This is a genomic window from Marivita sp. S2033 (assembly GCF_046592965.1).
In the GTDB taxonomy this organism is placed as follows: Bacteria; Pseudomonadota; Alphaproteobacteria; order Rhodobacterales; family Rhodobacteraceae; genus Marivita.
The window spans coordinates 110926-226268 of record NZ_JBISBV010000001.1; the positions used below are offsets into that span (position 1 = coordinate 110926).

General features: G+C 57.5%; 98 protein-coding genes, 2 tRNA genes and 1 pseudogene (2 of these 101 only partly in view). 48 read left to right on the plus strand and 53 right to left on the minus strand.

Annotation, left to right across the window (positions count from 1 at the left end):
* The 4 genes from ACGKZZ_RS00580 to ACGKZZ_RS00595 form a co-directional block, all read right to left on the minus strand.
* Positions 1 to 553 carry the 5' end (the start) of a S41 family peptidase gene (locus tag ACGKZZ_RS00580; RefSeq protein WP_411221486.1) on the minus strand. 788 nt of this gene lie to the left of the window's left edge, so 553 of the gene's 1341 nt are visible here — the first part of the coding sequence; its start codon is at positions 551 to 553; its stop codon lies off the left edge, out of view.
* Positions 550 to 1683 (minus strand): murein hydrolase activator EnvC family protein, encoded by a 1134-nt coding sequence (locus tag ACGKZZ_RS00585; RefSeq protein ID WP_411221487.1) that lies wholly within the window; start codon positions 1681 to 1683, stop codon positions 550 to 552. The genes ACGKZZ_RS00580 and ACGKZZ_RS00585 overlap by 4 nt, the downstream gene beginning before the upstream one ends.
* Positions 1680 to 3197, minus strand: a complete 1518-nt coding sequence (gpmI, locus tag ACGKZZ_RS00590) for a 2,3-bisphosphoglycerate-independent phosphoglycerate mutase (protein WP_411221488.1) — start codon at positions 3195 to 3197, stop codon at positions 1680 to 1682. Before gpmI ends, ACGKZZ_RS00585 begins: the two co-directional genes overlap by 4 nt.
* Before the next feature lie 80 nt (positions 3198 to 3277).
* A complete protein-coding gene (locus ACGKZZ_RS00595) occupies positions 3278 to 3883 on the minus strand; it encodes a CDP-alcohol phosphatidyltransferase family protein (RefSeq protein ID WP_411221489.1) in 606 nt (201 codons plus the stop codon).
* 160 nt (positions 3884 to 4043) lie between these two features.
* Here ACGKZZ_RS00595 and ACGKZZ_RS00600 point away from each other — a divergent pair, with 160 nt between their 5' ends.
* The 3 genes from ACGKZZ_RS00600 to ACGKZZ_RS00610 are packed head-to-tail and all read left to right on the plus strand — an operon-like array spanning position 4044 to position 7639.
* Positions 4044 to 5261, plus strand: coding sequence for an ABC transporter substrate-binding protein (locus ACGKZZ_RS00600; RefSeq protein WP_411221490.1), 1218 nt, complete (start codon positions 4044 to 4046; stop codon positions 5259 to 5261).
* A 10-nt stretch (positions 5262 to 5271) separates the two neighbouring features.
* On the plus strand, positions 5272 to 6990 hold the full coding sequence (locus ACGKZZ_RS00605; protein ID WP_411221491.1) for an ABC transporter permease: 1719 nt from the start codon (positions 5272 to 5274) through the stop codon (positions 6988 to 6990).
* Positions 6983 to 7639 (plus strand): ATP-binding cassette domain-containing protein, encoded by a 657-nt coding sequence (locus tag ACGKZZ_RS00610; protein WP_411221492.1) that lies wholly within the window; start codon positions 6983 to 6985, stop codon positions 7637 to 7639. Before ACGKZZ_RS00605 ends, ACGKZZ_RS00610 begins: the two co-directional genes overlap by 8 nt.
* On the opposite strand, the gene ACGKZZ_RS00615 is transcribed toward ACGKZZ_RS00610, so the two are convergent.
* On the minus strand, positions 7636 to 8418 hold the full coding sequence (locus ACGKZZ_RS00615; protein ID WP_411221493.1) for a WecB/TagA/CpsF family glycosyltransferase: 783 nt from the start codon (positions 8416 to 8418) through the stop codon (positions 7636 to 7638). The two genes, ACGKZZ_RS00610 and ACGKZZ_RS00615, sit on opposite strands and share 4 nt — an antisense overlap.
* Before the next feature lie 262 nt (positions 8419 to 8680).
* Between ACGKZZ_RS00615 and ACGKZZ_RS00620 the strand changes: the two genes are divergently transcribed.
* The 6 genes from ACGKZZ_RS00620 (at position 8681) to ACGKZZ_RS00645 (ending at position 16170) form a co-directional block, all read left to right on the plus strand.
* Entirely contained in the window at positions 8681 to 9808 is a 1128-nt protein-coding gene (locus ACGKZZ_RS00620; RefSeq protein ID WP_411221494.1) for a Gfo/Idh/MocA family protein, read from the plus strand.
* Positions 9796 to 10731: an NAD-dependent epimerase/dehydratase family protein gene (locus tag ACGKZZ_RS00625; protein WP_411221495.1), complete on the plus strand. Its 936-nt coding sequence runs from the start codon at positions 9796 to 9798 to the stop codon at positions 10729 to 10731. The genes ACGKZZ_RS00620 and ACGKZZ_RS00625 overlap by 13 nt, the downstream gene beginning before the upstream one ends.
* Positions 10728 to 11978 carry a glycosyltransferase family 4 protein gene (locus tag ACGKZZ_RS00630; RefSeq protein ID WP_411221496.1) on the plus strand — a complete coding sequence of 417 codons (1251 nt, stop codon included), beginning with the start codon at positions 10728 to 10730 and terminating at the stop codon, positions 11976 to 11978. Before ACGKZZ_RS00625 ends, ACGKZZ_RS00630 begins: the two co-directional genes overlap by 4 nt.
* 2 nt (positions 11979 to 11980) lie before the next feature.
* Positions 11981 to 12949 (plus strand): glycosyltransferase, encoded by a 969-nt coding sequence (locus ACGKZZ_RS00635; protein ID WP_411221497.1) that lies wholly within the window; start codon positions 11981 to 11983, stop codon positions 12947 to 12949.
* 13 nt (positions 12950 to 12962) lie between these two features.
* Positions 12963 to 15071: an NAD-dependent epimerase/dehydratase family protein gene (locus tag ACGKZZ_RS00640; protein ID WP_411221498.1), complete on the plus strand. Its 2109-nt coding sequence runs from the start codon at positions 12963 to 12965 to the stop codon at positions 15069 to 15071.
* Between the two features lie 133 nt (positions 15072 to 15204).
* Positions 15205 to 16170 (plus strand): CpsD/CapB family tyrosine-protein kinase, encoded by a 966-nt coding sequence (locus ACGKZZ_RS00645; protein WP_411221499.1) that lies wholly within the window; start codon positions 15205 to 15207, stop codon positions 16168 to 16170.
* Here ACGKZZ_RS00645 and ACGKZZ_RS00650 read toward each other — a convergent pair.
* From ACGKZZ_RS00650 to ACGKZZ_RS00730, 17 genes are all read right to left on the minus strand, one after another.
* Positions 16164 to 17492 (minus strand): Wzz/FepE/Etk N-terminal domain-containing protein, encoded by a 1329-nt coding sequence (locus ACGKZZ_RS00650; RefSeq protein ID WP_411221500.1) that lies wholly within the window; start codon positions 17490 to 17492, stop codon positions 16164 to 16166. The two genes, ACGKZZ_RS00645 and ACGKZZ_RS00650, sit on opposite strands and share 7 nt — an antisense overlap.
* 213 nt (positions 17493 to 17705) lie before the next feature.
* Positions 17706 to 22271 (minus strand): MupA/Atu3671 family FMN-dependent luciferase-like monooxygenase, encoded by a 4566-nt coding sequence (locus ACGKZZ_RS00655; RefSeq protein WP_411221501.1) that lies wholly within the window; start codon positions 22269 to 22271, stop codon positions 17706 to 17708.
* 3 nt (positions 22272 to 22274) lie between these two features.
* The gene (locus ACGKZZ_RS00660) at positions 22275 to 23294 is read right to left on the minus strand and encodes a glycosyltransferase (protein WP_411221502.1); all 1020 of its coding nucleotides are present in this window, start codon (positions 23292 to 23294) and stop codon (positions 22275 to 22277) included.
* A gap of 5 nt (positions 23295 to 23299) precedes the next feature.
* Positions 23300 to 29776, minus strand: a complete 6477-nt coding sequence (locus tag ACGKZZ_RS00665; protein ID WP_411221503.1) for an SDR family NAD(P)-dependent oxidoreductase — start codon at positions 29774 to 29776, stop codon at positions 23300 to 23302.
* A 94-nt stretch (positions 29777 to 29870) separates the two neighbouring features.
* Positions 29871 to 31229, minus strand: coding sequence for an oligosaccharide flippase family protein (locus ACGKZZ_RS00670; protein ID WP_411221504.1), 1359 nt, complete (start codon positions 31227 to 31229; stop codon positions 29871 to 29873).
* On the minus strand, positions 31229 to 32101 hold the full coding sequence (locus ACGKZZ_RS00675; protein ID WP_411221505.1) for a glycosyltransferase: 873 nt from the start codon (positions 32099 to 32101) through the stop codon (positions 31229 to 31231). The genes ACGKZZ_RS00670 and ACGKZZ_RS00675 overlap by 1 nt, the downstream gene beginning before the upstream one ends.
* Before the next feature lie 94 nt (positions 32102 to 32195).
* Positions 32196 to 33860, minus strand: coding sequence for a hypothetical protein (locus ACGKZZ_RS00680; protein WP_411221506.1), 1665 nt, complete (start codon positions 33858 to 33860; stop codon positions 32196 to 32198).
* Positions 33861 to 33924: 64 nt separating this feature from the next.
* The gene (locus ACGKZZ_RS00685; RefSeq protein WP_411221507.1) at positions 33925 to 35670 is read right to left on the minus strand and encodes a hypothetical protein; all 1746 of its coding nucleotides are present in this window, start codon (positions 35668 to 35670) and stop codon (positions 33925 to 33927) included.
* Entirely contained in the window at positions 35663 to 36529 is an 867-nt protein-coding gene (motA, locus tag ACGKZZ_RS00690) for a flagellar motor stator protein MotA (RefSeq protein WP_411221508.1), read from the minus strand. Before motA ends, ACGKZZ_RS00685 begins: the two co-directional genes overlap by 8 nt.
* Positions 36530 to 36554: 25 nt before the next feature.
* The gene (locus ACGKZZ_RS00695; RefSeq protein WP_411221509.1) at positions 36555 to 37655 is read right to left on the minus strand and encodes a flagellar basal body P-ring protein FlgI; all 1101 of its coding nucleotides are present in this window, start codon (positions 37653 to 37655) and stop codon (positions 36555 to 36557) included.
* Positions 37652 to 38656 carry a hypothetical protein gene (locus tag ACGKZZ_RS00700; protein ID WP_411221510.1) on the minus strand — a complete coding sequence of 335 codons (1005 nt, stop codon included), beginning with the start codon at positions 38654 to 38656 and terminating at the stop codon, positions 37652 to 37654. Before ACGKZZ_RS00700 ends, ACGKZZ_RS00695 begins: the two co-directional genes overlap by 4 nt.
* 11 nt (positions 38657 to 38667) lie before the next feature.
* On the minus strand, positions 38668 to 40116 hold the full coding sequence (gene flgK / locus ACGKZZ_RS00705) for a flagellar hook-associated protein FlgK (protein ID WP_411221511.1): 1449 nt from the start codon (positions 40114 to 40116) through the stop codon (positions 38668 to 38670).
* A gap of 26 nt (positions 40117 to 40142) precedes the next feature.
* Positions 40143 to 41444 carry a flagellar hook protein FlgE gene (locus tag ACGKZZ_RS00710; RefSeq protein ID WP_411221512.1) on the minus strand — a complete coding sequence of 434 codons (1302 nt, stop codon included), beginning with the start codon at positions 41442 to 41444 and terminating at the stop codon, positions 40143 to 40145.
* Positions 41445 to 41547: 103 nt separating this feature from the next.
* Entirely contained in the window at positions 41548 to 42375 is an 828-nt protein-coding gene (locus ACGKZZ_RS00715) for a flagellar motor protein MotB (RefSeq protein ID WP_411221513.1), read from the minus strand.
* Positions 42376 to 42578: 203 nt separating this feature from the next.
* The gene (locus ACGKZZ_RS00720) at positions 42579 to 44687 is read right to left on the minus strand and encodes a TRAP transporter permease (RefSeq protein ID WP_411221514.1); all 2109 of its coding nucleotides are present in this window, start codon (positions 44685 to 44687) and stop codon (positions 42579 to 42581) included.
* A gap of 64 nt (positions 44688 to 44751) precedes the next feature.
* Positions 44752 to 45762: a TAXI family TRAP transporter solute-binding subunit gene (locus ACGKZZ_RS00725; RefSeq protein WP_411221515.1), complete on the minus strand. Its 1011-nt coding sequence runs from the start codon at positions 45760 to 45762 to the stop codon at positions 44752 to 44754.
* Positions 45763 to 45913: 151 nt separating this feature from the next.
* Positions 45914 to 45999, minus strand: a tRNA-Leu gene (locus ACGKZZ_RS00730).
* A 154-nt stretch (positions 46000 to 46153) separates the two neighbouring features.
* On the opposite strand from ACGKZZ_RS00730, the gene ACGKZZ_RS00735 reads away from it, so the two are divergent.
* On the plus strand, positions 46154 to 47134 hold the full coding sequence (locus ACGKZZ_RS00735; RefSeq protein WP_411221516.1) for a complex I NDUFA9 subunit family protein: 981 nt from the start codon (positions 46154 to 46156) through the stop codon (positions 47132 to 47134).
* A 39-nt stretch (positions 47135 to 47173) separates the two neighbouring features.
* Here the strand turns inward: ACGKZZ_RS00735 and ACGKZZ_RS00740 are convergent, their stop codons facing one another.
* From ACGKZZ_RS00740 to ACGKZZ_RS00750, 3 genes are all read right to left on the minus strand, one after another.
* Positions 47174 to 47446 carry a DUF6455 family protein gene (locus ACGKZZ_RS00740; protein ID WP_411221517.1) on the minus strand — a complete coding sequence of 91 codons (273 nt, stop codon included), beginning with the start codon at positions 47444 to 47446 and terminating at the stop codon, positions 47174 to 47176.
* Between the two features lie 45 nt (positions 47447 to 47491).
* A complete protein-coding gene (locus ACGKZZ_RS00745; protein ID WP_411221518.1) occupies positions 47492 to 47746 on the minus strand; it encodes a DUF6455 family protein in 255 nt (84 codons plus the stop codon).
* 79 nt (positions 47747 to 47825) lie between these two features.
* On the minus strand, positions 47826 to 48554 hold the full coding sequence (locus ACGKZZ_RS00750; RefSeq protein WP_411221519.1) for a M48 family metallopeptidase: 729 nt from the start codon (positions 48552 to 48554) through the stop codon (positions 47826 to 47828).
* Positions 48555 to 48683: 129 nt separating this feature from the next.
* On the opposite strand from ACGKZZ_RS00750, the gene ACGKZZ_RS00755 reads away from it, so the two are divergent.
* Positions 48684 to 48923, plus strand: coding sequence for a hypothetical protein (locus ACGKZZ_RS00755; protein ID WP_411221520.1), 240 nt, complete (start codon positions 48684 to 48686; stop codon positions 48921 to 48923).
* Between the two features lie 12 nt (positions 48924 to 48935).
* Here the strand turns inward: ACGKZZ_RS00755 and ACGKZZ_RS00760 are convergent.
* A pseudogene (locus tag ACGKZZ_RS00760) lies at positions 48936 to 49172 on the minus strand (DUF167 domain-containing protein); the annotation flags it as partial.
* A 49-nt stretch (positions 49173 to 49221) separates the two neighbouring features.
* Here ACGKZZ_RS00760 and ACGKZZ_RS00765 point away from each other — a divergent pair.
* Together ACGKZZ_RS00765 and ACGKZZ_RS00770 are read left to right on the plus strand one after the other, a co-directional pair.
* Positions 49222 to 49800, plus strand: a complete 579-nt coding sequence (locus ACGKZZ_RS00765) for a nitroreductase (RefSeq protein WP_411221521.1) — start codon at positions 49222 to 49224, stop codon at positions 49798 to 49800.
* A complete protein-coding gene (locus tag ACGKZZ_RS00770) occupies positions 49797 to 50498 on the plus strand; it encodes an EI24 domain-containing protein (RefSeq protein WP_411221522.1) in 702 nt (233 codons plus the stop codon). The genes ACGKZZ_RS00765 and ACGKZZ_RS00770 overlap by 4 nt, the downstream gene beginning before the upstream one ends.
* Here the strand turns inward: ACGKZZ_RS00770 and ACGKZZ_RS00775 are convergent.
* Both ACGKZZ_RS00775 and mce read right to left on the minus strand, forming a co-directional pair.
* A complete protein-coding gene (locus ACGKZZ_RS00775) occupies positions 50452 to 50748 on the minus strand; it encodes a DUF1467 family protein (RefSeq protein ID WP_411221523.1) in 297 nt (98 codons plus the stop codon). The genes ACGKZZ_RS00770 and ACGKZZ_RS00775 overlap by 47 nt on opposite strands.
* 34 nt (positions 50749 to 50782) lie before the next feature.
* Positions 50783 to 51187 (minus strand): methylmalonyl-CoA epimerase, encoded by a 405-nt coding sequence (gene mce, locus ACGKZZ_RS00780; protein ID WP_411221524.1) that lies wholly within the window; start codon positions 51185 to 51187, stop codon positions 50783 to 50785.
* Positions 51188 to 51313: 126 nt separating this feature from the next.
* On the opposite strand from mce, the gene ACGKZZ_RS00785 reads away from it, so the two are divergent.
* Together ACGKZZ_RS00785 and ACGKZZ_RS00790 are read left to right on the plus strand one after the other, a co-directional pair.
* On the plus strand, positions 51314 to 52030 hold the full coding sequence (locus tag ACGKZZ_RS00785; protein ID WP_411221525.1) for a response regulator: 717 nt from the start codon (positions 51314 to 51316) through the stop codon (positions 52028 to 52030).
* Positions 52031 to 52096: 66 nt separating this feature from the next.
* Positions 52097 to 52573 (plus strand): hemerythrin domain-containing protein, encoded by a 477-nt coding sequence (locus ACGKZZ_RS00790; RefSeq protein ID WP_411221526.1) that lies wholly within the window; start codon positions 52097 to 52099, stop codon positions 52571 to 52573.
* A 74-nt stretch (positions 52574 to 52647) separates the two neighbouring features.
* On the opposite strand, the gene aspS is transcribed toward ACGKZZ_RS00790, so the two are convergent.
* Positions 52648 to 54426, minus strand: coding sequence for an aspartate--tRNA ligase (aspS, locus tag ACGKZZ_RS00795; protein ID WP_411221527.1), 1779 nt, complete (start codon positions 54424 to 54426; stop codon positions 52648 to 52650).
* Positions 54427 to 54599: 173 nt separating this feature from the next.
* On the opposite strand from aspS, the gene carB reads away from it, so the two are divergent.
* Positions 54600 to 57932: a carbamoyl-phosphate synthase large subunit gene (gene carB / locus ACGKZZ_RS00800; protein ID WP_411221528.1), complete on the plus strand. Its 3333-nt coding sequence runs from the start codon at positions 54600 to 54602 to the stop codon at positions 57930 to 57932.
* Positions 57933 to 58026: 94 nt separating this feature from the next.
* On the opposite strand, the gene ACGKZZ_RS00805 is transcribed toward carB, so the two are convergent.
* Both ACGKZZ_RS00805 and ACGKZZ_RS00810 read right to left on the minus strand, forming a co-directional pair.
* A complete protein-coding gene (locus tag ACGKZZ_RS00805) occupies positions 58027 to 58662 on the minus strand; it encodes a flagellar hook capping FlgD N-terminal domain-containing protein (protein ID WP_411221529.1) in 636 nt (211 codons plus the stop codon).
* Between the two features lies 1 nt (position 58663).
* Entirely contained in the window at positions 58664 to 59977 is a 1314-nt protein-coding gene (locus ACGKZZ_RS00810) for a hypothetical protein (protein ID WP_411221530.1), read from the minus strand.
* Between the two features lie 285 nt (positions 59978 to 60262).
* On the opposite strand from ACGKZZ_RS00810, the gene ACGKZZ_RS00815 reads away from it, so the two are divergent.
* The 3 genes from ACGKZZ_RS00815 (at position 60263) to flbT (ending at position 62382) form a co-directional block, all read left to right on the plus strand.
* Positions 60263 to 61534, plus strand: a complete 1272-nt coding sequence (locus tag ACGKZZ_RS00815; RefSeq protein WP_411221531.1) for a flagellin — start codon at positions 60263 to 60265, stop codon at positions 61532 to 61534.
* Positions 61535 to 61600: 66 nt separating this feature from the next.
* A complete protein-coding gene (gene flaF / locus ACGKZZ_RS00820) occupies positions 61601 to 61975 on the plus strand; it encodes a flagellar biosynthesis regulator FlaF (protein WP_411221532.1) in 375 nt (124 codons plus the stop codon).
* Positions 61972 to 62382, plus strand: a complete 411-nt coding sequence (flbT, locus tag ACGKZZ_RS00825; RefSeq protein WP_411221533.1) for a flagellar biosynthesis repressor FlbT — start codon at positions 61972 to 61974, stop codon at positions 62380 to 62382. The genes flaF and flbT overlap by 4 nt, the downstream gene beginning before the upstream one ends.
* A 107-nt stretch (positions 62383 to 62489) precedes the next feature.
* On the opposite strand, the gene ACGKZZ_RS00830 is transcribed toward flbT, so the two are convergent.
* Entirely contained in the window at positions 62490 to 63848 is a 1359-nt protein-coding gene (locus tag ACGKZZ_RS00830) for a FliI/YscN family ATPase (RefSeq protein WP_411221534.1), read from the minus strand.
* Between the two features lie 88 nt (positions 63849 to 63936).
* Between ACGKZZ_RS00830 and ACGKZZ_RS00835 the strand changes: the two genes are divergently transcribed.
* From ACGKZZ_RS00835 to ACGKZZ_RS00875, 9 genes are read left to right on the plus strand one after another with little or no spacing between them, the layout of a single operon-like run.
* Positions 63937 to 64320: a FlgB family protein gene (locus tag ACGKZZ_RS00835; protein WP_411221535.1), complete on the plus strand. Its 384-nt coding sequence runs from the start codon at positions 63937 to 63939 to the stop codon at positions 64318 to 64320.
* 10 nt (positions 64321 to 64330) lie between these two features.
* Positions 64331 to 64720, plus strand: coding sequence for a flagellar basal body rod protein FlgC (flgC, locus tag ACGKZZ_RS00840; RefSeq protein ID WP_411221536.1), 390 nt, complete (start codon positions 64331 to 64333; stop codon positions 64718 to 64720).
* Positions 64721 to 64744: 24 nt separating this feature from the next.
* On the plus strand, positions 64745 to 65032 hold the full coding sequence (gene fliE, locus ACGKZZ_RS00845; protein WP_411221537.1) for a flagellar hook-basal body complex protein FliE: 288 nt from the start codon (positions 64745 to 64747) through the stop codon (positions 65030 to 65032).
* Between the two features lie 5 nt (positions 65033 to 65037).
* Entirely contained in the window at positions 65038 to 65307 is a 270-nt protein-coding gene (locus ACGKZZ_RS00850; protein WP_411221538.1) for a flagellar biosynthetic protein FliQ, read from the plus strand.
* A gap of 1 nt (position 65308) precedes the next feature.
* Positions 65309 to 66022: a flagellar hook-basal body complex protein gene (locus tag ACGKZZ_RS00855; RefSeq protein ID WP_411221539.1), complete on the plus strand. Its 714-nt coding sequence runs from the start codon at positions 65309 to 65311 to the stop codon at positions 66020 to 66022.
* 11 nt (positions 66023 to 66033) lie between these two features.
* The gene (gene flgG, locus ACGKZZ_RS00860) at positions 66034 to 66819 is read left to right on the plus strand and encodes a flagellar basal-body rod protein FlgG (protein ID WP_411221540.1); all 786 of its coding nucleotides are present in this window, start codon (positions 66034 to 66036) and stop codon (positions 66817 to 66819) included.
* Positions 66819 to 67238 carry a flagellar basal body P-ring formation chaperone FlgA gene (flgA, locus tag ACGKZZ_RS00865; RefSeq protein WP_411221541.1) on the plus strand — a complete coding sequence of 140 codons (420 nt, stop codon included), beginning with the start codon at positions 66819 to 66821 and terminating at the stop codon, positions 67236 to 67238. Before flgG ends, flgA begins: the two co-directional genes overlap by 1 nt.
* Before the next feature lies 1 nt (position 67239).
* Positions 67240 to 67971 (plus strand): flagellar basal body L-ring protein FlgH, encoded by a 732-nt coding sequence (flgH, locus tag ACGKZZ_RS00870; protein ID WP_411221542.1) that lies wholly within the window; start codon positions 67240 to 67242, stop codon positions 67969 to 67971.
* A gap of 14 nt (positions 67972 to 67985) precedes the next feature.
* Positions 67986 to 68483 carry a flagellar basal body-associated FliL family protein gene (locus ACGKZZ_RS00875; protein WP_411221543.1) on the plus strand — a complete coding sequence of 166 codons (498 nt, stop codon included), beginning with the start codon at positions 67986 to 67988 and terminating at the stop codon, positions 68481 to 68483.
* Here the strand turns inward: ACGKZZ_RS00875 and ACGKZZ_RS00880 are convergent.
* From ACGKZZ_RS00880 to ubiE, 7 genes are all read right to left on the minus strand, one after another.
* Entirely contained in the window at positions 68480 to 68902 is a 423-nt protein-coding gene (locus tag ACGKZZ_RS00880; protein WP_411221544.1) for a hypothetical protein, read from the minus strand. The genes ACGKZZ_RS00875 and ACGKZZ_RS00880 overlap by 4 nt on opposite strands.
* Positions 68899 to 69972, minus strand: coding sequence for a flagellar biosynthesis protein FlhB (locus ACGKZZ_RS00885; protein ID WP_411221545.1), 1074 nt, complete (start codon positions 69970 to 69972; stop codon positions 68899 to 68901). Before ACGKZZ_RS00885 ends, ACGKZZ_RS00880 begins: the two co-directional genes overlap by 4 nt.
* A complete protein-coding gene (locus tag ACGKZZ_RS00890; protein WP_411221546.1) occupies positions 69969 to 70736 on the minus strand; it encodes a flagellar biosynthetic protein FliR in 768 nt (255 codons plus the stop codon). The genes ACGKZZ_RS00885 and ACGKZZ_RS00890 overlap by 4 nt, the downstream gene beginning before the upstream one ends.
* 2 nt (positions 70737 to 70738) lie before the next feature.
* Positions 70739 to 72823 (minus strand): flagellar biosynthesis protein FlhA, encoded by a 2085-nt coding sequence (gene flhA, locus ACGKZZ_RS00895; protein ID WP_411221547.1) that lies wholly within the window; start codon positions 72821 to 72823, stop codon positions 70739 to 70741.
* Positions 72823 to 73491, minus strand: a complete 669-nt coding sequence (locus tag ACGKZZ_RS00900; protein WP_411221548.1) for a lytic transglycosylase domain-containing protein — start codon at positions 73489 to 73491, stop codon at positions 72823 to 72825. The genes flhA and ACGKZZ_RS00900 overlap by 1 nt, the downstream gene beginning before the upstream one ends.
* Positions 73492 to 73571: 80 nt before the next feature.
* Entirely contained in the window at positions 73572 to 75104 is a 1533-nt protein-coding gene (gene ubiB / locus ACGKZZ_RS00905; RefSeq protein WP_411221549.1) for a 2-polyprenylphenol 6-hydroxylase, read from the minus strand.
* A gap of 1 nt (position 75105) precedes the next feature.
* On the minus strand, positions 75106 to 75858 hold the full coding sequence (ubiE, locus tag ACGKZZ_RS00910; protein WP_411221550.1) for a bifunctional demethylmenaquinone methyltransferase/2-methoxy-6-polyprenyl-1,4-benzoquinol methylase UbiE: 753 nt from the start codon (positions 75856 to 75858) through the stop codon (positions 75106 to 75108).
* Between the two features lie 85 nt (positions 75859 to 75943).
* Here ubiE and mutM point away from each other — a divergent pair, with 85 nt between their 5' ends.
* The 7 genes from mutM to gyrB all read left to right on the plus strand — a co-directional run bounded on the left by mutM (position 75944) and on the right by gyrB (position 84877).
* Positions 75944 to 76795 (plus strand): bifunctional DNA-formamidopyrimidine glycosylase/DNA-(apurinic or apyrimidinic site) lyase, encoded by an 852-nt coding sequence (gene mutM / locus ACGKZZ_RS00915; protein ID WP_411221551.1) that lies wholly within the window; start codon positions 75944 to 75946, stop codon positions 76793 to 76795.
* 65 nt (positions 76796 to 76860) lie between these two features.
* Positions 76861 to 77637: an enoyl-CoA hydratase gene (locus ACGKZZ_RS00920; protein WP_411221552.1), complete on the plus strand. Its 777-nt coding sequence runs from the start codon at positions 76861 to 76863 to the stop codon at positions 77635 to 77637.
* A 154-nt stretch (positions 77638 to 77791) separates the two neighbouring features.
* Entirely contained in the window at positions 77792 to 78055 is a 264-nt protein-coding gene (gene rpsT, locus ACGKZZ_RS00925) for a 30S ribosomal protein S20 (protein WP_411221553.1), read from the plus strand.
* Between the two features lie 513 nt (positions 78056 to 78568).
* Complete coding sequence (gene dnaA / locus ACGKZZ_RS00930) at positions 78569 to 79942, plus strand: chromosomal replication initiator protein DnaA (RefSeq protein ID WP_411221554.1); 1374 nt, start codon at positions 78569 to 78571, stop codon at positions 79940 to 79942.
* A 157-nt stretch (positions 79943 to 80099) separates the two neighbouring features.
* On the plus strand, positions 80100 to 81218 hold the full coding sequence (gene dnaN / locus ACGKZZ_RS00935; protein WP_411221555.1) for a DNA polymerase III subunit beta: 1119 nt from the start codon (positions 80100 to 80102) through the stop codon (positions 81216 to 81218).
* 24 nt (positions 81219 to 81242) lie between these two features.
* On the plus strand, positions 81243 to 82352 hold the full coding sequence (gene recF / locus ACGKZZ_RS00940; RefSeq protein ID WP_411221556.1) for a DNA replication/repair protein RecF: 1110 nt from the start codon (positions 81243 to 81245) through the stop codon (positions 82350 to 82352).
* Positions 82353 to 82459: 107 nt separating this feature from the next.
* Positions 82460 to 84877, plus strand: coding sequence for a DNA topoisomerase (ATP-hydrolyzing) subunit B (gene gyrB, locus ACGKZZ_RS00945; protein ID WP_411221557.1), 2418 nt, complete (start codon positions 82460 to 82462; stop codon positions 84875 to 84877).
* A 472-nt stretch (positions 84878 to 85349) separates the two neighbouring features.
* On the opposite strand, the gene ACGKZZ_RS00950 is transcribed toward gyrB, so the two are convergent.
* From ACGKZZ_RS00950 to ACGKZZ_RS00985, 8 genes are all read right to left on the minus strand, one after another.
* Entirely contained in the window at positions 85350 to 86054 is a 705-nt protein-coding gene (locus ACGKZZ_RS00950) for an anti-sigma factor domain-containing protein (protein ID WP_411221558.1), read from the minus strand.
* Positions 86051 to 86584, minus strand: coding sequence for a sigma-70 family RNA polymerase sigma factor (locus ACGKZZ_RS00955; RefSeq protein WP_411221559.1), 534 nt, complete (start codon positions 86582 to 86584; stop codon positions 86051 to 86053). Before ACGKZZ_RS00955 ends, ACGKZZ_RS00950 begins: the two co-directional genes overlap by 4 nt.
* Positions 86585 to 86712: 128 nt before the next feature.
* The gene (locus tag ACGKZZ_RS00960) at positions 86713 to 90339 is read right to left on the minus strand and encodes a DUF4214 domain-containing protein (protein ID WP_411221560.1); all 3627 of its coding nucleotides are present in this window, start codon (positions 90337 to 90339) and stop codon (positions 86713 to 86715) included.
* Positions 90340 to 90670: 331 nt separating this feature from the next.
* A complete protein-coding gene (locus ACGKZZ_RS00965; protein ID WP_411221561.1) occupies positions 90671 to 91285 on the minus strand; it encodes a DUF6538 domain-containing protein in 615 nt (204 codons plus the stop codon).
* A gap of 63 nt (positions 91286 to 91348) precedes the next feature.
* Positions 91349 to 91424, minus strand: a tRNA-Thr gene (locus tag ACGKZZ_RS00970).
* A 72-nt stretch (positions 91425 to 91496) separates the two neighbouring features.
* The gene (locus tag ACGKZZ_RS00975; RefSeq protein ID WP_411221562.1) at positions 91497 to 93032 is read right to left on the minus strand and encodes a heme biosynthesis protein HemY; all 1536 of its coding nucleotides are present in this window, start codon (positions 93030 to 93032) and stop codon (positions 91497 to 91499) included.
* 11 nt (positions 93033 to 93043) lie between these two features.
* Complete coding sequence (locus tag ACGKZZ_RS00980; protein WP_411221563.1) at positions 93044 to 94387, minus strand: hypothetical protein; 1344 nt, start codon at positions 94385 to 94387, stop codon at positions 93044 to 93046.
* A gap of 167 nt (positions 94388 to 94554) precedes the next feature.
* A complete protein-coding gene (locus ACGKZZ_RS00985; RefSeq protein ID WP_411221564.1) occupies positions 94555 to 95289 on the minus strand; it encodes a uroporphyrinogen-III synthase in 735 nt (244 codons plus the stop codon).
* Between the two features lie 72 nt (positions 95290 to 95361).
* Between ACGKZZ_RS00985 and tsaD the strand changes: the two genes are divergently transcribed.
* The 4 genes from tsaD to ACGKZZ_RS01005 are packed head-to-tail and all read left to right on the plus strand — an operon-like array spanning position 95362 to position 98077.
* A complete protein-coding gene (tsaD, locus tag ACGKZZ_RS00990; protein WP_411221565.1) occupies positions 95362 to 96432 on the plus strand; it encodes a tRNA (adenosine(37)-N6)-threonylcarbamoyltransferase complex transferase subunit TsaD in 1071 nt (356 codons plus the stop codon).
* Positions 96429 to 97385, plus strand: coding sequence for an NAD(P)H-dependent glycerol-3-phosphate dehydrogenase (locus ACGKZZ_RS00995; RefSeq protein ID WP_411221566.1), 957 nt, complete (start codon positions 96429 to 96431; stop codon positions 97383 to 97385). Before tsaD ends, ACGKZZ_RS00995 begins: the two co-directional genes overlap by 4 nt.
* Positions 97386 to 97661 carry a YciI family protein gene (locus tag ACGKZZ_RS01000; protein WP_411221567.1) on the plus strand — a complete coding sequence of 92 codons (276 nt, stop codon included), beginning with the start codon at positions 97386 to 97388 and terminating at the stop codon, positions 97659 to 97661.
* Complete coding sequence (locus ACGKZZ_RS01005) at positions 97658 to 98077, plus strand: EVE domain-containing protein (protein ID WP_411221568.1); 420 nt, start codon at positions 97658 to 97660, stop codon at positions 98075 to 98077. The genes ACGKZZ_RS01000 and ACGKZZ_RS01005 overlap by 4 nt, the downstream gene beginning before the upstream one ends.
* A gap of 242 nt (positions 98078 to 98319) precedes the next feature.
* Here ACGKZZ_RS01005 and ACGKZZ_RS01010 read toward each other — a convergent pair whose 3' ends face one another.
* Positions 98320 to 98661, minus strand: coding sequence for a DUF2853 family protein (locus ACGKZZ_RS01010; RefSeq protein WP_411222179.1), 342 nt, complete (start codon positions 98659 to 98661; stop codon positions 98320 to 98322).
* A gap of 184 nt (positions 98662 to 98845) precedes the next feature.
* Between ACGKZZ_RS01010 and lysM the strand changes: the two genes are divergently transcribed.
* Positions 98846 to 99265: a peptidoglycan-binding protein LysM gene (gene lysM, locus ACGKZZ_RS01015; protein WP_411221569.1), complete on the plus strand. Its 420-nt coding sequence runs from the start codon at positions 98846 to 98848 to the stop codon at positions 99263 to 99265.
* A 49-nt stretch (positions 99266 to 99314) separates the two neighbouring features.
* Here the strand turns inward: lysM and ACGKZZ_RS01020 are convergent, their stop codons facing one another.
* From ACGKZZ_RS01020 to ahcY, 3 genes are all read right to left on the minus strand, one after another.
* Positions 99315 to 100031 carry an LrgB family protein gene (locus ACGKZZ_RS01020; protein ID WP_411221570.1) on the minus strand — a complete coding sequence of 239 codons (717 nt, stop codon included), beginning with the start codon at positions 100029 to 100031 and terminating at the stop codon, positions 99315 to 99317.
* Positions 100024 to 100371, minus strand: a complete 348-nt coding sequence (locus ACGKZZ_RS01025) for a CidA/LrgA family protein (protein ID WP_411221571.1) — start codon at positions 100369 to 100371, stop codon at positions 100024 to 100026. The genes ACGKZZ_RS01020 and ACGKZZ_RS01025 overlap by 8 nt, the downstream gene beginning before the upstream one ends.
* A gap of 197 nt (positions 100372 to 100568) precedes the next feature.
* Positions 100569 to 101957, minus strand: a complete 1389-nt coding sequence (gene ahcY / locus ACGKZZ_RS01030) for an adenosylhomocysteinase (RefSeq protein ID WP_411221572.1) — start codon at positions 101955 to 101957, stop codon at positions 100569 to 100571.
* Between the two features lie 125 nt (positions 101958 to 102082).
* On the opposite strand from ahcY, the gene ACGKZZ_RS01035 reads away from it, so the two are divergent.
* Positions 102083 to 102676: a hypothetical protein gene (locus tag ACGKZZ_RS01035; protein ID WP_411221573.1), complete on the plus strand. Its 594-nt coding sequence runs from the start codon at positions 102083 to 102085 to the stop codon at positions 102674 to 102676.
* A 9-nt stretch (positions 102677 to 102685) separates the two neighbouring features.
* Here the strand turns inward: ACGKZZ_RS01035 and ACGKZZ_RS01040 are convergent, their stop codons facing one another.
* Positions 102686 to 103240, minus strand: a complete 555-nt coding sequence (locus ACGKZZ_RS01040; RefSeq protein ID WP_411221574.1) for an ActR/PrrA/RegA family redox response regulator transcription factor — start codon at positions 103238 to 103240, stop codon at positions 102686 to 102688.
* Between the two features lie 82 nt (positions 103241 to 103322).
* A complete protein-coding gene (locus tag ACGKZZ_RS01045; protein WP_411221575.1) occupies positions 103323 to 103943 on the minus strand; it encodes an SCO family protein in 621 nt (206 codons plus the stop codon).
* A gap of 117 nt (positions 103944 to 104060) precedes the next feature.
* Between ACGKZZ_RS01045 and regB the strand changes: the two genes are divergently transcribed.
* From regB to addA, 7 genes are all read left to right on the plus strand, one after another.
* The gene (gene regB / locus ACGKZZ_RS01050) at positions 104061 to 105449 is read left to right on the plus strand and encodes a sensor histidine kinase RegB (RefSeq protein WP_411221576.1); all 1389 of its coding nucleotides are present in this window, start codon (positions 104061 to 104063) and stop codon (positions 105447 to 105449) included.
* A gap of 97 nt (positions 105450 to 105546) precedes the next feature.
* Entirely contained in the window at positions 105547 to 107052 is a 1506-nt protein-coding gene (locus ACGKZZ_RS01055) for a PAS-domain containing protein (protein ID WP_411221577.1), read from the plus strand.
* Between the two features lie 52 nt (positions 107053 to 107104).
* The gene (gene tsaE / locus ACGKZZ_RS01060) at positions 107105 to 107578 is read left to right on the plus strand and encodes a tRNA (adenosine(37)-N6)-threonylcarbamoyltransferase complex ATPase subunit type 1 TsaE (RefSeq protein WP_411221578.1); all 474 of its coding nucleotides are present in this window, start codon (positions 107105 to 107107) and stop codon (positions 107576 to 107578) included.
* A complete protein-coding gene (locus ACGKZZ_RS01065; protein WP_411221579.1) occupies positions 107575 to 108558 on the plus strand; it encodes an aminoglycoside phosphotransferase family protein in 984 nt (327 codons plus the stop codon). The genes tsaE and ACGKZZ_RS01065 overlap by 4 nt, the downstream gene beginning before the upstream one ends.
* A complete protein-coding gene (locus ACGKZZ_RS01070; protein WP_411221580.1) occupies positions 108543 to 109223 on the plus strand; it encodes a nucleotidyltransferase family protein in 681 nt (226 codons plus the stop codon). Before ACGKZZ_RS01065 ends, ACGKZZ_RS01070 begins: the two co-directional genes overlap by 16 nt.
* Complete coding sequence (gene addB, locus ACGKZZ_RS01075; RefSeq protein WP_411221581.1) at positions 109216 to 112161, plus strand: double-strand break repair protein AddB; 2946 nt, start codon at positions 109216 to 109218, stop codon at positions 112159 to 112161. Before ACGKZZ_RS01070 ends, addB begins: the two co-directional genes overlap by 8 nt.
* A protein-coding gene (addA, locus tag ACGKZZ_RS01080) for a double-strand break repair helicase AddA (RefSeq protein ID WP_411221582.1) crosses the window boundary here: on the plus strand, positions 112158 to 115343 show its 5' portion. Its footprint extends 210 nt past the window's final position; 3186 of the gene's 3396 nt are visible here — the first part of the coding sequence; the start codon lies at positions 112158 to 112160; the stop codon falls past the right edge of the window. Before addB ends, addA begins: the two co-directional genes overlap by 4 nt.

The window sequence follows — 115343 nt, forward strand, 5'->3', positions numbered from 1 at the left end:
TCGTGTCGCGCACGATGGAAACATCGAACGGCTCGGCCTCGCCTTCCCGCACCACTGTGATCAGAATTTCCGAACCGACCGGCCCGCGCATAAGATCGACCGCTTTATCAAGCGTCAGACCGAGAACCGATTCTCCATCCACATGGGTGATGAAATCGCCGGCTTCGATCCCGGCTTCCATTGCCGGTGTGCCGTCGATTGGAGATACAACCTTGACGAACCCGTCCTCCTGCGTGACCTCGATCCCGAGCCCGCCGAACTCGCCGCGCGTCTGCACCCGCATGTCTGCCGCATCGTCGGGCGACAGATAGCTGGAATGCGGATCAAGCGATGTCAGCATGCCGTCAATCGCCGCCTCGATCAAATCGGCTTCATCGACCTTCTCGACATATTGCGCGCGGATGCGTTCGAAAATGTCACCGAAAAGATCAAGCTGCTCATAAACATTGGTCGAATGCGCGCTTTCCTGCGCGATGAGCGGCCCCACAAGCTGGGTCGTGGCAACGATCCCGGCCAGCGTGCCACCGATTGCCGCCATGGCTACTTTTTTCATTCGGTCACTTCCTTATCATCTGTAAACCACCCTAGGGGGTCTTCCGGCGTCTCGCCGAGTCTGACCTCTATATAGAGCGTTTCAGACAAAGCTGCGCCAGCCCTTTCACCGGATGGTGATTGAATATCGTCGGGCTCACCTTCGGGGCCACCCATCAGTCCGATCGGGCTGCCTTCTGGCAGAACCTGGCCGGTTTCACCGAAAACCGTCTCAAGACCGGCGAAAACGAAAAGAATGTCCGGTTCCGGTTCCAGAATGCTCACCAAACCGTAATCCAGAAGCGGTCCGCGATAGCGGATTGTTGCAGCGGAGGGCGTGGTCACAAGCGCGCGAGGGCGCGTTGCGATCAGAATGCCGGGGCGCGTGACACCGGCGGCATCGGTCTCTCCGGCACGGCGCAAAACCTCACCTGCCACCGGCAACGGCAGAGCGCCCTTTCGATCTCGCGCCGACTCCAGATCGAGTTCGGTCTCGTTTTCGGTAATCTCGCTTAGCCCGCCCGCAAATCCGTCGAGTGTTTCGCTGGCCGCAATCAACAGCGCGGTCCGCACCGAATCTTCGGTGAACTTGCGCGGCAAATCAGTGCGGTCCGCCATCGCCTGACTGAGCTCGGTGCGCGCGATCTGGATATCCGCAAGCCCGGTTTGCAACCGATTGGCCGCGTCCTGCTGCAACTGTCGCAACGCGGTGGCTTCCTCGACATCAGCGCGTAATCCGGCAGCCGCATCCGACAGCGCCGGTGTGAGCGACGCCATCATAAGTCCGGCTCTCGCCGCGCCGATGGGGCCGTCGGGATGCACGAATGTCTGCGGTCCGGCCGTCGGGCCAAGTGTCGATAGCGCGGCAAGCAACTTGGTCACTTCGCCGTCGCGCGCATCCAGATCGCGGCGCAGTTCGGTTTCCCGGATCGACGCCGCGCGCAACCCGTCGCGCATCGCCGCAAGCCCCGTCTCGAACGCGCGCACAGCATCGGTCAAGGCGCGCACCCGGTCACGCGCGCTTGTCGCCTCGTCAAGCTTGAGCGTTGCCGCTTCCAACTGCGCCATCGCCGCGCGCGCCGCTTGCGCGGGCGTGTCGGCCCAGGCCGGAGCCGTCAGTGCCAGGCACACAACAATGGCCAGTTGCTTCATCGCTGGATCAAACTCTCACCGGTCATTTCCTCGGGCTTCGGCAGTTGCATCAGTTCCAGCAACGTGGGCGCCAGATCGGCCAGCCGCCCGTCTTTAAGGCTCGCACCCTCCGGGCCGCCGAACAGGATCACTGGAACAAGGTTCGTCGTATGCGCCGTGTGCGGCCCGCCGGTATCCGGATCGACCATCGTTTCGCAATTGCCATGATCGGCAGTGACAATCATCGCGCCACCCGCCTTTTCGACCGCCGCGAGCACACGGCCCAGCCCTGCGTCCACAGTCTCGCAGGCCTTGATCGCCGCCTCCAGATCGCCGGTATGGCCGACCATGTCGGGATTGGCGTAATTGGTCACGATCAGATCATAACCCGCCTCGATCGCCGCCACGAATTTCTCGGTCACCTCGTCCGCCGACATCTCGGGTTGCAAATCATAGGTCGCAACGCTCGGGCTTTTGGGCATGAACCGGTCTTCCCCCTCTTCGGGCGTTTCCTGCCCGCCGTTCAGGAAAAACGTCACATGCGGGTACTTTTCGGTTTCCGCCAGCCGGAACTGGGTTTTGCCTTGTTTCGACACCCACGCCCCCAGCGTGTTCTCGATCTTTTGCTTGGGATAGGCCGACGTCATGTAGGCATTGTGCGCCTGCGAATAGTCGACCATGCCCAGCATCGCCGACAACTCGGGCTTTTCGCGCTCGAACCCGTCGAAATTGGCCTCTCCGATCGCGGCCAGAATCTCCCGCGCCCGATCGGCGCGGAAATTCAGGCAGAACACCCCGTCGCCCGGCGCCAAACCGGCGTAATCACCGATCACCCTGGGTTCGATAAATTCGTCGTTCTGCTTGCCCGCATAGGCATCCGATACCGCCGAAACCGCGTCATTCGCGGTGATCCCCTTGCCCAGCATCATGGCATCATAGGCGCGCTGCACGCGATCCCAGCGGGTATCGCGGTCCATCGCGAAATACCGCCCGATCACCGTACCGATCCGCGCGGCGTCCGGCAGGCTGTCGACAAGCTCTTTGACAAACGCCTGTGCCGATGTCGGCGCAACATCGCGCCCATCGGTGATAGCGTGCACGATCACCTCAAGCCCCTGATCGCACAGAACCTTGATCGCTGCCTTGATATGCTGGATGTGCCCGTGCACACCCCCATCCGAGACGACGCCGATCACATGCGCCCGCCCGCCCGCAGATTTCACCGTTTTTGCAAACTCCAGGATGGCGGCGTTTTGAAAGAACGATCCATCTTCGATAGCCAGATCAATCTGCCCCAAATCCATCGCCACGACACGCCCGGCCCCGATATTCGTATGCCCCACTTCGGAATTGCCCATTTGCCCACGCGGCAAACCCACGTCCGGGCCATGCGTGAGCAAGGTGGCATGGGGGCACGTCGCCATCAGGTGATCCATCGTCGGAGTGTCGGCCAACTTGGGTGCATTTGCCGCCGCGTCCTCTCTCAGCCCCCAGCCATCTAGGATGGTCAGAACAACGGGTTTCGGAATGGTCATGCAATGCGCCCTTCTGATTGATGCCAGCTTCGCGCGCGGTGTAGCAGACGCGCTCAAAGATGTGGAGAGGCCGCGCGCGCCTAAGAGAACGCCCGCCAACCGGCCAGCCACCGGGTCAGCGTGGTGACAAGGCACATCGCGGCAAACACATATGCCAATACCGCAAAGGATGTCGGCCAGAGACACATGGCGACAAACACCGCGATGGTTTCCGTTCCTTCCGTCAAGCCGCCCAGATAATAGATGCCCTTGCTGGGATAGTGTGCCGATGCCAGACCGCGCTTTTCCGCTATGATCGAAAACGCCAGGAACGACGACCCTGTGCCCACGAAACTCGCGATCAACACAGCAGCCGCCACGCCGTTCGCGGCAGGATCGTAAATGGCGAAACCCAGCGGAAACACCGCGTAAAACACGAAATCCATCGCGATATCCAGGAATGCGCCCCGATCTGTCGGCACACCAAGCCGCGCGACAGCGCCGTCCAGCCCATCCGCCAGCCGGTTCAGGATCAGACATAATAGCCCGATCCAGAACAGACCGGAGGCCAGTGCCGGCACGGCGGCCATTCCGATCGCAAAGCCCGCAAGCGTGATCTGGTCCGCCCCGACGCCCCGTGCCGCCAGCACTCGCGCCGGACGTTCGATCACGCGTTTGAGCAACGGCAATATGGCGGCGTCAATCATGAAATCCTCTGGTTTTGACTGCAAAACCTCGCTTAAACGCCGCTATGCGATCCGTACACTGAAATCTTGCACACCGGTTTGTCATTTGACCCGAATGTCCTATCCCTGCTTTGAACAACCCCACCCGGGGCGTCCGCCCTCGTCACACAGGACTAGCTGAATGCGCCGACTTCTTGCCGCGACCCTGGCCACGGTTACCGCCGTCACTGCCCCGACAGCTTCACCGGCAGAGCCGGACCCCGGCAATTGGGATGCGGTTGTGACAGAGGCGCGCGACCAGACGGTGTACTGGAATGCCTGGGGTGGGTCCGACACGATCAACGGCTTTATCGACTGGATCGCCAGCCGCGTGCGCGCGGATTACGGGGTGACGCTCGAGCATGTAAAACTCTCAGACACAGCCGAGGCGGTGAGCCGCGTACTGGCCGAGAAATCCGCCGGGAAAGACGACGGTGGCGCGGTCGATCTCATCTGGATCAACGGCGAGAACTTTGCCGCGATGAAAGATCAAAACCTGCTCTTTGGTCCTTGGGTCCCCTTGATGCCAAGCTGGGAAAACGTCGACGTTGCGGGAAAGCCCGCCGTCATTTCGGATTTTACCGTGCCCACCGACGGGCTCGAGGCGCCGTGGGGAATGGCGCAGGTGGTGTTTTATTATGACACCGCGCGGCTAAGCGCTCCGCCGAAATCCATGCTGGCGCTGGCGGAGTATGCCGCCGCCAATCCCGGACGCTTCACCTATCCGCAACCGCCCAACTTCCTCGGCTCCACTTTCCTCAAACAGGCACTGATCGAATTCGTCCCCGACGCGAGTATCCTTCAAACCCCCGTGGATGAGGCCGATTACACCACTGCAACCGCCGATTTCTGGGCATTTCTCGAAGGTCTGACGCCGAACCTCTGGCGCTCGGGCCGCGCCTATCCGCAAAATGAAGCGCGCCAGATCCAACTCATGGCCGACGGCGAGATCGACCTGGCCATCAGCTTCAATCCCAACGAGGCCTCGAACGCCATTGCCAAGTTCGAACTGCCCGACACCGTGCGCAGCTTTGTGTTTGATGCGGGCAGTCTCGGCAACGCCAGTTTCGTTGCGATCCCCTACAATGCAAATGCCAAGGCCGGCGCCATGGTCGTGGCCAATTTCCTGATGTCGCCCGAAGCGCAGGCCAAGATGCAGGATCCCAATGTCTGGGGGTTGGGAACCGTGCTTGATTTGACCAAACTGAACGACATCGACCGAGCCCGTTTTGACGCGCTAGACCTCGGGGTTGCGACATTGCCACCTGACCAGCTTGGCCGCACATTGCCAGAACCCCATCCGAGCTGGATGGTTCGGCTGGAAGAAGACTGGTCTGACCGGTTCGGCGTCGCGCAATAGGCGCGCCTGAATGCCGGACGATTGCGCACCAGGAACGCGACACCCCGGATTGTTGCATTGGGCGCCCTTGCTCACGCTCGGGGTCATGACGGGTCCGGTCATCGCCGGTGTGCTTGGAACGTTGGCTCCCGCTTTCGGGGTCTTGCCCGCGCTCGGCGGAAATACCCTGACGCTCTTGCCGTTTCACATGTTGATCGACACCCCCGGCATCGCGCGTGCCAGCATCCTGAGCGTCACGACCGGGCTCGCCGCGACCATGCTGTCCCTGCTGTTGGTCGCGCTCATCTGCGCCGCGTGGAGCGGCACCCGCGCATTTCGCCTGATCGAACGCGCGCTGTCGCCGCTTTTGTCGGTCCCCCATGCGGCTGCCGCGTTCGCGCTGGTCTTCCTGATCGCCCCCTCCGGCTGGATCGCACGCGCAGCGTCACCGTGGCTCACCGGGTGGGAGCGCCCGCCGGACCTGCTCATCCTGCAGGACGTTTACGGGCTTTCACTCACCGCCGGGCTGGTCGTCAAGGAGATGCCGTTCCTGCTGCTGATGACATTGGCGGCGCTTGGCCAGGTCCGCACCGCGCAGGCCCGTCAGACCGCGGTGGCCCTTGGCTACGCGCCTGCAACAGGTTGGCTCAAATCGGTGTTTCCGCTGATTTATGCACAAATCCGGCTTCCGGTTTATGCAGTTCTGGCCTTTTCCATGACGGTCATCGACGTTGCACTGATCCTTGGTCCGACCACGCCGCCCACGCTTGCCGTGCAGATCCTGCGTTGGATGAACGATCCCGATCTCACAATGCGGTTTCTCGCCTCGGCTGCTGCGGTCTGGCAGCTTGCGCTGGTCATCGGCACGCTCGTCTTCTGGCGCATGGGTGAGCACATCGTTACCATGCTGGGCCGCCGCTGGATTGCCTCCGGCGCACGAGGGGGCGGCACCGTTGCGATCAAAACCCTCTCTCTGGCGGCAGCATCACTCAGCGCCAGCGCCATCGTTTTCGGGCTGATCGGCCTTTTCATCTGGTCCATCGCCGGCTTTTGGAGTTTTCCCAATGCAATGCCGGATGGCTTCACCACTCGCACATGGATGCGCCATGCCATGAGCCTCTGGCCTGTCATCACAGAGACCCTCATCATCGCTGGCATAGCGACCCTGGCCGCACTGTTCCTGACCCTTGCGTGCCTCGAAGCCGAGGAGCGCCACGGCATCAAGCCGCGCACGCGTGCGCTTTGGCTGCTGTACGTTCCGCTGATCGTGCCACAGATCGCCTTTCTCACCGGGCTGCAAACTCTTGCCATTTTTACCGGAATTGACGGCAATCGAACTGCTGTTGTCTTTGTTCACATCATCTTTGTCCTGCCATATGTCTTTTTATCCCTCGCAGACCCGTTTCGCGCGTGGGATTCCCGCTATGGACATATCGCGCGAGCCCTCGGCGCCTCTTGCGACGGTGTCCTCTGGCGTGTGCGACTGCCGATGCTGCTGCGCCCGATCCTGACGGCCGCCGCCGTCGGCTTTGCAGTGTCCATCGGGCAGTATCTCCCGACACTTCTTGCCGGGGCGGGCCGCGTGCAAACCCTGACCACCGAAGCGGTGGCACTGGCGTCAGGGGGTGACCGAAGGGTCATATCGGTCTATGCGCTCACCCAAACCGCCGTTGCATTCCTGCCCTTCGCGCTGGCGGTGTTTGTGCCGCTGTTTGTCTGGCGAAACCGCAAAGGGCTACGGCATGCCTGATCACGAAGCACAGCGAGCCGGCCTGACACTCAGCCATGTCAAGATCACGCGCGGTGCCCGCACGCTTGTCGACATCAATGACCATGTCGATCCCGGCGAAACGCTCACCGTCATGGGCCCGTCCGGTGCGGGCAAGTCAACGCTCCTGTCCTATATCATCGGCACGCTCGATCCCACTTTCACGGCACGGGGCCGTGTCTTGCTCAACGGCACCGACATCACCCAACTTGCACCCGAACAGCGCCATGTCGGCATTCTGTTTCAGGACGAACTTCTGTTTCCGCACCTTTCGGTGGGCGAAAACCTGGCCTTTGGCCTTCGACCAACGGTCAGATCGCGCACCGAACGCAAGCGTCGGATCGACGCCGCCCTGACCGATATCGGCCTCACAGGCTTTGCCGACCGCGATCCCGAGACCCTGTCTGGTGGTCAAAAAGCCCGGGTCGCCCTGATGCGGATGCTTCTTTCTGAGCCAAAAGCGTTACTATTGGATGAACCGTTTTCCCGCCTGGATGCGGCGCGCCGCGATCAGATCAGAACCCTGGTATTCGCGCAGGCCCGCTCCAAAGGTCTGCCCGTGCTGCTGGTCACCCATGACCACGCGGATGCCGACGCCGCACAGGGCCGCGTCCATGTCCTGAACATCTAGCGATCCGGCACAAGCCCCGAGGCATTTCCGGCACGCCGCAACCGAATTGCATGCGTGACCTCGAGCGGCAGGATTGTAACGCACTTTGCATAGCGGGGAATCATCCGCGCCGGTTGGGACAGTGCACGCCATGCCCATTCCATCGCAATGGCGCGCACCCAACCCGGAGCACGCTTCTGCGCTCCCGAGAGGAAATCAAGCCCGGCGCCGATCGACACAAACCCCACGGTTGGTAGCCTTTGCCGCCCGTAGGCTGCGAAGAGCTCCTGTTTCGGCGCGCCCAGCGCCAAGAGCACGACATCCGCACCCGAGTGGCCCAATGCGTCCAGAACGTCATCGGCAGCGGCGCCCGCGGGTTCAAATCCCATTGGCGGAGCGAGCGTTGCCACAACACGTGTGCCGGGCACTTCGCGCTCCAGATATTGTCGGGCGGCGGTCAACGTCTGCTGCGTACTGCCCACCAGACCCAACGTCTTTCCGTGCGCTGCAACCAGTTGCGCAAGCGGCAGAATCGCGTCCGAGCCCGGAATGAGATCAACCGGCCGCCCCGCCAGACGCGACAGCCAGACAATCGGATTGCCATCGGCCACAACCAGATCCTGTGCCGCGTACGCATCGCGGAATCGTCCGTCGCACCGTAGTTTCACCAGATGATCGAGATTGATCGTCGCCAGCGAGAACCCTTCACCAACCTGCAACCGCTCCGACACGTGCCGCTTCAGCGCGGCCCAGTCAGGCACATTCACCGGCACGTCGAATCCTTCACCCCAAAAGCGCATCTGCGCCTCCTTTTGCCCTGCGCGTGGATCATGTAGCTTGGTCATAGGGCCAAATCGGGGCGAAGCTGCTGCAAGTTCAAGACATTTCGGCAATTCATCTCCAAGAATGCTCGGAAACTTGGGTTTTGTCGAAATATGACCATGATTGTGCGATTGAACACCTTAAACTCAGCGCAGACCCAAGAGCAGACCTTGTGAATCGCCCACATTCCTTTCCCACACACCGCGCGTGCTGCGGAGTTCTGTTTGTCGGAAAGACGATATGAGCCGTGTGGTATCCATAATCGGGTGCGGGTTCGTAGCAGATCTTTACATGAGGTCGCTGCACGCCATGGCCGGCATCACCATCGCCCATGTGTTCGACCACGATCCCGAAAGACTGGCCCGTTTCTGCGCCCATTGGTCGGTGCCTGCCGCTGACTCGCTGGAGCATCTGCTCGACACCCATCCGCGCGATGGCATCGTTTTGAACCTCACCAACCCGTCCGCGCATTTCGAGATAAACACCGCCTGCCTTGCGGCCGGTTGCCATACCTATTCCGAAAAACCGCTGGCGATGACCATAGAAGACGCCAAAACCTTGCACACGCAGGCCAAGGCGGCCGACCTCATGCTGGCCTCTGCGCCATGCAGCATGTTGGGCGAAGCCGCGCAAACCCTTGGCTACGCGCTTCGCAATGACATCGCTGGCACGCCTCGCCTGATCTATGCCGAACTTGACGACGGGTTCGTTCCGCAAGCCGCATATCGCAAATGGATTTCGGACTCCGGTGCGCCTTGGCCGTTCGAGGATGAATTTCGGGTCGGCTGCACGCTGGAACACGCGGGCTACTACCTCGGCTGGCTGATCGCCTGGTTCGGAACGGTGCGCACAGTCGTCGCCGCCTCTGCCGAGACAATTCCCGACAAGGACGGCACCGGTCCGTTTGCGCCCGATGTGTCGGTCGCCACGTTGTTCTTTGAAAACGGGCCGGTCACACGGTTGACCTGCTCCATCGTCGCGCCGCATGATCACCGGATCAGGATCGTCGGTGACACCGGCGTGCTGACCTGCAAGGCCGCTTGGGACAACGCCGCCAAGGTGACGTTTGCCAAGCGTTTGACGCTTCGTCGACGGCTCATGGAATCGCCATTTCCGAGACGCGTGCGCTTGTCGCAGCCGACCCATCCCAAGGTGAAACGCTGGGGAGCGGCCGCGATGAATTTCATGCTCGGCCCCGCTGAAATGCTTGACGCGCTGCACGAAAATCGCGCCTCGCGGATGACCAATGATTTTGCCTTGCACATGACCGAAGTGACGCTCGCCATTCAGAACGCGGGTGAAACCTCGGGCGCGCAATCCATGACCACGCGCTGCGATCCGATGGAGCCGATGCCGTGGGCCAGGTAAAGCGCGTTCTCATCACCGGCGCGTCGGGTTTTATCGGCCGCGCTACGGTGCGCGCTGCACTCGGCGCCGGTATTCAGGTCGTTGCCGTGCAACGATCCCAAGGAGAGCAGATACCGAACGTATCGTACGTTTCGACCGACCTGACCGTACGGAACGCCTTGCCCGAGCTGACCGCAGCAATGGCCGGGTGCGACGCTGTCATACACCTCGCTGCGGCCATGTCCGGTGGCCGCGACGCACACAATCGCCTTACCATCGGCGGCACCGAAACCCTGCTTGCCGCGATGGCGAAGGCGGGGGTAGATCATCTCACGCTCGCCAGCTCCATCGCGGTGTTCGATACGTCGCACGTGCCCGTCGGTGGCGAACTCACCGACGATTGCCCGCTGGAAGACCCGGCGGGTGCGCGGGATGTCTATTCCGCTGCGAAGGTCCGCCAAGAGCAACTCGCCCGAGCGGCAGACCTGCAAAGCCTCGCCATCGTGCGGCCTGGCATTGTGTATGATGAATCGCGTCTATGGAACGCGCATCTGGGGATCGGCTTGGGGCCGGTTCTGCTGCAAATCGGGGGGGACGACCGGCTGCCAATGTGCCATGTCGACCGCTGCGCCGCGGCCCTTGTTCAGGCGACGGTTAATCAGGTAGATGCCACCTTTGTCGTTCTTGATCCGGCGTTGCCGACCCGAGGACAGGTGGTGAAGGCGTTGCAAGAAACCGGATGGCCGAAACGAGTGGTGGAAGTTCCCTACCGCGCCTTGGGATTGGCGTCTCGCGTCTTGCGCCCAGTTTCGGGCAAGCTGCCGGGCCTCCTGCGCGAACGGACGTTGCGCCAGAGGGCGTACCCCATGGTTTACAGCACCAACCAACCGCTTGGATCTGAAGATTGGCCGGACCCGTCCCCTGACTGGAAGGCGGCCCAATGAGCCTTCCCAAACTGGCCTATCTGACCGGCGAATACCCTCGCGCCAGCGACACGTTCATTCAACGCGAGGTGGCGCATCTGCGTGCCTTGGGGCATGACGTGCTGACATGTTCGATCCGCACCACCGGCGCGGAGCACCTTGTCGGAGCAGAGCAGCGCGCGGAACACCAAAGGACCTTCAAGGTGCTGGACGCGGCCAAACAGCCGGCCACTCTGCTGAAGGCCCATATGCGGTGGATGAGAACGCCACGCCGTTATCTTGTTGCCCTTGGCCTGGCGTGGAAAACAGCTCCCAAGGGTTTGAAAGGTCGGGTTTATAATCTTATCTATTTCATCGAGGCCGGCGTTCTGGCAGATCGGCTGGCGACCGAAGGCGTCACTCATCTTCATAACCACATCGCCAAGGCGTCCTGCACCGTCGCGATGCTGGCTGGCGCGTTGTCGTGCATTCGCTGGAGTTTTACCATCCACGGCCCTGATATCTTTTTCGAACCGCATCATTGGCGGATCGACGAAAAAGCCAAACGCGCCGCGTTCGTGGCCTGCATCGGTCATTTCTGCCGCTCTCAACTCATGTGCTTTTCGCATCCCGATGACTGGGAGAGGTTCCACATTGTCCATTGCGGTATTGACCCGAACCGCTATGCGGACAAACCGGATCGAACGGGCCAGCGCGCGCTTTTTGTCGGACGACTTGCCGCCGTCAAAGGTGTGCCCATCCTGATCGAGGCGATTGACCGTTTGGCTGAAAAGCACCCGGACCTGACCTTGGACTTGATCGGTGACGGGCCTGACCGCGCTGACTTGGAAGCTGACGTAACTCAACGAGGTTTGCAGGATCGCATTGTGTTTCGGGGCTACAAATCTCAGTCCGAGGTTGCGGACGCATTGGCGCAGACCGATGTTTTTGTCTTGCCGAGCTTTGCCGAAGGTGTGCCTGTCGTCTTGATGGAGGCGATGGCGGCTCAGGTGCCGGTCGTGACCACGCGCATTGCTGGTGTGCCGGAACTGGTCGAAGATGGCGTCAACGGACGGCTGGTTTCGCCCGGAGACATCACGGCGTTTACCGCCGCATTGGACGATCTTTTTTCCCGCCCCGAACATCGCAAGGACTATGGCAAAGCCGGACGCGCCAAGGTGCTGGCCGAATATGACGCGCAATCCGAGGCGCGCTGGCTTTCGCAGATTATCTCCGCCTACGCGGATCATGGCCCGAAACCCGGTTTGCGACCCACGGAGGGCATCTGACAATGACTGTTGATGTGGTTCTGATCGGCCGCAACGAGGGCGAACGTCTGGTCAAATCGCTCGCCTCTGTCACGCCTCAAGCGCGTCGTGTGGTGTATGTCGACAGCGGGTCGACCGATGACAGCGTTGCCAATGCCAAGGCGGCTGGGGCATCTGTGGTCGATCTGGACATGTCGGTTCCCTTCACCGCAGCGCGGGCCCGCAATGAAGGCGCCGCGGCGTTGATGGCACATGGCGACCCGCCCGATATCGTGCAGTTTCTGGATGGCGATTGCATCATGACCGAAGGTTGGCTCGACACAGCCGAAGCCGCCATGCGCGGCGACGATACACTTGGTCTGGTCACCGGCGAACAGGCCGAATTGCGCCGCGATGCGAGTGTCTATAACCAGCTTTCCGATTTCGAATGGAAGCGCCCTGTCGGCGAGATCGAAGCCTGTGGCGGCAACATGATGGTGCGCATCACCGCGTATCAGGCCGTGGGCGGGTTCAACCCCGAGGTCATCGCCGCAGAGGATGACGAGTTTTGCACCCGGTTGCGCAAGGCGGGTTGGCGTTTGATCCGTATTGCGAGCGCCATGTCCCATCACGACGGCAACGCAACGCGGTTTTCGCAATGGTGGAAACGCGCAGAACGGACCGGCCATGGGTTTGCGCAAGTGGGACATCTGCACCCCGATTACTTTGTCCTTGAGCGCAGACGCGGCTGGTTCTTTGGGTTGCTCTTGCCGTTGATCGCGGTTTTTGGCGCGTTTCTATCTCTTTGGGTGCCGCTTCTGGTGCTTGCGATTTATGCGCTGTCATACATCAAGACGATGCGGGGGCTGGAGAGCGAGGGATTGCCAAGCGATGAGGCCCGGCATCATTCGGTTTTCCTGACGCTGTCGAAGCTTCCGAACATGATCGGCATGATCCGCTACCACTGGCGCCGGATTAGCCGGGCGCAAATGCGCATTATCGAGTACAAATAAAGGCTTGGAATATATGTCATCTCCTACCATTCGGGTCGGGCTTATCGGCGCGGGCTATATCGCCAATTGGCACGCGGATGCCTTGCGCGCCACCGACGGGGTCGAGATCACGGCCGTGTGCGACCCGTCCGAGGCGGCGGCAAGAGGGCTGGCGGACCGGCTCGGCGTGCGCGTATTCTCCGACGCGGCCGGCTTGATCGACGCCAAGGTCTGCGACGCCGTGCACATTCTGACACCGCCGCATCTGCATCACCCGTTGGCGCTGCAATGCTTGGAGGCAGGACTGCATGTGCTGGTCGAAAAACCGGTGGCCACTTCGGCGCAGGAAACTGCGGAAGTGGAGGCCGCCGCGCAGAACAACGGCGTGCGCTTTCACGCCGGACATAACTTCATGGGGCTTCCGTCCTACGACCGGCTGAAGGGAATGCTAGACCGCGGCGATCTGGGCCGTGTCTCGAACGCCGAGGTGCATTGGTGTTTGCCCCTTGCGCCTCTGCGATCCGGGCCGTTCGGCATCTGGTTGCTGCGCGAGCCGAAGAACCTCTTGCTGGAACTTGGCCCGCATCTGATGGGGTTCGTGGTGGATCTGTTCGGCGTGCCCGACGTGCAAGCGGTTCAGCTGTCAAAACCGATCGAGCTGCCCGGTGACGATACGCGGCAGCAAGGTTGGCGGATCATGGCCGAGGCTGGCGGCGTCGACGTGACGTTGACGATTTCGATGGTTGAGACGTTCGATGACCGGTCGCTGACCATTCGCGGATCTTCCGGGCGCGCGCGGCTGGATTTTGCCGCCGATACGTTGGTGGTCGAGCGCGAGAATGCCTCGGATTTGGTGCTCAACCCCTTGCGCCGACAACTGGATCTGGGCTGGCAGCATCTGAGCGAGGGCGTCGGCAACGCGGTGAAGCAACTTGTCTCCCTCAACCGCAAATCACCCTATGCGCTGAGTTTCCAAGGCATGAGCGCGGCGATTTACGATCCATTGCGCAAGGGCAGACCGCAGGATGCGCGGTTCTCCGGTGCGAGTGCCGTCAAGGTGATGACGGCGCTGGATCAGGTGCTGGAGTGTCTACCGTCCGGCGAATTGCAACCGGCGTCTCCTAAGGGAAAAACGCGCGACCCCAAACCGACGGCTATGGTCATTGGCGGCACCGGGTTCATCGGTCGTGCGTTGACACGTGCGCTGGTCGCAAAGAGCAAGGACGTGCGGGTGTTGAGCCGAGGCAAACACGGGCCCTTTCCCGATCTGCCTGACGAGGTCGAAACGGTGGCTGTGTCGCTTTACGACAAGGACGGGCTTGTCGATGCGATGCAGGGCATCGACGTGGTTTACAATCTTGCGCGGTCGCTCGAAGGAACCTGGGACGACGCGCTGGAACACGATGTGCGCGTTGCCATGCGCATAGCCGAAGCTTGTCAGGCCGCAGGTGTCAAACGGCTGGTCTATACGGGAACGATTGCGAGTTACGATATGTCTGACCCGAGTGTCAGGATCACCGAAGACACGCCCTTTCCGGATGATATGACCGACCGCAACATGTATGCCCGTTCCAAGGCGGAATGCGAAAGCCGCCTGATGGATATGTACAGGAAGGACGGCTTGCCGCTCGTCATTGCTCGGCCTGGAATCGTTCTGGGGCATGGTGGCCCGCTACAACACTGGGGCATAGGACGCTGGCATGGTGCGGGAGCTGTGCGAATCTGGGGCAACGGTTTGAATATCCTGCCTTTCGTTCTGATCGACGATGTTGCGGATGGGTTGGTTCTGATGGGTGAACATCCGGACGCGATTGGACAGAGCTATAATCTGATCGGAGACCCGATGCTGAGCGCGAAAGGTTATTTCGAGGCGATTTACAAGACGCTGGGTGCTCGTGTGCGCGTGAGTACCGGCAATCTGACAGTGTTTTGGGCAGCGGATGCCGTGAAACATGCGCTGAAAACTTACGCGTTGCGGCGGCAGGGATTGAGCCGCCCATCGCTTGCGGATTGGAAGAGCCGAGCGCATCTTTCGTCGTTCAACAACAGCAAACCCAAGCAGGAACTAGGATGGGTGCCTGAGGCGGACAAATCCCGGTTTGTGCAAAAGGCGGTTGAGCAGGCCAACCTTTTTGGCTTTTGAACGAGTGCGAAAGGTGAACAATCCCCTCAAATTGGACGCATTCCTGACAGATTAGTCTGTCAGGTGGAACCTGGGTCTTTCTTTGGCGCTATTGAACCGGATATTAACCGATGCCGCGTAACGAGGTTACAACATGACCGACACGCCAAAATTCCAACGCCGCAAGCGGCGTGGGGCGGTGTCGGACTCGGCGCGATCCGCCGCGCGGCCCAGCGAATCCGATGCGCACGCTCAGTCGAGGGAAAAGGCGGCGCTGGAAGAGGAAAAAGAGCAAGCCGTACGCGCGACCGAGCACACTCAGCCGAGCGGGCGCGATCCAAAAACACCCCTGGTGCTGGCAAAACCGCCTGCCGCCCTCCGTCGCCATGACGCCGAAGCTGTCTGGCGATCTCTGGACCGCTTCGACCTTGACGCAAGGCGGTTGGCCAAGCGCAATGTCGTCACCGCGTTGCGGCGCGACCCGGCACATACGCGGTTCGATATCCTGCGCACCCGGATGTTGCAGGCGCTGACTGAAAACGGATGGCGGCGAGTGGCGATCACATCGCCCACAAAGAATTGCGGTAAGACGTTCACCGCCGCAAACCTCGCCATAAGCCTGTCACGGCAGGAGAACTGCAAGACGGTTTTGCTTGATCTCGATATGCGCAGCCCCAGCCTGCACAAGGTTTTCGGGGTTCGCGATCCGGGCGTGATTTCCGATCTGCTCCGCGGCGACATCTCGCCGGAGCGGCATCTACAAGGCTTTGCGCAAAACGATATTTCTGCGGGATCGCACGTTGCGATCGGCTTCAATGGCATGGTCGAACCCTATGCGGCAGAGTTGCTGCAGGATCGATCGACCGAGCGTGCTCTGGAGCGGATCGAAGCATTGCTGGAACCGGACGTGATGCTGTTTGATCTGCCTCCGGCCCTCTTGAACGACGATGTTCTGGCGATGCGGCCTTATTTTGATGCTCTGCTGATCGTCGCGGGCGGCGGCATGACGCGCGCCAATGACATCAAGGAAACGGAACGACGGCTGGGTGACAAGGTTCCGCTGCTTGGGATCGTGTTGAACAAAGCCGATCAGGCGGAAAGCGGCGACTACGCTTATTGAGCCTTCCGCTGCGCGAGCGTGAACCCCGCCAATTGAGCGAGCGGTTTGGCCAACAGTGCAATCGCCCCAAGCAGAATTGCAGCCAATACACCCCATCCGAATCTGGGCCCGTTGCCCTTGCGCGGTGTGGCGCTTGCTGCGTTCAGCACAGGAACTGAAATCACCGGACGCACCCCCAAGACGCGCTCCATCTGCGATGCGTTGCGAATGGGCGGATTGAGCATTTCCAGAACAAACGCCACCCCTAGGGCGAGAAGAACACTGGCCACTCCGCCAAGCATTGCAACCGAGCGTTTGCTGCGCGAAATCGGATAGACTGGCACAATAGCGCGCTCCAGCACCTCGAACCGGGCAAGCTGACGTTGCTGCTCAAGGCTCTGGCTCATCTCGGCATCCGCCTTGCGGCGCGCAATGACTGTGAACTGTTCGTTCAATTGCCCCAACTCGCGTTGCAGCGAAGCCAGCTCGCGCTCGACGGCTGGCGCGCGTGCCATCAAGCCATTGATTTCGGCAATGCGGTTTTCGATCAGGCCAATCTGATCTTCCAGCACGCCAACCTGCCTCTGTAGCGCTTCGGGGCGGGTGCGCGTAGTGTTGGATTCAAGGCTCAGGATTTGCTGGCGCAGCGTCAGAAGAGACGTGTTGAGCGTGGTCAATTCGCCCTGAAGGATGGGGATATTAGACGGCAGCACATCGGAGGATGCACTCTTGTAGTCGGCAATCTCAGCCTCCGCGGCGATAATCTCCTGCCGGATACGAGCTTCTTCGCTGTCGAAAAACTCGAGCTCCACTTGCGCACGATCCACGCTACGGGTGCGCGCTTCTTCCATGACGCGGTCAAGAAGGTCATTGGCGACATCGGCCGCCTTTTGCGGATCGTTCAAATTTGCCTCGATGACCATGCCGGAAACCGATTGGTTTGGCTGCCACGCCTCGCCCGAGAGGATCGCGTCGATGCTCACCGACTCGCGCATCGCGGTCAGACGCTCGGTTGGTGTCATGTCGGGATCTTGGGTGAACAGATTGTGGGTATCCATGATGTCAAACAGCGTACCGCGCGACATCACCCGTTGTTCGATAAGGCGCACGGTGCGCCGCGCGTCAAGGCTGGCGCGGGTTTCTGCCACTGTGCCGACGCTGGAATTCGTGCTTGTGACCTGGGCATCCTCGATCTGGACGACCGCAATGGCATTATAGACAGGCTCGCGCATCAGCGCAAAAACGACTGACGCCAGACACCCCAGGAGAACGATTGCCAGGATCAGCCCCAGACGACGCTTGATCGCAGAGATCACCTCATCAAACGACTGAAAATACAGCACCTTTCAGCTCCAATTCAAGGCCCCCGCCCCATCTGTCAAACCACGAGTCGCGGACCCGATATGCCACAGACGAGCCACAATTTAGCCAAGAATTGCCCCAATTGCCATCACAATGCAGCCTGCTCATGGAAACAACGCGTTTCCGTTCACCGCATCCGACATGCCGGGATCGAGCGTATTAGCCCGAGGCGCGTCTTCGCTCGGCAGACATGTTCACGCTTGCCGACGTGCTCGCATTGCACGACGACGGGCCATCGCATCGGTCCGGGCCTGCGCACGGTCTTTCGGGTTTGGCGGAACGATTGGTGCGACATTGCCAACTCGGTTGGTATCACCCCTCAATTTTGCGACCCGGTCCGCCAGCGCCTGAAGACTCGCGTGCTGGAAAATATCGGTAATCGACAGCTTTGGAATGTTCAGCCGGTCCCGCAAGATGCGATGGGTTTGCACTGCCAGCAAGGAGTGACCGCCCAGATCAAAGAAATTCGACGTCGGGGCGATGTCGTGCACGCCAAGAACTTCTGTCCAGACATCGGCAATTTGCATGCGCAAGGCTTCGTCGGCCTGTTCGACCGTTGGCGAAGCACTTGCAGCGTCCGGCTTTGGCCGCACCGGGAGCGCACCGGGCGCTGGTAGCGCGCTCCGGTCGATCTTGTGATTTGGGGTGACCGGGAAGGATTCCAGCGTCACAAAATGGGCAGGCATCATGTAGTCGGGCAAGCGCGCGCCAAGCGCAGCGCGCATGGCCTGCGTTTCGATCGTTTTCGTGCTGGTCAGATAAGCCACCAGCCGCACATCGCCGGGAACGTCCTCTCTCGCGAGAACCACAGCATTTGTGACGCCGTCCAGACTTTGCACTGCGGCTTCGATTTCGCCGAGTTCGATGCGAAACCCGCGCAGTTTGACCTGGCTGTCGGCGCGACCAAGGAAGTTCAGGCGGCCATCGGGACGACGCTGCACGAGATCGCCGGCGCGATACATCCGCCCTTTGGCAAACGGATTGTTGCGAAACCGATCTGACGTCATCGCGTCGCGCTGCCAATAGCCCCGCGCGACGCCGTTCCCGCCAATCCAAAGTTCTCCGGTTTCGCCGAACCCGACCGGCGTTAGATTGTCATCGAGAACGTAAAGCTGGGTGTTGGCGATCGGCAATCCGATGTTGACCGTTGCTTCACCCCCTTCAGCCAGCGCGGACGAAGACCAGATGGTCGTTTCAGTTGGGCCGTACATATTGGTGATCTGCGCGTCGGTGGCTTTCGACAGATCAGACCTCAGAGCTCCGGAAAGCGCCTCGCCTCCAAGGAACAGGTGTTTCAGATTGCGCAATTGAGAGCGCGCGTCGTCGTCCATGAGCATCATGCGTGCCATTGACGGAGTGCATTGCAGATGCGTGACGTCATGACGGGCCAGCATGGCCGCAACTGAGAAATCGGTCGTCTTGTGTTCGGCGCTGGGTGCGGCTTTTCGCACGACATCTGCGAGTGGTCGCAGACCATCCAGCACCTGATCGGTGGAGATCCCGTAGTCGATGAGACAGGCAATTTCGGTCACGCCGATTTGTTTGAGCTGGTCGACGCGCGCGAGTGCATCGTCGATCGTTCCGAACAGTCCGGACTCGTTGAAATATCGCTCGAACGCGAAGTCGAGGATTCCTTCAAGGTCATCTTCGCTCAGATCTCCGAGATCGAGATCGAACGCGTTCTTGACACCTTGGGGCTTTTTAAATGCCGGGAATGTCCAAGCGTATTGCTTGATCAGTCCAGCCGCAGAGCGCAAGTAGTCTTTCATCGGCTCGCGCGCAATCTCGCGTGCAGATTCGCGCGTATCGGCCAAGCACGTATGGAGCATCAGCGACACCGTGAAGGCGTCGGGATCATGGCCGGCATCTCGCAATGCCTGCCTGTAGAGAGCGATCTTTTCTCCGACCTCGGGGATGGATTGGCCGAGAAGATGGGTCAGAACATTTGCACCGTTGCGCCCCGCCTCGCGCCAAGTTTCGGGGTTGCCTGCGGTCGTGACCCAAATCGGCAATTCCTGCGAAACGGGGCGCGGTTGCGTGATCACCTCATGAAGCTTGCCATCTTTGCGCGGGAACGCGACCGGTTCGCCGCGCCAAAGTTTGCGGACCTGATCCATCGCCTCGAACATGGCTGCTTTGTTGTCAGGTGGTGAATTCTCGGGCCGAAGCACAAAATCGTCCGGCTGCCAGCCGCTTGCAATGGCAAGTCCTGCGCGACCGTTGGTGAGGTTATCGATCACCGCCCACTCCTCGGCGATACGCGCGGGATGATGCAGCGGTGCCACGCAGCTGCCGGAGCGCACGCCGATATTGCGGGTCACGGCGGCGACGGCGGCACCGGTGACGGACGGGTTCGGATAAGGCCCACCAAACGCGTGGAAGTGGCGTTCCGGCGTCCAAACGGCGCAAAAGCCGTTTTCATCCGCAAATTTCGCGCCTTCAAGCAGCAGGCGATACTTGTCGCGCCCTGCCCCATCGTCATTGCCCCAGTAATAGATCGAAAATTCCATGCCGTCCGTGGCCTGACGCACCATACCGCCAGAGATAACGCCTCTCTGGCTTGCGCTCGGTAAGACAACCTTGAAACCCCGCGCCATAGTGTAAAAGAGTTCCAATACGGAGATGTCGAAACTGAGGCTGGTGACAGCGAGCCACGACGCACTGGGATCGTGCGGCACAGCCGCGTCCATACCGGCGTAAAAGTTCAGCACATTGCGGTGCTCGACCATCACACCTTTCGGCGTTCCAGTCGAACCCGATGTGTAAATCACATAGGCAAGATTTTCGGGTTTCGCGGCAGGTTCCGGATTGTCGGGTGAGGCTTTGGAAAGACGATGATCATTGTCAAGGATGAGCGTCTTGGCGTGGGTTACGGGCAAATCGGGGTGAAGCGCCTTTTGGCTGACGACAATTTCGGCACCGCTGTCGGACAGGTAATGCGCCAGTCTTTCTTTGGGATACTCCGGGTCAAGCGGAAGATAGGCGCCACCCGCCTTGAGGATTCCCAACGCGGCAGCAATCAGATCAGGTCCGCGGTAACAGTGCAGGCCAACAACCGTATCAACGCCCACTCCCATCTTGCGCAAAACGTGAGCGATCCGATTGGCACGTTCATTCAGCGCCGCATAGGTCATTTGGTCGTTTTCATGGACCAGAGCGACGGCGTCTGGTGTACGCACGACTTGCGCTTCAAACGCGGCGTGCATGGTCTCACTCCCGTTGAGCGCCGTGTCGGTGGCGTTGAACGCCTCGATCACGTCTCGCATCTCACCCGGAGGGAGATGGTCGATTGCGGCGTGTTGTTTTCCATCTGCAAGCTGCTGCGCGATCCAGCGCACCCGGCGGATCAACACGCGCGCATAGTCCGCGTCGATGCGACCGGAGTCGGTATGGACGATAACCCCGTCAGCGCGGCCCTCGAACGTGATTGCCGTACCTGGAATAACGCTGACATTGTCAGACATGCCCAGCGCCGGGGTTTCGAGTGGTGACAGGTCTGGATCTCGAAGTGGCAGATCGGCAGCAAAGCTTGAGGTGATGTTGGGCAACGGTTCGTGCAACGCACCAATCGCGAGTGGCACCCAAGGGCTGACAAGACCCTGCACTTCGCAATGTGCTACACGATCATTGGCATACGCAATCACGGTCTGTGGCTGTGACGAGAGGCGCTTTGCGACAATTCCAAGTGCCGGACCAAGATGATGCGCAGGGATATCGGTCGACTCGGTTGCAACGTCGGTTTCGCCAACGGACTGAAACGGTACAGCGAGCGGGTTTATTCCGGCAAGCGCGCGCCGCCAGTGTTGGTCGTGCATGGCGATATTGCGCATTTTGGTTGTGATGTCGCGCCGTTCCACTTCAGATAGAATCGGTAGGATATCTCCGACGGCGACGTGACGGACAGGTTCAAAGGCTGATCCATCCGCCGCCACAAGCTCGGACACCGTCAGCGCTGCATCGCCAAAAGCGATGGTCATTTGGGTGCGTTCGACTTCGATAATCGTTCCGGGCGCGGCACTACTTGCGGTTTTCCTGGCCTTGCCGACATGAACAATCGTCTTGCCGACGCTCATTTTGGCGGTGCAGAGCGGGTTCCAATAGGGGCCGTGGTTCAATCCGTAGATCAAGCGCAGAGCATCATCCGCCGAACCGTCAATCCGCAGCATCCCATTTGCTTCGGGCCGATCGCTGAGCGCGTGATAGCTGCGGTCTTCTGGCGCTTGAGATTGCCGGTTCGGCAGATCATTGGACAACTCGGACAGAAGATCGGAAAAGCTGGTCAAACCGGCTTCGAAACACTTTGTGTTCAGCGTCAGTGCGGTGTCATCGGGGGCGATATCGAAGAAGCGCTGTAACAAGATGTCGCCGGTATCCACACCCTCGTCGATCAGATGCCATGTGATCCCGTGCGTCGTTTCTCCAGCGATCCGCGCCCAGACGGGCGCATTCAAACCCGCGTGACGGGGCAATGGTCCGTCGTGGAAATTCACCGCCCCCTTGCGAGCCAATGCCAAGACTTCGCGCGCCAGAAGGTTCAGGTTTGCGATGCTGAGTATCCAGTCGACAGGTTCATCTGCAAAGCGTTCAACCAGAGCCGGACCATGAGGAAGCACGTCGATGTTGCGTCCTGTCGCCCACGCGATCAGGTCGCGATTATCGGTGACCAGTGCGCGCAACGCATGACCTTGCGAAACCAAGGTGTCCGCGCAGTGCAATGTCAGGCTTTCATCACCAATGATGATGCAGTCGAATGAGGCCATAGGTCAGTCCACGCTGGGCTTGAGGGTGGGGATCACCAACGCGGTCATTGGACGGATCGCAGCGTCTGGTGTGCGTCTGAACACCGCTTTTGCATCATGCACGATCATGTCGCGGATAAAGCGGTGCGCGTCTGTATTGGGTTTGCGTTCGATCGCGCGCCGAAGGCGCCAGAGGGTCGTGCCCAGTACATTCAATACCGTTGCGGCGACTGCGTAGGCGCGGCCATAATTCTTGCTGTAGTAATACCAGCGACTTTCGTACCAGTAAGAGGGCGTGCGGCGCCACGTGCCCATGCCGGTCGAGACTGACCCGATATGACAAATGCGGCTCTCGCGCACAAAATGCACTTCGTATCCTGCTCTCTGCGCCCGCAGGCACAAATCGGTTTCTTCGAAGTATAAAAAGAAGGTTTCGTCAAAAAGGCCGATGTCATTCAGAACCTCGGTTCGTGCCAACATCGAGGCGCCTACGATCCAACCGACCGGGCCAGAGGAATCGGGGACATGCAGCGGCAGGACATAGTCTCGCAGTGCTCTCGTGACTGGGCCCAAGCGAGCGGACGCTTCAAATTCAGACGCCAGGCCGGGGAGACGGAATGCGCTGCAATGGTCCTCACCATCTTCGCCGTGGATGTAGCTGCCGGCGATACCAGCTTTGGGATGGGCTTCGAGATGCGCAACCAGCGTGGATATCGCGTCAGGTTCGATTTGCGCATCAGGGTTCAGGATATAAACAAATTTAGCAGTCGGGCAGATCGAAAGACCGGCACGGATACCAAAGTTGTTGCCCGCACCAAAGCCACCATTCCTGCCCGACTGAAGCACCCGGACATCAAGGTCTTGAGGCCAGTTCGCGTCCCTGACACCGGCTTGCATCGTTGCGAACGAGTTGTCGGGAGACGCGTTGTCCACCAGCAAAATTGCGCCGCCGAACCCTGTCATCGCTGTTGCCGCCGATTGCGCAGCACCTATGGCAAGCTCGGGCGTTTTGTAGTTGAGAACAACGACAACGATCTCTGTCATATGTGCTACTCCGCCGCCTTCGTGGCTTCGAATTTCAACACTGTTCCTGTTCCCTTCAGCTGCGCCTCGGTGGTGACAATGACATGCCGAAGGTGGCTGGCAAGCACCCGAACGTTGGGTTCCAGAACCATGCTATCGTGATCCCCCGGAACTTCGAACACTTCAATTTGCGGCGTGTATTGGCCCCAATCATTATCGTCAAAAAGATAAGCACGCTCGTGGTTGACCAAGCGGTTGCCCGACACTTTCCATGTGCCTTTCAACGGAGGTCGGAACAGCACCGTCCTTCCTTGCCACGGCCGAACGTCGTACTGATCGACGGCTTGCAGGAATGCCCGCTCGATCTCGGCGTTGTGGAAACTATGCGCTGAGTGGGTCTCGGCGGCGTCCTGGCGTTTTTGCAGTTCCCAGCGGGCACGATTGCGAAGCCAGACGAACGGATAACTGACGCCCTTGCGGCGGGTTTCGTGCCATTGAATCAGCAAACGATCCTTGCGTGACAGCGGCCGACGCTGCGGCAGTGGCGTATCGAGCAGGGCAACCAAGGCCACGTCCTCTCCCATGTCAGTGAGTTGATGCGCGATCTCGTACGCCGTGATTCCGCCACCCGAAAAACCTCCGATGAAATAAGGGCCATTGGCCTGCACCTGCTTCATCTCGACAATGTAATCGCGCGCAGCATCTCTGATCGTCCGGTGTGGGGCTTCGTCGCCATACAAGCCCTTGGCCTGCAAACCGTAAAACGGACGATCCGTGCCGAGAAGCTGTGCCAGATGGCGCAGGTTCAGAACGTTTCCGAACATTCCGGCGACAAGGAAAAACGGCGCTTTTGCGCCACCTTCGCCATCATGCATGGCTACAAGATGCTTGAACCTGCGGCCCTGCTTCTTCGGTTCGGGGCGCGGATCAGTCGAACTGTCGCTGCGACCAGTGCGCTCTTGAATCAAGTTTGCGCATGCGCGGATTGTGGGAGCCTCGAACAGGACGGAGATTGGAAAATCCACATCGTAGGTCTTGCGCACTTTGGCGAACAGTCGGACCGCGATCAAAGAGTGACCGCCGAGGTCGAAAAAGCTGTCTTCGACACCGACATTTTGCACGCCGAGCAGATCCTCCCAGATTGCAACCAAAGTCCGCTCCACATCCGTCTCCGGCGCTGTGTAGCCGCCATCGAGCTGTGGCCTGTCGAATTTCTGGATATCAGAGGTGGTGGTGTGAGGTGACTGGGCCTGCTCGATCAGGCTCTCCATATCGAGGGAGGAAACGATGATTTCCGCGTCATTTTTCGCCAAGGCACGGAAGAACGCATCGGCACCCTCCTTGGGCGGGATACCTTGGGAAAGATTGTGGTGCAGCCGCTCCTCTGCTGGCGACAAGGGTTGAGTTGCGCGGTTGAAATCCGCTGGCTCGAACTCGGATTTTGAGAGCTTGTACGGGGCGGTCAGCGCGGAGACGTCGTTGAGACGTTTGATGGAAAATCCTTCGATTTCAACGCAGACACAACCGTCAGGCGAAGCCAGTGTGATGTCAAAAGTTGCGGTTTCGTCGTCATTCCGATTGCTCGCGGTGGAGCGGACCCAACTGACGATCCGGTCGGGCAAACGGTTATATACCTGCACAGAATCGTAGGACACGGGCACCCAGAGCCGGTCGGCACGATACCCGTCGATCAATTCCATCGCCCAACCTGTTGCGATGTCGACGAGTGCGGGGTGGAAATGCCATTCCGTATCGTGCTTTGCGATATCGCCAAGCGACAGTTCAGCGATCCCTTCGCCGTTGCCGTAACGACAGGTATCCAGCACTTTCCAATGCGGTCCGAAAGCGAGTTGCGTTTCTTGCGCCGCGTCCAGTTTGCCTCCGTCGCACGCCAGCCGCGGTGCACCGCAGCGTGCCTGAATCGCCTTGATGTCCAGTTCGGCTGGCTGCGGTTCGGGAATCAGCGACACGTCCGCCGTTGCGACGGGTGCGAACCCAGCCTGCCCGTCCAGCGTGCAGTCGCCTCCTACAGACAGTCTATAGCCTTGATTATGACGCACGAGGCGGACGCGAATGTCGCGCCGGTGGTTGTCGGGCACGTGCAACGGGCGCAGAAACGTCATGTTGCGAATTGCAAAACACTCGCCCTCACCCTGCCCGCGCAACGCCTGCGCCGCCAGCGTCAAATAGCCTGAACCCGGAAACAGAGCGTCGCCGCGTTTGGTGCGGTGTTCATCAATGAACCAATCGTTTGTCGTATACCGCGCTTCGAACAAGCGATGTCCGGCAGGATCAAAACCCGTTTGATGAAGCAGCGGCAAGTCGATCTTGCTCAGCGGTGTGGCCTCCGCACCTCCGATCCGGTTGGCGAGTGCATCAGCCGCCATTCCGAGCTCTGACCAAATACCCCAGTTGATTGCGATCACCTGCGTCGCTCTGCTTTGGCGCGAGTTCGCGAAAGCGTTGAGATAGGCGTTGGCAGCGACATAATCGATCTGGCCGGCGGGCGTCGTTTGGGTGGAAGATGACGAAAACAGCGCGATGAAATCCGTCTCTCCGTCAGGGAAAAGCTGATCTATGACTTGCGTGCCGTGAATTTTGGCAGAAAACACCCGCTCGACCGACGCCGTGGTTTTGCTCAACAGCGGCGCGTCGTCCATAACGCCTGCTGCGTGGATCACACCGTCGATGCGTCCTCTTGATTTGACCGTGTCCGCGACCACCGCCTGCATTTCGGCCAGGTTACACACGTCCGCTGCATGGATGTGAACAGTCGCGCCCAGCGCCTCGAACTCCTGTACAACACGTATGCGTCGGGCGACTTTATCGGACGGAGCGTGGCGGTCGAGATAGCGATCCCATTGCGCACGCTCTGGTAGCGTTTCACGGCCAGTTAGAACCAAGGAGCAGTTTTTAGCGGCGAAGGTTTTGGCAATGCTTTGCCCTATCCCGCCGAACCCTCCGGTCAACAAATAGGTGCCACCGGGTTTTATGGGATTGGTCACTGCCGGAACCAGCGACGTCTTGCGCAACGCGCGCTCGTAACGGCGACCTTGGCGCAAAGCAGCGGTTGTGGAGGACGGCTCGGCGACCAGTTCCTCGAGAACTTGATCGCTCAGCTCTTTGAGCGCCTTGCTGTACGCCTTCCGCTCAGCGGCTCTGCCAAACAAGCGTTTTGCCGGCTTGATGGGCAATGTAAGATCGACCGATGCCACGTTGAGATCCGGAATTTCTCTCGGAATCACGCCGACCGGTCCGGCCAGGATCGACTTTGGAAGCGAAACATCCGTCTCGTTTCCAACGGCGACCGCGTTGTTGGTGAAGACGACAATCTGGGTCGGCTTGGGTAGCGTTTCGTCAGCAACCGCCTGCGCGATGAACATCAGAGAATAGAAGCCGCTTTCCTGAATGCGGTGGAAAAAGCTCGATCCCGGGCGATGGCTTTCGTCTTTGGTGACACCCCAAAAATGGGCGATGCGGTTCGGCACGAGACCACGCGCAAGCATGTCGCGGAACAGCAAATCGTACCCCTCGCGGCCGCGTTCTGGCGCAAGCACATAGCTGGTATCGTCGATCCGCGCGAAACTGTCGCCGGGCCACACACTGATCACGTCATGACCGACTGTGATCAACCGGTCTGCCGTGGCCTGCGCGACGCCTGCGTCATCCATGAACATCAACCAGCTTTGCGGTTCTGCCGTCTCAAGCTCTGTGCGCACATCGACGCTGGTTGATGCGTATTTGGGCGTCCATTTCGGCACCCAACCCCAATTCTCGACGCCTTCAATTCGAGTCAGAAAACTGGGAGCGGTTGCTGTACGTGATTTACCGGGCTCAATGAAATATCGCGAGCGTTGAAATGCGTAAGTTGGAAGCGGGACGCGATTGCGGCGTGCGTCGCCCCAGATCTGCCCCCAGTCAAACTCACCCCCCAAGGCCCAGATGCGGCCAAGTACCTCGAGCATGTGGCGATCATCTTCGACAGCATCATCGGGATGACGCAGGCTTGATAAGACCTGCTGTGCATCGATGCCGTCGCTCTGGCGCGCAAGCGACGAAAGCGTTTTTCCCGGCCCCACCTCTAGGTAAATCCGGTTGGGCGTGTCACTCAGAGTGTCCATGCAGGCCGCGAATTGAACAGTGTGTCGCAGGTGGGAAACCCAATAGTCCGGGTCGGTTGCCTGCGCGTCGCTCAGCCAGCCCCCCGTGGTGTTGGAGGTAACTGGAATTTCGGGTGCGCGGAGGTCGATGGATTGAAGGTATGCGTGAAATCGATCAAGGATCGGATCGAGCATGCGCGAATGCGCGGCAATGTCGATTGCGATACGCTGAAAGTCAATTTCGCGGAGTTTCAGCTCCTTCTCCAACGTCTTCAATGCTGCGCCAGGGCCGGATGCGACGCTCAGACTTGGGCCGTTGATCGCAGCAAGGTCGAGCGCATCGCCCAACAGCGGCTCGAGATCGGCAGCAGGCAGCGCAACCGAAATCATGCCGCCCTTGTCTATGGTATCAAACAGGGTGCCGCGCAGGTGCACCAAGCCGATACAATCCTCGAACGACATCACACCGGCCACACAGGCCGCCGTGTTTTCCCCCATCGAGTGACCGGCCAGCGCCGACGGCTGAATGCCCCAACTCATCCAGAGCTGCGCCAGAGCATATTCCACGATCATGACAAGCGGCAATTGCAAGGACGGTTTGCGCAACGCTTCGGCGGCGTGTGCCTCTGCCCCCTGTTCCGGAAGCCAAAGCCTACGAACATCGCGCGATTCCAGCGACTGAAGATGGGTTAACCCGCGATCCATCCATTCGGCAAAGACCGGTTCGGTTTCGTAGAGGTCGCGACCCATGTTGATATATTGTGCGCCGCCGCCCGGGAAGAGGAATGCCACGTCGGGATTTTGCAATGCCGAATGTGAGTGAACGCGCCGACTGTCGTTTTCTTCCAGCAGACGGGCGGCCTCTTCGTGAGTTGAAGCAACAACAATGCGCCGTTTTTCGTAACTGCGGCGCCCTTGGGCCAGGGTCCATGAAACGTCCGGCAACGGCTGGTTGGCATTGGCCCGGAAATGCGAGGCAAGCCTTGCTGCGTTGTCATCAAGAGCGCTTTTGTTGCGGCCCGAAATGCACAGGAGCTGGAATGGCCAGTCGCTTTCATCCGATGGCCGAGGCGGCGGAGCCTCTTGCAAGACGACATGTGCGTTCGTGCCACCCACGCCCAGCGAATTGACTCCAGCGCGGCGGGGATGATCGCCCCTGGGCCAGTCGCGAAGACGGTCGTTGACCCGAAATGGCGAGGTTTCAAAGTCAATCGCCGGATTCGGCTTTTCAAAGCCGAGGCTCGGCGGCATTTGACGATTGTGCAGTGCCATTGACGTCTTGATCAGGCTTGCGACGCCAGCGGCCGTATCGAGATGCCCGATATTGGTCTTTACCGATCCTACGCGACAATGTCCGATCCTGTTACTCGTGGCCTCGAACGCCTGGGTCAGCGCGGCGACTTCGATCGGGTCGCCCAAATATGTGCCGGTGCCGTGACATTCGACATAGTCGATGCTGTCTGCCGTCACCCCGGCGACTGCCTGTGCCTCGGCGATGGCTTCGGCTTGCCCGTCGACAGACGGCGCCAGATACCCTGCCTTTGCCGCGCCATCGTTGTTCACTGCGCTGCCTTTTATGATCGCCCAGACATGATCGCCATCAGCCAGCGCGTCAGACAATCGTCGCAATACCACAACACCAGCGGCCGATCCGAACACCGTACCTTTCGCACGGTGATCAAAGGCGTGGCATTCCCCATCGGGCGACAGAATCTCGTTCTCTTTGTAAAGATAGCCCTGCCCTTGCGGCAATTCGATCGTGACTCCACCGGCCAATGCCATGTCACACTCGCCATTGAGCAAGGATTGACACGCATAATGCGTAGCCACCAACGAGGTCGAACACGCGGTTTGCACATTTACCGATGGGCCGTTCAGGTTGAAAATATGGCTGACCCGGGTTGTTAAGAAATCCTTATCGTTTCCGGTGTGGCGCAGCAGGAACATGCCCGTATTCTCAACCAGATCCGGGTTGGAGCACAGGTTCACATAGAAATAACTGCCCATGCCGCAACCACCGAAGACGCCAATCCGTCCATCGTAGCCTTCGGGCGTATGACCCGCGTTTTCGAGCGCTTCCCAGGCACATTCGAGAAACTGGCGGTGTTGCGGGTCCATTATCGCGGCGTCTCTGGGAGACAGCCCGAAAAACTCGGGATCGAACTGGTCGAACCCCTCCAGGGGCGCCGCGAATGGTACGTAGTCGCGATGTCGCAATAGGCTTGGAGATACCCCGGCTGCCGCCAAGTCAGCTTCGCTTTGGCGCTTTATGGAGGACACCCCATCGCGCAGATTGCGCCAGTATTCAGCCAGCGACGCCGCACCCGGAAGATGGGCGGACATGCCGACAATTGCGATATCTCCCTCCGCAACCGGTATCGGCACGGTTGTTTTTTCCGTCATACTCGTACCCTAGTCCCCAAGGCAAAGTGGGTATCGCACAAATATGATCAAACTAGGGCATACGCCAGCAGTGCCTGCGGAAATGACTGTCGCGTCAAAGCAAAGCCAACTCTATAAGGGCGGCTGAATTGATCCAGAGAGACACGGCGACGACAATCAACCCGACGACGGCAAAAACGCTGTCATGCTTCGGATCCCAAGCGCCGACGTGGCGGGCCATCCAAACGACAACGGGGTAGGCCGCAAGCCCCGCCAAACCCTGCCCGATCAGGGCGCCCAATAGTCCGCCATAGGCAAGACCGGCGAACAAAAAAGTCAGCGTCAGGATCGCTCTGACCGCGGAGAGCACAAAGAAACGTCGGGAATCTCCTGCGGCCAGCGCCGCTTGCTCGTATGTCAAGACAACGATCTGCGGAATCTGCATGGAGGCGATCAAAACGACCACTGCTCCGGCCATCGCGTAGCGCGGATCGTAAAGCACATCGATCAAAACAACACCCGCTGCGGATACGACACCGGTAAGAGCAATCATTGCCGCCGATAAAACAAACCGCATTTTCTGCAGTTTACGGAAATTCTCTAAACTCTCTGCGGGAGGCCGCTCGCGGTAAATCGGGATCAGCACCTTGCGAGTCATCACCCCCCCCATCAGGACTGGAAAGCTCGCCAGAAAAAACCCGATATTGTAGATACCGAATTGGTCGAGCGGTAGAAATTTACCCAGCAGCAGCTTGTCGCCCTGTAGATAGAGAAAGCCGCAAATGGTGCTCAAAAAGATCCATTTTCCAAATTTGATCAACTCGTCCGCAGCCGCACGCTCCCAATGGAACCGGTTGCGCTCACCTGGCAAGAACACATTGTAGAGAAGCAAAAGCACCGTAGCTGAGACAATGCCGCTAATGACCAAAGCCCAGACCGAATGAAGAATCCATGCTAAAAGCACGGCAATCACGATACCGATAGCCTGCGACGCAAGGTCAAGCGCAGTCAAACGACCGAGCAGCAAATGTCGATTTGCCGTATCGATACGAGTTGGGTTGAACCCTGAGATAAGCAGGCTGATCCCGGCGCATGGCAAAATCCATGCCAGCAAGGGCTCTCCGTATAGCAGGGCGACTGGCACCGCGATCAAACACGCAATGAGCCACAATGCGCCGCCGCGAACGACTTGGATCGTCCAGGCCGTGTCGAGAAACTGCTGATCGTCGCCACGCTTTGACTGCAGGATCGCAGGACCAACCCCGACATCTGAGAACATCGCAAGACCTTGCATGATCACCGCAACAAGGGCCATCATGCCGAACGCTTCGGGAAACAGCAGGCGAGTGAGCAAGAGATTGGACGCAAGCCTCAGGAACTGGCCGGCAGTATAACCCCCCAGTGTGAAGACTGAACTGCGCATGAAACGAGCGTTAAGCGAAGCACCCTGAAACCTGTTAGCCAATGCGATCATCACCGTCCTCTGGTCCACCCACTGGCCGCGGCAGGCGTGAACCGGACAACCAACGCAACGCCAGCGTAGATCGCAAAACCGATCGGATCACGCAAGGCCAGGCGAACCTTTTCGAGCACGGTGAATTCGGTTTTGTCGTCATTCATCAACAGGTGGGGATATCGCGCCTTGATCTCGTCCACTCCTGCATTTTGCCGCCGACGCACCCGTATCAAATTTCGCCACCCCTCGACCAACGGCCATGTGTAGCAGGCTCCGACTTGAACGCGCTCGTCTGGCCGAAAGCTCAATCTGACGAAGGTATCATCAGAAATAATATTCGGGAATGCCCCCCAACGCAGACGGCCGGGCGCGTTCACCGCAAACAAACCCGCGCCCGGAGCAGACGATTTCATGAAAGGCACTTTTGCATAAATCCGAGCGTAGGCGCGCGTTGCCGAGGACGCCGGTTTTGCCAGCATTAACGTGCCGCTGGCATAGCGAGCGTCTGGTACGTCTAGAGCAGAGTAAATTTGCGTTAACACCAGGTTAGACAGCGTGACATCGGCATCGAGATAGACACGTATCGCGCCTTTTGCGATGTGATCACCGGCATTGAGCGCGCCGAGTTTGCCACCGTCTTTCCGGTCAAGAACGCGCAAGGACCACCCTTTCTCACAAAACGATTCCTGCATCTGCAATGAATGCTCGGTCGTTCGATCTTTGCTTCCGTTTGAGATGACGATCACCTCGACATACCCGGCATGGGTCCATTCGCTTTCCAAGAGAGACCGCAAACATCTGCCGATCAGGGCTTCTTCGTTCGACGCGGGGATCAACACGGTAAGAAGCGGGAGTGACTTGGCCGTATTACTCCTGTCGAAATGCGTCATAATGTGTGCGGGCCCTCGATCGCAAAGGTTTCCGATGATCCCGTTGCCTTACATAAAATCATGTCCACTTTATGGATTGAGTGCGCCATATGTGTCACGGAACTGCCTGCTGCGAACGCAGAGCATCCCACCTCGGATTTTGATCGCTTAAATGGCGCAACGCGCCCCAACTTCCCCACTTGCTCGGTGGAGCAACATCAACGAATGCGTTGAATGTGTCTCCACTCAGGTCTTCCCACGCGCTGATTGCGCGGGCATATAGCGCAGCCATCTCTTTTGAGTAGTTGAACTCTGACAAGAATTCGACCAGTAGGTCATCCGATACCGCCTCGCCGAGCGGGGCTGCGTGCGTGCCTCCCTCGTACATTATCAGATCAAGACCGGCCTCATCCGCAGCCATCGCGTGATATGGCCAGAGGTCTTCGAGCAATGTACGAAGCGACCCGCGTTCAACAATGTCCGCAGCCGGTTGGAAAGCGGCCTCAAATCTGTTCCGATCCACAAACGTCTCTAGGGAAGCTCGCGACAAACCACGCGATTTGCCCTCTATTTCTGCTGATTTTTCTGCCTCATCCAGTAATCTGTTGGTCACATGCGGATTGCCCAGTTCACCGCCGAAATATCCGGTGACGGCGTAGGCATCAAAATGGGCAACTGGAGCATCCCCAAGCGCTTCGGTCGCCCGATCTCCGTACAAGACCGCTTTCTCCAACTCAGGCCATGCCGTATGAACAGATACAACACGCTTGAGACGACTATCAGACGCTTTGCCGAATACATCAGTCCATATATCCATTATACTCGCTGCACGAAACCCATAATACTGCATCCAGCCATCACCAATATCCCCCCAGGCGGCATTTGCCTTTCGCTGAGCCCAATCGGCCTGATCAAATATGAAGTTCCAAACTTCGTTGGAAAATTCGACATGTGCGATCAGCCTCGGATCTAGATTTTCGAAAACTTTGCTAGAGAAACTGCGAACGTAATCGTCATTTGCCATGTGTGGAATAGTGAACCAGGGATCAGCATGTATCTCGTTCGCGAGCGCCACCATGGTCTCGATGGGTACACCACGCCAAGCAAACGAAAAATCATCCTCAGAAGGCATATCTTTCGGCGAAACTGCGGAAGAACTATTGGTATCCATCCAATCCATAAAACGTATCTTGTCTAATTTTCCCAATCTTTGAAGCCAATAGGGATTAAACTGAACGCCAGATTTTACTAGGTTAGAATGTTCTTCCTTGAATACTTTGATGTTCCGGATAGGGTTCTTTGGGTCGTTTCTGGTAATCGCGATGCCAACAGATCCCGGCCCGGGCCTGTATCGAAAGGATATCACCCCTTCCTCGCGGTTGAGGAGCCTGCCGATTCCAGATATCTCGACTTCGCCACTCCCGTCAAACACAACCGTGTACACGCCGGCGAGATGCTCGGAATCCTCAGGTTGGTCCGTAAGAATAAGCGCCTCGATCTTCGCAGTCCCCATCGGAATTAATGTCGGCCAACCTTCATCACTTATAACGCCGAGTGCGACCAACTCGTCAAACGTCTGGCCGCCCCATTGGTTTGGCAAATGGCCGACCCAAGGACGAGCAGTTTTCATCAGGTCCAGAAATGGAACTTGCGTCGACCAATCTGAAATTCCGTTCAGTCCAAATGACACGCGCCCTTCGGGGGCTGGTGTCTGTCCATAGAGCGGAACACTAAAGAGTAGGAAAAACGAAAATTGAATGAGCACAAGAAACTTGAACATCTAAGTAATTTCACGTGATATGAACTGCAACTCATCTCACCATCTACTAATTTCCACATTGCACCTAATATTCTGACAACTGTGTAGACAACTTTTCTCTAAGCTGCGCTGCACTTTCCACCAATCCGGTCGCAGTTGGTACAGTTATAAAATTAGCGTTGTTGTCCTTTTGACTATCACCTGTTTCAGAAGCTTTGTTGCTTTCCGTGGCAGAAAAAACAAGCGAACTTTCTGATAGATCAAGGGCAGTTGCAACTTTTGGAAGGCGATCGGTATTTTTGGCCAAACCGGGTAATTTGTTCCAAAACGCCCGCGCCGCTTCAGTAAATCCTTCATCCATGAGACGAAGCAATATTTTCTCCACGATTTTTGGATCGACATTTTCGTAATGCGAAATATAAGCGGAGCCAATTTCCAAAACCGAAACAATATCTGCATTTTCGACTAAACGATCGAAGAACTTGTTAAAAGCATTCAGCTTAGAAAGCTCATCCAGGTATTTATCGTCATGCAACTGCAGGAAAGCATCAAAATATCGACCGCTCTGCATGAATGAATCATGCTCTGCGTTCCATGTTTCACTTGCAAATTCCGTTCCTCTTGTCGCGACAGCCACAGCGGAAAGTTGATCAGGATCCACAACCGTATTTCGATCATCTCTGCCGTCAGAAGGACCCATAATCCCGCCAACTAAACTCAGTTCGTTATTGTGATGATCTCTGATGCTCTCCATTGCTGAAGAAGGTCGCTGATCTAAAATACGCTTTAGTTTCGGATACAAATGAAGTTTCAGTCCTACAGGTAGAGCCTGGAATACCGTTAGCATATCAAGAATATTCTTGCGCGCTATTTCTTGATTCGACAGATCCTCTTGAGCCGCCCATATCAGCGTCGAGAGTGGGCTGCACGTCTTGTTCGCATCGCCGACGCTAATGGCCTGAAATTCGCTAATTACTGTTTCGATTGAGGTAATTTGATCTTCCGTTAAGCCCTCGTGAAGTAGTGAACTAAGTACAGATCGCGCCTCCGGCACAAGACCGTCCGAGAGATAACTTGCCAGATGCTCCAGCACGCCCTCGACATTAGGCTTAAATATATATTTATCAACTAAACGTCCATCTTCGCTATACGAGGACTCGATGTAATCCCATAGAAACTCGTGAACTTCGCAAGCGAAATCCGCGTTATTACGCGTGGAATGCTCACCCGCCGAGAGAAGATTCACTTGGTTCAAGTCATCTTCAACACCTAAAATACCGTTAAATTTTTGCAAAGTCGAATGTTTCGAAAGCGTTTGCGACAAATTTGAAGAAATCGCCCTCGCGATGGAGTGGTCGAATTTAATATGATCAGGGAGATCGAACGGAGTGCGGTTTATCAGCGAGTCATAAAGAAAGAGCTCCTCCATTTTTGAGACATTAATGCCATTACTTTGTTCATCATGATCCTCATCATAAATGTCGATCACCAACAATCTTGGCGTACTTCGCCAGATATCGGTACGGCAATCACAATTCAGTACCAACTCAAGGAACTGCTCTGTCAATTTAAAGCTCAGTAGCCGGTCGCCAACTAGTCGGTCGAACATCTTTGTTGTATCAAGGTCGCTCAGACGAGGCTCGATCACTAGCTTCAAAATACCCGAATCCCCATTCTTCAACTCAAATTCCGAAATCTCATCAATCGTGGATACTGTCAGGCGGGTGAATCCATCGTGCTCACCGCCAAGCACCGCCCCGGTTTTAGCCTGGGCTGAACCCACAACAATCAGGAAGAAACAAACAATTTGCGCCAAGTAAAGATTACGCATGGGTTTTGAGATTTTTCAAGGCCTCGTCCAACTCACTAAAATCTGGTCGAAAATGATGTGGAATGTTTTGACGCGCAACTTCAAGGCAGATTTTGGGCGGATGTTGGTGCATATGTGAGACAAGAACTTCCTTGATCGTGCGATAAAAATTTATATCATCATCTACTGTAGCCTTTAGTTTTATTGCAAACGGAGCCACCAGACAATACGCCAAAAACACACCTAGAAATGTTCCAACCAGGGCGCCACCAATCAGTTTCCCCAATACCTCCGGCGGCTGGTCGATGGAGCCCATTGTCTTGATTACGCCAAGCACTGCTGCCACAATTCCAAGTGCAGGCAAACCGTCCGCAACTGATTGCAGACCGTGCACAGAATGCTCCCGATGATGCTTGGTCTCGTCGATTTTCTTATCCAAGAGCTCTTCAACCTGCATTGGATCATCATAATTCATCGAAGCAGACCTTAGGGTATCACAGATTATATCAAGAGCGGCTGCGTCATTTTGAATTTTGGAGAATTGAGAAAAAATACTGGATTCGCTCGGTTTGTCAATGTGCTCTTCCAAAGCAACTGGGCTTTTACGTGCGATCGAGATCAGCTGAAAAAGTAGCTTGAGCAATTGATCGTAGTCTTCAGCCTTCCAGTGGCTGCCACGAAACACTTTGAGTGTGTCTTTGCAAGTCTGCTTCAATGATTCAAACGTGTTACCGACGGCAAACGCCCCCACAGCAGCTCCGCCGATAATCATTATTTCGAACGGTAGCGACTTGAGAATGATGCCCATCTTGCCTCCAGCCAGCAAATACCCGCCAAAGACCATTATAAATGTGAATACAATCCCGGCCAGTGCAATCATTTGTTTTCTCCTGGAGATTTCTCTTTTACATTACCACGAATTCGGCATGCAGGGCTCCGGCAGCCTTAATTGTTTTTAGAATATCTATAAGATCGTTCGGAGTTATTCCCAAAGCGTTCAATCCCGTGACGATGTCCGACAAGGTTGTTGAGACTGGAACTTCGGCCAACGAAACGCCAGGAGCATTTTGAATATTGGTTGCAGTGCGGGGAACGACCACAGTGGCCCCTTCCGAAAACGGGTTGGGCTGTATGGCTATTGGCTCCTCTTGCACCGTGAGAGCAAGGTTGCCCTTGGAAACCGCGACACGCGAAACGCGCACGTTTTCGCTTATAACAATCGTTCCTGAGCGTTGGTCGACGACTACCCGCGCGAGCGTGTCCGGTTCAATGCGCAAATTTTCTATTTGCGCCATTAAGTGCGCTGGCGATCTTTGCGATGTTTCGCTTAGGCTTAATAATATCGTGCCAGAATCCGACATTCTTGCAAGATTGAAGCCCAAAGCGGTATTGATTGCCCGCTCAACACGCGAAGCGGTTGAAAAGTCTGGCGATTTCAGAGCGATGGTCAAAGTTGACATGTCTCCGAACTGAAACGCAATCTCACGCTCGACGATTGCTCCCGAGGGTATGCTCCCAGACGTTGGGACACCTAGTACCGTTTTGCCAGCATCGCCCTCTGCAACAACACCGCCGGCGATGATCGATCCTTGCGCAACCGCGTAGATTTGACCGTCCGCTGCATTCAAGGGGGTCATGACCAACGTTCCACCACGCAAGCTGGACGCGTCTCCTATGGCAGAAACCGTGACATCAATCTTGCTTCCAGCTCTGGCGAACGGCATTAGTTGGCTGGTAACAATTACCGCTGCAACGTTCTTAGCTCGAAACTGCTCACCAGTGACGTTAACTCCCAAGCGCTCTAGGATATTGGACATCATGTCTTCGGTAAACGGAGAGTTTCGCAAGCCATCGCCGGTACCATCTAGGCCGACAACGAGACCGTAACCCACAAGATCGTTATTTCGAACACCCTCGAAATTGGCCAGATCTTTCAAGCGTACACCCTGAGCGCTTGCCATGACGGGTAGCGCTATCATCACAACTAGAATCAGAAGTGCCCTCATCTCAGATACTCCGCCAAAGATGTTTGGCTTTGGCGAGCCGCAACTCGATAAAAGATCTCCAATTGCTGTTGTGCCATTTCGAATTTTGAAATTTCTTCAAACTGGTCAGTCGCAATAAGACTTAAGCGATATGCATCAAGGCGCGCAATTTCAGTTTCACTGCGTGTTCCGGCATCCTTGATCGCAGCTTCCGCCAAACCCACGTTGCTGCGCTCTTCTATTAAAGATTGGTTCACCGTAAGAAGTTCGACGCGGCTTTGGATCTGAAGTTCTTTGCGGTCATCAAGGGATAATGTAAGCGTAGGGTCGCTTGCCAACGCCGCTTTTGCCAAGGCTTTCAAACTGTCTCGGACAACATTCCCATCGGCGCGCAAGCCGAATGTGATGGAAGCTTGAGCGTCGAGAGGAAGTGTAAGAAATCCAGTATCCGAACCTTGATATATCCCAGTTTCATAAACTCCGCCTGGAGCATCGAACCATGTGTCAATTGCGGTTATGACATCGTTGGCAGTCGTTGCGCCAGTTATAGACGCGCGAAGCCAGTCAAGAAGAACGTTTCCGTCTGGCAGCGGCATGGTATCCGTGGCTGATCCCGAAAAAAAATGGCGGCCAGATATCTTCGTATTCATAGTAGACACGGTAATCAGAAAACTTTCCAACGCCTTATTGGACAGCGTCTGCAGTTCGCTGGTAGACGCCAATTGACTGGTTAAACTCAAATCTGACGTCAATGTCTCGATATTTTCTTGAATGTGCCCGAGCGATACTTGAGTCGCTGTCGCGAACACGGCGGCTTCCGAAATGTTCAATTTTTGTTGATGCAAAAGAGTTGATTTACGCTCGAGCAACGATAGCGCCATCGTGGCTCCGCCAAGATGTCGAGCCTTGTCACTTACCAACCCTGTCGTTGCGGCTTGCGCCGACGTATTCGCGGATTGCGAAAGATCGCTCTGAAACCGCTTGGTTGAAATGAATGACGCGAGATCGCCAATGGCACGCATTTGATATTCCTTCAAATTCTGAGAAGTTCTGCCAGCATATCATCCACGACCTGGACAACACGGGCATTGGCTGCATATGATTTTTCCAGCTCGATCAATTTTTGCAATTCTTGATCCGTGTTGACGCCTTCCGCAGCGGCCGCTTGACGAAACTGGTCCAACTGGACGGATGCGAATTCAGACAAGTCGCTCGTACGAACGCGATCTGCAGCAATTTTGCTGCTTAAACCTAGCACGTGGCCAGAGAGCGAGTTTGGCGTCGCTCCGAGTTCGAGCGAACCCGGCACCAGCGATTGCGAGACCTGAGCTCGCAAGTCCATGATTAAACCCGATGTTCCAACGTCTCCCCGTGACGGCGCGTAAAGTCCGTCTCGCCAACGCCATAGGTCGCTCCCCGAAGTCGCGAGAGTGGAATTCAATTCAATCCGTCCCGCCAAACCCGTTTCGTCCGCTGGAGAAAACGGCCCACCTGCATCGGTAAAAACCCCAGGGTCTCCGATGTTTATTGTAGAATCCGGACCACCGGCGCCAAATCGATCGATGAGATCGCGCGCGATTGCATCGATCCGGGCTTGAACAGCTGGCGCCGCAGAATCCCGAAGTTCAAAAGTCGCTGCCAGCCTCCCGCCAGACAAGGGTCCGTCCATGGAGACATCAATGTTCTGACCATCCACACGCAAGCCGGAAAGAAGACCGTTCGAAACACTCATATGCGAGAGCACGGCGGGCTTTCCATCAAAGGTGATTTCAACTGCGCGAGTGTCGATCAAGGTCCGGCCTTGCCGTGTAAACACAGCAACCTCTCCGCTTTCTCGCTCGACGACATGGAGAGGGACAAATTCCGACAGGCGATCCAACTCCATCTCGCGTTGGTCAACCAGTGCAAGCACATCCTGACCAACATGCTTTGCCGTCATGATATTGTGATTCAGTTTTTCGATTTTGGACAATCGGCCGTTCATTTCGTCAACGCTGGCCGCAATGTGCTTTTCCGCGTCGGTTCGCGCCTGTTGGATACCGTTGCTTGCAGAGCGTAGCGAATTCGCGAAACTCTCGGCGGCATAGGAAACGTTTCGCAACCGCGTGTCGGACGAAGGATCAGACGCCGCGGCCACCAAAGCAGTTTCGAATTTCGTCATTTGGTTTGCCACAGAATCCGGGGTATCCACGCTCCCCCAGAGTTGCTCGACGTTGGAAGCGAAGCCGGCAATCGTGCTTGCATAGCCAAATTCTGCGCTGGCCAGTCTTTTTTGATGTGACAAGATCGGGTCGGAATATCGCGTCACCTGCGCAACACGCACACCACCAGACGATTGATTGGCATCTGTGGACAAGACAACTTCGCGTCGCCCAAACCCTTCGTTTAGAGCGTTGGCGATGTTTGCCGATATCACACTGGTGCCGCGCGCATTGGCCGCCAGTCCGCTCATCGCGTTGGAAAGTGCGCCGGAAAGGCTCATGGCATAATCCTTTGTAACTCAAGACATCAGCGTTTGATGTTCGTCGCTTCCTGAAGCATCTCATCGACGGTCTGGATGACCTTTGCGTTGGACGAATACGCGCGTTGCGTACGGATCAACTCGGTCAATTCATTTGCGATATCGGTCGCCGATTCCTCTAGTGCAAAGGACAGAATATCTCCTGTTGATCCGTTTCCGGCATCCCACAGAAAGAAGCTGCCGCTTTCCGGGGTTGGCATGTAAAGTTGGCTCCCCACCGCCGCCATTCCGTTCGGATTGGGAATATCGACCAACGGAACCTGGTAGAGCGTCCGGGTGGTGCCCGTGTCATAAAATGCGTTGACCAAGCCGGTTTCGTCCACTTCAACCGATGTCACCTTACCGACCGGTGCGCCATCGCGGCCGATGTTGAAGGGAGCGAAAATATCGGAGAGCTGTGAGAGCCCCTCGTTCAGGCCAAGACGACCGATGTCGATATCAATTGTTCCACTGGGAGCAGTGATCGACAGGGTGCCGGTCGCTGGATCATAAGGTCCGCCAGAAACGTCGGTGACACCCATCAACGTGCCGCCAAGCGTTCGAGCGTCGTCAAATTGCAGATCATATTGACCAATGATCATGCCGGGATCAGCGCTGTCCGCGATTTCCAGTGACCACAGATTCGACGTCCCGGTCGCCGGAACTGTTGGAGTGAAGGTAAGCTCAAGTGTCTCGGCGCGGCCGAGGTTGTCGTAATATTCGATGGATTGTGTGAGCGGATCACCCGAAGCCCCGGTTTGGGTCTCCGTTGCGGGCAGATTGATGCCGAGCTCAATCCGGGTCGTCGGTTCGCCGCTGAATTGGTTGACGTTTATGCGCACCGGTTCGAGCGCCTCGTTTGTCGCACGGGGATAGTTTGGAATGCTTCCATCGAGGTTGGCTGGCCATCCAAGAAGCATCTGTCCGGACGCCGTGCGCAAGTAACCATTCGCGTCAGTTCGAAAAGACCCGGTGGTGGTCAGGAACATCTGAGGCGATTCCGACCCCGCCAAAACTTCGGTCGCTTGGGCGACAGGAAGAAACCCGCGACCGCTGACCGCAAGGTCGGTCGGGTTCGACGTCGTGGTGATCGCGCTGTTCTGGTCGATGTAGCGCTGAGTCGTGGTACGAACGCCGCCGGCGGTGTATGTTCCGCCGCCAGATGTCACCACCATGGAGTGAAAGTTGGCCTCGACTCGCTTGTACCCTGGTGTCTGGGAATTGGCGATGTTGTCCGAAATCGTGGCCAGACGGGTTGCGTTGGACGCGAGGCCAACGACGCCCGCGCTGAGAGATGAGGAAATCGACATGTATCGCCTTTCAAGAGTGTTGGCTACTTTGCCTGCACAGCTTTAACGCGATGGCTTTAACGTCAGCCTAACGGATAAAATTCGACCTATTTCCCAATCCGCCTCAATACCGAAGATAAATGATTTCCAGTCGGTTGTTGCGCACCGCCATGAGATTATCGACGGCAGGTTCGCGATCACCATGAGCCGTGACACGACGGAGTCGGTCCTTGGGCAAACCAAACTCGGTCAGAATGTCCGAAACGGCAAAGGCGCGCTCGGCTGACCAATCCCAGACCGGGTCTTGTAGCCGCACGATTGGCACCTTTGCGACATGGCCCTCGATAGCGAGTTCATTGTTCACCATCTTACTGGCTTCACGAACGGCGTATGCAATCTCATACATGAGTTTGGTCGGCGTCGCACCGTCGGTGAACAACGGTTCGCCGGGTGTGTCGTAGAATTCCAGCACCAGGCCCTCTTCGGTGACGCGCGTCACGACATGACGAAGCCAACGGTCCTCGAGCATACTTTCGCCGCCCAACCCTAGCAGGACATCCTGCATTTCTTTGAAGGCCTGCTCTTGCGCTGCCTCTTCCTCGGTTTGCTCGGCCCCGCCTCCAGTGGCATCGCCGCTGCTCTCATGCAAGGAACTGGCACCCACACCCATGCGAGGCAACACATCGGCGCCGAAAACGCTGTCTCCCATCATCATCCCATCCGATCCGCTGGAAAGTCGGCTGATCGGTGCGGTTGGGCTGAAATAATCAGCGATACCTTTTCGTTGTTTTTCCGTCGTCGCGTTCAACAGCCACATCAACATGAAAAATGCCATCATCGCGGTGACGAAATCGGCATACGCCACCTTCCAAGCACCGCCATGATGCCCCGCTTCGACAATGATCTTCTTACGTTTGATAATGACTGGCGCGACATTCCTGCCGGTCGCCATACCCCTACCTTTCCTATCACCCCGAGGCGGGTTTAACAGGGGGACGTAAACCTTGGCTTAACACTTAAAAATCTAAGTGTTTGGTGGAGCGCGCCGAGCCGGTCGGTGAACACTCGATCATTCGTGCCGCGGAAATTTGCACACAGAACGCTCAGGCCGTCAGTCTGCGCTGTCATTTCGGGCGCAGTCAGGGCAAGCAGTGCCTAGACTGTCGCGCCATTCTGCGCGGATCGGGCGAATCGCACGTTCCAGAACAAAAGCGCGAACACTGCCGCGACGCCAGCCAAGTTGAAGACCAGCGCGTCTGGCCACAAAGACGCCAAACCCGCAATCAGGCACAATGCGCGCATAAGATAGCCGAACGGCTTTTCCATGCATCCCTGAAGTGCCGCCGACAGTGCATATATCCCGACCACCGCGAACAAAAACACCTGTATCATGGCAGGCCAATCGCCCGACAGAAACGGCGTATAAGCAAACAGGACCGGCACGATATAAAGTCCTTTGGCCAGTTTCCAGCTGGCCACCCCAGTGGCCATCGCCGGGGACTTTGCAATCGCCGCTGCGGTGAAAGCAGCCAAGGCGACCGGGGGCGTCACATTGCTGTCCTGCGATAGCCAGAAAATGATCATGTGCGCCGACAATAGAGCGCTCAGCGCAACTGTCGGTGGCACGACAAGGTCTCGCAGAGGTGCTGCAATCTCGAGCGGAAGCGTCTGGATCAATCCCGCTGCCTCCGCGCGGCTGAGATCCCTGCTCAGCATTTCAGCCTGATCGGGCATTCCGAACAACAGCACCGCCTTGGCGGCGTCGGGCAGTGAACCGGTTGCCAGCTGAGTGATGACGAATTGGTCGCTGATCATTCCGGACAGTGCCGGTGCAGAGAGTGTGGCGAGCACGATGTAGGCCGCTGTTACCGGCAGCCCCATTCCAAGGATAAGACTGGCGAGTGCGATGAGGATCAACGCCACGAGAATATTCCCGCCTGCCCAACTTGAAATCATCAAACTGAAGGTATTGCCGATCCCGGCAGTCGCAATCACGTTCACGATCAAACCGACAGAGCACAGCAGAATCGCCGTCAGGACCATGCCTTTGCTGCCCATCACAAAGGCTTCGTACACAGCCTTGGGGCCCATCGGATTCTTGGTCAGCCAGCTTGATCCGACGACCGCGAGAATTCCAAACACGGCCGCGTAAGTTGGCGTAAAGCCAGAAACCAGCAAGGCAATCAGCGTGCCAATCGGGATAAGGAAACTCGCCCCACCTTCTTTGAAGGCCGATCCGAGCGTCTGTCCTTCGTTTGGCATCGGAGGCAAATTGTGTCGCCGCGCTTCGATGCGCACGAAAAAGGCGACCGACAAAAAATAAAGGAGCGCCGGCAGCGCAGCAACGGCAACGATCTTTTCATAGGGAATCTGCGTAAAACTCGCCATAACAAACGCGCCCGCGCCCATGATCGGTGGCATCAACTGACCGCCGGTCGATGCTGCGGCTTCAACACCACCCGCAAACTTCGGCGCAAATCCGGCGCGCTTCATCAAGGGGATGGTGATCACGCCCGTCGACGCCGTGTTCGCCACGGCTGAGCCCGAGATCGTACCTGTAAGGCCGGATGCGATCACTGCCACGATACCAGGCCCCCCCACCATCTTGCCCGCAACCGCGCGCGCCATGTTGATCACGAATTCGCCCGCGCCGGAGCGGAGCAGAAACGCCCCGAAAATGATGAACAGGAAAACATAGGTCGACGAAATACGTGCAATCGAGCCAAACATCGCGTCGTCGCCGTAAATCGACCGGAACGCCACTGTCTCCACACTCAACCCGGGAAAGGCGAACACGCCCCCGACAAAACGCCCCCAATAGGACACATATGTCAGCGCGAGAATGATCAGGATCGGGATGATAAGTCCGGCCACGCGCCGCGTCAGCTCGATTGCACCAATGATGCAGATCGTTGCTGCCACCCAGTCGGCCGTCGAAAATTTCACGCCGCGGTCGTAAATCGCGTTTTCCGCAAAGGCCAGCCAAACGGCAGACGCCGCGACGGCGATCCCGATGACAAGATCAACGGCCAACGGCGACGCCCGCCCACTTGGCCCGCGCCACATCGGATAAAGCAGCGCTGCCAGCAATGCAAAGCCGGCGAAGTGAAACGCGTTTCGCTCAAGCTCTGACAATACCGGATCGAAGGCCACATAGATATGACCGACGGCGATCACGAAACACATGATCGACAACGCCGTGTCGGCAGCACCCCTGAAAGACCGGAGACGGCCTCCGTCTTCGTCGTCTTCGATCTGTGTCATAAAGGTCCCATCCGAACGTCAGGAGGCCAGCCAATGACGTGCAGAGGCTGGCCGTGTGTCTGGCTTACTTCGCGATAAGACGATCGGGCACGTCTATGCCGACTTCCTGATAGTACTTCAGAGCACCCGGGTGCAGTGGCAACGGCAAGCCAGCGATCGCGCGATCAATTGACATGGCCTTTGTCGCAGGATGGATCGCTTGCAGGAAAGGCAGATTCTCATACATCGCCTTGGTGAGCTGATAGACATGCTCCTCGGGCACATCCGCGCTTGTGGCGAGGAAGTTTGGCTGTGCGATTGTTTGCACGTCCGCTTTCTGCCCCGGATATGTGCCTGCAGGAATATTGAATGGTGTCCACAACCCGCGGTCGGAATCCGCCTGTGCGATTTGCTCGTCGGTAAAGCTCAACAGAGTCACGCTATCCCCTGCCGATGCCATCAACTGGCTGATCGCGCCAACCGGAATACCAGCCGGAATGCCGACACCCTTGACCTGCCCGTTCTGCAACGCCTCGGCCGACGGACCATAGCCGCCGAACACCAGATCGTAATCGGTGTCGATATCAATCCCAAATCCGGAGAGAATCGTTCGGTTCGACCCGATCGTTCCTGAGTTCTGGCTGCCCAGTGCCATGCCTTCGCCCTTCAGGGTAGCCATGTCGGACATGGTGCCGGTCTCGGCCGCATCAGAAGCGATGATGAAGTGCTCGACATTCTGCCACAACATTGACACCGAGCGCATGTTCTCTTGCGGTCCAACATCCTCCAGAGGGCCGGTCCCGGTGGCGGCGTAGTAGCCATACAGGCCCTGCATAATCGCAAACTGCGCCTCATCCTCGCGGATAAGGCGCACATTCTCACCCGACCCGGCGGAACTGATTGCCGCCATGCCGATATTCTGTTTCGGCTCCAGCTTGACCTTGACCAGAGTGGCCAGCGCGACGCCGACGGGATAATAGGTTCCCCCCGTCGAGGCAGTCGCCAGCACATAGGTCACCCCATCGTCCTGTGCCTGAGCAGCCACGCCGGTCATTGCGAGCGTCGCAGCAAGCGCGAATGTCTTGAAATGCTTCATTGTCTTCTCCCTGTTTCGATGCACTTTAACAGCGCTGGGGCCACCTTACGAAACCGATCAAGACTCCGATAGACGCCAATTCGGATTACAAAGAACAGGATTGAAAGGAATGTGTCGACACATTTCCGCATGATAACACTGATTGGAAAGGTGGTGCCCAGGAGAGGACTCGAACCTCCACGGCCTTGCGGCCACTGGCACCTGAAGCCAGCGCGTCTACCATTCCGCCACCTGGGCAGGTGTCGTGTCGCTGGCGTTTAATCTGGTCGCCTGAGGCTGTCAACGCGGTTTTTTTCGCGACGCTCGCTCAGCCCTTTGCGGCAATCGAGCATCTTGCCCATGACGGGCGCGACGGGTACAGGTCGGTTAAGATCTGACCGGGAGCAAGTCTATGTCCAAACTCGTCACAATCTATGGCGGCTCGGGGTTTGTTGGGCGCTATATCGTGCGGCGCATGGCCCAAGACGGGTGGCGCATTCGTGTCGCGGTACGCCATCCGAACGAAGCAATCTTCGTCAAGCCATATGGTGTGGTGGGTCAGGTCGAACCGATCTTTTGCAACATCCGCGACGATGACAGCGTGCGCGAAGCGATGCTAGGTGCCGATGCAGTTGTGAATTGCGTTGGTATCCTTGCGGAATCGGGAAAAAACACCTTCGATGCGATACAGATCGATGGGGCGGAGCGAGTCGCCCGCATCGCGGCCGAGACTGGCGTCGGAAAACTTGTCCATATTTCGGCCATCGGAGCTGATGCGGATGGCAAGAGCACCTACCAACAAACCAAGAGCAAGGGTGAAGCAGCGGTTCTGAAACACATGCCCGACGCCGTGATCTTGCGGCCGTCGATCGTGTTCGGAGCCGAAGACGAATTCTTCAACCGCTTTGCCGGTATGACGCGCTTTGGACCGATCCTGCCCGTGGTCGGCGCGGACACCAAGTTTCAGCCAGTCTATGTCGACGACATCGCCAAAGCGACGCGGATGGCGGTCAATGGCGCTGCTGATCCGGGGATTTACGAGCTTGGCGGGCCCGACGTTCAGACCTTCCGCGCCCTGATGGAAGAAATGCTGTCCGTGATTCGCAAGCGCCGCTTGATCATGAACATTCCGTTCTTTCTTGCCGCGATCATGGGTGGCGTCTTCGATCTGCTCAACAAGATCAGCTTTGGTCTTGTTCCAAGCATGATCACCCGCGATCAGGTGAAGAATCTTCGTCACGACAATGTGGTTGCACAAGATGCAAAGACCTTTGCCGATCTGGGCATCAGCCCGACCGCGCTCGAGGCCGTTCTGCCCGATTATCTGTGGCGCTTCCGTCCCTCTGGTCAGTATTCCGACATCAAGAAAAGCGCGAAGAACCTGACGACATAAGTTGATGCGTCAGAGCGCGTATCAGCACGAACCGAGATTTCAGTGTCGTTGCGCGAGCGCTTCGAGAACTTCGGAATTGATGCAGCCCACGGGTGCAGTGCGCGCAATCCCAGTTTGTCCGCCAAGCCAATGCTTGCAGGTTTCCACCAAGGCGCAGGCGCGGCAAGCGGTTACAAGGGTCGAATATTCCTGCGGCGACAATTGATTGCAGGCCATAGCTTCCGACAGGTTCACACCCATGGTGCGCGCTACGCTGCGGGTCAGCCAGAAATGCAATTCCGGATCACCTAGCTCATTGTTCATCACGTCCATTATCCTTTGCCCATCATTTTGCTTGGACGCTGGTGCTCAATTCGATCACTTCGCAGCCATCGTGCGAAATAGCTCACCGTTCCGGCAATATTCCGGCAGTGACATAACGGTATCCGCACTCTTCAGCATTTTTTTACACGTATTGGGCCGCGTGCACCCGACACAGCGATCCACCGCATCGTCAAGCTGTTCCTGGCTCAATTCGGCGCGCAACAGCATCTCTTGCAGGTCAAGACCCTGCCGGTCGGCCATGCCAAGAACCAGCCGCGTGTGGTCGGCTCTTTTGGGTTCGTCAAACATATCCTCGCTCCCTCTCTTGAGACTTCAAGCGTAGGGATCACGGCGCGGAACGGCCTTGATGCATGTCAAACAAGCGGATTCAGAGCCCGGCTGCAGTCCGACGCACAATCTCCATGCGCGAAGAGTTTGGTGGATGGGAACCAAGAAAGCGGTTGCCGGGATCGGGAATCTTGTTGAAGAACTGCGCGCCGCGCACCGCATCAAAGCCGGCGCGCATGGTGATGATCGTGCCCAGTCGATCCGCTTCGAGTTCGAAATCCTTGGAATACGTCCGAGCGCCCAGTGACGCGCCAATCTGTTCGGCCGATTGCACAGCCGCTTCATTGCCGCCGCCCAGTGCCGTCAATCCCGACAGGATCACCGCACCAACTTGCGCATTCTGCTGCGTGCGCCCCAGATGGCCCAAGATGTGGTGCGAGGCCTCGTGCCCCATCACGAAGGCTAGTTCGTCAGAGTTTTCAACCGACGCGATCAGGGCGAGATTGAACGCCAGGATCGGCCTCCCACTGCGATCGACCGTCTGAAAGGCGTTGGGGGGTTGCCCGGGTCGGTCATCAACGACGATCTGAAAGTCACAGTTCGCACTGGGCGCACGGCGTTCGCATTCACGCTCTGCCACTGGCTCTACCGTTCTGACGACAGACACGAACTGGCGCGCGGCAATTCCTGCGCGATTTCGCGCGTCCTCATCACTCATTTGAGGCGATGCGCCCTGTGGGCGTGACGACGGTGCAGGAGATGTTGTTGGTATCGTTGTGACGTCGCACGCGGTGACCGCCGCAAATCCCAAGACCAATAGCCAGCGCATAGAAAATCCCTCTTACTCTTGGGCCAGAAATAGGACGTTCGCCGTAAACCTGCCAGCCCTCAATTCGAATGGGTGATATTCCGCACATGCGACGTGGCAATCTTTCGAACTGCACGCTAGACTTGCACCATGTTTAGTATCGAACATGAATTCGACGCGACCGTGGTGACCTTGGTGGACGAAGGCGAAAAGCCTTTGCAGGAGGATGTCATTGTCAACGGCTTTGAAGAATGCATCACCGTCGAGCAATACGATCCGCGCTCGGATCGGGTAAACCGCATCACGTTTTCGATGTCTCAAATGCGAGATCTGGCCGCCGCGATTTCGCTGCCTGAAGGCGTTTACTCTCGCGCTGATGGTGGCGACTAGTCCAGCTGAAACCTTATCCCGGCTCTTATGCCCTCGAACCAGGGTAAGGCGCGTCTTGGCGACACCAAGCGCCCTTGCGAGAGCCTCGCAAACGGCCTTGTTGGCCGCTCCGTCCGAAGCCGGCGCTGTCACGACGACCCTGACCACACCGTCGTCCAAAATCACATCAGTGCGTCGCGCTTTTGGCGTCACTCTGACGGCGAGAGATGCACCCGGGATGGCAAGATGGGCAAGGCTGTTCTTTGTCATGCTTTCGCCCTATCACGCGATAACACCAGCCGACCAAGAAAGACATGCCATGCCTCAGCCGAATGAACCAGTCCTGACTTTTCTCAACACCAGACGATCGCGCCCGGCGAAACTTCTGCGTGCGCCTGCGCCGTCGCGCGACGAGATCCACCCGATGCTGACCGCAGCTGCACGCTCACCCGATCACGGCAAACTGGAACCCTGGCGCTTCATCGTTCTGCAAACCGGTGCCCTCACGCGCCTCTCGAAATCCGTCGAGAAACGCGGCATTGCTGCCAATCGACCGGCGGAAGATATCGCCAAGGCGCGCAGCCAGTTCGATGACAGCCCGCTATGCGTGGCCGTGATCGAGGTGCAGAAACCCTCTGACAAGATCCCCAAGATCGAGCAGAGTTATTCTGCCGGAGCGGTCTGTCTTGCTTTACTGAACACCGCGCTCGCGTCTGGATGGGGGGCGAACTGGCTCACCGGTTGGCCCGCACACGACGCGCAATTCTGTCAGTCCGAACTTGGGCTCGGCGAAAATGAACGTGTCGCGGGGTTCATTCATATCGGCACAGCAACAACAGCACCGCCAGAGCGCCCGCGTCCGGATATAGACGCCATTACGACATGGGTTGATGCATGATCCTGCGTAGTTTTTTGCTTGCGCTCAAACAAATCGGCGACCCGCACTTTCGCCGGGTGCTGTTTCTGGGGGTGGGCCTCGCCATCCTGCTTCTCGCCGCTTTTTCGGTCGGGTTCATGTGGCTGGTGACTTTCTTGCTCGGGCCAGAGGTGACGCTTCCCTTCATCGGGTCGGTCACTTGGGTAGATAATGTCGCCAGTTGGGCGGCGCTTGCTTTGATGATCGTGTTGTCAGTGTTTCTGATGGTCCCGGTCGCAGCGACCATTTCGTCGCTGTTTCTCGACAATGTCGCTGACGCGGTCGAAGCGCGAAGCTATTCCCGCCTACCCGCTGCCGCAGCGGTCTCGGTTGGCGATACGGTGCGGGATTCGGTCAATTTCCTCGGCGTTCTGGTCGCGGCCAATATTCTGGCGCTGATCCTTTATTTTGTGCTTCCGCCCTTCGCACCCCTTATTTTTTGGGCATTGAACGGTTTTCTTCTGGGGCGCGAATATTTCATCCTCGCTGCCATACGACGCGAAGGCCGCGCAGGTGCGAAAGCCCTGTACCGGCGTCACATGGGGAAGATATCGGTGGCCGGCATACTTATGGCGATGCCGCTCTCATTGCCCCTTGTGAACCTGGTGATCCCCATTCTGGGCGCCGCGACCTTTACCCATCTGTATCATCAAATTCAGGGGCGGGGCCCATCCGGTTGAAGAAATCGATGTCGCGTACACTGATCCAGCCGGACAGGATGATACCTGCAATCAACAACCAGAGACCAACGCTGACCAGTGTCGTGATCCACGCCTTTTTCCTGAGGTTGTGAACCTCGGGCGAACCGGCATGTGTGCCGGGCACGATCTTGCCCGCCTCGCCTTGCGTCTCGAGGCGGATCGGTATCGCGACCAAAAACACCATGAACCAGATCACAGCAAACAACACAAAGGCGGAAGTGATGGACATCGCCACGCTCCTTTAAGCCACGTTCGGCGCGGCCTCAGACTTGCTCCAATTCGACCAGGCAGCCGTTGAAATCCTTGGGATGCAAGAACAACACCGGCTTGCCGTGCGCACCGATCTTGGGAGTCCCATCCCCCAGAACCCGAGCGCCGGTTTCCTTCAGATGGTCACGAGCGGCTAGAATGTCATCCACCTCGTAGCAAACGTGATGAATCCCGCCGGACGGGTTTTTTTCAAGAAACGCCTTGATCGGGCTCTCATCGCCAAGCGGATACAGCAGTTCGATTTTCGTATTCGGCAACTCGATGAAAACAACCGTGACCCCGTGGTCCGGCTCATCTTGAGGTGCGCCCACATTTGCGCCCAGCGCGCTGCGGTACTGCTCTGCCGCTGCTTCAAGGTCGGGCACGGCGATGGCCACGTGATTCAATCGTCCGATCATCTGCGTCTCTCCGTGATGCGTTTGGCGCGCTTATCCCCTGCCCTGCTCATCCAGACAAGAGGGCGAGCGCCATTAACCAACTGTTAGCCAAGGACGCGCAAGGTAGTGCGACTCATGGAGGGATATATGATTGACGATCTGGCTTTGGACCACATACGCAGACCAACCGTAACACGGCCGCTGCTCGGGCTGACCATTCTCGCCGTTGAAGACAGCCTATATGCGTGTGACGCGCTTCGACTGATGTGCTTGCACAGTGGGGCGCGATTGCGGCGGGCCGATTGCCTCAAGTCCGCTCGACGCCACCTTCAGGTGTATCGTCCGTCCGTCGTAGTCGTCGATATGGGCTTGCCCGATGGGTGCGGTGCCGAGCTGATAGACGAACTTTCCACGTCCTTGCCGCGCGTCTCGGTCCTGCTTGGAACCAGCGCAGATAATTTTTCCGAAGACGTGGCGTTTGCGGCAGGAGCGGATGGCTTTCTCGCAAAACCGATCGCCAATCTGGCGGTCTTTCAGAACGCAATCCTGCAACATATGCCCCAGGATCGGCAGCCTTTCGGATTGCGGCAAATCCATAAGGAACCGATACGTCCCGATCCGATCGCGTTCCGCGAAGACATGGCCCACATCACCGAAGTTTTGAACGGCAATGTCGATGACCGAACCCTGGACTATGTCGCGCAGTTTCTTTCCGGTGTCGCACGCAGCGCCGATGACGTAGCGCTTGCGACCGCCGCAACCGACCTTGCCGACGCCCGCGCCGCCGGCACTCCGTTTCAAGGCAAAGTGGCGCGTCTTGCCGGTATGGTTAAGGCAAGACTATCGGACGCTGTCGCGATCTGAGCGCCAGCAATGGAACCCTCTGAAGGCTACTGCGTTACACCGAGAAACACGCAATTGGAGTACGAGATGACCAACATCTATAAAGCCATCAAAGACGATCACGATGAACATCGCACGTTGCTCGACAAAATCGCCGACACGTCGGGCGATAGCGAAGAGCGTCGTCAAGCATGGGAAGAGTTTTACTACGACGTCAAAAGTCACGCTGCTGCCGAAGAAGAAACGTTCTATTCCACGTTGATCTCAAAGACATGGGGCCAGGATTCCGCGCGCCACTCGGTGCACGAGCATCAGCAGCTTGATGACTTGATGGAAGAGTTGAACACGATGGACATGTCGTCGTCAGGGTGGCTGACAAAGTTCAAGCAACTGCGCCATGATTACGAGCACCATATCGACGAAGAAGAGGACGAGGTGTTCACACGTGCCCGCGAGGTTGTGGATTCTTCCAGGGAGGACGAGATTGGCGACCGTTTCCTCAAGCGCAAGGAAGAAGAGCGCAAACTTGTCGACAAGAAGCGCGAAGATTCTCTAGAGGATTAAGTTCACCCGCGTCCCGCAAAAGAAAAAACGGCGCTGGCTAGCGCCGTTTCTTTTTCGAGCATGTGCGACACGACTCACGAATCTTCTGGGATCACCCGCAACCGCAGTTCCATCAACTGATCGGCAGTCGGCTCAGAGGGCGCGTCCATCATCAGATCTTCCGCGCGTTGGTTCATGGGGAACATGATGACTTCGCGAATGTTCGCCGTATCCGCCAGCAGCATCACCATGCGGTCGATCCCCGCCGCGCATCCGCCGTGTGGGGGTGCGCCAAAGCGGAATGCGTTCACCATGCCGCCAAACCGCTTGCGTACTTCTTCCTCACCGTAGCCTGCCAATTCAAACGCCTTGAACATGATCTCAGGCTTATGATTTCTGATCGCGCCCGACACCAGTTCGTACCCATTGCACGCGAGATCATACTGATATCCCAATACATCAAGCGGATCACCTTGCAGCGCGTCCATTCCGCCCTGGGGCATCGAAAACGGGTTGTGACTGAAATCGATCTTCCCAGTCTCCTCGTCCGCTTCGTACATTGGGAAGTCGACAATCCATGCGAACGCAAAGCGGTCGGTTTCGGTCAGACCCAGCTCGTCTCCGATTGCCACGCGCGCCTTTCCGGCCACCGTCTCAAAGCTTGACGGCTTGCCGCCAAGAAAGAACGCAGCGTCGCCCACATCAAGGCCGAGTTGCTGGCGGATCGCTTCGGTTCGCTCCGGGCCAATGTTCTTGGCCAGAGGGCCGGCGGCCTCCATGCCTTCGCCCTGATCGCGCCAGAAGATATAACCCATGCCGGGCAACCCTTGTTTCTGCGCAAAAGCATTCATGCGATCACAGAACTTGCGCGAGCCCCCACCAGGCGCGGGAATCGCCCGAATTTCCGTGCCGTCCTGCTCCAGCAGCTTGGCAAAAATCGCAAATCCCGAGCCGCGGAAGTGATCGCTGACGACCTGCATCTTGATCGGATTACGCAGATCGGGCTTGTCGGTGCCGTACCAAAGCGCCGAATCCCGATAGGAGATCTGCGGCCATTCGCTATCGACCTTACGGCCGCCGCCAAACTCCTCGAATACGCCCTGCATCACTGGCTGGATTGTATCGAACACGTCCTGCTGTGTGACGAACGACATTTCGAGGTCAAGCTGATAGAAATCAGTGGGAGACCGATCAGCGCGCGGGTCTTCATCGCGAAAACAGGGGGCAATCTGGAAATATTTGTCAAACCCCGACACCATGATCAACTGCTTGAATTGCTGCGGTGCCTGCGGAAGCGCGTAGAATTTGCCCGGATGCAAACGACTGGGCACAAGAAAATCCCGTGCGCCTTCGGGGCTTGATGCGGTGATGATCGGGGTCTGGTATTCGCGAAATTTCTGCTCCCACATCCGCTTGCGGATCGACGCGACGACATCGGAACGCAGAGTCATGTTCCGCTGCATCGCCTCGCGGCGCAAATCAAGGAACCGGTACCGCAGGCGTGTCTCTTCGGGGTACTCTTGGTCTCCGAACACGATCAAAGGCAATTCTTCTGCCGCGCCCAGCACCTCGATGTCGCGCACGAACACTTCGATCTCACCGGTGGGCAGCTTGGGGTTGATCAAGCTTTCATCGCGCGCCTTCACTTCGCCGTCGATCCGGATACACCATTCGGATCGCAGCTTTTCAACGTCAGCAAACACCGGGCTATCGGGATCACACAAAAGCTGGGTCACCCCGTAGTGGTCGCGCAGATCGACGAACAGCACGCCGCCGTGATCCCGAATGCGATGGACCCAGCCAGAAAGACGCACTGTCTGTCCGACATTGGCCGCCGACAAATCGGCGCAGGTATGGGTGCGAAAGGCGTGCATAACAGGTGTCCTTGGGCGGAATAATTTGGCCCGATACACCCTCTCAGCATTGGGAAGTCAAGCCATGCCCCCATGCCGTCACGTCTGCGCAGCCCAAAAAGTGAAATCACTGCGCTTGCAGTCGCCTGCGCCATGCCTATAACACCGCCAGTTTGCATGATGAGGGTCGAGCAATGCCAAAGCGGGACGATATCAAATCCATTATGATTATCGGAGCCGGGCCCATCGTCATCGGCCAGGCTTGCGAATTTGACTATTCCGGTGCGCAAGCGTGCAAGGCGCTGCGCGAGGAGGGATACCGTGTGATCCTCGTCAATTCCAATCCGGCGACCATCATGACCGACCCGGAATTGGCAGACGCGACGTATATCGAACCGATCACACCTGAGATCGTGGCCAAGATCATCGAGAAAGAGCGCCCCGACGCGCTGTTGCCCACGATGGGCGGGCAAACCGGCCTCAACACGTCACTTGCGCTTGAAGAGATGGGGATCTTGGCGAAATTTGGCGTTGAAATGATTGGCGCCAAACGCGAAGCCATTGAAATGGCCGAAGATCGCAGACTGTTCCGCGAAGCAATGGACCGGATCGGACTCGAGAACCCCAAGGCCACGATCATCACTGCGCCTAAAAAAGAATCTGGTGCCGCAGATCTGGATGCGGGTGTCGCCCTCGCATTGGCCGAACTGGATGAAATCGGACTGCCCGCTATCATCAGGCCGGCTTACACCCTCGGTGGCACCGGCGGCGGCGTTGCCTATAACCGTGAAGATTTTGTGCACTACTGCCGCTCCGGCATGGATGCTTCGCCGGTCAACCAGATTCTTGTCGACGAATCCCTTCTTGGCTGGAAGGAGTTTGAAATGGAAGTCGTGCGCGACAGCGCCGACAATGCCATTATCGTCTGCGCCATTGAAAACGTCGATCCGATGGGGGTGCATACCGGAGATTCCATCACCGTCGCGCCGGCGCTGACACTAACGGATAAAGAATATCAGATCATGCGCAACGGCTCGATCGCCGTGCTGCGCGAGATTGGCGTGGAAACCGGCGGGTCCAACGTCCAATGGGCGATCAATCCCGAAGACGGACGCATGGTTGTCATCGAGATGAACCCCCGTGTCAGCCGCTCTTCCGCGCTGGCATCCAAAGCCACTGGCTTTCCGATCGCCAAGATCGCCGCAAAGCTTGCAGTCGGCTACACACTTGACGAGTTGGACAATGACATCACCAAGGTGACCCCAGCCAGCTTCGAGCCCAGCATCGATTACGTTGTCACCAAGATTCCGAAATTCGCATTTGAAAAGTTTCCCGGCGCTGAACCCCATCTGACGACAGCCATGAAGTCGGTCGGCGAAGCGATGGCGATCGGCCGCACGATCCACGAATCGCTTCAAAAAGCGCTCGCCTCAATGGAGTCCGGTCTGACGGGGTTCGACGAGGTCCATATCGACGGCGCACCCGAAAAATCTGCCGTGATCAAGGCGATTTCCAAACAAACGCCCGACCGGATGCGCACGATTGCACAGGCCATGCGCCACGGCCTCAGCGACGATGAAATTCACACGACAACGATGTATGACCCGTGGTTCCTTGCTCGGATTCGCGAAATTGTCGAGGCCGAGGAAGAAATTCGCGCGTCCGGGCTTCCCACCACGGAGGGCGGCTTGCGCGCGCTGAAAATGCTCGGTTTCACCGACGCACGGCTCGCCACTCTCTCGGAACTTTCGGAAAAAGAAGTCCGGTCCCGTCGTCTTGAACTCAACGTCAAGGCTTCGTTCAAACGGATCGACACCTGTGCCGCGGAATTTGAAGCTCAAACGCCGTACATGTATTCGACCTATGAAGCGCCGATGATGGGAGAGGCGGAGTGCGAGGCGCGGCCGTCAGATCGCAAGAAGGTCGTCATCCTGGGCGGCGGTCCAAATCGAATTGGGCAAGGAATTGAATTCGATTACTGCTGCTGTCACGCGTGTTTTGCGCTTACGGATGTCGGCTATGAAACCATTATGGTGAATTGTAATCCGGAAACCGTCAGCACTGATTACGATACTTCCGATCGTCTATATTTCGAACCGCTTACGTTTGAGCATGTGCTAGAAATCTTACGGGTCGAGCAGGAAAACGGCACGTTACACGGTGTCATCGTGCAATTCGGAGGCCAGACGCCACTGAAACTGGCGAATGCGCTTGAAGCAGAGGGAATCCCAATACTTGGGACCACGCCAGATGCGATTGACCTCGCCGAAGATCGCGAACGTTTTCAAGAGCTGGTAAACGAACTGGGCTTGAAGCAACCGCACAACGGGATCGCCTCGACTGATGCCCAAGCGCTCGCAATTGCAGAAGGCATCGGCTTCCCGCTTGTCATCCGCCCATCATATGTTCTGGGTGGGCGCGCGATGGAGATTGTGCGCGATATGGCTCATTTGGAGCGCTATATCGCTGAGGCTGTTGTCGTGTCAGGTGACAGTCCGGTCCTTCTTGACAGCTACCTCTCTGGCGCGATTGAACTTGACGTTGATGCACTATCCGATGGCACAAACGTCCATGTTGCGGGGATCATGCAGCACATCGAAGAAGCGGGGGTTCACTCCGGAGATAGTGCGTGTTCCTTGCCGCCGTATTCCCTATCCGACGACCTGCTGGAAGAGGTTAAAAAGCAAGCAACAGCGCTGGCTCTGGCCCTGAATGTGCGTGGCCTCATGAACGTACAGTTCGCGATCAAGGATGGCGAAATATTCTTGATCGAGGTCAACCCGCGTGCCTCGCGCACCGTGCCGTTCGTGGCCAAAGCCACGGATTCCGCCATAGCTAGCATCGCCGCACGCGTTATGGCAGGTGAGCCCTTGACGAATTTTCCAATGCGCGCGCCCTATCCTGAAAACACTGACTATGACACGGTTCTCCCCTTGGGTGATCCGATGACCCTGGCTGACCCGAATATGCCGTGGTTCTCAGTGAAAGAAGCCGTCCTTCCTTTTGCCCGCTTTCCCGGCGTAGATACGATCCTCGGCCCAGAGATGCGTTCTACCGGTGAAGTAATGGGTTGGGATCGATCGTTTCCGCGCGCATTTCTCAAGGCGCAGCTCGGTGCCGGGAATCATCTTCCAACATCGGGTTCGGTTTTCTTTTCCATCAAGAACTCCGACAAAACCGATCAGCTGATTGAAACCGCACAAATTCTTGTTGATCTCGGATTTGACATCGTCGCCACCTCAGGAACGGCGTCCTTCCTCTCCGATCATGGTATTGCTTGCGAGACGACGAAAAAAGTCTACGAAGGTCGGCCAAATATTGTCGATCTGATGAAAGATGGAACGATCGCGCTTGTGATGAACACGACAGAAGATGCAGCTGCGGTCGAGGATTCTCGTGAAATCCGATCAGTGGCTCTTTACGATAAAATTCCCTATTTCACGACAGCTGCCGGTGCGAATGCCGCCGCTTTGGCGATGAGAGCCAGACAAGATGGCGATCTGGTTGTGAAAAGTCTCCAAGGTTAGTCATTGGCGTTAGGGACTACCGAAGTCGCCATCGCCGATTGAGGATCCTGGCATGGGTTGCCAACGCAGTATCTTCTGCGGCATTCCGAGTCTCTCACCTGAGCCGTGCCACACTGGTCTCCGAAATATCGGTTCCGTCGGATAGCAACAGCCAGGCTTCGTCGTTACCGAACCGCACCTCTTCGATGACCGCGGAAGTTAAGACCTCAGTATCCAGCTTAGAGTCATCTGATGCACTCCGTAGTTCCGCCGTGAACGTGCCGGGTTCGACAGGAAGCCCGTCCACTCCCTGCCCCGTCCACGACGCTTTCGACTGACCCGGCTCAACAATCTGATCAGACACGGCTATGCCATCGCTGTCCAAAATAACGAGTTTCGATCGTTCACGAACATCATTGAAGCCTAGTTCGAGATCAACCGGAGACCCCGAAAATTCGAATGCACCCGCATGTAGCGCCGTTCGGCCCACCAGCCCCGCATAATTTGACAGACCACGAGAGGACATGACGTTAATTAAAGATTCAAAATTTTGATTTGTCAGCGTCTGTTGTTCAACCATTGAGAACGAGGCCAATTGGCTTGCAAACTGCTCCGCCTCCATCGGGCTCAGAGGGTCTTGATTCTGAATTTGCGTCGTGAGCATCTTAAGAAATGTCTCGAAATCCCCAGACATACCTTGTTTTGCACTAGCCGCTTTTGAAGACTCGGCACTTATAGCATTTACTTGCATGTTAAATCCTCACATCGATTAAGCCGGACTTCCATTCATCAGTAGAAGATCCAACTGGACCTTCTCCGATCTCACTGGTCCATATATTATGTTCAGATCTTTTCGAATGCGATTGGTCTCGTTCTCTCTTTTGGTTGCCTTCAGTGAACGAAAAATTATAATCTGAAATCCCGATTCGCCTTAGATCACTTTTCAAATCCGCGATATTTCTCATTAACAAATCCAGGCTCTCCTTTGCTCCCGACGAAAATTTGATATCCAGAACTTCATTATGAGCTTCGATGTTAACAGAAATATGATCGCGGCCGAAAGTTTTATCGGTTTTGATGATCCCAAGTCCTGCGTAATCCAACGCCTGAAACTTAACTTGATATGACCGTCCGTCCGTAGAAAGGGAGAGATCGCTCCTGTTGATACTTTGCCCAACCCTATCGGACATCTGGGACTTTTCGCTTTTATCCTCAATTTCAAAAGCGTGCCGCTCTCGCTGTGATCGAGCAATGTAGCGAACATTGTGCTCATGATTCTTTTGCAGGAAACCAATCTGACGCGCTTCTTCGGGAGTACTTTTTTGCCCGAGCACAAATTCCTCTGAGTGAGAGCGTCCTCCCATTCCCGCTTTATTAAAATCAGGTACGAAAAATAAATGTGGAGCATCAATGTTCTCCACAATCTCTGGTCTCTTGGTCAGGAGAGCCGCCGTGGGCGAAGTGCACGTCTCTCCACCAAACAATGGCCTTGGCTTCACACCATAGCTCAATTCTACTTTCTTGGCGTTCTCTATTTCTTCGTCGACGGCATCGGTATTTAGATCAGTAGTCGGCACAAACGTGTCATAGAATTTCGTCGGCGCGTTCGATTTATTGCTAGGATTAGTATCGTATCGTGTAATTCCCCACTCACCTCGCCCCACGTCCAACTCATTATCCGCGGTGAGGGCCATCGAACTTGACATAATCATCGCCCCAGCGTTTACCTCTCCTACCGAAATCTCATCGCTTCGGTATCCCCGCGCATCTCTTTCAGTCGGGTACTCGCCAAAAATGTAAATTTGCGCAAATGGATCCTGAGCGCTCATAGCATTGTGAGATATCCTATCAGAATGTCTTTCTTCCGCTGCCTGAAATGAAAATTGGTTTCGAACAAAATTTTTTTCGTCATCGCATTTCAAACTGACTTTAGGTGATTCTGTTAAGTTCGTGCTCTCATCATCGACATACTCCATAAAGGCAGTATCTTCATACTCCTTATCACCTCTTTCTCCTTTCAGAGCGTGCCTGCCAATCTCGATCGCCAAGACCTGGTTAACCATCATGTTGCAACCGATTCCATTCTATTCATAAATCAATACCGGTTTAACGTCAGTATCTGCACAACTCTTTAAATATTGGAGGTGCCGGACCTCTAAATTGGTAAAATTTGATTGTCTTATGCAACCGGAATTTACGTTTGATTTACATCTGTAGACGACACCGTTCTGTGCACGAACGACGTGGCGTGAGACGGGTGTCTCAACAGGTGTCAGAATGACCGAACAACTCCGCATTGGATTTAATTCGATGCGGTTCACAAAGTGCAAAGCACATTTGAAAGGAACGATATGTCTAGTATTCTGACAAACAATGGCGCGATGGTTGCGCTACAAACGCTCAAATCCATCAACACCCGTCTATCAGACACACAAAGCGAAATTGCGACCGGCAAGACCGTCGCAACGGCACGCGACAATGCTGCTGTATGGGCAATCTCAAAGGTCATGGAATCCGATGTAAAGGGATTTCAGGGCATCTCAGACAGCTTGAACCTCGGTGAATCCACGGTCGCCGTTGCTCGGAACGGCGCGGAAACGGTCACCGATCTGCTGACGGACATGAAGGGGAAAATCGTCGCGTCGCAGGAGCAGAACGTTGATCGCGCAAAAATTCAGACAGACATTGTGGCGCTGCGCGAGCAAATCAATGCTGTCGTCGGAGCGGCTCAGTTCAATGGGCTTAACCTCCTCTCAAATCGTGAAATGGATGCCGGTTCCGGTACTGTAAACGTACTGGCATCGCTCGATCGTTCCGCCAGTGGTGTTTCGGCCAGTGATATTTCAGTTGCCAAAAAGGATTTGGGTACGACAGCCAGCTCCGTAGTCGGTGGTACCGTCGGCAACCTGACCAGTGCAGTCACTCTTAATGCGACACAAAGTTCAAGTCTGGCGGTCACGACTCCCACCGGCGCTGGCCAAGTTTTCAGTATCGGATTGACTGGTACCGATGCCGATGCAAGCGCATTTACCCCGGCAGACTATACAACTGGCACCACGGCGGCAGATGCCCAAAAGATTATGTATATCGCACGCGACGGCGATACCGCTGGCGACGTTGCCAAAGGGCTCGCCCAAGCCTTCTCGATCTATGCGGCCGAGCAAGGGCTCGATACCGACGTGTTGAATATCACATCGTCCGGAGGCAGTTTGAACGTAAGCTCGTCCGTAACGGACGGGACTGACACGATCGCCGCACGGATCGACACACTGACATCGCCAACAAGTGTAGCGATCGGCGGTGGCCTCGAGAAATTGAACGATATCAACGTTACGACCGATAGTGGAGCCGATGCCGCACTCGTTGCGATTGAATTCATGATCCAAAACTCAATTGATTCAGCGGCGTCGTTCGGGTCTGCGCAGGGTCGAATTGACACGCAGGCGAGCTTCATCTCTAGTCTCACGGATTCGCTCAAATCAGGGATTGGCACACTGGTCGACGCTGACATGGAAGAAGCATCCGCCAGACTTCAAGCGCTCCAGGTTCAACAACAATTGGGCGTTCAGGCACTTTCGATTGCAAACCAAGCCCCGCAATCGCTGTTGTCATTGTTTAGATAACCTAGGGAAGGGCCGCTTCGGCGGCCCTACCTTCCGCTTCTTTACGAATAAAATGAGGTCGCTGTCTTGAACGCTTATTCCACCGCTTATCACGATTTAACTTCACGCTCGTCAACCAAATCCGCAAGGGACGCAGAGGGTGAGGTCATTTTATTGGTCACACGACGACTTAAGAATGCTTGGAGCAAACGCGGTGAAGACTTTCCAAAGTACACCGAAGCATTGCATGACAATCGAAAGTTGTGGAGCATTTTTGCTGCTGATGTGTTGACAAAAGACAATGCTTTGCCACTCGAATTGAAATCCAAAATCAGTTATTTGGCCGAATTCGTTCGCGATTATTCCTCAAAAGCCCTGCGTGACGGCCGCACGATAGAACCACTCTTGGAACTCAATCTTGCCGTTCTTCGCGGTCTCAGCCAAGCTGGAAAGAAGACATGAGTGGCCTGGTCTTAAAACTGGGTCCGAAAGAGCGCATCCTTGTAAATGGAGCTGTGATCGAGAATGGCGATCGGCGGTCCCGGTTTACTGTTTTGTCATCTGGCGCAAATATTTTACGTCTCAAGGACGCCATCCATCCCGATAGCGCAAACACACCAGTCCGACGTGCTTGTTATCTGACACAGCTGCTCTTGAGTGGGGATGTCGATACTGTTGCTATAACATCGCGCCTAGAAAATGAGATTGTTCAACTTATGCAAGTATTCGCGGGTGATAAGAACCTGGCGCTACTCGTTCACGCAGCTCAATCACTGAACCAAGGCAATCCATACGCGTGCTTAAAAGCACTTCGCAAGCTTCTTTCAATTGAAGCAAGTTTGCTGTCCAAACAGTGTCAACATTCCTAATTTCGAATGGATCGCTGACAAGGACCAGACAAAGTTATCTCGCTCGCCAACGGATGCAGTCTAGGCCTACAAGCTAAGAGCATTTAATTATCGGTAAGCCGCGCGCCCTAAAGGCCGGAATCTGGAGGCAGAGTCTTCTTCGGCTGCCCGCTCCGCCGCAAACATAGTAATAACTTATCGAAGCTCGATCTTGCCCCCTCGTCCGTACGCGTTGATTGAAACTCTTCGAAGGGATTATGAAAGGCAATCGCCTGATCCAGAGCCGGGTCTGCCCCCTGAGAATAAAGGCCCGCGCTGATCAGTGTAGATGCCTCAGAATATGTCGATCGCAGGGATCGCGCTTGAGCAATCAACTTGTTCTCAGGTTCGGTTGCTGCACCGGGCAGCGACCGGGAAACGGAGGCTAACAGATCTACCGCCGGAAATAGTCCGCGTTCCGCCAGCGAGCGATCCAAGACGATATGTCCATCAAGGACGCCTCGAAGCATATCTGCGACAGGCTCGTTCATATCAGACCCGGCGACCAAAACGCTAAAAATCGCGGTGATGTCACCTGTTCCTTCGCAACCCGGCCCCGCGCGTTCGGCGAGTCTCGTTATTTTCGAAGGTGTGGATGGGGGAAACCCTCTCATGCTGGGAAATTCACCCGCCGAAACAGCCACTTCTCGCTGAGCTTCTGCGAAGCGAGTCACAGAATCGACCAATAGGAGAACGTGTCGTCCTTGATCCCGGAAATATTCGGCAATCCGCATCGCTGACTGCGGACATTTCATTCGGGCAGTAGGTGCAGAATCCGCGCTAGCAGCAACAACAACGGTGCGTGCCATGCCAGTGTCACCCAGGATATTTTTTGTAAAATCCCGAATTTCGCGTCCGCGTTCTCCGACCAATGCGAGAACAACCACATCCGCCTCGATCGCTCTGACAAAATCAGCCAAGAGCGTGGATTTCCCGACACCGGAACCCGCAAAAATGCCAATTCTTTGACCGCGCACGATCGGTAGCATCGTATTGAAAAGATGAAAACCAGTGTTCAGGCGCGGGCCCAGCGCCTTGCGGGTAACGGGTGCCGGTGGATCATTGTGAATGTTGAACAGCCGATCGCCCTGAGGCAACGGGCGGTTATCAAGCGGAGCCCCGTATGGATCGACGATCCGACCGATCCATTCATCACTTGGTGCAATGCGACATGGACCGAGTGAAACCACACGGTCCGACAGCGCCACTTGGTCGGGGGGATCATCTGGCAGCATGGTCACACCATCGCGATTGATGCAAAGGACTTCGCCCATCAACACTGACCCGTCACGACGCTCCAATCGCAGCCGATCGCCCAGTTTGACGTCAATCTCCAGACCGGCAACGGACAAAACGTGTCCGTCGACCGAAGTAACCCGACCAACTGTCTTCGTATGCGCGATGTTGGCAACGCGAAACTTCAATTGCGAGAGCGCTGCATTTTGCATCGCGTTGTTCCTTTTTTCCGTCTGCAAACCATTTCTAAAGGAATCAGGGTTAAATCTTCGTTGAAACGACTGAGGGAGAAGCCCTGAAATGTTCCAAAACCTGGATATGTTTAAAACCGCGATGTCGATGGCGCGGCACGCTGGCCTGAAACAGGCGATAACGGCCCAAAACATCGCGAATGCAGACACACCACAATTTCGCGCCCGAAAAATCGCGAACTTTTCCGATCTCGTGCCGTCTCAACAGAACGGATTTACGTTGAAAACCACTCATTCGGGCCATGTCGGAAACTGGCGCGATGTCTCTGTTGACCACATCGAAGTCAGGAACACTGAAGAGCCCAATGGAAATGGCGTTGTGCTGGAAAACGAGATCCTCAACTCGGTTGATGCCAAGCGTCAGCACGACCGCGCTTTAGCTGTATATCGCGCCTCACTAGGAATGTTCCGCAGCGCGTTGAGCAAACAATAGGAGCGACAGAATGTCAGCTTTTTCAGAGTCATTAAGCGTTTCGGCCAGCGGGCTGAAAGCGCAGGCACATCGCCTTCGGGTCGTGTCGGAAAACGTGGCCAATACCGATACGCCGGGTTACCGCAGAAAGCTGGTGTCTTTTGGCGCCGAAGCCGAAGCCGCTGGCATTGCCAGGGTCGAGATTGAAAAAGTGTCTCTCGACCGTCGCGAAGGTGAACGGATTTATGATCCCGGGCACCCGATGGCCGATCTCAGCGGGCACTATGTCGGGTCGAATGTCAATCTGGTCGTTGAAATCGCCGATGCCCGAGAGGCTCAGCGAAGCTATGAGGCCAATCTCAAGATGTTCGACCAGACCCGTCAGATGTCATCGGGACTCATGGATCTTCTTCGCAAGTAACCCTTTCCAGAATGGAGAAATAGAATGGACGTAAAATCACTCTTTGCATCACAGCAATACGCTGCAATGAAACCCGCAACCAAACCTGATCCGCGTGCGGCGATCGCGCAGAGCTTTGCCAAGATTACCGAGGACTTCGCCGACACCCTCAAAACGACGGAATCCACCGCAATGGGGTCGATGTACGGCGATGCGGATCCGCATGCCTTGGTCGAAGCTTTGTCGCAATCCCAGCTTGCCGTTGAAACTGCTGTGACCGTCCGCAACCGGGTGGTCGAAGCGTATCAGGAAATCCTGCGAATGCCGGTCTGAACGGAATGCTGAGCGAAGGATACGTATTCGACGTGTTGCGAGAGGCGTTGAGAATTGCGGTGGTCATATCAGCCCCGGTTCTTATCGTTGCCCTCCTGGCTGGTGTTTCGATCGGCCTTTTCCAGGCTTTGACCTCGATTCAGGAGATGACGCTCACCTTCGTTCCGAAGCTTGTGGCCATGCTGGCCGTCTTCTGGGTCTCGATGAGCTTTATGACCCGCACTCTGACAGACTTTTTTCACACGATCATCATTCCATCAATTGCCGGAGGCTGACATGGAAAACGCCAGCTATGTAACGCTCACTCGTCAATCGGGCTTGATGCGCGAGATGGAAACCATCGCGCACAATATCGCGAACGCAGCAACAACCGGATTTCGCCAGCAGGGCCTGGTTTTTTCTGAATATATTCAGGCGCTAGACGGCAGCGACAGCCTTTCCATGGCCGCGGCTCGGGTCAAGAAGACGTCTACCGCTCAGGGCGTTCTCACTCAAACCGGTAATGCGCTGGATTTTGCAATCGAAGGATCCGGGTATTTTCAGCTCGAGACGCCCGATGGACTTCGGCTGACCCGATCGGGCGCGTTCAACATGGATGCGACTGGAGACATCGTGAACTCTGATGGATACCGGGTTCTCGACAGCGGTGGCGCACCGATCAACGTTCCAGCAGGCGGCGGCGATGTAAGCGTAGCGCCGGATGGGACAGTAAGCCTTGGCGATCGTTTGCTTGGCCAGCTCGGCATCGTCGAGCCGGAGGTTGGTGCCGATCTCGAACGGGAATCGGGCGTTTTGTTCAAGACCGAAGCAGCTGTTGCGCCATCGGAGGATGGCAAGATTCTCCAAGGTCACCTTGAAGGTTCCAACGTTGATGCGATCTCACAACTCACCCGCATGATCGAGGTTCAGCGTGCGTATGAGATGGGTCAAAAACTTCTCGATATGGATCACGAGCGGTCGAAAACCGCTTTGCAAACACTGATCAAATAAAGGAGGCGACAATGCGCGCCCTGAAAATTGCAGCGACCGGAATGACGGCTCAGCAGATGCGAGTCGAGATCATCTCGAACAATCTCTCGAATATGAATACCACTGGCTATAATGCGCGCCGGGCGGAGTTTTCGGATCTCCATTATCAACAGGTTGCACGCGCCGGTACGGTAAACGCATCAGATGGCACTGTTTTGCCAACCGGTGTTCAGGTCGGGCTTGGCGTGCGTCCGGCGGCGGTATCGATTCACCTTGCCCAAGGGTCTTTGAGTCAGACAAACTCCGATCTTGACGTTGCAATCGACGGCAACGGTTTTCTCGAAGTAGCGATGCCGTCCGGCCGAACAGGATACACACGCGACGGATCTCTCAAACGCGATGCAGAGGGCGTGATAGTTACATCCGAGGGCTTTCCCGTCGCTCCCGAGATCGTGATTCCGCAGGATGCGCGCAGCATCTCGATCAACCCCGAGGGCGAGGTTTACGCTTATTTCGCCGACGCCGCCGAACCGCAAATCCTGGGGCAGATGAACCTTGTCGGCTTTGCCAATGCCAAGGGGCTTGAAGCGTTGGGCGGAAATCTTTTCGGCGAAACCGAAGCATCCGGTGGTCCGATCGTTGCTACACCAGGCGAAGATGGTCTTGGCACTCTCCGGCAAGGGTATCTTGAAGACAGCTCTGTCGATCCGGTGCGCGAACTCACCGAATTGATTGAGGCACAGCGCGGCTATGAGTTGAACGCCAAGGTGATTTCAGCCGTCGACCAGATGCTTGGCGCAACGACACAGGTGCGGTGATGCGACTGACCCTCCCACTCTTATTGGCTATCGGTGCAACTCCTGCGTTTGCGGATACGGTGTTCGCGCTCAAGACCCTTCGGGCGAAAGATGTGATCACCGCCGACAGCGTGCACGTCAAAGACACCGACGTGGCCGGTGCCTTGCGATCTCTCGATGCCGCAATCGGCCAAGAAGTGAAACGCGCGGTTTACGCCGGGCGGCCAATTCTCGCAGCCAACATCACGAAGCCCGCATTGGTTGAACGCAATCAGGTCGTCCAGGCCAGCTTTATCTTGAATGGCCTTACGATCGACACCGAAGTTCGCGCGATGGAGCGTGGCTCGGCGGGCGATATTATTCGCGCGATGAATATGACCTCCCGCGCAACCATACACGCCGAAATTCAAGACGACGGCCGTCTGAAGGTGCTGCCCTGATATGCGCATTGTCCTGTTGACCCTTTGTTTTACCACAGCCTTTTTGGCGAACTGCACACGCCTTGACCACATCGGCAAGCCCCCCGATTTGACACCGCAAACCAAGAGCGTCGAACGTCAGGCGATGATCTACTCCGGCTTGCCCCTGGCAACGCAGGACACGTCACCTTACCGGCGTGCGTCATTGTGGAGCGGCGATCAAAGCTCGCTGTTCGGCGACCGCCGCGCGTCCACCACCGGAGACATCCTCACCGTTCTGATCGAAATTGACGATGAAGCCGAGATCTCGAACTCGACATCTCGCGGACGGTCATCGACGGAATCGCTTGGCGTTCCGCAATTATTCGGCTTGCCGCAACGAAAGAACAAAGCCCTGCCCGACGGCGCGAGCCTGGACAACGCGGTTGAGATGGATTCTTCAAGCCAGAGCGACGGAAGCGGGTCCGTGCGCCGCAATGAAAAACTGACGCTGCGGATCGCAGCAACAATCACGGGTGTTTTGCCAAACGGAGTATTGAGCATAGAAGGCATTCAGGAAGTGCGCGTCAATTTCGAACTGCGCGAATTGCTCGTCTCTGGATTCGTGCGCCGCGCAGACATCACCCGCCAAAACGAAATCACATACGACAAGATCGCTTCGGCTCGTATTTCCTATGGTGGCCGAGGTCAGATCAGTGACGTGCAGCAACCCCGGATCGGACAGCAAGTTCTTGACGCGGTTCTTCCATTTTAAGCCAAGGCGACGATATGATTAAAAAAATTCTACCTCTCATCTCGCTGATCTTGGGCCTCGCGGCAGGTGGCGCCACTGCAATTGTTCTTGCGCCCACAGCACAGGACACTGCCGTTGAAGGTGGAGAAGCCGCGCACGAGCGAAACGATGTACAGGCCGGCGACGATCATGGCTCCACAGCGTCTGACACCGAGATAGTCAAGCTTCCCAACCAGTTTGTCGTACCGGTCATCCTTGATAATCGCGTTCGCGCGATGGTGATCCTGACCGTGGCCCTCGAAGTCGAACCCGACCAGGCGGATCAAGTGCGTACATTAGAGCCCAAATTGCGCGACATTTTTCTGGCGGAACTTTTCGATCTCGCGGCCCTCGACGGGTTTCGCGACGAGTTAATCTCGCGCAAGACACTCGAGTTGGTTAAAGCATCCCTGACCCAACGCGCAAAAGACGTTCTCAATCACAGGAATGTCAGGGTTCTGGTCACAGATATGGCTCGTCAAGACGTACACTAAGGCCGCTTTTTCATCTCGAACAAGGCGTAGGCGCGATCAGCCTCGCTTTCCAGATCCGGTTGCTTCTTTTCCAAATCCTCTAATAAAATTGATACGCCCAAGCGCTTCCGCAAGGCGTCCTTCAGGGCATGCTCAACCGCGCGCCCCTGTAATTCTGCTTTCTTTACCGAAGGCTGAAGCTGGCGTCTTTCAACGGATAACCTGCGCAAACGCAGTTCGTAGAACCGAGAAATCGAAGGTTCGCTTGCTAAGTTGTCGTTCAGAGTCCGGGCCAATAATTGCTCTTGCTGCAAAATTGCGGATTGTTGCGCGGCTAGTCTATCTTTCTGGCGGCGCTCCTGCGCCAGTGCAGCCCCAAGTCTTTCCACCCTGGCATCCAACGCATCCAGTGCTTTTTTCAGCCCGTCGGATTTTTTCATGATTTCTTCATCTTCTGAATGCGGCGTGCGTATCCGATTGCAGCCGCAACGGCTTTGTAGTGATCGTGGTCAATTGTCATGCCGATTTTCACGTTCGCATACAGCTCGCGCGCCGTGGGAGGATCGCGATACAAGGGAACTCCGGATTGAATAGCGATTTCGCGAATTTTCCGGGCTGTTTCATCAGTCCCTCTCGCGACACATTTGGGAACTGACTGCCGATCTCCGGACCACTGTAGCGCAACTGCGAAGTGGGTTGGATTGGTGATCACGACCGCTGCCTTCGGGACATCAAGAAGCATGCGATTGGTTGCGATTTCTTCTGCCTTTGCACGTCGCTGTTGCCGGATATTATCGTCACCCTCTTCGTTTTTATGTTCGTCTTTCAATTCCTTGTGCGACATCCGGTTCTTTTTGGCGTGTTCATGCACTTGCCAGAACGCATCAATCACTGCAAAGACACAATAGGCGGCACCTGTATACCAGAGCCACCTCAGTGCCACCTCATAGATATTGGCGAGCGCCATGTGGGTTTCCCGCAATATCGCCACCTCAAAGAGGCGATACGTATCCGCAGCAAAGACCGTCATGATTCCGGCAAAGACAGTGAATTTCGCGAAGTTCTTGAAAAACTCGAACAATCCAGACGGGCCATACTTCTTTTTGGCGTTTGCAATCACGGAAATTCGGTTAAGTTTTGGCTTTAGCTTGTCTGCTGTGAAAAGAACCCGTTGTGTTCCGATCAGTCCCATCAGCACAACCGCGAACGGTACAAGGAAAAGGGTGATCAAAAGTGGCGCAATCCATCCGGTTACCGCACCAAACACCCCAGCGCCGTTTTGTGCTTCGGGCACCTCGACTGCTTGGGAAATGAACCCTTCGATGTCGCGCACGATCTTCGTCATGGGTCCATTGAAAATAACGTAGATCGCGATCAGAAATAAAACCAGGACGACGAGATTGACCACATCCTGAGATCGGACAATCTCGCCCTTCTTTCGCGCCTGCTCCAGTTTTCGGCGCGACGCCTCGTATGGCTTGTCTCCTTGATCTTCGCCGTCGTCACTCATTTCGCGCTCTCAAACGGCATCATCAAAATCGTCAGCGCTCTTTCCCGCCAAACTGTCAAAAGGAGTTCGTGATGTATCTGCAAGAAATAGATCGAATACAGGGCTACAAATGGGATACCAATGAAAGATACCATGAATTGCGGCATTGCCTTGTTCACAAAACCGATGAAAAGATAATAGACAAAAAACAGGCTGATGAACCCCGATGAAAGAACCACGGCGTTGACGAAAAGAAAGTTGAGCAACTCCGAGGATTTTTCTGCGAAATAACCCCATATTTCGGCCCAAATCGGCAGTTCTACGAAATAGCTGGCCGCAAAAGCATAGACGATTTGATCGTCGAGCGTCGTTGAAAATATCAGCGCCAGTCCAGTGACCGTTAGGATATGGCTCATCACCGGCATGGGTTCAGTGGCATTTCCAAGCATTTGCGACAGGGACACTGTCTGGCTGATCATCGTTCCGGCGAGTTCCAACAGGTAAACGATTCCGCGCGCAAAAAGTCCGATGAAAATTCCGAACGAAACTTCCTTGATTGCAAAGAAAAATAAATCGCGCGCCTCCAGACTTTCCGCGGGCAGGTAGGGCTGTAAAACAGGAGCAATAGCCACCGACAAAAACAGAGCAATAATAAGCCGAACACGCGCCGAGACATAGCTTTCACCATATCCCGGCGCGAGGGAGATGGCGGCAGCGATGCGAAGAAAAACAGCGAATACAAGCCACACCTGATCGGTCAGTTCGCTCAGGAGACTCTCGCTCACCCCTAGGCCGCGATCGTTCCGACCAACGCCGGTTTTGCGTCAAGTCCGATTTCTTCAAACGCCATCACGGGGTTGGCGATCCCTTTTGCGGTCAACAAGCTGCGCAAGAAGCGCCGCCGCCGACCTTGCGTAATCAGTGCTGGAAATACGCCCTTTTGGCCAGCTTTCGCCATCTCCTCGGCGATGCTTTTTGCCAGACGCTCGAAATCCTTTGGAGGTAATGCCACATCCGGTGCGCCACGATCGTTGGACACCTCACATTCCTCAAAGCGCTTTTCCCAGTCCGACGCAAGATGAACCAACGGAATTGTTCCGTCGTCGCGCCGCATCGACGCGACAAGTTGGAAGCCCAATCGCTGGCGTACGTGTTCACACAACGATTCGGCGGTGTGCCCCTGACCACGCGTCTCGGCGATGGCTTCGAGAATAAGTTGGAAATTGCGGATCGAGACCTGTTCGTCCAACAGGAGCTTGAGAACCTGCAACAGCGTGTCGGTCGGCACCTTATCGGGAATCGTTTGTTCGATCATCACGCGATTGGCTTCGGCGCGCGCGGGGTTGGAGAGCGCACTGAGCTCGTCGAGCAATCGTCTCAGGGATTTCATAGTCAACAGCCGTCCCAGATTGCGCTTGACGACTTCAAGAAGGTGCGTGGCCAGAACCTCGCTCGGAGAAACAACCGTCAACCCGTTCATTTGTGCATCTTCGCGTTCGGAAAGCTGAATCCAGCGGGCCGGGGCGCCATAGACCGGCTCTTCAACATCGGTGCCTTTCGGCAACGCCGTCGCACCTTCGGGTATCAGCGCCAGCATCAGATCAGGATGCAGCACACCCCGCGCAGCTTCAACGCCATGAATACGCACGATATAAGTGCCATCAGGCAGCGTCGCCTCATCGGTCAGGCGCACCTCGGGCATGATGGTGCCAAAACTTCTGGCGACATGCGTTCGCATGTTGGTGATGCGGGAATCCAGGCCGCTGGCGGGGTCAAGGACCATATCCACCAGATCGGGCGCGAATTCGAGATGCACGTCGTCAAGGTCAAGCATGTCCCCAATCGGGCGATCCTTGGCAAGAACCACGGGCTCCTCTTGCTCTTGGTCCTCCTCCGCCAATCCGGCCGTGCGAGCGACCCAATATGCCAATCCTCCCAAGATCATTCCGCCGGCGAGGAAAGGAACAAACGGCAAGCCTGGCACCAACGCAAATAGCACCATCAGAACCGCGACCGTGGCCAATGCCGCCGGATGACGACCCAGTTGCGATGTGATGGCAAGGTCGGTGGCACCTGTCGCACCGCCCCGAGCAAGCAAAAGAGCGGCCGCAATCGAGATGATGACAGCCGGGATTTGCGTGACCAACCCGTCTCCCACGGTGAGGATGGCATAGGTTTCAAATGCTGCTCCGACGGGCATACCGTGTATCACGGTCCCCATGATCAGCCCGACCAGGATGTTGAGCAGCGTAATCAACAGGCCCGCGACGGCGTCGCCCTTGACGAATTTCGAAGCGCCGTCGAGCGAGCCGAAAAAGGTGGTTTCCTGCAATTCGGTTTCTCGCCGCGCGCGCGCTTCGGCATGGGTGATCGCGCCTGCGGCCATGTCGCTGTCGATGGCCAGTTGCTTGCCCGGCATTCCATCGAGCGCAAAGCGCGCCCCAACTTCGGCCATGCGCGCAGCGCCTTTGGTGATGACCATGAAATTCACGATCAGCAGAACGCCAAAGACGACAAGGCCGAGAAACACGCTGCCACCCATCACGAAATCGGCAAAGCCCTTGATGACGTTACCGGCAGCGTCCGTGCCCGTGTGTCCCTGCCCGATAATCAGCTTGGTCGAACTGATATTGAGAGAGAGGCGCAGCATGAGCGACGCCAAAAGAATGGTCGGGAATGCCGAAAAATCAAGCGGTCGTTCGACAAACAGCGTGACGGTAAAGATCAGGATCGCCAGCGCGAATGAGGTGGCCAGCCCGATATCAAGCACGAAGGCGGGTACTGGCAGGATCATCATGACAATCACAGCCATCAACGCCACTGCCAAAACGACGGTGGGCTTGCCAAACAGGTCCTTGATGCTCGCGCCCATTAATTTGTCCTGTTGAAGTCGATGAAGGGCGTGCTTCCAGACGCGTTCGCCATAAATAAGGAACCGGGTCGCGCGGTGCCGCTTCGGGCAAACAGGGATTGGACGGGTGCTGGTTTAGGCTTCGCCACTTCAGGCGGGCTCAAACTTGCGACCCGAGTACGGAAATCGCGAAACTTGATTTTGTATCGTTCGGCATATTTCGGCGTGCGACTGTGGTACGCGCCCGCAGCCTCTGTCCAGTTGCCGAATTCGTCGTAGAGGCTTTTGAGAAACCCCGCCGCATGTGCCGCGTTCAGGTCGGGATTGAACATATCATCAAGGCTGCGAAATCCGTCGGAGTGCCAACGGTAATTGATCTGGAAGCACCCGATGTCGATATTGGAGACCCCGCGTTTCACCTTCGAGAAAACGTATGTCCGCGCCTCGTCTTCGGACTTGAACCATGTTCCATCACCGGCGTGGTTCACAGTCCAGGGCCACGGCTCGATACCGCTGCCCCGGCCGGTCTCCAGCCGAGTGATGGCCAACATCACCTCTGCCGGAACACCGGATTCTTGCGCCGCGCGGTAGGCTGCGGCGTCGCAGATGTTGGCCTGCGCAATCGACACGCCAAAACCGCAAATCAGCAATCCCAAACAAACGGATTTCACCCAAGTCGTGACCGGCACAAGAACCCTCGCATTCTGCGGTTTGGCAGAACACTACGTCCGAGTTCGTTAGGATTTGGTTACGGCGCTTGGATCAATTGTCAGAAAAGCGCACCAACGATGGCAACAAAACCACCGCCAACGGCAGCGCCAAAGATAAGAGAAAGCATGATGAGCCTGGCCTTATCTTGGCTCGGCTCTGGCTTTTCCTGCGCCTGTGCAATCAGAAGTTGCTCCATCAGAGTGGGCAGCCGCGGCCCGAACCGTGCCAGAACAATCGCTGTCTTGCCAAGGTCTTTGGCGAAAGCCCGCGGGCCAATGCTCGTTTTAATGTAATCTTCGACAATCGGCCGCGCCACATCCCAGATGTTCATCCTGGGATCAAGCGACCGCGCCACACCTTCGACCACCACCATCGTGCGTTGCAACAGGATCAGTTCCGTTCGCGTCTCCATTCCGAAACGTTCTGTCACTTCAAAGAGATAGTTCAAAAGACGGCCCATTGAGATGCGTGTCGCATCCATTCCGAAGATGGGTTCTCCGACAGCGCGGAGCGCACGCGCAAACGCATCGACGTCGCGATCGGCGGGTACATATCCGGCCTCAAAATGAACCTCGGCGACCCGCTTGTAGTCGCGCCGGATAAAACCGAAGAGAATCTCGGCATAGACTCGGCGGGTGTATTCGTCGATCTGGCCCATGATACCGAAATCAAGTGCGATGATATCTCCGTTCGGCGCAACCTTGAGATTTCCCTGGTGCATATCGGCGTGGAAAAACCCGTCACGCAGCGCGTGTTGCAGAAACAGTTGCAACACCCGCTCGCTGAGCGCGACGCGATCGTGTCCTGCCGCATCGAGGGCCGCATTGTCACCGAGCGGCACGCCTTCGGCCCAGTCCAGCGTCATCATACGACGGCTCGATTTGTCCCATTTGATCGCCGGAACCTGAAATCCCGCATCCTGCGCCGTATTGGCGGCAAATTCCGACGCCGCCGCAGATTCAAGACGCAGGTCGAGCTCGCCCATGACCACGCCTTCGAAATGGGTGATCACGTCCTTGGGGCGCAGACGGCGAGACGATGGCGACAGCACTTCAATCATGCTGGCCGCGAAATAGAAGGCGTCGATATCCTTGCGAAAATCCTTTTCAATCCGTGGACGCAGCACCTTTACCGCAACGGTTTCGCCCGATTGCGCCACAGTGGCTTTATGCACCTGCGCGATCGAAGCGGCTGCAACGGGTTCGCTGAAGTGAGAAAATAGCGAATCGACCGGAACACCAAGTTCGCTTTCAATCGTTTGCTTGGCTTCGGCTATGGAAAACGGAGGAAGCTTGTCTTGCAACACCCGCATTTGCGTCGCCAATTCTTCGCCCACAACATCGGGGCGGGTGCTCAGAACCTGACCGAACTTGATATAGGCGGGGCCAAGCGCCGTCAGCGCACGGGGCACAGGTGGAACCGATGGATCACCGGAATACCCCAACCACTTGAACGGCCAACCCAACAATCGCGCGGCAACACGTAACGGTTTGGGTGCATCAAAGGCGTCAAGCACCACGCCCATTGCTCCCGTACGTTCCAGCGTTGCGCCTGTACGGATAAGGCGCAAGATATTGTGCGGACCGCGCATGTCAGATCTTCCAGCCGGAGTGAAGACAGGCGATGCCCATGCTCAAATTGCGGTACTTCGCGTTCTCGAATCCCGCGCTGCGCACCATGCCCAGGAATGTTTCCTGATCGGGAAACTTGCGGATCGATTCGACCAGATATTGATAGCTGTCGCGATCGTTGGCGATGGCCTTCCCCAACCGCGGAATGATGTTGAAGGAATAAAGATCGTAGACCGTCTGCATCATGTCGTTGGGGATCTGGCTGAATTCCAAGACCATCAAGCGCCCTCCGGGTCGCAACACGCGAAACGCCTCGTTCAGCGCCTCTTGCGGGCGCGTGACGTTACGGATGCCGAAAGAAATGGTGTAGACGTCGAAGGTGTTGTCCTGAAACGGCAGGTGCATCGCGTCGCCCACGACCCAGTCAAGGCTATCGTTCATTGCTGCGGCTTCTGCGCGTTTGCGGCCCTCGACAAGCATCGGCTCGGTCAGGTCCAAAACGGTGGCGTGGCCGCGCCCGGCGCGTTTCAGATACCGGAACGAAATGTCACCCGTTCCCCCCGCGACGTCCAACAGCTTTTGCCCCGCACGCGGTGCCAGCCAATCCATCATGGCGTCTTTCCACAACCGGTGGATACCAAGCGACATCGCGTCGTTCATCACATCGTATTTCGACGCGACAGAGCTGAACACGCCCTGCACACGGCCCGCTTTTTCGCCTTCAGGCACATCCTGAAATCCGAAATGCGTGGTTGTTTTGATTTCGTCTGCCATAAGCCTTGTCGTTTTGTCTGCCAGACTTTCTTATAGAGCGCCCACACCGCGTTACAATGCGACGACACAAGTCAGGATAGCCCAAATGCCCGAATTGCCAGAAGTTGAGACGGTTCGACGCGGCCTGGCCCCGGCGATGGAGGGCGCCGTGATTTCCAAGGCGGAGGTGAACCGCACGGATCTGCGCTGGCCGTTTCCGCAAAACATGGCAGAACGACTTGCCGGTACGCGGGTTCTGTATCTGCGCCGTCGGTCGAAATACCTCCTTGCCGATCTCGACAGCGGCGAAACCGCGCTGATCCATCTTGGCATGTCGGGCAGGATGCTGGTGTCTGGCGATCCGCTGGGGCAATTCGTGCACGATCATCCTGCTGCGCAAAAGCATGACCATGTGGTATTGTACATGGACAACGGCGCACGCATCACCTTCAACGATCCCCGCCGGTTCGGTGCGATGGACCTGTTCGCCACCAAAGAGGGCGACAGCCATCCGCTTTTGGCTTCCCTCGGGCCCGAACCGCTTGGGAACCAGTTCGACGAAGATTACCTCGTCAACGCGCTGGCAAGGCGCAATACGCCGATGAAATCCGCCCTTCTGGATCAAAAGACCATCGCCGGTCTCGGCAACATCTATGTCTGCGAAGCGCTGTTTCGTGCCAGAATTCACCCGACGCGCCCGGCACGCCGCGTGTCGAAAGAGCGCATCTCGCGGCTTGTTCCGCTCATTCGCGACGTCCTGTCAGACGCAATCTCGGCAGGCGGTTCATCCTTGCGCGATTTCCGGCAAGCCGATGGTGAGCTTGGATATTTCCAGCACAGCTTTGACGTGTACGGTCGCGAAGGAGACCCTTGCCGTACACCGGGTTGCCGATCATCCATACGACGGATCGTGCAGTCGGGGCGGTCGACTTTCTATTGCCCGACCTGTCAAAGATAGCTTGAACGCAACGGATCACATGCGTAAGGCTGCACGCCACAGATCACCGAACGGAGCCCATTCCCATGGCTTATGAGACGATTATCGTCGAAATCGAAGATCACGTTGCCACTATCAAACTCAACCGGCCCGACGCGCTCAATGCGCTCAACAGCCAGTTGCTGGGTGAATTGGCAAGTGCGCTGGAAGATGCCGACAAGAACGAGAAGGTGCGCTGCATCATTCTCACCGGTTCCGCCAAGGCGTTCGCCGCTGGCGCGGACATCAAGGAGATGTCCGAGAAAAGCTTTGTCGAGATGTTTATGGCCGATTATTTCGGCACCAAGGCGATGGCGGTTGCACGGACCCGCAAACCGGTGATTGCCGCAGTGTCCGGCTATGCGCTGGGCGGTGGTTGCGAACTTGCCATGATGTGCGATTTCATCATCGCGTCTGATACCGCAAAATTCGGGCAACCAGAGATAAACCTGGGCGTCGTTGCGGGCCTTGGCGGGACACAGCGTCTGACCCGGTTCGTTGGCAAATCCAAATCCATGGACATGCACCTCACGGGTCGCTTCATGGACGCCGAGGAAGCCGAACGCGCCGGCCTTGTAAGTCGTGTGGTTCCGGCCAAATCCCTGATGGAAGAAGCGCAATCCGCAGCGGACAAGATCGCCGAGAAATCCATGCTGGCCATCTTTGCCGTCAAGGAAGCGGTCAATCGCGCCTATGAGACGACACTGGCGGAAGGCCTGTTGTCGGAGCGTCGGCTGTTCCATTCGCTTTTTGCGACCGAAGACCAGAAAGAAGGCATGGAAGCCTTTCAGGAAAAACGCACACCGCAATTCCGCGACAGATAAGCCCGAAAAGGGTCTTTCCATAATGAGCAACCGGGGCTATATGCCCCGGTACATGCGTGTGATGCCCGCTTAGGCAAGATCCGATCCGGTCGATGGTTCCGGGCGTGCTGTCACTATGCAACCCGATTTGAACAAACGAACCAGGATAGATCACATGGCCAATACGCCCCAAGCAAAGAAACGTGCAAAGCAAAACGCAAGTCGTTTCGCCATCAACAAAGCGCGCCGTTCGCGCATCCGTACATATCTCCGCAAGGTCGAAGAAGCGATCGCGTCCGGCGACAAGGATGCGGCAACCGCAGCCCTTCGCGCAGCGCAGCCAGAAATCATGCGTGGTGTGACCAAGGGCGTGTTTCACAAGAACACGGCATCGCGCAAAGTGTCTCGCCTGTCAGCGCGCGTCAAAGCGCTCGGCTAAGCTTATCTGCGCGCCGGTCAGAGAATCGCCGGCTGTCCAAAATTCACCGGAAAATCAAGACGCCGTTCCGTTTGGGGCGGCGTTTTTTTGCCGACTTGCGCCGTTTTGCATCGAAATGCGCGAGATTGTTCCGGTTTGAGATTCTTTTCTGACTTTGCGTGAGTCAACATCGAAGTTCAGTTGATGCAGCCGGATCCATACGGGTAATGTCTGTCTTGCGAGTCACATCGCATTGGGGGGACAGGCTCTGCCGGATCGAAATCACACTTCAAACTGCCAAGATTGAGGTCCGCACCACAGGTTGATTGAAAATCGACCGCCTAGTCCGAATTGACGTCAGGGAAGTACCGAACACCAGTTGCCGGTGTGCGATTCCTATTGTGTGCCAACTGCTCAGCTTGCGCTGAGCGGGTTGCGCGACGTCTATCCCGGATGTGCCGCACGGGAGACAGAACATGTCTCTCTTTTTGGGGAATGACGCGCGAACAACGCGCTGACAGCGGGACACGTAAAATGACGGACGATCAGTGGGGCACAATTAGAGATGAACTTAGTAGGACCCTGGGAGAGAACAGCTTTCAAAGCTGGATCGAGCCACTGACCTTTATCGAAACCGATGACGGCATTGCCCGCTTCGGAGTTCCCACGAACTTCCTCGGAAATTATGTCTCGCAAAACTATGGCGATGTGCTGCTGTCAAAAATTGCGCGCTCGAACCCGTCGGTCAGACGCATCGTGTTCGAAGTTGCTCCCGCAACCCGGCACCAGCCGCCCCGGGACACGTCTGCAAAATCAAATGCCGTTGCCTCTCCTGCCGTCAACACCGCGCCGTCGCCGTCCGATACTCTTACCGGTTCTCCGCTCGACAAGCGCTTCACCTTTGACAATTTCGTCGTCGGAAAGCCCAACGAGCTGGCCCATGCCGCGGCCAAGCGCGTGGCCGAAGGGGGCCCTGTCACCTTCAATCCGCTGTTTCTTTACGGCGGTGTCGGACTTGGTAAAACGCACCTCATGCACGCCATCGCCTGGGAGCTGCGCACCCGGCAGCCGCATCTCAATGTGCTGAACCTCTCTGCCGAGCAATTCATGTATCGTTTCGTGCAGGCGCTGCGCGACCGCAAGATGATGGATTTCAAGGAATTGTTCCGCTCGGTCGACGTGCTGATGGTCGACGACGTTCAGTTTATCGCTGGCAAGGACAGCACGCAGGAAGAGTTTTTTCACACCTTCAATGCGCTGGTGGACCAGCAAAAACAGATCATTATCTCAGCCGACCGGGCACCCGACGAGATCAAGGACTTAGAGAACCGCATTCGCTCTCGCCTTCAAAGCGGCCTCGTTGTCGATCTGCACCCGACGGATTACGAGCTGCGACTGGGCATCCTGCAATCCAAGACAGAGACCTACAGCCAGATGTATCCGGGCCTCGAAGTGGGGGCAGGCATTCTCGAATTCCTGGCCGCCCGCATTGTCAGCAATGTGCGTATCCTCGAAGGCGCGCTGACGCGGCTGTTCGCTTTTGCGTCGCTGGTCGGCAAACCCATCACGATGGACCTGACACAGGAATGCCTGACCGACATCCTGCGCCAATCCGAGCGCAAGGTCTCGATCGAGGAAATTCAGCGCAAGGTCGCCGATCACTATTTGATCCGCCACTCCGATCTTGTCGGCCCTAAACGTGTGCGCACCTTCGCGCGGCCGCGCCAGATCGCGATGTACCTGTGCAAGCAACTGACCACGCGGTCCCTGCCCGAGATCGGACGCCATTTCGGCGGGCGCGACCACACCACCGTGATGCACGGGGTGCGCAGGATCGAAGAACTGCGCAAACAGGACGCGCAGATCGCCGAGGACGTGGAGTTATTGCGCAGATCTCTCGAAGCCTGACTCCCGCAAGGCGCAAATCGGCATCACGGCAGGACTTACTGCACGGCTTGCCCTTGACCCCGCCTTCAATCCGGCCAAAAAATCGCACGACGATAGGGGATGGATCGCATCCCGAATGACGAATACTGTCGGCCTCCGGCCGAGCGGAGGATATGGCATGAAATTCAGCATGGAACGCGGCACGCTGCTCAAGGCGGTTTCGCAAGCGCAATCCGTTGTGGAGCGGCGCAACACCATCCCGATCCTCGCCAATGTCCTGATCGAAGCCGAGGGCGACACGGTTCAGTTTCGCGCCACCGATCTCGATATAGAGGTTGTGGACCGTGCAATTGCGCAGGTTGAGCGCGCCGGGGCCACGACGGTGTCGGCCGTCACCCTGCACGAGATCGTGCGCAAATTGCCCGACGGCGCGCTGGTGTCGCTGTCCGAAGACAGCGCATCTGGTCGCCTGACCGTCGAAGCGGGGCGGTCGAACTTCTCGCTAGCCACTTTGCCGAAGGAAGATTTTCCCGTCATGGCGTCGTCTGAATACAGCGCCAACTTCTCAGCACCAGCACCGGTTTTGCGCCGTTTGTTCGACAAATCCAAATTCGCCATTTCGACGGAGGAGACCCGTTATTACCTGAACGGTGTCTACATGCATGTCGCCGATGGCGAAGACGGCAAAGCCTTGCGCTGCGTAGCCACCGATGGCCACCGGCTGGCCCGGATCGACGCGCCGCTGCCTGATGGCGCGGCTGACATGCCCGGCGTGATCGTCCCGCGAAAAACCGTGGGCGAGATGCGCAAGCTTCTTGACGATGACGATATGCAAATCGCGGTCTCGGTATCGGAAACCAAGGTGCGCTTTGCCACACCCGACATCACGCTGACATCCAAGGTGATCGACGGCACATTCCCCGACTACACCCGCGTCATTCCTCAGGGCAACACCCGCCGCCTCGAAGTCGACGCTGCCGAGTTTGCCAAGGCGGTAGACCGCGTGGCAACTGTGTCCTCCGAACGCTCGCGTGCGGTGAAACTGTCGCTCGACGAAGATCGGCTGATCCTGTCGGTCAACGCGCCCGACAGCGGCGCGGCCGAGGAAGAGCTGGCCGTGGCCTACGGCGACGACAAGCTGGAGATCGGCTTTAACGCCAAGTACCTGCTGGAAATCGCCAGCCAGGTGGATCGTGAAAACGCCGTTTTCATGTTCAATTCCGCTGGCGATCCCACACTGATGCGCGAAGGCAACGACACTAGCGCCGTCTATGTCGTGATGCCGATGCGCGTTTAAGCGGCCCTTGGCAAGGCCCGCGTTTTGCCGCTTCACATAAACCGCCTCACGCTGTCCCACTTCCGCTCGCATCTGTATGTGTCGCTGACGCCCGATCCGCGCCCTGTCGTGCTGTTCGGTCCCAATGGGGCGGGCAAAACCAATTTGATTGAAGCCGTGTCGCTGTTCTCTCCGGGGCGCGGGATGCGCCGTGCCTCTGCACAGGACATGACCCGCCGTCCAGAAGCGTTGGGCTGGAAGATTACCGGTGAAATCACCACGCCCGAGGGTGATCAGGACATCGCGTTCCAGTCCGAATTGGGCCAGCCCCGTCAGGTCAGGATCAATGACAAACCAGCCCCGCAAACGCGATTGGGCGAGCTTGTGCGTATGTTGTGGCTACTGCCTTCTATGGACCGGCTGTGGATCGAAGGCGCGGAGGGGCGGCGCCGGTTTCTGGACCGCATGACGCTCAGCTTCTTTCCCGGTCACGGCGACGCGTCCCTGACCTACGAAAAAGCCATGCGCGAGCGCAACCGTCTGCTCAAGGAGCAGGTGCGCGATCCGCTTTGGTACAAGGCGCTTGAGGCGCAGATGGCTGTATCGGGCGCAGAGATCCACGCCAATCGGCAAAGCGCTCTGGCCCGCATTGCGCAAGCACAGGATCAAGCCAGTACACGATTTCCCGCAGCCCAACTCGATCTGATCCAGACCGAGGGCGAGATGCCGGACGGCGAGGCCGATCTGCGTGCGGCGTTTCAGGAGAGCCGCTTTCGCGATCTCGCCGCTGGTCGCACCCTTGTGGGGCCGCACCGCGCTGATCTTTACGGGGTGTTTGCCGCCAAAGGCGTTCCTGCTGCGGACAGTTCAACTGGTGAGCAGAAAGCGCTGCTGATCTCACTGGTCCTGTCCAACGCTCGTGCGCTGGTTGAGGATTTCGGCGCACCACCCATCGTTCTGCTGGACGAGGTGCCGGCCCATCTCGACGCAACCCGCCGCGCCGCGCTCTATGATGAAATCTGCGCCTTGGGCGCGCAAGCATGGATGACAGGCACAGGCGCGGAACTGTTCAGCGAACTGGGCGAGCGCGCGCAGTATTTCGAGGTCACCGACACCGGAACCGGCACCGCCGTGACTCAGGTTGGCTCTCCCTGACAATGCCTCCGCTCAACCATAGGGGCAACCGCTAAATCTTGTGTCAGCGGCGTGACAACCCTTTGGCTTTCGCGTATAAAACCGACAGAAAAAAAAAGGCGATATTCATGGCAGAACCCGCACAGATCCCGGAAGAATACGGCGCAGATTCCATCAAAGTTCTCAAAGGCTTGGAAGCTGTCCGTAAACGTCCGGGCATGTATATCGGCGATACCGACGACGGCTCCGGCTTGCACCACATGGTGTATGAGGTCGTGGATAACGGTATTGACGAGGCGCTGGCCGGTCATGCCGATTTCGTGCGCGTCAAGATCCACGCCGACAACAGTGTGTCCGTGCGCGACAACGGGCGCGGAATTCCTGTCGATATTCACGAAGAAGAAGGTGTTTCCGCAGCCGAGGTCATCATGACCCAGTTGCACGCCGGCGGCAAATTCGACCAGAACTCCTACAAGGTCTCTGGCGGCCTGCACGGCGTCGGGGTTTCGGTGGTGAATGCGCTGTCCGACTGGCTCGAATTGCGGGTCTGGCGCAACGGCCGCGAACACATCGCGCGTTTCGAACGCGGCGACACCGTGAAGCATCTGGAAGTCGTCGGCGATGCCGATGGCGAAAAGGGCACCGAAGTCCGCTTTCTCGCATCGCTCACGACCTTTTCAAATCTCGACTACGACTTTCACACGCTGGAAAAACGTCTGCGTGAACTGGCCTTTCTGAATTCCGGGGTCCGCATCATCCTCGAGGATGAGCGCCCTGCCGAGCCTCTTAAAAGCGAACTGTTTTACGAAGGTGGCGTGCGGGAGTTTGTCAAATATATCGACCGCTCCAAATCGCCGGTCATGTCGGAACCGATTTTCATGGTCGGAGAGAAAGACGGCATCGGGGTCGAGGTCGCGATGTGGTGGAATGACAGCTACCATGAAACCGTCCTGCCCTTTACCAACAACATCCCGCAACGCGACGGCGGCACGCATATGGCGGGCTTTCGCGGTGCGCTGACCCGCACGATCAACAGCTACGCGCAATCCTCTGGAATCGCCAAGCGCGAGAAAGTCAACTTTACCGGCGACGATGCCCGGGAAGGCCTGACATGCGTGTTGTCCGTCAAAGTTCCTGATCCGAAATTCTCGAGCCAGACGAAGGACAAGTTGGTCAGCTCCGAAGTCCGGCCCGCAGTTGAAAGCCTGGTCAACGAAAAGCTTTCGGAGTGGTTTGAGGAAAATCCCAACGAAGCGAAACTGATCGTCGGCAAGATTGTCGAAGCCGCACTGGCCCGCGAAGCGGCGCGCAAGGCACGCGAACTGACCCGTCGCAAAACCGCAATGGACGTGAATTTCCTTGCTGGCAAGCTCAAGGATTGCTCAGAGAAAGACCCGGCGCAAACCGAACTTTTCCTCGTCGAGGGCGATAGCGCAGGAGGCTCTGCGCAAACCGGCCGAGACCGCCGCACGCAAGCGATCCTGCCGCTCAAGGGAAAGATCCTGAACGTCGAACGCGCGCGTTTTGATCGGATGCTGGGCAGCCAGGAGATCGGCAACCTCGTCATGGCGCTTGGCACCGGGATCGGGCGCGATGAATTCAACATCGACAAACTGCGCTACCACAAGATCGTCATCATGACAGACGCCGACGTCGATGGTGCGCATATCCGCACGCTGCTGCTGACCTTCTTTTATCGCCAGATGCCGCAACTCATCGACGGCGGTTATCTCTACATCGCGCAACCGCCGCTCTACAAAGTGATGCGCGGCAAATCCGAGGTTTACCTCAAGGACGAAGCCGCGATGGAAGAATATCTGATCCAGCAGGGCACCGACGGCGCGCAGCTGGTTCAAGGCAACGGCGAAACAATTCTGGGGCAGGATTTGGTACGGGTCGTCGAAGAGGCCCGTATGCTCAAGCGCGTGCTTGATGCGTTCCCGACCCATTATCCGCGCCACATCCTCGAACAGGCCGCCATTGCGGGCGCTTTCGTTCCCGGCGCTGTCGATTCCGATCTGCAAGGCGTGGCCGACATCGTCGCCAAACGGTTGGATCTTATCGCCCTGGAATACGAGCGCGGCTGGCAGGGCCGGATCACACAGGATCGCGGCATCCGTCTGGCCCGTATCCTGCGCGGCGTTGAAGAAGTCCGCACACTCGACGGGCCCATGATGCGCTCGGGCGAGGCGCGCAAGACCGGCAGTTTCACCGAGAGCCTGCAAGCCGTGTACGACAAGCCTGCCACATTGGTGCGCAAAGATCGGCGACAAACCATTCACGGTCCGCTTGATCTGCTCAATGCCATCCTTGAGGAAGGCGAAAAAGGTCTGACGCTTCAGCGCTACAAGGGCTTGGGCGAAATGAACCCAAGCCAGCTTTGGGAAACCACGCTCGATCCCGACGCCCGGACCCTGTTGCAGGTCAAGGTCGATGACATGACCGAGGCGGATGACCTGTTTACCAAGCTGATGGGCGACGTTGTGGAACCACGCCGCGAATTCATTCAACAAAACGCGCTCAGCGTGGAAAACCTCGACTTCTAAGCGGTTGTAGGTGAGCGCGTATTTTTTCGCTTTGTTGGTTGATGCGATTTTTCGCATTTAACATATATTCAGGGGTCTAATCTTTCCCGCACCGCAGCAGATGTGCAGAGCCTGACAGAAAGGGCAATCGCGCTGCATTCACGGCACCACTTTCTGCTCAAGCAAAACGCTGTTTTTCCACAGAGCCGGCGGAAAATGGTCATTCCCTGCACCGAGTCTCTCATGCACTTGCAGCACCAGCGTGTTCATGCCTCTCCGCATATCGGTTGTGCCACCCGCACGCCCGCCGGAAACGCGATCATTGCCCATCCACCAGTGCCGAGATCCGCGCAAGCGCTTCGGGCTTCATGCCCACTGGCACGGAGCCCCGGCGCCAGTAAAGAAGTGGATGGTTTTATAACCCATCAGAGTGCTATAATCTTCGCGCCGCATTAGGCCCGCCATCTGTTCCAACCATAGGCAACCTCAAGGTCTAAAGGCGTGGCTGCGTGAAGCCCTTGCCAAGAATCTCGCCTGTCGGCAAACCAGTTGGCGATCCGCCCTCCTGCTCGATTGTGATTTCGTAGAGCTGATCAACCGTCGGCGGGGGAAGTTCGGGAGAGCGCAGGACCAGAGACTCAACCTGCTCGATCAAACCGACGGAAACTGGCGGACCGTCGGGATCCGGCTTTGTCCAAACCTGCATGATCCGCCCATTCGGGATATCCACCGCCGACAAGATTGTAACCTGCGTGACGTTTCGCTCATTAGTTCCGATCAGCGCAAAAGGATTGCCGTCGTCGTTAACCAGAACTGCCACGACCTGCGGGTCCGGTTCGGTGACAACCATCCAACCGAGGACCGCCGAAAACACCAAAGACGCGGCCAAGGCATATGCCAGCCACGGCCGCTTGCGCTCAGCTCGCGCTGCCGAGGGTCGACCGCGCGCAATCCCGCGGCCTTCTACCGGCGGCAAAACCGGGCTGTCGTCGATCCCGCTCGATATGTTGCGCCAAAGGTCATCGGACGGTGCCAGAGGGTCTGCCGTATCATCGAGTGGCAGAAATCGGTCACGGCTGCGCCCGACCTCCTGCAAGAATTCCGGATCATTCTGTAAATCGTCCTCGACAGACCCAGTGTCATGGCCCCAAATGCCCAATACATGGTCGTCGGCACGCTCTTGCTTGTCACCGATCATGAGAGGCACTCCCGGAGTTTGCGAAGTCCGCGCGTGATCCAGGATTTCGTCGTGCCAAGAGGTGCATCGATTTTTCCAGCGATCTCGCCATGTGTGTACCCGAAAATATAGGCCATCAAAATGCAGTTCCGGGTGACCGCATTCAGCTGTCCAAGGCAGGTGCGCAACGCGCTGGTTTCCTCAAGCCGGTTATAACTCTGATCCAATAGCTTGGTGCGTTCGGCATGCGCATCAAGGTCTGCAGGTTCGCTCAGGATTTCCCGGCTGTGATCGCGCAGCATATTCAGTGCACGATGCCGTACAATCGTATACAGCCAGCCCCGGCCCGACCCGTGATCCGGATCAAATTGCGACGCCTTCGTCCAAACCTGAAGAAACGCTTCCTGCACTGCTTCTTCTGCCAGATCACGCCGCCTGAGAATGCGCATCGCGACACCGATCATTTGTGGCGCTTCTGCGTCGAAAAGCGCCTTCAGACCGGCGCGTTCGCCGCGTGCGCAATCCTGTATCGCCTGTGCGTGATCAATCACTTAACTGAGGCTCCGTCCCGCTCCGCTAGAGAACAGACGTTAGGGTCGTTTGGATAAAGCCTCAACATGCGATTTTGGTCTCTGGATGCAGGACGCGCGTCTGGCGCGTCCTGCGGTTGCGTGGAGCATCAGACGACAAAGAAGCCATCATCGGTGACCGGCGCGTGATCCGCGATGTTCTCAGCACTATCGGTGAAATCGAGGATCACATCTGAACGATCCACCGCACCGCTTTCGAGCGCATTGGACCAGAAATCAATGCCGGGTTGGTCGGCCTCCCGGTCAAGGATGTTCACGTACAGTAGCTCGAGGAAGCCAGACGTGTCCGTTCCGCCATAGGTCTCGGCGTATTCGCCTCCGGAAATGAAGGTCTCGACGATGAAATCAAGATCGTCATTGGACTCAGCGACGCCGCTCCAGAAGCGCAAACCAGCTTCATCCGGGGAGCGTTCGAACAGATCGTAAAGCCGATAGACCGTCGCGGCATTCTCGCCCTCAAGATCATAGATAAACGCACCATCCTGGAGCGAGATGCGTTCCACATCCACCAGAGTATCGACCCCTGTTGCGGAGGTAACGGTGATAGAGCCGTCGTCCATCAAATCCTGCATGATGTCAGTGCCTGCGAGTTGATATTCGACAACATCGGTTCCGCTTCCGCCATCAATCATGTCGCCGCCGCCTTGCCCAAGGAATTTGTCGTTTCCGTCAAGGCCATTGAGCGCTTCTGCGGCCATCGTCCCGATGATCAGATCAGCATCATCGCCGCCATTGGTGACGGCTCCGCTGGCCGTCAGGACATCAACGGACATCAACCGGCCCTCCTGATCGACGGCGACAGCTTTCGTGCCTTCTGAAACATTCACGCCAAGCCCGGCAAAGGTGTAGTCGTGCATGTCATTGCCGAGCGCCACTGCGTCGTCACCGGTTGCGGTGACGTTCGATCCCACGGCAATGCTACGCGCGCCTTCGGCAGTGGCCGCTTCACCAACCGCAAGACTGCGATCACCGCTTGCATCCGCAAGGTGACCGAAGGCATGCGCACGCTCACCGTTGGCCGACGCCTGCCAGCCAAAAGCCGTGGCAGCCGTTCCCTGCGCGCTGCTTTCCCCGCCGACAGCGGTCGTCGAGGTGCCTGCGGCATCAGCCATATCGCCAATAGCGAGCGAGTCGACGCCTGCTGCATTTGCGCCATTGCCTATGGCCGTGGCGTTGTCAGTTCCGGCCATGGCGGCTTCACCGACAGCAAGCGTAAAATCACCAAGCGCGGTGGCAACGTGACCCAAAGCGTGGGCCCGTTCGCCTTCGGCAAGGGATCGCCAGCCAAACGCGGTCGCTGCGGTTCCGTTTGCCGTGCTTTCGCCGCCAACGGCTGTGGTGGATGTGCCGTTTGCAAGAGCCTGATCACCAACTGCGATGGCATCGCGTCCAATTGCACTTGCGCCGTTCCCGAGCGTAATTGTGCCAGTCGTGTCGGTGGTTTCGCCATCGCCGAGTGACGCGTTTTGTGCGCGCGTTGCTATTGGCTGCATGACAGAGGCGGACCCGGACGCAGATCCCATAGAGGACGCCATCCCGTCACCGAAAGACGCAATCGCGAGTGTGCCGTCTGTGTCGGCGCCGACAAGCTGCCACCCAGAAACACCCACATCGGTGCCCAGCCCCGCAAATGTGTAGGCATGTTCGGAAAGACCCAGCGCAAATTCGTTCGCCTCATCGGCGATGACATTAGAGCCAATCGCCACTGCATTGGTGCCGGTGGCACTGGCAGCCTCACCGACAGCGAGGGTCAAATCTCCATCCGCTTCGGCAATATGACCCAGCGCATGGGCGCGTTCACCTGTCGCGGACGCTTTCCATCCAAAGGCCGTTGCGGCTGTCCCGTTTACAGAGATCTCGCCGCCGACGCCGGTGGTGGATGTGCCGTTTACCGTAGCTGTATCGCCGATCGAAAGCGCATCGACGCCCATGGCATTTGCGGCGTTGCCAATTGCGGTGGTGTTGTCGCCCATCGCATTGGCCGCTTCACCGATGGCAAGGCTGAAGTCACCCTCCGCTGAGGCAATGTGGCCCAGAGCATGCGCACGCTCTCCTTCCGCAGACGCCCGCCAGCCGAACGCCGTCGCGGCTGTTCCGTTTACGCTCACTTCGCCGCCAACTGCGGTGGTTGACGGTCCACCCGTAGCCGATGCGGCATCACCGATGGACAGAGCATCCCGGCCTTCTGCTATGGCAAGATTTCCAACCGAGATCGCACCGACACCATTCGCCGTAGAGACCCCTTCTGATATTGGGGCGCTCATCTCGTCTTGCGGCCGCGGATCTGTCGGCGTGTTCGCTGTCGGAAGTGCAACCGTCGGCGCGGTTGTCATCGGAGCCGCTTCCGCGTCGATCCCAAACCCGGCAATCCCATGAAGGCTGAGCCGCCCGTCGGCATCAACCATCAGGACACCGCCTTCGCCCGAAAGGCCAGCAAGGGTATATGTGGCATCCCCGCTCCCAATCGCGATTTCAAATGCGTCGGCGCTGACTTGGTTGCCAATTGCGATCGCGTAGTCGCCGGACGCACTGGCTGCTTCACCCATCGCAAGGGTAAAGTCCCCGTCAGAATCGGCGAGATGCCCGAAGGCGTGTGCGCGCTCCCCTTCGGCGGATGCACGCCAGCCGAAAGCCGTTGCAGCGGTCCCGTTCGCCATGCTCTCACCGCCAACTGCTGTGGTCGACGGTCCGCCAGTTGCCGTGGCGCTGTCACCAATAGCAATCGCATCGCGTCCATCGGCCGAAGCCGCGTTGCCAATGGCGGTCGCATTGTCACTGCCGGCAGACGCCGCTTCACCGATTGCGAGGCTGAAATCGCCATCCGCATCCGCGAGGTGGCCAAAGGAATGAGCCCGCTCGCCTTCTGCCGAAGCCTGCCAGCCAAAAGCTGTTGCCGCAACACCAAGAGCCGCCGACTCGCCGCCGACGGCCGTGGTCGACGCGCCAGTTGCGTTCGCCTCGTCCCCAAAAGCAACAGCATCCTCGCCAAAGGCACTTGCATCGTCCCCAAATGCGATGCCGCCCACGGGATCGGCCACGGCACCATCACCATCTACCAGCCGGTCTCCACCACCAAGCAAGGCAAGCTTGGCCAGTGCGCCATCGAGGCTTGACCCTTCGATCGATCCTGCCGCAACAGGAAGCGTGGCCTTGAAGCCGCCGGTCCCGTCAACTGCGCCACCCGTACCAGCGCCAACGCCTTCCGGAACTTCCGCACCGTGGATTACGATCTCGCGCAATGGCAATGGCATCAGGTCTTCGGCAGTGAATTCGGTACCGGTTACCGTCGAAAAGAAATTGTCGTCATCGGTCAAGTCATAGCTGTTGAGCGTCAGCATCTCGCCCGCGCTGTTTGCGACCGGATCGTTGTGGATGCCATCGCCCAAATTCTCAAGTGACAACAAGATATCACCGTAGGCGGGAATCCCTTCCAGCACCTCGATATAGCCGTCGCGATCGGCGTCATCAAAGATGGTTGGCGCGGTAGAATCGATTGGGTTGCCCGCATCGTCAAATCGGCCATGAATATGCTGAATGTGCAGTTGATCGGGCGTCAATCCTCGCGCAACCGTCGCAACCGTCAAGGTCTTTCCTTCGATCGCAACGAACGCTGTGGCCTCCACGCCAGAGCTGTTCAGTGCGGTCAAATCGGCCACATAGACGAAATCTGCAGAGTTCAGCACATTTTCGAGTTCGTTGAAGTACGTATTGGACATGAAAGTCTCCCATTTGGAGCGACAGAATTATTTCTGATTTCAGGCGGCTTTCAGGGTCGCAAACTGCGCAGCGCCAGGCCGAGACGTTTTGCGCCCGACACTGTAAAGACACGCGGGCCAAAGGTTTGGATGCAGAAGGCGGAAAATAAAGTTCTCGCGCCTTGGAGAGTCAGCTGTGGCGATTATACCGCGACACTCATACTACGCAGCCGATGATGACGAGTTGAAGAACTCAACGAAATCAACGATCGCGCTCTAGCGGAGTTCGTCGTCCAGTTCGAAGCACTTTTGCTAAACCTTGCGAATGTCTTCCACCGGCATCGGAATGCGGTCAGACACACCAGCTGTCCAATTTATAGTAGACCTTGGCAGACGGATGGGTCAGCGACAGACCCTCTTCACTGGATGCGAAGTTGAACACGGAACGGACCGAACCAAACACACGGGTGATGCTGGTTCCTGCCAACCCCCGCTTGATCAAATCATCACGGAATCTATTGGCATCGGACTTGGTGTACTCGTTCAGAGGCTTGTCACCACAAACATCGATCACGTAACCACAGGATCGTTCAGCTGTCCGCTTGAAGCCTTCAAATCTGTTTCTCGCCTCGAGGGTCAAGTAGGTCAACGCACCCTCTGAGAACGTCGGGATGCTCGAGTTGACCGGATCGGCAATCGGAATCGACGGAGACTGAGCCAGTCCATGCTTCAGAAGATACTTTCTAGGTAGATCGGCATCCTTCGATCTTAGATGGAACCAGAATTCGTCCAACTTGCATGCTGCGTGAGTGGCGCTGGCAGTGGCAACCGACTTTGATCGCGTCCTGAGAGAGTACGAGATTCCTCCAGACGAGTAGTGTCGTCTTAAATCACCGGGAGCTCTTCTGATGAAGTAGAACGTCCCGTCCTTTCGGAAGGTGAAGGGGGCTGTCATGTTCTCCGACATGTTTTACGCCTTGGCTTGCTTCGGGAAACGGCCAGTGCAAATCAATAGGTTGTACGGAGTTTGTGGTGCCGCTGAAGGGACTCGAACCCCCGACCCCATCATTACGAATGACGTGCTCTACCATCTGAGCTACAGCGGCCAATCCTGCGATGCCCGTGTCGGGCGGCGCAGGATGGCTGCTATTAGCATCGGTTTTCAGGCTCGAAAAGATCTATCTTGCGTTTTCGCTCAGGGGCTTTTCCACCACGGGTTCGGCTTCTGTCGTGATGTCTTGAGGCGTCTCATGCTCAACTGGTTTGGGATCCGGAGCGGATTCCGGATCAATGATCTCGACGTCAGGGTCGGTGTCGGTATCCTGCGTCTGATCCTCGATGGACCCGACGATCAGCGGCAGCATTTCGGCTCCGGCGGGGAGGACCGTTTCGCTTTGCGGCGGAGTGGTCCAGCTCAGCGTGTCGAAGCTCTGACAGTTGTTGCAGACGGGAGTCCATTCGCCGTGGATGGTTTTGCAGTTCTCGCACACCCATTGCGGACCGCGTGGGGCGGTCAGGGCGCGCGCGAGCCAGCCGCGCACGACGGCATCGGACGCGCCTTCGCCGCGCTCGATGGCCGCGACAATGGCAAGGACGCGGGTGTCCGGCTCGGTCTCGGCGAGGTCGCCAAGCGAACGTCGTGCTTGCGGGAAATCTTCGGCGGCGAGGTTCAACTCGGCCAGAAGGAGCCGTGTCTCGCGATGCTCGGGGCGGATCGCTGTGAGTTGCTTGAACCGTTTCAGGCGGGCTTCGGCGGATTCATTCGGCTCGATCTCGGCAAACGCGGCCGCGAGATCGGGGTGCGGCTGCGCCTGCCACGCTTTCTTGAGGATGCGCACCGCGTATTTCTTGCGCCCCTGCGCAATGTGGCTCCGAGCCGCCATTGACGCGGCGGGGATCAGATCGGGTGATGACTTGTTCGCCGCGATGGCCGCTTCCTGCGCCTCGATGGTTTTGCCATCATCCAGAACGCCCTTGGCTTCCGACAGCGCCAGCACCGCATCGCGGCGCTTGTGCACATCGCGCGGCAATGCACCGTGCTTGCGTTTGGCCTCCAGGGTTTTTCGCGCGCCGCTCCAGTCTGCCGATTGTGCTTGCAGCCGGAGCAATGTGTCCTGCACTTCTTCGTGCTTCGGCTTGATCGCGAAGGCACGTTCGGCGAGCTTGAGAGCGGTTGTCGTGTCGCCGGCATCGAGCTTTTGCTTCATCAACCCGCGCACGCCGACAAAGCGTGTTTCCTCATGCTGAACAAGCCGCTTGTAGACCTCTTCGGCCTTTTTGCGATCCCCCATCATCTCGGCGGCCTGCGCGGTGATCAAATCCGTCAGTTCAGGTTTATGCAGGAATTTGTCGGCCCGGTTGGCCTTCGCCATGGCGAGTCGTCCTTCGCCCGCTGCCAGAGCTGTCAAACCCTCACCCAACGCCTGAAACCCCTTGCGTTCGCGGTTGCGGTCGAAATAGCGCGAGATCGCGGTTTCATCGCCGTTGATGAACTTCAGCGTCGCGATCAGCAGCGTGATGAGTTTGAGCATGATCCACACTGCAACGATCAGCACCAAGGCCGCGATGACCGATTGAAGCGGACCAAGCGTGTACTCGACACCGCCTGCGGTGATCTGGATGCCGCCGCTGCTTTCCATGAGATAAGCAGCGCCCATTGTCAGGGCGGCGACGATGGCAACGAAAAGTACGATCTTGAGAAGAGACCAAAGCATCGGACGCCCCCTTATTCCTGAAGGAGCTGCTGGACGAGAGCGTCCGCAGCCGTTTTTGTCTCAACGCGTGTCTGTGCGCTGGCGCGCCAGTCCGCAAGTGCGTTCTGCGCCTCTTCGGGCAAGGCAGAAAGTTCGGACAACGCCGCCTCGATATTGCCGGCGCGCACTTCAGCCTCGGCCCGGGACAGCACCGCATCGGGATCGTTGCCCTCGCGCGGCGCAACCGAGCGCGCGCCAAGCTGGTTGGCGAAGAAGGTGGTGACGCGATTGGCGCCCTCGGAGCCTTCTGTCTGCACATTGCGCGCTGCGGATAAGGCGGACCGTGCGGCAGCCGGGAAATTGTCGATCAGCGCGCCTTGCGTGACAACGCCAGTTTGGGCATTCGCAGCGAGTGGCTCCGGTATGTCGACACCATTGGCGGACAGAACGTCGATGGCGTTTGTGTAGCCCGAGCCTGTCTCCAATGCGGCGGTGATTTCGGCCATTGCGGCGCGTGATGCAGCCAATGTAGATTTGGTTTCCGCGTTGCTTTCGGCCTCGACGGCCTCTTTGGCCATCTGAGTGACTTCGGCGCGCTGCGCCTCGACCTCGGCTTGCAGGTCTTCCAATGCGCGTTCGTAGGCGGCAATCGCTTCGGGCGAAACCGCCTGTTCCATCGGACGCTTTTCCAGCGCATCCAGACGAGAGGTTATCTCGTCAAGTCTTGCGCTGGTGTCGTTCGCTGTCGTTTGAAGCGCGGCGATTTGCTCTTCCATCGGGGTGAGATCAACGGTGGGGATCTCGGTGCTTTCAAGAGTCTCAAGGCGCGTCGACAGGTCGGCCAGAGACCCGTCCTGAGTGGCGAGAGTCTCGCGCACCTCGCCTTCGAACGCATCGGGTTCAGTGGATGCAAATGGCCAGACGTCTTGCGATACATAGGCCGCGACCCCGTATCCCAGCGCGGCAGCCGCCACCCCGCCAAGCAGCATGGGAACAAATCCGCCCTTCCGCTCGATGGTGGTTTCCCGCACAACTTGCGGCGCGACAGGCAACTGTGTCGGGTCGTCAGCGGGTTTGGGCTCGGCGGAGGCTGCTTCAACGTTCTCGGCGTCGTTGAGCATTTGCTCGGCTTCATCCTTGGTCAGATGATCGTCGAGCGGCTCGCTCTTGGTGGTCTCGTCCGCCCCGGCATCCTTCTCAGCGGGGTCAGTCTTGTCGGCAGGCTCCGTTTTGTCTGATGTCGTGCCGTCGTCCTCGATGGGCGTGTCCGCCACAGGCGCGTCTGATTTTTCAGGAGTGTCGGATTCGGTGTCAGCCTTTTTGTCGTCCGAGGTGTAAGCATCCACTGCCTCGACCGCCTCGGACGCGGTTTTCATATCTGTGGCCGAGCTTTTCGATGGTTCCGTTGCCTCCACATCCTTATCCGTCTGGGGGGCATTCCCTCCGGTTTTTTCGGAGGTTTTGTTAGTGCTCTTGCGTTTGGCCACCGATACTTCCTTCAAATCTTACAAGTCTGCGCGACAGGACTTTCAATATTATAACGTCATTCCGGCGGTGCGCACGCCTGTGACTGTCTCACCATCTCCGCCACCAACTCCGACATCCCGTCGCGATTTGGGGTCTTGGCCACCTGCGTTCGCGCCGCAGATCCGACCGGCAGGGCATCTGCCACCGCCTGGCTGATCGCGGCAAAGCGGATTGCGCTTATTCTTTCCGATTCGCGGCCCAGTTGCTCCGCGGTTCTGGGAGAGAATACCGGTGCAATGACCGGTCTGTCTTGCGACAAAGCATCTTTCACCGCAGGCTCCAATGGCTCAAGCCTCTGTTTATAGAGAACAGATTCATACGTTGGCACGCCTTTTTCGGTCAATCTTTGCGCAATATCGCCGATTGCATTTTCCCCTCTGAGGTGCAGGAGCGGCCCAGGGTAGCCGCGATCCAGCACATAGTGAACCAATCGATCGGCATTGCCACCTGCAACATCGACCTGAAAACCAAACGCTTTGAGCGCCGATGCCGTTCCCTCGGCCACCGCGATTGCCGGCACCTTCAAGGGCAATCCGCCCAGCGCGTCAAAGGCATGTAGAGCGTTCGAGGATGTGAAGATCAAGCCGTTTATCCCGTCAAATGACGGCAACGGGCCGGTGACTTCGATCGAAAGCAGCGGGTTGATCATCACATCGACTGCGGCGCGGATCGGCTCTGGCAACGCCGCCCAGAACGCGTCTGACGCCGCTTTGGGACGGGTCAGCAGCAAGAGAGGGCGCGTGACAGCCATTCAATCCGTGTCATTGTGAGCAGCATCCGACGGTGGTATCTGCTTCAACCCATAGGTGCAACGGAAAGTCGGATGAACAAGGAAATCACCGTTCTGGGTCTGGAGAGCAGTTGCGACGACACCGCAGCCGCGATCGTGCGCGGGCGAGACATCCTGTCTTCTGTCGTCGCCGATCAAACTGCCCTGCACGCTGCGTATGGCGGTGTCGTTCCGGAGATCGCCGCGCGCGCCCATGCCGAGAAGCTCGATCTGTGTATCGAGCGTGCGCTGGATGATGCGAAGGTGACCCTTAACGACATCGACGTCATTGCCGTGACTGCCGGCCCCGGCCTGATCGGGGGGGTGCTGTCGGGCGTGATGATGGCTAAGGGGCTGTCGGCTGCCACTGGCACGCCGATGATTGGCGTCAATCATCTGGCCGGTCACGCGCTGACACCGCGCCTGACCGACAATGTGGGCTATCCATATCTCATTCTTCTGGTGTCCGGAGGACATTGCCAGTTCTTGCGTGTCGATGGACCGACCGCGTTTTCGCGGCTGGGAAGCACGATCGACGACGCGCCTGGGGAAGCATTTGACAAGACCGCGCGCCTGCTTGGCCTGACCCAACCCGGCGGACCGGCGGTTGAGCGAAGCGCTCTGAGTGGGGACGAGTCACGGTTCGCCTTTCCGCGCCCCCTGCTGGATCGCGCCGGATGCGATCTCTCGTTCTCGGGCCTGAAGACCGCGTTGCTGCGCCAGCGCGATGCGCTGATTGCCGACCAGGGCGGGCTTCATCCGCAAGATGTGTCCGATCTCTGCGCCGGATTTCAAGCTGCGGTGCGGGATGTTTTGGTGGAAAAATCCCGCCGCGCCCTGGACGCCTCGACCGGCATTACCGGTTTTGCCGTTGCTGGCGGTGTTGCCGCGAATACGGAGTTGCGCGCTGCGCTGAAGGCTCTGAGCGCTGCGCGTGATTTGCCCTTCATCGCGCCGCCGCTGGCCCTGTGCACCGACAACGCCGCAATGATCGCCTATGCGGGGGCCGAGATTTTTGCCGAAACCGGAGCGGACGATCTGTCACTTTCCGCCCGCCCCAGGTGGCCTTTGGATCAAAGCGCGCCGGCGGCACTGGGCGGCGGGCGCAAGGGTGCAAAAGCATGATCGGGGTCTTTGGAGCGGGAGCGTTCGGCACCGCCTTGGCAATTGCACTGGCAAAGACCGGCGAGCGCGTCACACTACGCGCCCGGTCGGTGGCGCAGGCAGACGACATGGCAAAGCAGCGCATCAACGCGGCCTACCTGCCTGATGCAACATTCCCTGACACTTTGTCCGTCACTTGCGAGATCGGCGATCTGGCTGCAAGCGATGTGATCCTCGTCGCCGTTCCGCTGCAACAGGTGCGCGCCGCATTAAGCAGCTGCGCATTGCCCAAGGTTCCCATCGTCGCCTGCTGCAAGGGCATCGAGCTTTCGTCCGGCCTAGGCCCCACCGGCGTTATTGGCGAGGTCATGCAGGACGCGGTCACTGCAATCCTGACAGGCCCGAGCTTTGCGACCGACATCGCGATCGGGCGTCCGACCGCGCTGACGCTGGCGTGCAAGGATACGCGGATCGGCGCGAGGCTTCAGGATCAGCTCACCACACCGACGCTGCGCCTTTACCGCACGACCGACACGATTGGCGCGGAACTGGGCGGCGCGCTGAAGAACGTGTTTGCGATCGCCTGCGGTGCGGTCATCGGCGCGGGGCTTGGAGATAGTGCGCGTGCCGCGACGATGACCCGTGGTTTTGCGGAAATGCAACGTATCGGCACAGCGTTTGGCGCGCGGACGGACACGCTGATGGGTCTGTCGGGTCTGGGGGATCTGGCACTTACCTGCACCTCGGACCTGTCGCGCAATTACCGGCTGGGCCTGTCTTTGGGGCAAGGCAAGCCGTTTGATCCAAACGTCACAGTCGAAGGCGCGGCAACCGCGCGCGCGATGGCGGATATAGCGGACAAACGGGGGCTCGACGTTCCTTTGACGCGCACAGTCACACATTTGCTTGACGGATCGACCACGATTTCCGATGCCATAGGCGATCTCATGACTCGTCCACTGAAGGAAGAATGAATGCTTGTCGCCTTGATTGCCCGAGACAGATCCGGCGCCCTGGAAACGCGCAAAGCCAACCGAGACGCGCATCTGGCCTATATCGACGCGACTGGTGTGGTCGAGCAGGCAGGACCGTTGCTGGACGAGGATGACCAGATGATCGGGTCTCTGGTGGTGCTGGATGTCGCGGATATGGCGGCGGCCAGGACCTGGGCCGACAATGATCCTTATGCCAAGGCGGGATTGTTCCAGACGGTTGATCTGATCCCGTGGAAGCGAGTGATACAGAGATGAAATACTGGCTTTTCAAATCCGAACCGTCGGCATGGTCGTGGGACCAACAGGTGGCCAAGGGCGACGCCGGTGAAGAGTGGGACGGTGTGCGGAACTATCAAGCGCGCAACTTCATGCGCGACATGTCGGTGGGTGATCGCGGGTTCTTTTACCACTCGCAGACGGAGAAGGCGATTGTCGGCATTGTCGAGGTGATCGCAGAGGCCCATCCCGAGAGCACAACGGATGATGATCGCTGGGAGTGCGTGGATATCAAGGCGATCAAGCCTGTGAAAACACCCGTGACCCTGAACCAGATCAAGGCAGACGAGCGTCTGTCGGAAATGGTGCTGGTGAACAATTCGCGGCTATCCGTTCAGCCAGTTTCGGCTGAAGAGTGGCGTATTGTATGTGATCTGGCAGGTGTTTCCGCTTAAGGTGCCTGATGGCTGAGCAAGAAATGTACGGGGGGTCGCGGCTTGCGCCGAAACCCCCCGTCCCCGCGCTCCCAAGTCACCACGCGCGTCAACTGAATATGGTTTCGGCCATCCTGACCTTCCCCATAAATCTACCTCGGAAGCTGACTCGCATCAAACAACTAATCCAACGCATTTTGTTCAATTCGAAACGAAAAGGGCGCCCCGGAAAAGGGCGCCCGTGGCACTCTTACCGGTGCCGATCAGCCGTAGACGGATTCCTTGCCGAAATGTTTGGTCAGCATGTAATAAACCACGGCACGGTATTTGTTGCGCTCTGACTTACCATAGGTTTCGATGACCGAGTTGATCGCTGTCATCAATTCGGGCCCGTCGCTCAGGCCGAGCTTCTTGATCAGAAAGTTGTCCTTGACGGTTTCCAGTTCTGATGGCTGAGAACCGGCGACCGTTGCGGCATCTGCATTATAGATCGCCGGTCCGCATCCAATCGTCACTTTCGTCAGCAGATCCATGTCCGGCGTCATGCCACACTTGTTCTTCAAATCGTCCGCATATTGCTCGATCAATTCGTCTCGTTTACCCATGATTTTCTCCCAAATGATTTGCGTCACCCAGAGGAGCAGCCCTCCGTTGCGCGCAAAGGTGGCAAAAACACCTGCTTGGAGCAACGAAAAATACGGTTTTGGCGCTCTGATGTACAATTTGCCACTGGCATTGACCTCAAAGTCACTCAATGCTGGAGCGGAACATGACCGACAGGAGAGATAGATGGGACTTTGGAATTTCATGAAGACCGCAGGGCGCAAACTGTCCGGCGCGGAGGAAGGGCCGACACCGGCCGCGCTTAAGAAGGAAGTGAGCGATCTTGGGCTCGACACCAAGGGCGCCGAGATCAAGGTCGATGGCGACAAGGTCGTCGTCTCTGGCGGGACAATGAATCAGGAAGAGCGCGAGAAGGTCATTCTGGCAGTTGGCAACGTCGAAGGTGTGTCTGCCGTTGAAGCGGAGACATCCGACGAGCCGCTGTTTCACACCGTCGAAAAAGGAGACACGCTCTGGGCAATCTCGGAAAAGGCGCTTGGCAACGGCGCTCGCTATACCGAGATTTTCGAAGCCAACCGCCCGATGCTCAGCCACCCGGACAAGATTTATCCGGGCCAGACGCTTCGGATACCGCAGAACAAGTAAACCGGTCCGGCCCGGAGCACCCCTCCGGGCCGTTTTGCGCACCTATCGCCTAGAACAGCAGCCCCCAGATGATCGGCACGAGAAGGGCTGTGGCCATCGCATTCAGCCCCATCGCAAGACCCGAGAAGGCCCCTGCTGTTTCGTTGACCTGCAAGGCTCTGGCCGTACCGATGCCGTGACTGGCAGTCCCGACAGCCAAGCCGCGCGCACTCCAGTCGGTGACTCCGATGAGGTTCAGGAGGATCGGCCCGAACATGGCGCCGAGGATTCCTGACACGATGACGAGCACCGCAGTGAGTGACGGAAGGCCTCCCAAATCCTGCGCGATCGCCATTGCCACCGGCGCTGTTGCAGATTTCGGCGCAATCGACGCCATCAATGTGTCCGAAGCTCCCAGCAGCCACGCCGTTCCGATCGCCGTGAGGATCGCCACCAGAGACCCCGCCAACAGGCTCGCCCCGATGGCAAGCGCGGAGCCGCGCACCTTATCCCATTGCCGGTAAAGCGGTATCGCCAAGGATACGGTCGCCGGTCCCAACAGGAAGTGAACAAACTGCGCGCCTTCGAAATAGGTTTCGTAATCCGTGCCGATCAGAAACAGGATTGCGACGATCAAAACGACAGCGCCCAACACCGGGTTGAGGAGCGGATTCCGCCCCGCTTTTTCGAAAACCCAGCTTGCCGCTTGGAACGCCACCAGCGTCAGGGTCAGGTGGAAGAGCGGTGAGGCATTCAGATAGACCCAGGATTCCTGCACGCTATTCACTGGAGCCGAACCCGCTCAGCCAGCGCATCATGAGCGCCGTCACGATGATCGTCAGGGCCGTGCTGACCACCAGCGCCGCGCCGAGGGGAACCACCGCATCGCCCAGAAGCCGGAAATGCATCATGACGCCGGTGCCCGCAGGAACAAACAGCAACGCCATCGCGCGCAGCAGCCCATCGGCGGTTTGCGTCAATCCTTCTGGTGCGCGACCCCGCACCAGAAGCAGAATGAAGAGAAGCGCCATGCCAACAACGGGGCCGGGCACCGAGACGGAAAGCGTGCGGACGACGAATTCACCGACAAGCTGGCAAACCAATATGAGCGTGAAGTATCCGATCATCGCTTATCCCTCGCTGCTGTTTCGCTATTTCACGATATGGAATACAATTTGGCGGTGAAGTTCCACAGGTCATTTCTGTGCGACCTCGCGGCCAGACGAATGTCAGGCTTCGTGCAGCATGAAAGCCGCCCGCGTGATGCAGGCGGCTTCAAATTTTTAAGAATGAGCAAGGTTCGACCGGCTCGGGTCGGGTGATATCAGTAGCGATAATGCTCTGGCTTGAACGGGCCGTCGGGGGTCACGCCGATATAGGCTGCTTGCTCGGCTGACAGTTGGGTCAGCTTGACACCGATGCGCCCCAGATGCAGGCGGGCCACCTTTTCGTCCAGATGCTTGGGCAGGATGTAGACCTGGTTTTCGTAATTCTCGCCGTTTTTCCACAGCTCGATCTGCGCCAGAACCTGATTGGTGAAGCTGGCTGACATCACGAAGGACGGATGGCCCGTCGCGTTGCCAAGGTTCAGAAGGCGGCCTTCGGAAAGCAGGATGATGCGATTGCCCGAGGGCATCTCGATCATGTCCACCTGTTCCTTGATGTTGGTCCATTTGTGGTTCTTGAGATTGGCGACCTGAATTTCATTGTCGAAATGGCCGATATTTCCGACGATCGCCATGTCCTTCATCTCGCGCATGTGCTCGATGCGGATCACGTCCTTGTTGCCGGTGGTGGTGATGAAGATGTCGGCGCTGTCGACCACGTCCTCCAGCAGCACAACCTCGAACCCATCCATCGCGGCCTGAAGGGCACAGATCGGATCGGCTTCGGTGACTTTCACGCGCGCACCGGCCCCGGCGAGGGACGCGGCAGAGCCTTTGCCCACATCGCCATAGCCGCACACAACGGCGACCTTGCCCGCCATCATCGTGTCGGTGGCGCGGCGGATGCCGTCAACAAGGCTTTCCTTGCAGCCGTACTTGTTGTCGAATTTCGACTTGGTGACGGAATCGTTCACATTGATCGCCGGGAACGGAAGCTGGCCCTTCTTGTGCAGATCGTAAAGCCTGTGCACGCCGGTCGTCGTTTCCTCGGACACGCCCTGAATGGCGTCGCGTGTCTTGGCGAACCAGCCGGGGGTTTCGGCCATGCGCTTCTTGATCTGCGCCTTGATGACCTCTTCTTCCTCGGATTGTGGCACGGCCAGCACGTCCTCGCCCGCCTCCATCCGCTCACCGAGCAGGACGTAAAGCGTCGCATCGCCGCCATCGTCGAGGATCATGTTCGCGCCCTCGGGAAACTGGAACGACCGGTCAAGGTAATCCCAGTGCTCCTCAAGGCTTTGCCCCTTGATTGCAAACACCGGCACGCCGGCCTTGGCGATTGCCGCCGCCGCGTGATCCTGGGTGGAAAAGATGTTGCACGACGCCCAGCGCACATCCGCGCCCAGCGCGGTCAGTGTTTCGATCAGAACGGCGGTCTGGATCGTCATGTGCAGGGAACCGACGATGCGCGCACCGGCAAGCGGTTTGCTCTCGCCGTATTCGTCGCGCAGCGCCATCAGGCCCGGCATCTCGGTCTCTGCGATGTCGAGTTCCTTGCGGCCATATTCGGCCAGAGTGATATCCTTGACGATGTAGTCTTTGGCCATGCCCGGCGCTCCGCTTATCCTATTTGATTGCAGCGGCACGTAGCACGCGGTTCGGGTTCCGGCAATGCAGGGCGGTTTACAACGAACGAGCCGCGCACTACCCAAGCCGCAAAAACGAGGTGACAATGGCGAAACCACCACGCGCATGGCAACGGATGCTGTCTGGTCGCAGGCTTGACCTGCTGGACCCGACCCCGGTCGATATCGAGATCGCGGACATCGCGCACGGGCTGGCGTTTGTGGCACGCTGGAATGGCCAGACATTCGGTGACTACGCCTATTCCGTGGCCGAACATTCTCTGCTGGTGGAAACCTTGTTTAGCCGCTTGTCGCCCAAGGCAACGGCGTCAGAGCGGCTGACGGCCCTTCTTCACGACGCGCCCGAATACGTGATCGGAGACATGATTTCGCCGGTCAAGGCCGCTGTCGGCCCGAGCTATGGCGCGCTGGACGATCGGTTGACCGCGGCCATTCACATCAGGTTCGGGCTGCCCGCCGTCACGCCGGCGCGTCTCAAGAGACAGATCAAGAAGGCGGATCGGATCAGTGCATGGATGGAAGCCACCCAGATCGCCGGTTTCAGCCGCGCCGAGGCCGACAAGTTTTTCGGCATCCCCGATCGCGATCTGATCGCCGACCTGCACATCGTGCTGCGCCCGCCGGTCGAGGTGCGAAACGACTTTACCGCGCGTCATGAAACGCTCTTGAAGGCTCTGTAGATTCAGCAGTTACCGCGGCGAGCGTTTCGCCAAGATCCGCTGCAAGGTGCGCCGGTGCATGTTCAATCGCCGTGCAGTTTCCGACACGTTGCGATCACACAATTCGTAGATCCGCTGGATATGTTCCCAGCGCACGCGATCCGCGCTCATCGGGTTTTCGGGCGGTGGCGGAAGGTTGTCACCGTTTGCAAGAAGGGCGTTGGTGATATCGGTCGCATCGGCCGGTTTGGACAGGTAGTCTGTCGCCCCGATCTTGACGGCAGCGACCGCCGTTGCGATGGCACCGTAGCCCGTCAGAACGACAACCCTGCTGTCGGGGCGCTTTTCGCGGATCACTTCGACCACATCCAGCCCGTTACCATCCTCAAGACGAAGATCGACGACGGCATAGGCCGGAGGACGCGCGGTGGCGATTGCGGATCCCGCCGTCACCGACTGAGCGGTCTCGACTTCGAAACCGCGTTTTTCCATCGCTTTGGCAAGCCTGCGCAGAAACGGTTCGTCATCATCGACAAGAAGGAGACTTTTGTCTTCGCCCAGATCTTCGGCAGTGCGCTCGCTCACCTTGGTTCCCTTCCGTAGAAATTGCGTTATCCGCCACTATGACGGGCGAATTTTTCAACTTCAACGGCCAAATGATGCGCGACTACGAGACGTCAAGAAAGCATGACGTACGTTCGGCCACCTCTTCGGGGCTCAGGTCGCGGCGGAAGAACTCGACGAACCCGTCTTCGGGCATCACCAGATAACTGAATGTGGTGTGGTCAACGAGGTAGAATTCATCGTCTCCCGGCTGGCGCTTGTAGTAGGTTCGATACGCCTGGCTCGCGGCCTTCACTTGTTCTTCCGAACCGGTAAGACCGATCATATCCTCGTGCATGTTGTCCGCGAATGCGCCCACAACCTCCGGGGTGTCACGCTCGGGATCGACGGAGATGAAGACCGGCGTGACGTCATATCCCTCCTCTGCCAGCACATCGACCGCCTCGGCATTGCGTGCCGTATCCAGCGGGCAGACATCGGGGCAGAAGGTGTAGCCGAAATAGACCAGTGACGGTTTTGTGATGACATCCTGATCGGTGACAGTCTCCCCCTGCCCGTTGACCAAGGTGAACGGGCCACCGATTTTGTTACCACCGTCGGCAATGGCGACCGACCGGCACTCTGCATATTTATCATCGCCGCGTTGGAGCACGCTAACATACCAGATGCCGCCGACCAATGCGGCCAGAACCACCACCGCCGCTATTACTGCCAGACGTTTCATAATATCCTCGCTGTCACCGCGCCATCAAAGCGCTTTTCATCGCAAGAGCCGTGCTTATGCTCTTGACTGGACGAGGTAAGGGTTTTCCCGTCCGACACAAGTGGCGAAAGGGCGCAGATGACGCAATCCGAGTTCCAACTTCTGCAAAAGCGACAACGCGGCAGCTTTATCCGGTTGCGCACGATGATCTGGCTGCGGTGGCTTGCCATCGCCGGTCAGTTCGCCGCGATCACACTGGCGCAGCAATTCTACAATCTGCGTCTGGAGCTCAGCCTGTGTTATCTGGCGATCGGTGTGTCTGTCCTTGGCAATCTTGTCGCGACCTTTGCGTTTCCGGAAAACAAGCGTCTGAACGAAGCCGAGAATTTCTCGATGGTGATGTTCGATTTGCTGCAATTGTGTTTTCTGCTGTATCTCACCGGCGGGCTTCACAACCCGTTCTCCATCCTGATCCTCGGCCCGGTGATGGTGTCGGCCACGATCATGACGCTGCGCTCGACCATCATCATCGGCGCCACCGCGTTGGCACTCGTTACGCTGATGATGTTCTTCCACCTGCCCTTGCGCACAGAACAGGGCTTTATCATGCGCATTGCCGACGTTTTCGTGTTTGGCCAATGGGTCGCCATCACAATCTCGGTCGTGTTCCTGTCGCTTTATGCGCGCAAGGTTACGGAAGAAATGAACTCCACCGCCGACGCTGTCGTGGCCACGCAACTCGCTCTCAGCCGGACACAAATGCTGAACAATCTTGGCGGTGTCGTCGCCGCCGCCGCACACGAGTTGGGCACGCCACTGGCGACGATCAAGCTGGCCAGCGCAGAACTGATCGAAGATCTGGAAGACAGACCCGAACAACAGGACGACGCAAGGCTGATCCGCGCACAGGCGGACAGGTGTCGCGATATCTTGCAGTCGATGGGACGGGCCGGCAAGGAAGACCTGCAAATTCGCAGCGCGCCCCTTCTGGAACTGATCCGGGAAGCAGCCGAGCCGCATTTGAACCGGGGCAAGGACGTGCTGATTGACGGCAGCGGCCCCGATAACGGAGCGTCGTCGCCACCGGATGCGCAGCGCTTTCCCGAGGTGATTCACGGCTTGCGCAACCTCATCCAGAATGCGGTGGATTTCGCGCGCACAAGTGTCTGGGTCGATGCGACATGGACCGACACGTCAATCACGATCCGCATCCTGGACGACGGGCCGGGATATCCGACCAATCTGCTCGGGCGAATTGGCGACCCTTTTGTACGCAACCGTCGCACTGATCGGGATCGTAAATCACGCCCCGAATACGAAGGAATGGGCCTCGGCCTGTTCATCGCCAAGACCTTGTTGGAGCGGTCAGGTGCGACGCTGAGCTTTGCCAATGGCGCCGGGCGACGCCACAACAAACACAACGCACGCGGGGCGTCGGTCGAGGTGGTTTGGCCGCGTGACGCGATAGTCCCGCCAGAAAGGGCCAAGGGTGAAGGGATCGGAGAGAACCAGCCGTTCGACCTTTGAGCGATGGACCATGCCTCCGCTGATTTCCGAGCGCTTAACCATCCGTTAATCATCTCGGTGTTCACTTCATCTGTTTAAGCTGGTTGCAGGTGACGCGATGGATTCTCTTTTGGTGATCTCGGTTCTGGTGGGCCTGTCTTGCGCGGGTCTGACAGTGACCACGCTGCTGTTCTTCACCCGACGCCAGACTGCAACACCAACACCCACCGGTCCTCAGGACATTGCCATGCTGTTCGAAGACGAGCGCCTGATTGATGCCGACACCGCGATCTGGCCTCTCTTGCCTAACACATCCAAAAACCCGACATGGCAAGAAATCAGATCGGCGCTTGCACGCATCGCACCCGATCTGCCGCAAACCCTGCGTGATCCACCGGCAAGCACTGACGACGGGCCCGACGTGACGATCACGCCTGTCGGTCGCCGCACGCGTGTCAGCCTGTCTCCCCGGCCCGACGCCGCGAAAGGATGGTTTCAAGCGCGGCGTCACGAAGTGGCGATCGAGCAAATGCAGCCCGCACTCGATCATTCGCCGAACCCGATATGGGCGCTTGATGGCGACGGCCAGTTCCAGTGGGGCAATGACGCCTTTGCTAAACTGGCCGACACTCACGGCGGTGAATCCGAATTTGCCGGTCACATCTCGACCCTGCTAGGCCAGCCGAACGCCTTGCGCGCCAAACGCGTCTCCCTGGCGAGCGAAGCGGCCCGGCACAGCCGATGGTTCGAAGTGTCAACGCAAAAGACCGACACCGGCATCCTGCATTTCGCAACCGGCGTTGACGCCGTTGTGCAAGCCGAAGAGGCGCAGCGCAATTTCGTACAGACCCTGTCGAAGACCTTTGCCAACCTGACCACCGGTCTGGCGATTTTCGACAGGGATCGCCGGCTTGCCCTGTTCAACCCGGCGCTGATCGACCTTAGCGGCCTGCCGGTCGATTTTCTGAGCGGAAGGCCAAACTTGTTCGAGTTTTTCGACAAACTTCGCGAACGCCAATTCATGCCGGAACCCAAGAACTATGACGATTGGCGCGAACGTATGGCCAAACTTGTCGCCGCCGCCAGCGATGACCGGTTCCGAGAAACATGGAACCTGGCCGGAGGACAGACATTCGATGTGACTGGCCGTCCCTACCCCGACGGGGCAATCGCCTTTTTGTTCAACGACATAACTGCCGAGGTGTCCCTGACCCGTGGCTTTCGAACGGAACTCGAGACGATGCAGTCCATGCTGGACGCGATGGATGACGCAGTGGCGGTGTTCAGCCAGCAAGGTATCCTGACTGTGTGTAACGCTGCTTACAAAGACATGTGGAGCGTTGATCCAGATACCTGCATCGAAGACGCAACCATCACCGACGCCACGCAAGACTGGAAAGCCGCCTTCCACCCAAGTCCGGTCTGGCCAGAGTTGCGCGATTTCGTGACCAGTACCACGGAACGCGCCAGCTGGGACAGCGAACTGCGCTCCAAAGACGGGCGCGAGGTGATTTGCCGGGTGGATCCGATCTGCTTTGGCGCAACGCTCGTACGGTTCTGCAACGCCGCCAGTTTGCGCATGTCCTCGCCGGAAAAAGACGCGTTGCAGATCGTTTCGGGCTAAAGACGCGACTTCCAATCTTGCGACCCGTGGCCGGGCAGGTAGATTGCGCGGCATGACGGATCATCGCGCAGCCTATACCTCCCATTCTCCAGACGAGACTGCGCAACTTGCAGAGCAGCTTGGCACGTCTCTGGTTCCGGGTGATTGCATTTTGCTGTCGGGCGGCATCGGAGCAGGCAAAAGCCACTTCGCCCGAGCGCTGATCCAGTCGCGCTTGGCTGTACCCGAAGACGTGCCCTCTCCGACCTTCACGCTCGTGCAAACCTACGATTTGCCCGAAGGCGAGGTTTGGCATGCGGATCTTTACCGACTGGCGCAAGCTGACCAGATCATAGAACTCGGTTTACTGGATGCATTTCAAACGGCGATATGCCTGATTGAATGGCCTGATCGCCTGGACGATCTGACGCCGCCCGATGCGCTGCACATCCACTTTGATGATCTTCACGGAGACGATAGCCGCAGGATCACGCTTTGTTGGAGCGATGAGAAATGGCTGGCACCGGTCACCAAGGCGATCGCATGACGCGGACATCCACGTTTTTGCACGCTCACGGCTGGGAGAAGGCGCAGCAGATGCCGCTCGCGGGGGACGCTTCGTCGCGACAGTATATCAGGCTCTGCTCAGGCCCGGACCGCGCGATCCTGATGATTGACCCGCAAGACGACACCGGCCGTTTCGCGCAGATCGCGGCACATCTTTGTCGTGTCGGATTGTCCGCGCCCGAGATCATTGCACATGCGCCCGGCCTGATGCTTCTGGAGGATTTCGGCGACGCGCAATTTGCAAGGATCATCACGGAAGCGCCCGGCCTCGAACCCACGCTTTACCGCGCGGCAACTGATGTACTGGTTCATCTGGGAGCAGCGCATGTGCCGGACGGGGTGCAGACCGCAACGCCAGTCGTTCTTGGCCAAATGATCGAACCGGCGATCGCGCATTACATTCCTGCCTTTGGCGGGACGCAAGAACGCAATGCGGCAGACCTCACAGCGCGACTGACTGACCTGCTCGAAACACTCGTTCCAAGAGACACGATCCTGCTGCTGAGAGACTATCATGCTGAAAACATGATCTGGCTTCCAGACCGCGCTGGTGTGAGGCGCGTTGGTCTTCTGGACTTTCAGGATGCGCTTGCCGGTCCGCCGGTTTACGATCTGGTCTCGATGCTCCAGGACGCCCGACGCGACGTGTCGCGAACCTGTACAGACGCGACCTTGACCTATTATCTGACAAGATCGGGCCGCGCGGAACAGGAGGTTTTACCCCTATTTCACCTACTTGGCTTGCAGCGAAACCTGCGCATCCTTGGCGTTTTCACCAGATTGGCGATTGAAAATGGCAAGCCGAATTACCTGACCCTGATCCCGCGCGTCTGGGGCCACATCCAGACCAGCCTCAGGGCACCCGCCAGCGCGACATTGGCGCCGCTGATCGACAGCATGTTCCCGGAACCGACAGTGAGCCGCCTGAGAAAGGTACAAGACCTATGCCAGACGCCGTGATGCTTTTTGCCGCCGGATTCGGTACGCGGATGGGCGATTTGACGCGCGATCGACCAAAACCGCTTGTGACCGTCGCCGGCAAGCCGCTGATCGCACATGCGATGGAAATCGTGCGTGCCGCGAAGTTGAACACGGTCGTTGTGAATGCGCATTACAAGGCTGACCAGATTGTTGATCATTTCGCGCACAGCGATGTTCAAGTGCTGGTAGAATCCCCCGAGATCCTCGATACCGGCGGCGGGTTGAAAGCGGCGCTTCCCGTGTTGAAGGCCGAAACCGTGTTTACCATGAACACGGATGCGGTCTGGACCGGCCCAAATCCCCTGATGATGCTTCAGGATGCGTGGCGCGACGACATGCAGGCGCTGCTTTTGTGTATTCCGAAAGACAATGCCATAGGCCACAACGGCAGCGGCGATCTGGACATTCGCGAGGATGGAACCTCGGTCTGGGGAACGGAGACAATCTATTCCGGTTTGCAGATCATTAGCACCGATATCGTCTCTGACATGGGCGAATCCGTGTTTTCGCTGAAAGAGGTCTGGCAAAACCTGATCGACGCAAACCAGTTGCACGGCATCGTCTATCCGGGCACATGGTGTGACGTCGGGCATCCGGGTGGCATCGCATTGGCCGAGACCATGCTGGGATATTCTGATGTTTGACTCGACCGAAACGGCCCGGATCTTCGGCCTGCCGCCAGGCGCTGATTTCGCTCAAGAGCTTGTGCGGGGTCTGAAGCGACGGCTTGCGGGTCAACCGCCCGACGCGATGGCACGGGTTGAATTGATCCTCAACACCCGCCGGATGCAGCGGCGGATCGAAGCGGTGTTTGATGCCGAGGGTGCTGGGTTCCTTCCGCGAATCCGGCTTTTGACCAACCTCGCCGACCCACTCGATACGGCTTTGCTTCCCGCGGCCGTTCCTGCCTTGCGTCGCCAGCTTGAGCTGTCCGAACTGGTCGCCCGCCTGATCGACGCCGACCCGAGCCTTGCGCCGAGGGCCGCGATCTACGATCTGGCGCAAAGCCTTGGCGCATTGCTTGACGAGATGCAGGCCGAGGGTGTCTCGCCCGACACCATCGCGGCGTTGGACGTGAGCGATCAATCCGGCCACTGGGAACGCGCCCAACGGTTTTTGCAAATCGTCACCCGTTATTTTGACCCCCGATCCGATGCGCCGGACGCTGCAACGGTCAATCGCCTGGCGTTGGCCCTGAAATTGGAGCGTTGGCGCACCGCGCCGCCGCAGCATCCGATGATCGTTGCCGGCTCTACCGGATCGCGCGGAACAGCGTTTCAATTGATGTGCGCAGTTGCGCATCTTCCCCAAGGCGCGGTGATCTTGCCGGGTTTCGACTTCGACATGCCGGGCGCGGTCTGGAACGTGTTGCGCGACAACCTGCGCAACAGCGACGCGATGCAGGGCGAAGATCATCCGCAATTCCGGTTTGCGCGCTTGATGGACACGCTTCACCTCGATCACAGGGCCGTGGCGCAATGGACCAGCACGCCGCCGCCGAATCCGGCGCGAAACGCGCTTGTCTCGTTGGCCATGCGGCCCGCTCCGGTGACGGATCAATGGCTATCGGACGGTCCGGATTTGCCGCCATTTTCGCGAGCGATCCAGTCTCTGACGTTACTCAATGCGCCATCGCCCCGCGATGAAGCCCGCGCCATCGCGTTGCGATTGCGCCAAGCTGCCGAGGACGGGACGACCGCGGCTTTGATCACGCCCGACCGGATGCTGACCCGTCGGGTCAGCGCGCTGCTGGACCGGTGGAACATCCTTCCTGACGATAGCGCCGGCACGCCTGCGCAACTGACCGCGCCCGGCCGCTTGCTCCGCCACATCGCGCAACTGCGCACCAACGGGCCAACCGCCGAGGCATTGCTGACGATTCTGAAACATCCGCTGTGTCATATCGGGGCCGAACGTGGCCAGCATCGCCTTTGGACCTCGGAACTGGAACTGTTCATACGCAAGACCGGCGTGCCATATCCCGATCTGCAACAGCTGCAAGCTTGGAAAAAAGCCGACGATGCGCGCGATTGGTTGGAATGGATCAACTCCTGTCTTCTCACTCCTGCTGAAACCGGCAAGCGACATCTGGCCGACCACATTCAGCACCATATCACTCAGGCCGAGGCAATTTGTGCCGGATCGTGCAGCACCGATTCTTCGGAGCTTTGGGCAAAGGAGGCCGGGAAAACCTGCCGGGAAGCGTTTGACGAGCTGAGCGAAAACGCGGCGTTCGGAGGGGTCATGTCGGCGCGCGATTATGCCGATCTGGTCGATGGTATCCTGCGCGGCAAGGAGGTGCGCGACCGCGATGCACCGCACCCTCACATTCTCATCTGGGGCACCATCGAGGCGCGCGTGATGGGAGCTGACCTGGTCATTCTTGGCGGATTGAACGAACACTCCTGGCCGGATGCGCCGCCTGCCGATCCGTGGCTCAATCGTCGGATGCGGCAGCAAGCCGGATTGCTGCTGCCTGAACGGCGCATCGGATTGTCCGCGCACGATTTCCAGCAGGCCATCGGTGCCAAGGAGGTCTGGCTCAGCAGGGCAGAGCGATCCGAGGATGCCGAAACCGTGCCGTCGCGCTGGCTCAACCGGCTGACGAACCTGATGCGGGGATTGCCACAAACGGGTGGACCGGACGCGCTTGCGCGAATTGCGGAACGCGGGCAGCGGTGGCTTGATCTGGGTCGGGCACTGGAAACTCCGATCCACGCGCCACGCGCGCCGCGCCCATCGCCCGTGCCGCCCGTGATTGCGCGACCGACCGAGCTATCCGTCACCAATATCGAGAAACTGATCCGCGATCCTTATGCGATCTACGCCTCCAAGGTTTTGCGGCTTCACCAGCTTCACCCAATCCAGCACGCCCCCAACCCGATGCATCGCGGCACGGTGATCCATAAAGTGTTCGAGGAATTCGTCTCTAATTCGGCCAATAACGTTGATTTGATAACAGAAGACGATTTGCTGAAGATTGCGCGCGACGTGCTTGACGCAAAGGTGCCGTGGCCGGCCGATCGCATTCAGTGGCGGGTGCGGATCGAAAAGGTGGCGCGGTGGTTTGTTGAAAATGAACTGGCCCGACGCACGGCTTCACGGCCTGTTCTGTTCGAGCAAAAGGGCTGGATGGACATCGCCAAGCCACCTTTTCGCGTCACCGCCAAGGCCGATCGGATCGACATGAACGAGCACGGCGAAGCGCTCGTGTACGACTACAAAACAGGCTCTGCACCGACCAAAGACCAACAAATGTTGTTCGATGTCCAATTGCTTGTCACCGCCGCTCTGATTTGCGAAGGCGGTTTTGAAAGCCTGCGCCCACGCAGCGTCGCGGACGCCCGCTATATTTCATTGTCCGGTGACGGCAAGGAGGTGCCTGCGCCTCTGAACGAATGTCCGCCCGAGCGCACATTGGCGATGTTGCACAAACTGATCGAGGCATACCGCGATCCCGACACCGGCTACACCGCCCGCAACAAGATGCACAAAGACGCCTTTGGCTCTGATTTCGACCAGCTGTCGCGGTTTGGCGAATGGGATGTCTCTGACGCGGCGCGAAAGGTATTTCTGAAATGATCCGCGATGATGCCACCGAAGCACAAGTGCGCGCCGCAGATCCCTCTGCCTCGACATGGCTTGGTGCCAATGCCGGGTCGGGCAAGACCCGCGTCTTGACGGACCGCGTTGCACGGTTGTTGCTGGGCAATGCCCAGCCGGAACACATCCTGTGCCTGACCTTCACCAACGCCGCCGCGAGCGAGATGCAAAACCGGCTGTTCAAACGGTTGGGCGAATGGGCCATGCTGGACGATGCGAGCCTACGCCAGGAACTGATGGAACTCGGCGAAGCGCCTGACGCGCTTGACCGCGAATTTCTGGCACGCGCCAGAACATTGTTCGCGCGCGCGATTGAAACTCCCGGCGGACTGCGTATCCAGACCATCCATGCGTTTTGCGCCTCAATCTTGCGCCGGTTTCCGCTCGAGGCTGGGGTCAGTCCGCAGTTTCAGGAAATCGACGACCGCGCCGCGCAATTGCTCAGAGAGCATATCCTCGACGGGATGGCCCAAGGCCCGGATGCCGGTTTGATCGCCGAGATCGCCCGCATCGCATCCAACAACCCGCTTCACACCTTGGCCGACAAGATCGTCGGCGACCGTGACGGGTTTGTACCATCGCTCAACCACCGTGACCTGTATCACCGATACGGGATAGAGGACGGTACAACCAACGACGACGTTTTGAAGAGTGTCTTTCTTGGAGGCGAAATTGCGTTTCTGGCCGAGCTAGTGCCTGATCTCCTGGCCAGCAGCGCAATGGATCAAAAGCTGGGTCGGGCGTTTCATACGGTCAAACAAGCTGATCTCGCAGCGCTCAAGACGCTTGAATCTGTTCTGCTCAAGGCGGATGGCGCAGCCAAAACAGGCTCTATTCCGACGAAAAAACTGCAAACCGGAGCCTTGGCGCATGCGATGGACACGCTTGATGCCCTGATTCTCCGGGTCGAAGCGGCTCGCGAGTTGCGTCTGGCGGTGGATGCGGTTCATCGCGACGCAACTCTCCACCGCTTCGCCAGCGCGTTTCTGAGGCGCTATGAAGAGACGAAACAGGCGCGAGGTTGGCTTGATTTTGATGATCTGATCTCCCGCACCCGTGCGCTTTTGACAGACACCAAACAGGCAGAATGGGTTCTCTATCGCCTCGATGGCAGCATCGACCATATTCTGGTCGACGAGGCGCAGGACACGAGCCCGGCGCAATGGGATGTCATCAACCAGCTCGCCCGCGAATTCACATCGGGTGAAGGAGCGCGCACCGGGATGCAGCGCACCATTTTCGTGGTCGGAGACAAGAAACAGTCGATCTATTCGTTTCAGGGCGCCGACCCGCAGGAATTCGATCACATGCGCGCGGCGTTTGGCGATCAGATGAAAGCAACCGACGCTCCGCTTCAGGACGGCCAACTCAGCTATTCCTTCCGCTCTTCCGTTCCGATCCTGCGTGTGGTCGATGAGCTTTTCAAAGGGCGCGACAAGGCCGGTTTTCTGCCCGATCAGAGCCATATCTCGTTTCACGACACATTGCCGGGCCGGGTTGATCTGTGGCCGCTAATCGAAAAGCCGGACGAGGATGACGATGATCTGCCTTGGGATTCCCCAGTGGATCGGGTCAGCCCGACGCATCACAACGTCATCCTCGCCCAGCGCATCGCGCGCTTTATCGACACAACCTTGAAAGACGGCACCGCGTTGCCAGTCGGCAAAAACCCAGACGGATCAATCAAGGCCCGCGCGGTTCACGCTGGCGATTTCCTGATCCTCGTACGCAGTCGCGGCCCCCTGTTTCACGAGATTCTCAAAAGCTGCAAGACGCTCGGCCTGCCGATCGCCGGAGCTGACAAGCTCAAGGTCATGGCCGAATTGGCGGTGCAGGATTTGCGGGCGCTTTTGGCCTTTCTGGCAACCCCCGAAGAAAGCTTGTCTCTCGCCTCAGCCCTTCGCTCGCCGTTGTTCGGTTTTGACGAACAGGCGATCTTCGATCTCGCCCATCGCCGAAAGTCGCCCCATCTCTGGGAGGAGTTACGCCGTCGTAGAGACGATTTTGCCGGTGCGATGGAGGTTCTCGATGATCTGCGCAGTCAACTGGATTTCCTGCGCCCCTACGACCTATTGGAGCGCATTCTTATCCGCCACAAGGGCCGCCAGAAACTGATCGGGCGTCTGGGAGAAGAGGCCGAAGACGGGATCGATGCGCTGCTCAATCAGGCCTTGGCGTATGAGCAGACCGACATTCCCAGCTTGACCGGCTTTCTGCACTGGATGGAAACCGATGACATCGAGATCAAGCGCACCGTGGATGGCGCCGGATCGCGCATTCGGGTGATGACAATTCATGGTGCCAAGGGTTTGGAAGCACCGATCGTCATTCTCCCCGATACACACAAGAAGCGCTCGCAATCCAGTCGCGAGATCTTTGTCACGGCAGAGGGCAAGACCCACTGGCGTGGATCCGACAAGACACGTGCCACCTATCAGCGCATCGCCGTGGATCGCGCGCGCGATGCCGAGGAGCAAGAGCGCGACCGTCTTCTATATGTGGCTCTGACTCGGGCCGAACGCTGGCTTGTCGTTGCGGCCGCTGGAACGCCGGACAAGAACGCGGACGCGTGGCATGACCGTGTGAAAGCGACACTGGAAACGGTCGGAGGACTCGAGCATGACTTCAGCTTCGGCGATGACGGTCCGAAAAAAGGTCTCCGACTCGAACACCTGGACTGGCCCGAGGAAGGCGGTGCTTCCCAAGAGGAGAACCTTGCGTCGGAGGTTGAGCTGCCCGAGCTCTTTACCCGCTCGCTAACGGAAGCGCCCGAGACGAAAGCGGCAATCAGCCCCTCCGACCTGGGCGGTGCGAAGGCTCTCCCCGGTGCAGACGGAGATCTGAGCGATCTTGCGAAGGAACGCGGCACGCTGATCCATCTGCTCTTGGAAATCTTGCCGCAGGTGACAGAGCCGGATCGCCAGACGGTTGCGCAAAAATTGCTGAATGGCCATTCGCTTGCAGAGGACATGATCGGCGAGGTTTTGACCGTTCTGGAACAACCGGACCTGTCGCGCTTTTTCGCAGAGCATGCCCTGGCCGAGGTGCCGATCACCGCTTCCATCGCCGCTCTTCCGGACACGGTGCTGCATGGCATTATCGACCGGCTGGTTGTCGGCACTGACAAAATCACTGCTGTCGACTTCAAGACCAACCGCACG

Coding starts and splice junctions, on each gene's coding strand:
- ACGKZZ_RS00585 (WP_411221487.1), bottom strand. CDS start 1,683: ATGAAGCAACTGGCCATTGTTGTGTGCCTGGCACTGACGGCTCCGGCC.
- gpmI (WP_411221488.1), bottom strand. CDS start 3,197: ATGACCATTCCGAAACCCGTTGTTCTGACCATCCTAGATGGCTGGGGG.
- ACGKZZ_RS00595 (WP_411221489.1), bottom strand. CDS start 3,883: ATGATTGACGCCGCCATATTGCCGTTGCTCAAACGCGTGATCGAACGT.
- ACGKZZ_RS00600 (WP_411221490.1), top strand. CDS start 4,044: ATGCGCCGACTTCTTGCCGCGACCCTGGCCACGGTTACCGCCGTCACT.
- ACGKZZ_RS00605 (WP_411221491.1), top strand. CDS start 5,272: ATGCCGGACGATTGCGCACCAGGAACGCGACACCCCGGATTGTTGCAT.
- ACGKZZ_RS00610 (WP_411221492.1), top strand. CDS start 6,983: ATGCCTGATCACGAAGCACAGCGAGCCGGCCTGACACTCAGCCATGTC.
- ACGKZZ_RS00615 (WP_411221493.1), bottom strand. CDS start 8,418: ATGCGCTTTTGGGGTGAAGGATTCGACGTGCCGGTGAATGTGCCTGAC.
- ACGKZZ_RS00620 (WP_411221494.1), top strand. CDS start 8,681: ATGAGCCGTGTGGTATCCATAATCGGGTGCGGGTTCGTAGCAGATCTT.
- ACGKZZ_RS00630 (WP_411221496.1), top strand. CDS start 10,728: ATGAGCCTTCCCAAACTGGCCTATCTGACCGGCGAATACCCTCGCGCC.
- ACGKZZ_RS00635 (WP_411221497.1), top strand. CDS start 11,981: ATGACTGTTGATGTGGTTCTGATCGGCCGCAACGAGGGCGAACGTCTG.
- ACGKZZ_RS00640 (WP_411221498.1), top strand. CDS start 12,963: ATGTCATCTCCTACCATTCGGGTCGGGCTTATCGGCGCGGGCTATATC.
- ACGKZZ_RS00645 (WP_411221499.1), top strand. CDS start 15,205: ATGACCGACACGCCAAAATTCCAACGCCGCAAGCGGCGTGGGGCGGTG.
- ACGKZZ_RS00655 (WP_411221501.1), bottom strand. CDS start 22,271: ATGGCCTCATTCGACTGCATCATCATTGGTGATGAAAGCCTGACATTG.
- ACGKZZ_RS00660 (WP_411221502.1), bottom strand. CDS start 23,294: ATGACAGAGATCGTTGTCGTTGTTCTCAACTACAAAACGCCCGAGCTT.
- ACGKZZ_RS00665 (WP_411221503.1), bottom strand. CDS start 29,776: ATGACGGAAAAAACAACCGTGCCGATACCGGTTGCGGAGGGAGATATC.
- ACGKZZ_RS00670 (WP_411221504.1), bottom strand. CDS start 31,229: ATGATCGCATTGGCTAACAGGTTTCAGGGTGCTTCGCTTAACGCTCGT.
- ACGKZZ_RS00675 (WP_411221505.1), bottom strand. CDS start 32,101: ATGACGCATTTCGACAGGAGTAATACGGCCAAGTCACTCCCGCTTCTT.
- ACGKZZ_RS00680 (WP_411221506.1), bottom strand. CDS start 33,860: ATGTTCAAGTTTCTTGTGCTCATTCAATTTTCGTTTTTCCTACTCTTT.
- ACGKZZ_RS00685 (WP_411221507.1), bottom strand. CDS start 35,670: ATGCGTAATCTTTACTTGGCGCAAATTGTTTGTTTCTTCCTGATTGTT.
- motA (WP_411221508.1), bottom strand. CDS start 36,529: ATGATTGCACTGGCCGGGATTGTATTCACATTTATAATGGTCTTTGGC.
- ACGKZZ_RS00695 (WP_411221509.1), bottom strand. CDS start 37,655: ATGAGGGCACTTCTGATTCTAGTTGTGATGATAGCGCTACCCGTCATG.
- ACGKZZ_RS00700 (WP_411221510.1), bottom strand. CDS start 38,656: ATGCGTGCCATTGGCGATCTCGCGTCATTCATTTCAACCAAGCGGTTT.
- flgK (WP_411221511.1), bottom strand. CDS start 40,116: ATGAGCCTTTCCGGCGCACTTTCCAACGCGATGAGCGGACTGGCGGCC.
- ACGKZZ_RS00710 (WP_411221512.1), bottom strand. CDS start 41,444: ATGTCGATTTCCTCATCTCTCAGCGCGGGCGTCGTTGGCCTCGCGTCC.
- ACGKZZ_RS00715 (WP_411221513.1), bottom strand. CDS start 42,375: ATGGCGACCGGCAGGAATGTCGCGCCAGTCATTATCAAACGTAAGAAG.
- ACGKZZ_RS00720 (WP_411221514.1), bottom strand. CDS start 44,687: ATGACACAGATCGAAGACGACGAAGACGGAGGCCGTCTCCGGTCTTTC.
- ACGKZZ_RS00725 (WP_411221515.1), bottom strand. CDS start 45,762: ATGAAGCATTTCAAGACATTCGCGCTTGCTGCGACGCTCGCAATGACC.
- ACGKZZ_RS00735 (WP_411221516.1), top strand. CDS start 46,154: ATGTCCAAACTCGTCACAATCTATGGCGGCTCGGGGTTTGTTGGGCGC.
- ACGKZZ_RS00740 (WP_411221517.1), bottom strand. CDS start 47,446: ATGGACGTGATGAACAATGAGCTAGGTGATCCGGAATTGCATTTCTGG.
- ACGKZZ_RS00745 (WP_411221518.1), bottom strand. CDS start 47,746: ATGTTTGACGAACCCAAAAGAGCCGACCACACGCGGCTGGTTCTTGGC.
- ACGKZZ_RS00750 (WP_411221519.1), bottom strand. CDS start 48,554: ATGCGCTGGCTATTGGTCTTGGGATTTGCGGCGGTCACCGCGTGCGAC.
- ACGKZZ_RS00755 (WP_411221520.1), top strand. CDS start 48,684: ATGTTTAGTATCGAACATGAATTCGACGCGACCGTGGTGACCTTGGTG.
- ACGKZZ_RS00765 (WP_411221521.1), top strand. CDS start 49,222: ATGCCTCAGCCGAATGAACCAGTCCTGACTTTTCTCAACACCAGACGA.
- ACGKZZ_RS00770 (WP_411221522.1), top strand. CDS start 49,797: ATGATCCTGCGTAGTTTTTTGCTTGCGCTCAAACAAATCGGCGACCCG.
- ACGKZZ_RS00775 (WP_411221523.1), bottom strand. CDS start 50,748: ATGTCCATCACTTCCGCCTTTGTGTTGTTTGCTGTGATCTGGTTCATG.
- mce (WP_411221524.1), bottom strand. CDS start 51,187: ATGATCGGACGATTGAATCACGTGGCCATCGCCGTGCCCGACCTTGAA.
- ACGKZZ_RS00785 (WP_411221525.1), top strand. CDS start 51,314: ATGATTGACGATCTGGCTTTGGACCACATACGCAGACCAACCGTAACA.
- ACGKZZ_RS00790 (WP_411221526.1), top strand. CDS start 52,097: ATGACCAACATCTATAAAGCCATCAAAGACGATCACGATGAACATCGC.
- aspS (WP_411221527.1), bottom strand. CDS start 54,426: ATGCACGCCTTTCGCACCCATACCTGCGCCGATTTGTCGGCGGCCAAT.
- carB (WP_411221528.1), top strand. CDS start 54,600: ATGCCAAAGCGGGACGATATCAAATCCATTATGATTATCGGAGCCGGG.
- ACGKZZ_RS00805 (WP_411221529.1), bottom strand. CDS start 58,662: ATGCAAGTAAATGCTATAAGTGCCGAGTCTTCAAAAGCGGCTAGTGCA.
- ACGKZZ_RS00810 (WP_411221530.1), bottom strand. CDS start 59,977: ATGATGGTTAACCAGGTCTTGGCGATCGAGATTGGCAGGCACGCTCTG.
- ACGKZZ_RS00815 (WP_411221531.1), top strand. CDS start 60,263: ATGTCTAGTATTCTGACAAACAATGGCGCGATGGTTGCGCTACAAACG.
- flbT (WP_411221533.1), top strand. CDS start 61,972: ATGAGTGGCCTGGTCTTAAAACTGGGTCCGAAAGAGCGCATCCTTGTA.
- ACGKZZ_RS00830 (WP_411221534.1), bottom strand. CDS start 63,848: ATGCAAAATGCAGCGCTCTCGCAATTGAAGTTTCGCGTTGCCAACATC.
- ACGKZZ_RS00835 (WP_411221535.1), top strand. CDS start 63,937: ATGTTCCAAAACCTGGATATGTTTAAAACCGCGATGTCGATGGCGCGG.
- flgC (WP_411221536.1), top strand. CDS start 64,331: ATGTCAGCTTTTTCAGAGTCATTAAGCGTTTCGGCCAGCGGGCTGAAA.
- fliE (WP_411221537.1), top strand. CDS start 64,745: ATGGACGTAAAATCACTCTTTGCATCACAGCAATACGCTGCAATGAAA.
- ACGKZZ_RS00850 (WP_411221538.1), top strand. CDS start 65,038: ATGCTGAGCGAAGGATACGTATTCGACGTGTTGCGAGAGGCGTTGAGA.
- ACGKZZ_RS00855 (WP_411221539.1), top strand. CDS start 65,309: ATGGAAAACGCCAGCTATGTAACGCTCACTCGTCAATCGGGCTTGATG.
- flgG (WP_411221540.1), top strand. CDS start 66,034: ATGCGCGCCCTGAAAATTGCAGCGACCGGAATGACGGCTCAGCAGATG.
- flgA (WP_411221541.1), top strand. CDS start 66,819: ATGCGACTGACCCTCCCACTCTTATTGGCTATCGGTGCAACTCCTGCG.
- flgH (WP_411221542.1), top strand. CDS start 67,240: ATGCGCATTGTCCTGTTGACCCTTTGTTTTACCACAGCCTTTTTGGCG.
- ACGKZZ_RS00875 (WP_411221543.1), top strand. CDS start 67,986: ATGATTAAAAAAATTCTACCTCTCATCTCGCTGATCTTGGGCCTCGCG.
- ACGKZZ_RS00880 (WP_411221544.1), bottom strand. CDS start 68,902: ATGAAAAAATCCGACGGGCTGAAAAAAGCACTGGATGCGTTGGATGCC.
- ACGKZZ_RS00885 (WP_411221545.1), bottom strand. CDS start 69,972: ATGAGTGACGACGGCGAAGATCAAGGAGACAAGCCATACGAGGCGTCG.
- flhA (WP_411221547.1), bottom strand. CDS start 72,823: ATGGGCGCGAGCATCAAGGACCTGTTTGGCAAGCCCACCGTCGTTTTG.
- ubiB (WP_411221549.1), bottom strand. CDS start 75,104: ATGCGCGGTCCGCACAATATCTTGCGCCTTATCCGTACAGGCGCAACG.
- ubiE (WP_411221550.1), bottom strand. CDS start 75,858: ATGGCAGACGAAATCAAAACAACCACGCATTTCGGATTTCAGGATGTG.
- mutM (WP_411221551.1), top strand. CDS start 75,944: ATGCCCGAATTGCCAGAAGTTGAGACGGTTCGACGCGGCCTGGCCCCG.
- ACGKZZ_RS00920 (WP_411221552.1), top strand. CDS start 76,861: ATGGCTTATGAGACGATTATCGTCGAAATCGAAGATCACGTTGCCACT.
- rpsT (WP_411221553.1), top strand. CDS start 77,792: ATGGCCAATACGCCCCAAGCAAAGAAACGTGCAAAGCAAAACGCAAGT.
- dnaA (WP_411221554.1), top strand. CDS start 78,569: ATGACGGACGATCAGTGGGGCACAATTAGAGATGAACTTAGTAGGACC.
- dnaN (WP_411221555.1), top strand. CDS start 80,100: ATGAAATTCAGCATGGAACGCGGCACGCTGCTCAAGGCGGTTTCGCAA.
- gyrB (WP_411221557.1), top strand. CDS start 82,460: ATGGCAGAACCCGCACAGATCCCGGAAGAATACGGCGCAGATTCCATC.
- ACGKZZ_RS00950 (WP_411221558.1), bottom strand. CDS start 86,054: ATGATCGGTGACAAGCAAGAGCGTGCCGACGACCATGTATTGGGCATT.
- ACGKZZ_RS00960 (WP_411221560.1), bottom strand. CDS start 90,339: ATGTCCAATACGTACTTCAACGAACTCGAAAATGTGCTGAACTCTGCA.
- ACGKZZ_RS00965 (WP_411221561.1), bottom strand. CDS start 91,285: ATGTCGGAGAACATGACAGCCCCCTTCACCTTCCGAAAGGACGGGACG.
- ACGKZZ_RS00975 (WP_411221562.1), bottom strand. CDS start 93,032: ATGCTTTGGTCTCTTCTCAAGATCGTACTTTTCGTTGCCATCGTCGCC.
- ACGKZZ_RS00980 (WP_411221563.1), bottom strand. CDS start 94,387: ATGAAAACCGCGTCCGAGGCGGTCGAGGCAGTGGATGCTTACACCTCG.
- ACGKZZ_RS00985 (WP_411221564.1), bottom strand. CDS start 95,289: ATGGCTGTCACGCGCCCTCTCTTGCTGCTGACCCGTCCCAAAGCGGCG.
- tsaD (WP_411221565.1), top strand. CDS start 95,362: ATGAACAAGGAAATCACCGTTCTGGGTCTGGAGAGCAGTTGCGACGAC.
- ACGKZZ_RS00995 (WP_411221566.1), top strand. CDS start 96,429: ATGATCGGGGTCTTTGGAGCGGGAGCGTTCGGCACCGCCTTGGCAATT.
- ACGKZZ_RS01000 (WP_411221567.1), top strand. CDS start 97,386: ATGCTTGTCGCCTTGATTGCCCGAGACAGATCCGGCGCCCTGGAAACG.
- ACGKZZ_RS01005 (WP_411221568.1), top strand. CDS start 97,658: ATGAAATACTGGCTTTTCAAATCCGAACCGTCGGCATGGTCGTGGGAC.
- ACGKZZ_RS01010 (WP_411222179.1), bottom strand. CDS start 98,661: ATGGGTAAACGAGACGAATTGATCGAGCAATATGCGGACGATTTGAAG.
- lysM (WP_411221569.1), top strand. CDS start 98,846: ATGGGACTTTGGAATTTCATGAAGACCGCAGGGCGCAAACTGTCCGGC.
- ACGKZZ_RS01025 (WP_411221571.1), bottom strand. CDS start 100,371: ATGATCGGATACTTCACGCTCATATTGGTTTGCCAGCTTGTCGGTGAA.
- ahcY (WP_411221572.1), bottom strand. CDS start 101,957: ATGGCCAAAGACTACATCGTCAAGGATATCACTCTGGCCGAATATGGC.
- ACGKZZ_RS01035 (WP_411221573.1), top strand. CDS start 102,083: ATGGCGAAACCACCACGCGCATGGCAACGGATGCTGTCTGGTCGCAGG.
- ACGKZZ_RS01045 (WP_411221575.1), bottom strand. CDS start 103,943: ATGAAACGTCTGGCAGTAATAGCGGCGGTGGTGGTTCTGGCCGCATTG.
- regB (WP_411221576.1), top strand. CDS start 104,061: ATGACGCAATCCGAGTTCCAACTTCTGCAAAAGCGACAACGCGGCAGC.
- ACGKZZ_RS01055 (WP_411221577.1), top strand. CDS start 105,547: ATGGATTCTCTTTTGGTGATCTCGGTTCTGGTGGGCCTGTCTTGCGCG.
- tsaE (WP_411221578.1), top strand. CDS start 107,105: ATGACGGATCATCGCGCAGCCTATACCTCCCATTCTCCAGACGAGACT.
- ACGKZZ_RS01065 (WP_411221579.1), top strand. CDS start 107,575: ATGACGCGGACATCCACGTTTTTGCACGCTCACGGCTGGGAGAAGGCG.
- ACGKZZ_RS01070 (WP_411221580.1), top strand. CDS start 108,543: ATGCCAGACGCCGTGATGCTTTTTGCCGCCGGATTCGGTACGCGGATG.
- addB (WP_411221581.1), top strand. CDS start 109,216: ATGTTTGACTCGACCGAAACGGCCCGGATCTTCGGCCTGCCGCCAGGC.